Consider the following 111,968-nt stretch of genomic DNA (forward strand, 5'->3'; position numbering starts at 1 on the left):
AGGCCGGCGTCTGCATGGGCTTGATGGCGCCGTTGCGCAGCGTCTTGCGCTCGTCGGGAATGACCAAGCCCAGGTCCACGCCGATGACGCGGCCGAAGCCGCGGCAGGCCTCGCAGGCGCCGAAGGCCGAGTTGAACGAGAACAGCGCCGGCTGCGGGTCGGCGTAGCGGATGTCGCTGTCCGGGCAGTGCAGGCCAGTGGAGAACCGCCACAGGACATCCCCGGCATCGCCGACATAGACGTTGAGCCGGCCCGAGCCGCGCTTGAGCGACAGCTCGATGGCCTCCATCGCCCGCTGCCTGTCCGCCCCCTGGATGCGGAAGCGGTCGGCCACCACGTCCAACACTTTCTTACCTTCAACCTCGCGCTCGGCCTGTACGCGCGTGAAACCACTGGCCGACAGCCACTGCGCCACCTGCTCCGCCGAGGTGTTGGCCGGCAGTTCGACCGGGAAGGTCAGCACCATGCGCGGGTCATCTGAAGCGTCGGCCCGGGTCGTCAGCTCCGCATAGATGCTCTGGGCGGTGTCGTGTCTGACGGGCAATGCGGTCCTGCGGTCGAACAGCTCCGCCGCACGCGCATAAAGCAGCTTCAGGTGGTCGTTCAGCTCCGTCATGGTGCCCACCGTGGAGCGGCTGGTGCGGACCGGGTTGGTCTGGTCGATGGCGATGGCGGGGGGCACGCCGTCCACCTTGTCGACGGCCGGGCGGTCCATGCGGTCCAGGAACTGGCGCGCATAGGCTGAAAAGGTTTCCACGTAACGCCGCTGGCCTTCGGCGTACAGGGTGTCGAACACCAGGCTGGACTTGCCCGAGCCGCTGGGGCCGGTGACGACGGTCAGCTCCGCGGTGCGCAGATCGAGATCGAGGTTCTTGAGGTTGTGCTGCCGAGCGCCTCGGATGCGGATCAGACCGTCAGACATGGGGAGGGGTCAAAACGACAAAGGCGAGCAGTGTAGGTAGGGGGTCGGGCCGAAAGTGTCAGCAAAGGCCGCGACAGGCGGTCACGCCGAGCGGCCTGAGCGGCCAGGATTCACCACATTCGTGGGACTAGCGGTTGCGTATCCGCGCCGCCTGCGGCAACAATGGCTCGCCCCTCCTTGCGGTGGGGCCATAACAACAAGGTCAACGAGGACATGGGATGGACAACGCAAGGCTGCATGTTGAAGTGCCAACGCATCCGATCTGGCTGAGCGCCGCCGCTGGCGACGCGGGTGCGAATGCGCCCCAGCCTGAAGGCGGCCAACCCTCCACCGCGCGGCGCTTGCCGCAGGTGCTGCTCGTCGAAGACAACCACATCAACCAGGTCGTCGCGCTGGAATTCCTGGCGCTGATGGGCGTGCAGGCCCGCCTGGCCAAGAACGGCATCGAGGCCCTGGCCGCGTGCGCCGAGGCCGCCCCGGACCTGGTGCTGATGGACATCCAGATGCCCGGCATGGACGGCCTGGAATGCGCCCGCCGCCTGCGCGCCCAGCAGCGCGAGGGCAAGCTGGCCAACTTCCCCATCCTCGCGCTGACGGCCCATGCGCTGGACGCCGACGTGGCGGCCAGCATGGACGCCGGCATGGACGAGCACCTGACCAAACCGCTGGACTTCGTCGCGCTGCGCACCCGGCTGCAGCGCTGGCTCAAGCTCCCCGAACCGAACTGACCGGCCGCCAATCCTAGGCGGGCGGGCCGTCGAAGAGCCGCCAGCGCGCCCGCCCCGCATGCTTGGCCTCGTACAGCGCCAGGTCGGCCGCCTTGTACAGCGCGTCGACATCCTGCGCGTCGCGCGGATAGCAGGCGCCACCGATGCTGGCACTGGGCAGCAGGGCCAACGGCCTCGCCTGCCGCAATGCATCGGCGAGCGCGTCGACGATGCGGCGGCAGACGGCCTCGGCGGCGGCGGGGTCCGACGTGTCCGGCAGCAGCACCGCAAACTCGTCGCCGCCCAGGCGCGCGGTGCGGTCGGCCTCGCGCACTGCCACGTTCAGGCTCGCGCTGACCGACCTGAGCACCGCGTCGCCCGCATCGTGGCCCCAGGTGTCGTTGATCTGCTTGAAATGATCCAGGTCGATCAGCAGCAGGTACAAACCCAGGCCGTTGCGCTGAGCCTGGGCCATCAGATGACGCAGGTCGTCATTGAAGAGACGTCGGTTGGCCAAGCCGGTCAGCCCGTCGTAGTAGGCCAGTTGCTCCAGCTGCTGCTGGCTTTCCTGTAGCTCGCGCGTGCGCTGCTCCAGCGCCATGGTGCGCTCGGCCACCAGCTGTTCAAGCCCGCGTTGGCGGCGCCGCAGGATGAGCAGGCGCGCCTGCACCAGCGCGGCGAGCAGTGCGCAGACCGCCAGACCCAGACCGATGCGGAACCACAGCGTCTCGTGCCAGCGCGCACGCACGTGCAGCGGCAGCCGCAGCACCTCCGACCACGCACCCTGGGCGCCGGTGCCGCGCAGCTCCAGCACGTGGTCGCCGGGCGGCAGGTTGGTGTAGGTGGCGATGCGCCGGCTCGGCTCGGTCGCCACCCAGTTGGCATCGACGCCCAGCAGCCGGTATTCGTAGCGGTTGCGCTCCGGCGCGCCATAGTCCAGCACCGAGAACTCGACCAGCAGGCTGCGCCGCTGCGGCTCCAGCGTCAGCACGGCCGGGTTGGCGCCCTGCGGGCGGGGCGGCACCACGGTGCGCACGTCACCCAGCCGCACCTCGGTCACCACCAGCGGCGCCGGCTCGGTGCGCCGCACGGCCTGGCGCGGGTTCACGATGGTCAGGCCGCCCAGGCCGCCAAACAGCAGCATGCCGTCCGCGGCGGCGGCGCCGGCGCTCGTCCAGTAGCCGAGGATGCCCACGCCTTCGGCCGCGCCCAGGCTGCGGGCGCGCAGGCTGTCCTGCGAGATGTGCGCGAGGCCGGCGTCGGTGCTGGCCCACACGTCACCGTCCGGTGCCAACACCAGCACATCGACGCCGTTGTGCGGCAGGCCTTCGGCCACGGTGACGCGGCCGATCTGCGGTTCGGCGCCCGGCGCCGCGGTGGTCTCCATCACCCGCACGCCGGCGCCGAAGCCCGCCACCCACAGGCGGCCGCGCCGGTCCAGCAGCATGGAGGAGATGTAGCCCGTCGGCAGCCCGATGCGGCCGGGCGCGTCCTGCGCGGGCCGGCTGAGCGCCATCGTGGCGGTGTCCAGCCGCAGCACGCCGGTGCGCGTGCCGACCCACAGCACGCCGTCCTTCCCCGGCAGCAACGCGCTGATGCGCTGTTCGTCCAGGCGGGCGCCATCCTCACGCGCCAGCACTCGCAGGTGCGGGCCATCGCCCGGCACCACGGCCCACAGCCCGTCGAGCCCGCCCAGCCACAGCCGGCCGTCCTGCATCGCCAAGGCCCAGACCGACGCGGTGGGCGAACGCCCCGGGACCTCCAGCCTGCGCACCGCGCGGCCGTCGGCATCGGCGCGATACAGCCCGCGCTGCGTGCCGAGATAGACCGCCCCATCCGGCGCCTGCACCATGCTCAGCACACGCCCCGGTGGCAACGCCGTGAGGGGTTTGGCGGCATCGGGCCGCAGCGCCGCCACGCGGCCCTGCTCGGCCCGCACGATGTCGACGCCGCCATCGCCCACGCTGAGCCACACGCGGCCATCCGGCATGGCGAGCACGAACGGCACGTTGACGTGGTTGATGCCCGCCGCCGCGCCTTGGCCGCCAAACCACGTGCTGACGGTGGACTGGCGCGCGTCGTAGTGGCTGAGCCCCGTGTCGGTGGCCACCCAGACCAGGCCACTGCGGTCGCGGTACATCGCGGAGATGTCGTCATCGGGCAGGCTCGCCGTGCTGCCCTGGCGGTGTTGCTCGCGGCGCAGCTGCCAGCTGCGCGAATCGACGCGCAGGACGCCGCCGCCGTCGGTGCCCAGCCACATGTCGCCCGGGGCGGCCTCGACCATGTTGAGGATGGCCGCGTTGGCCACGCCGGTGGCGCCCCTGTCGGCGGCCGCAGCCTTCACCAGCTGGTTCAATGGCACCGCCGCGGTCGCACCGGCCTCGACCACGAAGGCGCCGTGCGAGCGTGTGCCGACCCACACGCGCTGCTCGCTGTCGAGCCGCAGCACGGCCACGAAAGGCGCGCCCTCGTCGGCGGGCAGCGTCACGTTCAGGAAGCGCGCGCTGCCGGCCGCGCGGTGGAACAAGCCTTTGTCGGTGCCCACCCACAAGCCGCCGGCGGCGTCGTGCAGCAGCGACTGCACGGCGCTGTCGGGCAGTCCCTGGTTGCGCGCCAGCCCGGCATGGCGCTGCACGGTGCCGCTGCGCGTGTCGAGCAGGTCCAGGCCGGCGCCGGTGCCCACCCACAGCCGGTCCGGGCCCTCGTCGAGCACGGCGTGCACGCTCTTGCGGCTCAGCGCGGCACCCGCGGCCAGAACCGGGTCGAACCGGTCGGTCTGCGGGTCATAACTCACCAGTCCGCCGGCACTGGTGCCGACCCAAAGCCGCCCCTTTCCATCGACATGCAGCGCCAGCACGTAGCTGTCTGGCAAGGCGCCGGACACGGCGATGTCGCCGACGTAGGTGCGCAGCTTGTAGCCGTCCCAGCGGGACAGCCCGTACTGGGTGGCGATCCAGATGAAGCCCTCGCGGTCCTGCGCCAGGCTGACGATGGACATGGGCGTCATCAGCACGCGGTGGAACACCGCGTCAGACCGGGCCGCCCAGGGCATGGGCATCGGTGCGTCCAACGCCAGCGCGCTGCCGCCCGCCAGACCGAGCAGCGCGGCGAGGCAAGCCAACTTGTCGATCAGCCAGTTGAAGTGACGCATCCGCGGCGACGAGACGCCGGTTGCCGTGCCGTCCGCACAGCAGCCGGAGCCTGCCTTGAACCTTTGACGGGCAGGATAAGGCAGGACACGTGCGCCGCGCGTGAAAGGTTGCCGGCGCGGCAGCCGAGGGGCGCCTCTTGGGCCCACGGGAGGCCTTGCCCGGGCGCCCATAATCGCCCGCCTCAACCTTGAGGAGACACGCCGATGAAGCGACGCACGCTGCTGTCCACCCTGCCCGCCTTCCCGGTGCTGTCCAGCCCCTGGCTGGCCCAGGCGCAAGGCGCCAAGCCGCAGACCTGGATCGTGCCCTTCCCCGCCGGCGGCGGCACCGACGCCTTCGCCCGCCCGCTGACCGCGATGCTGACCCGGCAGATGGGCCGCCAGGTCATCATTGACAACAAGGGTGGCGCGGGCGGCACGGTGGGTGCCGGGCTGGCAGCCAAGCTGGCGCCGGACGGCACCAACTTCTTCATGGGCGCCGTGCATCACGCCATCGCTCCGGCCATGTATCCCAAGCTCGACTACCGGCTGGAGGAGGACTTCATCCCCGTCGGCCTGCTGGCCAGCGTGCCGCAGGTCATCGTCGTGCATCCGGGCAAAGTGCCCGTCAGCGACCTCAAGGGCCTGCTGGCCACCGTGCGTGCCAAGCCCGGCAACCTGAACTACGGCTCGGCCGGCAACGGCACCTCGCACCACCTGGCGGGCGAGCTGTTCAAGCTGCAGACCAAGACCTTCATCACCCACATCCCCTATCGCGGCGCCGGTCCGGCGCTGCAGGACCTGATCGCCGGCCAGGTGGACATGATGTTCGACGGCCTGGGCTCGTCGGCTACGCACATCAAGGGCGGGCGCATCAAGGCGCTGGCGGTCGCGTCGACCAAGCGCGCGGTCGGCTTCCCCGACGTGCCCACCGCCGCCGAGGCCGGCGTGCCGGGCTACGAGGTCTCGACCTGGTACGGCCTGTGGGCGCCCAAGGGCACCCCCAGGGAGGCCATCGCCGCCATGCAGGCCGAACTGCGCAAGGCCTTCGCCACGGACGAGATCCGCAACACCTGGCACGGCCTGGGCGCGGAGACGCCCAATCTCTACGGCGAGGCCTTCGGCCAGTTCGTCAGCGCGGAGGTCAAGCGCTGGGCGAACGTCGTGAAAACCTCCGGCGCCAAAATGGAGTAACACCCCCTACCGGCTTCGCCAGCCGGCAGTCGCTTGGTAAGGCACCAGCCTGTCAACCAACAGCATGAACCTCTATACCGCCCTGCGCGCCGGCTTCCCGGCGAACCTCGATTCGACCGCCATCGATGCCGAAGGCGCCCACTACTCGTGGCGCGACCTGGAGCGCGGCAGCGCGATGCTGGCCAACTGGCTGCACAAGCTGGACCTGCCCGCCGGCAGCCGCGTGGCCGTGCACACCGACAAGAGCGTCGAGGCGCTGATCCTGTATCTCGCGGTGCTGAGAGCGGGCCATGTCTACCTGCCGCTGAACCCCGCCTACCAGGCCAGCGAGCTGGCGCACTTCATCACCGACGCGGCGCCGGGCGTCGTCGTCTGTGCCGGCAAGAACTTCGGCTGGGTCAGCAAGCTGGCCTTCCAGCGCGGCGTGCGCTGGGTCTTCACGCTCAACGACGACCGCACCGGCACCCTGCTGGACCGCGCCGTGCAGATGAGCGACGCGCACCAGCCCGTGCCGCGCCTGCCCGGCGACCTCGCCGCCATCCTCTACACCAGCGGCACGACCGGGCGCAGCAAGGGCGCCATGCTCAGTCACGGCAACCTGCTGTCGAACGCGCAGACGCTGAAGGACTTCTGGGACTGGCGGCCCGACGACGTGCTGCTGCACGCGCTGCCCATCTTCCATGTGCACGGCCTCTTCGTCGCCTCGCACGGCGCGCTGCTGAACGGCAGCCGCATGCTCTGGTTCAACCGCTTCGACGCGTCGGCCGTGGCCAGCCGCTTTCCCGACGCCACCGTCTTCATGGGCGTGCCCACGCTCTACGTGCGGCTGCTGCAGGAGAAGCAGCTGGACACGCGCGCCATGCGGCTGTTCATCAGCGGCTCGGCGCCGCTGTTGATCGAGACCTGGCGCGAATGGCAGGCCCGCACCGGCCACCTCATCCTGGAGCGCTACGGCATGAGCGAAACGCTGATGCTGACCTCCAATCCCTGCCGCCCCGAGGACGGCGAACGCATCGGCGGCACCGTCGGCCCGGCCCTGCCCGGCGTGGGCCTGCGCATCGCCCGCGACGACGGCCAGCCCTGCGCGCCGGACGAGATCGGCCACGTGCAGGTGCGTGGGCCCAACGTCTTCAGCGGCTACTGGCAGATGCCTGAGAAGACGGCCGAGGAGTTCACGGCCGACGGCTGGTTCAAGACCGGCGACGTCGGCCGCGTCGACGCCAACGGCTACCTGACGCTGATCGGCCGCAGCAAGGACCTCATCATCAGCGGCGGCTTCAACGTCTACCCGGCAGAGATCGAAGGCTTCCTGAACGAGCTGCCGGGCGTCGGCGAATCGGCCGTCATCGGCGTGCCGCACCCGGACTTCGGCGAAGCCGTCGTCGCCGTCATCACGCCAGCCGGGCAACCCGACCCCGAGGCACTGATCCGCGAACTGAAGAGCCGCATCGCCGGCTTCAAGGTGCCCAAGCGCGTCATCGTCGTGCCGGAGCTGCCGCGCAACGCGATGGGCAAGGTGCAGAAGAAGCTGCTGCGGGAGCAGCATGCGGGGCTGTTCGCGTAGCGGACAGGCCGGCTAGGCCGTCGCGGCGTTCTTGACCTCACCCAACGCCAGCTGCAACACCCGCGCATCGCTGCTCGCACGATGGCGCGTGAGCTGCTGGCGGGACCGCACCGCCTCGGTGACGCCCTTCCAGCGCTGCGCCTCGTCCTCGTTGAGCAGCTTGCGCAAGTCATCCAGCTTGAAGCTCATCCGCAGTTCGACCGCGTCGTAGAGCCGGGCGAGCCACGTGTAGTCGTGGCCCCAGCCGTCGCAGAAGACCACCTGGCCGCGCAGGCGCGTGTTGAGCTGCTCGGCCATCCAGCGCGCCGGCTTGCCATGCTGCTGCAGCAGCGCGCGGCTGATGCCGTGCAGCGCCTCGGCGCCGTCGTCCCAGTGCAGCCAGTCGGGCTCGGGGCGGATGAGGCCGCAGAACAGCGCCCCGTCGGTGGCCACGAAGCCGACCTCCACGGGGTAGCTGCCGCGGCCGAACCCCGAGGCCTCGATGTCGATGATGGTCGGCAGCTGCATGACGGCCCCAGTTTGTCAGGCTCGCGGCCGCCAGCTATGCAGGGTTGTCAATGACCTGCTCGCGCTCGAAGAGCTGCAGCGCGGCGCGGCCGACCTGGCGCGTGTCCCAGTAGGCATAGGCGCCCACGCCCGCCGCGCCCACCAGCGGCACCCAGCGCGACAGCGCCCGCCCGGCCACCTGCTTGCCCAGGTGCATGCCGACCGCGCCGGCCACGCGCTGCAGCACCGCCTGCGCGGCGGGGCGCACGATGACGCGTTCGCCGACGCGCACGCCCAGGTCACGCAGCGCCTGGGCGGCCGTGTGACGGAACAGGCACCACATCATCTGCGCCGGCCCCAGCTGGGCGCTGCGCCCGTAGAGCGCCGCAATGTCGGCGACCAGTTGGCGCTGGATCTGCCAGACGGCCATCATCTCCGGCGCGATGGTGGCCCAGCCCAGCGGCCCGGCTGGCAGCGCCAGCGCGCCGGCCGCCAGCGCTGCCTTGGTGGCCGCGCCCTCGATGGCGCGGGCCGCGGCGTCCGCCGGACGGGGCACGGGCTCGCAGGCCGGCTCCGGCGGCTGGGTCACCAAGGCCAGCACCTTGTCGCTCAGTCTTGCATCGCTGCCCATTCGTCACTCCTTGGCCTCACAGCACCGATTGGGGCACAAAGTTCCTTGCGCTGCATGCATCCAATGGCACAGACTCGCAGCCAGGGGTTCCCGGCGCGGTCCACAAGATGCCACGGCCCCTACAGGGAGTGTCGCCGTACCTGGAGACCCAACCATGAACCTCCTCACCGACCTGCGCATCGGCAAGCGTCTCGGCCTCGCATTCGCGATCTCCATAGCCTTCAGCGTGCTGCTGGCCGCCTACGCCCGCACGGCATTGATGCACATCAATGACGAGCTTGAGGTGATGGTCAGCGACCGGCTGGTCAAGATCGCCCAGCTCGAGGAAATCAAGGACAACGTCAACATCAACGCGCAAGCCGTGCGCAACGTGCTGCTGGTGGCCACGCCCGAAGCCAAGCGCAAGCAACTGGCCGACGTCGATGCCGCCGCCAAGCGCACTGCCGAACTGTTCGACAAGCTCAACGCCAGCCTGCCCCCGGGGCGCAGCCGCGAAATGATGGACGGCGTGGTGCAGGCGCGCGGGCTCTTCGTGGCCTCGGTGCGCAAGGTCCTCGACCTGGGCCTGAAGGGCGAGACCGACCCGGCGCGAGACCTGCTGCTCGGCGAGACGCAGGAGCTGCAGGCCAAGTACTTCACGGCGCTGGAGGCGCTGGTCGCCTATCAAAAGGACTTGATGCACCAGGCGGCCAAGGCGACCGATGACACGGTGGACTTCGCGGCGGTCGCCGTCCTCCTGGCCGCGGCCGCCGCGATTGCCATAGGCATGACGATGGCGTTGCTGATCACCCGCTCGGTCGTCAAGCCGATCCAGCAGGCCGTCGACGCCGCCGAGACGGTGGCAGCCGGCGACCTGCGCGTGCACCTGGCGACCACGCGCAAGGACGAGGCCGGCCAGCTGCTCGGTGCGCTGCAGCGCATGAACGACTCGCTGGTGCGCATCGTCGGCGCCGTGCGTGGCAACGCCGAGAGCGTCGCCACCGCCAGCGGCCAGATCGCACAGGGCAACGCGGACCTGAGCCAGCGCACCGAGCAGCAGGCCAGCAGCCTGCAGGAGACGGCGGCCTCGATGGAGGAACTGAGCGCCACCGTCAACCACAACACCGACACCGCCCGCCAAGCCGAGCAGATGGCCACCGGCGCGGCGCGCGTGGCCGAGACCGGCGGCCAGGTGATGGGCCAGGTCGTCGACACGATGGAGCAGATCACCACCAGCTCCCGCAAGATCGCCGACATCATCGGCACCATCGACGGCATCGCCTTCCAGACCAACATCCTGGCGCTCAATGCCGCGGTCGAGGCGGCGCGGGCCGGCGAGCAGGGCCGCGGGTTTGCCGTCGTGGCGGGCGAGGTGCGCCTGCTGGCCCAGCGCTCGGCCGAGGCGGCGCGCGAGATCAAGGCGCTGATCGGCGCCAGCGTCGAGCGCGTCGAGGCCGGCAACACGCTGGTCGGCGAGGCCGGCCGCACGATGGGCGAGGTCGTCAGCCAGGTGCGGCGCGTGTCCGACCTGATCAGCGAAATCAGTGCCGCCAGCGGCGAGCAGAGCAAGGGCATCGCCCAGGTCGGCGAAGCCGTCAACCAGCTCGACCAGGTCACGCAGCAGAATGCCGCGCTCGTCGAGGAGAGTGCAGCCGCGGCCGAGAGCCTGCGCGTGCAGGCGGGCCAGCTGGCCGAGACGGTCTCGACCTTCAAGCTCGACGGCGCCACGACAGCCAAGCCGGCAGCGCCCAAGACTGCAAGGCCCGCACCGGCCGTGAAGGTCAAGGCCAAGGCCTCGCCGCCCAAGGCACACCCGGTGCCGGCGACGCCCGTCGCGGCCCCTGCCGTGGCCGCCGTGGCAGCCGGCGCCGACGACGAGTGGACGGCCTTCTAGTTGAGCGAACATGAGGGCTCCGATCGCAGGAGCCCTACCGATGCAGACCGTTCCCTGGCGCGGCGTTTTCCCCGCCGTCACGACCAAGTTCAAAGCCGACGAAAGCCTCGACCTCGACGCGACGGCGCGGCACATCGATTTCCAGATCCGCAACGGCATCCACGGCGTGGTCTGCTGCGGCTCGCTGGGCGAGGCCAGCACGCTGGCGCTGGACGAGAAGCTGGCCGTCGCGCGCTGCGCGCTGGATGCCGCCAACGGCCGCGTGCCGGTGCTGGCGACGGTGTCCGAAAGCAGCACGCGCGAGGCGCTGCGCTTCATCGAGGGCGCCAACGCGCTGGGCGTGGCCGGCTACATGGTCATGCCCTCGGTCATCTACGTGGCCGACGCACGCGAGGCCATGGCCAATGTGCGCACCTATGCCGCCGCCGCGCAGCGGCCGCTGATGGTCTACAACAACCCGGTCGCCTACCGGGTGGACCTGCGGCCCGGGCATTTCGCCGAACTGGCCGAAGGCCCGCACAGCGAGCACATCGCGGCCATCAAGGAGAGCAGCGGCGACGTGACCCGCATCACCGACCTGCGCAACCTGCTGGGCGACCGCTACCGCCTCTTCATGGGCGTGGACGACCTCGCCTTCGAAGGGCTGGCGCTGGGCTGTGACGGCCTGCTGGCCGGCGTGGGCTGCGCCTTCCCGCGCGAGACGGTGGCCATGTTCGACCTGATGCAGGCCGGCCGCTGGGACGAGGCCCGCGCCATCTACCGCTGGATGACGCCGCTGCTGCACCTGGATGTGTCGACCAAGCTGGTGCAGAACCTCAAGCTCATCGACGCGCTGGTGGGCGTGGGCAGCGAGCACATGCGCCGGCCGCGGCTGCCGCTGGTGGGCGCGGAGCGCGCGCATGTCGAGGCGCTGGTGGCCACGGCGCTGGCGACGCGGCCGGCGCATTGCCAGTCGCAGCCATGACGCGCGTCCAGATCGTCGACTCGCACACCGGCGGCGAGCCGACACGCGTGGTCGTCGGCGGCTTTCCCGGTCTCGGCCACGGCACCATGGCCGAGCGCCGCGAGCTGCTGGCACGTGAGCACGACCACTACCGCCGCGCAACGCTGCTGGAGCCGCGCGGCAGCGAGGTTCTCGTCGGTGCCCTGCTGTGTGCGCCGCAGGACCCCGCGCACACGGCCGGCGTCATCTTCTTCAACAACACGGGCTACCTCGGCATGTGCGGCCACGGCACCATCGGGCTGGTGGCGACGCTGGCGCACCTGGGCCGCATCCGCCCTGGCGAGCACGTCATCGAGACGCCCGTGGGCGAGGTGCGCGCGACGCTGCATGACGACGGCCGGGCGAGCGTGCGCAACGTGCCGGCCTGGCGCCTGGCTGCCGACGTGGCCGTGACCTTGCCGACCGGCCAGGTGGTCACCGGCGACATCGCCTGGGGCGGCAACTGGTTCTTCCTGTGCGCCGACCATGGCCAGGCGGTGCGGCCCGAACGGGTTGGCGCGCTCACCGACTACGCCGCCATGGTGGGCGAGGCGCTGCATGACCAGGGCGAACGCGGGGCGCACGGCGCCGTCATCGACCACATCGAGCTGTTCGCCGACGACGATGACGGCGCGGACTCGCGCAGCTTCGTGCTCTGTCCCGGGCGGCAATATGACCGCTCCCCTTGCGGCACCGGCACCAGCGCCAAGCTGGCCTGCCTGGCCGCGCGCGGCAAGCTCGCGCCGGGGCAGGTCTGGCGCCAGGCCAGCGTCATCGGCAGCGTCTTCGAAGGCTGGTACGAGGCAGCCGGCGAGCACATCGTGCCCACCATCCGCGGCCAGGCCTTCGTCACCGCGGAGGCGACCCTGCTCATCGACCCCGCCGACCCCTTCGGCTGGGGCCTGCCCTGACAGGGATCCTCCAATACCCCTGCGGACGGCATTGAAATTTGGGGCTGCGTCGACGCGGCCGCGACGGCAAACTTGACGCGCCACGCCCGGCTCACGAAGCCCGGGCGGGTGTCGTTGGAAGGAGCTGTCTCGCATGCATTCGGAGCAAGCCACCCTGTACCGGCCACAAGGCCCCCAGCACCGGCCGGCAGCCGCCCCGCCGCCGGTACTGCGCGAGCTGCTGGCGCGCGCCGACGTGCAGATCAACGGCACGCGGCCCTGGGACATGCGCGTCAACGACGCCCGCGCCTTCCGTCGCATCCTGACGCAGTGGTCGCTCGGCGCGGGTGAATCCTATGTGGATGGCGACTGGGACTGCGAGCGGCTGGACATGATGTTCGAGCGCCTGCTGCGCGCCGAGCTCGACCGCACCGCCCCGGGTACCGCCAAGCTGCGCCTGCTGCTGGAGGGCCTGCGCCAGCGCCTGTTCAACCTGCAGAGCGTGGAACGCGCCCATCAGGTCGGCGAGCGGCACTACGACGTCGGCAACGACGTGTTCGAGGCCATGCTGGACTCCCGCATGATCTATTCCTGCGCCTACTGGGAACACGCGCAGGCCCTGGAGCAGGCCCAGGTCGACAAGCTGGAGATGATCTGCCGCAAGCTGGAGCTGAAGCCCGGCGAGACACTGCTGGACATCGGCTGCGGCTGGGGCGGCCTGGCGCGCTTCGCGGCCGAGCGGCATGGTGTGCACGTGACGGGCATCACCATCAGCAAGGAGCAGCTGGCCATTGCCGAGCAACGCTGCGCCGGCCTGCCGGTGACGCTGCGGCTGCAGGACTACCGCTCGCTGCAGGGCCGCTTCGACAAGATCGTCTCGGTCGGCATGTTCGAGCATGTCGGCCTGAAGAACTACGGCGTCTACTTCGACACAGCGCGCCGCCTGCTCGCGCCGGACGGGCTCTTCCTGCTGCACAGCATCGGCGTGGACCGCCGCGCGCCGCACACCGACCCCTGGATCGAGCGCTACATCTTTCCCAACGGCAAGCTGCCCTCGCCCGTCGAGCTGGCCGGGGCGCTGGAGGGCCGCTTCGTCGTCGAGGACTGGCACAACTTCGGCCCGGACTACGACCGCACGCTGATGATCTGGGCCGAACGCTTCGAGGCCGCGTGGCTACGGCTCGCCTCGCACTACGACGAGGGTTTCCGACGCATGTTCCGCTACTACCTGCTCAGCTGCGCGGGCTTCTTCCGCTCGCGCCAGGGGCAGCTCTGGCAGCTGGTGCTGAGCCGGCCGGAGCGGCGCGGCGGCTACCGCTCGTTCAGGCCGTCGGCATCTGCCGAACGGCCGGCGTGACCTGCACAGGGACGAGCTGATCAGCCGCCCTCGCGCTGCAGCCGCAACGCGGCCGCGACCTGGGCGAAGGCGGGCAGCAGGTCGTCCCAGGCGACCCGGTCGAGCGACCGCGGCTTGCGCAGGGCGGCGGACGGCGCGTTCCCGCGCAGCACGCCCCGGCCGGCGAAGGCGATGGTGTTGCTGCAATCCTTGTCACCCACCAGCAGCACTTCGCCGTCGAAGGCGCGCGTCAGCCGGGCGGCATGGCGCTGGAATTCAGGGTGGGCGGTGTGCAGGTTGACGGCGAGCAGGCCGTCCGCCCGCAGCGCGGCACGACAGTCGTCGTAGAAGGCCTGGGAGCACAGCGCGGGCGGCTGCCCTTCGTGGTCGAAGCCGTCCACGAGCAGCACATCCAGCCGGTCGTGCGTGTGGCGCACGAAGTCCGCACCGTCGCCACGCCGCACCCGGAACCGCGTACCGTCGGCCGGCACCTGGAACTGCTCGCGCAGCGCAATGACATGGGGGTTGATCTCGACGACCTCGATCTGGGTCTCGGCCAGATGGCGGTGGCAGAACTTGGCGAGCGAGCCGCCACCCAGCCCGATCATCGCGAGCCGCTCGGGCCGCGGCACGAACAGCAGGAAAGCCATCATCGTGCGGGTGTAGGCCAGGTCCAGGGCGTCGGGGCGCTGGACCTGCATGCGGCTCTGGATCTCGCAGATCGAGAAATGCAGAGCCCGGCTGTTCAGCGTCTCGTAGACGAAGGGCTTGACGAACTGTGACGGGTCGGCGGTGTCGGGCATGGGCGCGGAAAGAGCGACGCCTTCAGACGCCGAGGTCACGGTCTTTATGTGAATCTTATTTGCCTGGCATTATCATGCAGTGAACATAAGGAGCCGGCATGGAGCAAAAGACTGCCCGCCTGACGGTCTTGATCGACCCGGACAAGAAAAAGGCTTTCGAGGCCCTGTGCGCACAGCAGGACGTGACGCCCTCCCAGGTGGTGCGGCGGCTGATCCGCGACTACCTGGCCGCGCACGGCGTGGGCTACGCGAGCGGGCCGGAGACGGCCACACCCCGCTGAGCGCCCTCTGATCGATCGGACGCCGGCGCGTCAGCCCGGCGGCGCGGTGTCGCCGCGGCCCAGGTAGGCCCGGATGGCCGTGATGCGGCCCTGGGCGTCCAGCTCGAACACATCCACGACGTGGAGGGTGTCGCGGCCGTCGATGACGATGCGCAGTTCGGCCGCCACGCCACCGTCGCGCTCGTACGCGGCCAGCACGTCGATCGCCAGGCTGCCGACGGCCGCAAAGTTCTTGCGCGTTTCGGCCAGCGCCGCGGCCTTGCCGACGACGCGGAGCTTCCAGTCACGCAGCGTGACCGTATCGGCAAGCAGGGACTCAATGGCGGCAAGGTCGCGCGCGGCGTAGGCGCTCAGGTAGGCGCGCACGCGGTCGAGCGGACGCAGGTCGTGCGACGATGGCCGTGCGGGCGCGGGCTGGCATGGAGAGGTCGGGGCCATGTGCGGCCATGCTATCCGCGCGCTGACCGCAGACACGGGCGCCGCGAGCCCTGGCAAGTTAGGCTGCACACATGATCACCACCTGCTCGCAACCGAAAGGGGCGCCGCTGTCGCGATGGCTGCGCCGTTCGGTGCTGGCGCTGCTTGCCGCCGTCCTCGCCACTGCCGCAGCGGCGCAGGGCGAGGTGGCCGCCGCGGCCTCCAAGCGCGTCGTCTTCCTGGCGCAGGACTTCCGCAACGGCGGCATCACGGCCGTCTATCGCGGCTTCGAGCAGGCCTGCCAGGAACTCGGCTGGACCTTGAACATCGTCAACGGCAATGGCGACCGCGCGACGATACGGCGGCGCTTCGATGAAGCCCTGCTCGCCGGCGTGGACGGCATCGTGCTGGGCGGCTTCGACGAAGCCGACATCGCCGACCGGCTCGCCGCGTCCACGCGGCCCGCGCCGGTGCTGGTCGGTTGGCATGCCTCGTCCCACAGCGGGCCGGCATCCAGCCTGTTCGCCAACGTCAGCACCGATCCCGCCGTCGTTGCGGACATGGCCGCCGCGCTGGTGACGCCGGCCGGCGGCGCGCGCGCCGGTGTCGTCATCTTCAACGACGGCCGCTTCGACATCGCCAACACCAAGACGCTGCGCATGCGCGAAGCCTTGTCGCGCTGCGCGCGCTGCGAGCTGCTGGCCATAGAAGACGTCCCGATCTCGAATGCCGCGAAAGAGATGCCTGCGGCGCTGGAGCGGCTGCACCGGCGTTTCGGCGTGCGCTGGACGCATGTGCTGGCGATCAACGATGTCTACATGGACTCGATGCACTTCCCGCTGCTGTCCCTGGGGCGCCGCGACATCGTCGGCATCGCCGCCGGCGACGGCTCGCGCACGGCGCTGAGCCGCATACGCTCCGGTCGCTCACAGCAGCTCGCGACCATCGCCGAGCCGACCGGCTTGCAGGGCTGGCAACTGGCCGACGAACTGAGGCGGGCCTTCGCCAAGCAGTCGCCCAGTGGCCGCGTGGCCCGCCCGATTGCCGTCACCACCCAGTTGCTGCGCCAGCTGGGATCGCAGGAGATCGACGACGCGCTGCCCTACCGGGCCGAGTACCGGCGGCAGTGGTCCGGCACCGCGGCGGGCAGCGCACCGGGCAGGTAGTCCGACCGTTGCCGTCATGGCGGCCGACCGCCCGGCCGGCAGATGCTGGCCCGCTGGTGCGTAAGCGGCACGGCGTCCTACAGCCAGCGCGCCGTCGCGGGGGCATCGTCCGGGGGATGCAGTGGTTTTGCAGTCGGAGCCCCCATGAGAACCCCCTTCAGATTTGCAGTGCCGAACTGGTTTCGTGCCGAGGCTGGCGCCGAAGAGGGCACCGGCCGCGCCGCACCCCTGCCACGCTGGCGCGCCGTCCTCCGCCGCGCGCTGGCGCGCCACGCGCCCCGGGTGGAACCGGCCGCTCCGGCTCCACGCTCGCATCATCCCTTCCAACAGGAGACGAAATGAGCTTCTTCAGCAAGATCCTCGACAGGCTGGGCCTTGGGACGCAGGCAAAGGGGGCGGCGCCCGCGCCGTCAACGGCAAGCGCTGCGGCCACGACCCCCGCAACGCCCGCGCCCGCCTCAGCACCTGCGACCGCGGCGCCAGCGGTCCAGCCCATTGCCATCGTCGACGTCGTCGAGCAACTCGAACAGCGCGCGGCGGCCAACCCCCAGAAGCTCAACTGGCGCACATCCATCGTCGACCTTCTCAAGCTGCTCGACCTGGACTCCAGCCTGGCCGCCCGCAAGGAACTCGCCACCGAGCTGCATTGCCCGCCGGAGCTGATGGGTGACTCGGCGCAGATGAACATCTGGCTGCACAAGCGGGTGCTGGCCGAGATCGCGGTGAACGGTGGCAAGGTGCCGCCGGAGCTGACGGTCTGATCGACGCGAGCAGGGCCCGACCGGACCGGCGCGCATGGACTTCTGGATCTCCACGCCGTATTCGCAGGAGCCCCGGCTCATCCTGGTCCGTTGGCGGGCCTGGGAAGTGCAGGTGCCGAACTACGACGCCCCGACCTGGCACCTGGCGGGCTACCTGGCCGCGGAACACTGCGCGAAGGTGTCGTCCGCCGTCGCCTTCGTGCACCCCGACACCGAGGAAGTGACCACCAAGACCGGGCGCACCTACGCGCTCAGCGGGCCACCCGGCGTCGATGCGGACGTGGCGGCGCTGTGGCAGGCGTGGCAGGGGCAGCACCAGGTCGTGGTGCTGCGGGAAGTGACAAGCGACGTGCTGGACGGGCGCCAGCCCGTCGCGGTGAACTTGATCCGGGCGCCCTCTTAGGCAGCGGCGGAGGAACCCGCACCGCTGCCGACCCGGTTTCAGCGAGCCCGGGTCACCCGCATTGCCCCACGTACCCGCACGCCGTGCAGAAGTCGCAGCCATCCTTGTGGATCATGGTGGCGTTGCCGCACTCCGGGCAGGGCTTGCCGGCCTGGACCTGCAGCGTGCCTGCCGCCGCGGCGAGCTTGGGCGCCGGCGTCTGCAGCAGGCCCATGTCGGTCAGCGGCTGGCCGGCTTCGTCGAGGATGCCCAGCATCGCATAGCGGTGGATGATGAGGCGCGCCACATAGGCCACAGTCGACGGCCAGACCTGCTGGCGGCGTTCGCCGTTCAGCGACGGCACCGGCGCCATGAAGTGGCCCAGCGGCTCGCCGACGTTGAGCAGCTTGCGCAGCTTCATCGCGATCCAGCCGGGGTCCATCACGCGCATGTCCAGCGACAGCAGGCGTGCCAGGCCGTCCAGCGCCTTGGGGTAGTTGCCCGAGAAGCCCATCGCGCAAGGGCGCATGACCGTGCCGCCGTCGGGGGTGGGCAGCAACACCTCCTTCAGCGTCAGCGTGAACTGCTCGTTGGTGGCTGGGTTGTCCACGTCGACCGCCCAGGCCAGCGTGCCGGAGATGCCGGTGCGCGGCTCGTTGCGGCTGAACATCGCGTCGACCACCGGCGTGGGGCCGCCTTCGGCCAGCGCGCCGAGCTGCTCGCAGCGCCAGCGGATGACGGCGGCCGTGGCGGCGACTACGCCCGGGAAGAGGCGCTGCTCGCCGCTGGGCGGCATGGGCATCTCGAAGGCGCGCTCCTCGGCGACAGTCGCGAGCGCGTCGAGCTTCAGGCGCAGCCAGGCGGCGTCGTTGGTGCGCAGGTCGGTCGACAGCGTCTTGGCCAGCGCCGCCAGGCCGCGCGGCTGCTCGGCGCCGTTGACCCACACCTCGAAGGGCAGGTTGCGGCCGAACAGCCCGCCGTCGGGGCCGTCCAGCGGCAGCTCGCCGATGAAGAGGGCGAAGTCGCCATGCGGGTGCTGGATGAGGTAGCTCCAGGCCGGGTTGCCGCCGGGCATCTCGGGACGGCTGGGCCAGCGCAGCGACGCGACCACGGCCTGCGGCAGGCGCTCGACGCGCAGGCGCTGGTTGGCGCCGCCGAGTTCGGCGCCTGAATCTGGACGAAGCGGTTCGGGCTGCTTGACCTCCGGCGTCACGCTCAGCACCGAGCCCAGCACGCTGTTGGGCCGGTAGGTGGCCAGGCCCTTCAGCTTGGTCTGCCAGGCCTGCATGTACAAGTCCTGGAAGTTCTCGTACGGGTAGTCGGCCGGTACGTTGACCGTCTTGCTGATGGACGTGTCGATGTAGGGCGCGACCGCGGCGACCATGGACGCATGGTCGGCCGCGCTCAGCTCCAGCGCGGTGACGAAGGCGTCGCTCAGCGGCGCATCGGCGCCAAACAGATGTCTATACAGGCGCCAGGCATGGTCCTCGACCGCGTACTCCTTGAAGCCGCCGCCCTCGGCCTGGCCCAGGCGCTTCTTGCGCGTGTAGGTCCAGGAGAAGGCCGGCTCGATACCGTTTGACGCGTTGTCGGCGAAGGCCAGGCTGATGGTGCCGGTGGGCGCGATGGACAGCAGGTGCGAGTTGCGCAGGCCTTGCGAACGGATCTTGTCTTTCAGCGCCTGCGGCAGGCGCGACGCGAAGCTGCCGCCGGAGAGGTACAGGTCGGCATTGAAGAGCGGGAAGCTGCCGCGCTCGGCGGCGATGTCGCTGGACGCCGAGTAGGCCGCGTCGCGCATCAGCTCGCTGATGCGGCTGGCCATGTCGCGCGCGGCCTGCGTGTCGTAACGCAGGTTGAGCATGACGAGGGCGTCGCCCAGGCCCGTGAAGCCGAGGCCCACGCGGCGCTTGTTGGCGGCCTCCTGAGCCTGGGCCGGCAACGGCCACGGGGTCACGTCCAGCACGTTGTCCAGCATGCGCGTGGCGACGGCCACGACCTCGGCAAAGCCGGCCTCGTCGAACGCCGGCTTGGCGCTGAACGGATCGCGCACGAAGCGCGTCAGGTCGATGGAGCCGAGGCAGCAGCAGCCGTAGGGCGGCAGTGGTTGCTCGGCGCAGTTGTGGACATAGAGCCCGTTGGCATCGAACGCATGGACATGTTCGACGGTGACGTCGTAGACCGCCTCGACGCCTTCGGGCTCGACGGCTTCGACCGTGGCCGTGAAGCGCTCCCGGTTCAACTCGCGCCGGTAGGCCCCCAGCAACTCCTCGAGGCGCGCCTGCTTGGCACTGTCCTCAAAGCCAACCTGTTCGGCGTAGCGGCGCAGGTTGTCGCCGCTGATGACCAGCTCATGCAACGCACGCCGTTCGTAGTCGCGCTCGCCGCCGCGGCCGTCGGGCATGCGCTGCGGTCCGGCGGGATGCCGGTCACGGTAGATCGCCGATGCGACACCCAACCGCGCCAGCATGCGCTGCACCGCCTGCAACTGGCCGAAATCAGCCTGGGTCAGGCGCACGCTGACGCCCTTGTCTTGCGCACCCTGGACGGAGCCGTCCGCGTCGAACAGCCCGCGCAGCAGGCCGCGATGGAATTCGGCCGACGTGGACTCCATCGAGGGGGTGATGCGCTTGTTGCCCGGCACCGCCCCAAGCGCGCCCGCCAGATCACGCAGGCCAGCGGACGCAAGCCGGAACTCACCACGGCCAGCGACCGGCCGCTGCCAGCCCTGGAAGTCCGCGCGGCTGACGATGGCCTCCCGCATCGCCGTCTCGGCCGCCTGCATGACGCTGTCGACACTGGCGGGCGGGTGACCCACATCGCTGCCCACCACCTTCAGCTCGGGCGCCCAGACGGACAGCACCGCCTTGTCAGCCTTCAGCGTGCCGTCGCCGATCAGCAGGCCCAGCAGATAGCCTTCCGCCTCGCTGCGCGGGCCTTCCCAGCCTTGCAACGCGCGATGGTCGTGCAGCATCAGCTCGTCGCCCGGCTTCACCTCTGCAGCTGGCGTCCATTCGGCCTCGACGAGATAGCGCGTCTTGCGCGTCACGCGACGCACGGGATGGTCACCGGTCAGCCGCAGCGCATGCCCCTCGCGAGTGGTCAGCCTCAGGACCGGCTTCACGCCGGTCGCGAAGAAGCCTTGCGACTCGGTCGCATAGGCCTTGCCATCGACGATGGCGTGGAAGGGCTTGCCGATCAGCTCGCGCACCTGGCGCGGGCCTTCGCTGGTCATCGTCCAGGTGTCGGCCGTCACGCACGGGTTGGTCGCCGCGATCGTTTCGCAGTAATGCAGGTTGTTGTCGGCATTGATGCGGTCCAGGAACAGCACGCCCGGCTCGGCGTGGTCGTAGGTGGAGCGCATGACCTGATCCCACAGCGCACGCGCCTTGACCTTGCGGTAGACCCACTGCCCGTCGCCGCGCTGGTAGGCGCCGGCCTCGATCTGCTCGGCGCTGGGCCGCGCCTTGTGCGCCAGTTCCACCGTGCCGTCGGCCTGCACCGCCTCCATGAAGGCGTCGGTCACGCCGATGGAGATGTTGAAGTTGCGCAGGTCGCCCTGGTCCTTGGCGTGGATGAAGGCCTCGATGTCCGGGTGGTCGCAGCGCAGCACGCCCATCTGCGCGCCGCGGCGGCTGCCGGCGCTCTCGACCGTCTCGCACGACCGGTCGAACACGCGCATGTAGCTGATGGGGCCGGAGGCATGGCTGCGCGTGGAGCCCACCCAGGCGCCGGCCGGGCGGATGCGGCTGAAGTCGTAGCCCACGCCGCCACCGCGGCGCATGGTCTCGGCGGCTTCGGTCAGCGCGGTGTAGATGCCGGGCACGCCGTCCTCGGCCGTGGCGATGGAGTCGCCCACCGGCTGCACGAAGCAGTTGATGAGGGTGGCCGACAGCTCGGTGCCGGCGGCGGACATGATGCGGCCGGCGGGCACGAAGCCGCGCTTCTGCGCATCCAGGAAGGCGGCCGCCCAGCCGGCGCGGTCGGCGGGTTTCTCGGCCTGGGCGAGCGCGCGCGCGACGCGTTCGCGCAGCTCGTCGGGCGTCTGTTCGCCGCCCTTGGCGTATTTCTCGATGAGGACTTCGCTGGAGATGTCCTGTACGGGGAGGTCGGTGGTGGTGCTCACGGCGGTCTCGAATACTGGATAAAAATACAGTCTACGCCTGTGGCGCCAGGCGGCTGCTCGCAAAGGCTGCGAGGTTGCCAGCCACGCCGGCATGCCGCCTTGACGGCACGCAGGCTTTGGCGACTCAGGCGAGCGCTCAGAACGGGTTGATGCTCTTCTCGCGGCGGTAGTGGATGTAGCCGACACTCGCGCCCGCGCGCAGCCCGACGCCCAGGCGGATGGGCGCCAGCGTGATGCCGTTCAACCGCTGGTAGTTGATGCCGGCGCCACCGATGTAGTACAGGCTGCCGTCCACGCCGGGGAAGCGCTGGTAGATGTCCGCAGGCTTGGGCAGCTTGTAGACCAGCGTGAAGACCTTGGACGCGTTGGCGCCCAGGTCGAAACCGATGGACGGGCCGGCCCAGTAGACCTTGGCGCCGCCGCCGCCCTTCATCAGCAGCTCGCCGTCGCCATAGCGCAGGCCGACCGTGATGGCCGCCGAGGCCTCCTCGCCCTTGATGTAGGCGTTGGGCCGGCCCTGTTCCTTGAAAGCCTTCTCGATCACCTTGGCCAGGCCTTCCGTGGTCTGGCCGAAGAAGTCGGTGGCGGCCTTGAGGATGGAATCCTCGTCATAGGTGCCGTCCTTGTCCTCGGCCGCCAGGGCCGGCAGGGCAGAGGCGGCGGCGAGCGCGGCGAGGTGTTGCAGATGCTGGCGGCGGTCGATCATCGGCGGCTCCTGGGGCTTTCCTGGATCGGGCCAGCATAAACAAAGCAGCGTGAAGTTTGGCCGCCCGTTGCCCCTTCACACAACCTAGACTCGGCGCCCATGTCGTCCAACCCCGACCTGCAACGGCTGTCGGCCGCCCTCGAATACGTCGACCTCGCCGCCGGGCTCTACCTCGCGGGCGGGGCCGACCAGGCTGCGCGGCTGCTGGCCGCGGCCGCGGAGCAGCAGCTGGGCGACCTCGTGCGCCTGATCGACGCGCCCAGCGCGACCGTGGACACGCGCGAGCTGCTGGCCCGCATCGCCCGGGCGCACCGGCCGGCCGTCGTCGCGCCGCGCGAGGTCCCCACGCGCGACTGGGACGGCGAGCCGGTGCTGGCCGACGCCACGCGCGACGAGATCGTCGCCTTCCTGCGCGCCGCCTGGTTCATGCTCGAAGCCATGGGCCTGGCCGCGCTGGCGCCCGAGCGGCTGCAACAGGCGGTGGACAACAGCACGGTGTTCGGCAGCGCTGGCGCGCTGGAGCCATTCGTCTAGGATCGCCAGACCCGACCTCGGTCGGCACCGGGAGAGCATCATCAGCACCGAACGCCGCCAATTCGCCCGCGTCGCCTTCGCCGCCGGCGCCGAGCTGGTCACGACGCAGGCGCTGCTGCGCTGCCAAGTCATCGACATCTCGCTCAAGGGCGTGCTGCTGCAACTGCCGGCGGGCGCGGCGCCGCAGGCCGGCATGCCCTGCCTCGTCAAGCTGCCGCTGGGCGAAGACAGCAGCGGCGATCTCGTCATCGCCATGGCCGGCGAGCTGGCGCATGTCGAAGACGGCCGCGCCGGCGTGCTCTGCCGCAGCATCGACATCGAGTCCATCACCCACCTGCGCCGCCTCATCGAGGTCAACCTCGGCGACCCGGCGGCTTCCGAGCGGGAACTCAAGGCGCTGATTGCCGGGGCCAAGCTCGGCTGACCTCGTTTCGTCGCATGCCGGCCGCGCGGCAGGCCGCCGCCCGAAAATGGCGCAGATGGAGGACCTGACGCCGCTGCAAGCCTTTCGCCGCATCTGCAACCTGCGCATGCTGGCGGGCGTCTACTACTTCTGCCTGCTGCACGCCATCTCGCGCTCGCTGACCTGGTGGGACGAGAAGGATGGCGGCTTCGCCGCCGGGCTGTTCGACCTGATCCGATTCAGCCGCCAGTCGCTGCTCACCGGCGTGTCGCTGCTGCTGATGGTGGCCGTGGCCGAGGCACTGCTGGCCGGCCGGCGCTGGAAGCTGCCGGCCGCGCTGGCGGTGCAGGCGTTGGCCGTGGGGCTGGGCGCGGCACTGGGCACCTACCTGCGCTATGCCGCCGCCGTGCTGGACGACCCCAGCATGCAGGCCAAGCCCGGCTGGGTGACCTCCACCATCGGCATCTGGACGCTGCTCGGCGGCATGGCCTACGCGTTGCTGCGCGTCAGCCGCGCCCAGCGGGCCGGCAGCGAGCAGCTCACCCGCCTGTTCCGCGAGCGCGAGGCCCTCAAGACCCAGCAGACCGAGGCCCAGCTGTCGGCGCTGAACGCGCAGATCGAGCCGCACTTCCTGTTCAACACGCTGGCCAACGTCAAGCGCCTGTACGAGACCCAGCCCGAGCGCGGTCGCGACATGCTGGTGGCGCTGATCGCCTACCTGCGCGCCGCCCTGCCCGGCATGCGCCGGCACGAGTCCACGCTGGCCGAGGAGCTGGAGCTGGTGCGCCACTACCTGGCCATCCTGCAGATGCGCATGGGCGAGCGGCTGTCCTTCGACATCAGCGCGCCACCCGAGCTGCTGGCCGCCCGACTGCCCACGCTGGTGCTGCCGACGCTGGTGGAGAACGCCATCAAGCACGGCCTGTCGCCGCTGCCCGAGGGCGGGCGCATCGCCATCCGCGCGGCGCATGCGCAGGACGGTGGCCTGAGCATCGAGGTGGCCGACGACGGCCAGGGCTTCGGCGCCGTCAGCGGGGGCGCGGGCGTGGGCCTGGCCAACACGCGGGCGCGGCTGGCCGCGCGCTTCGGAGACGCGGCCACGTTGGTGCTCGAAGCGAACCAGCCGCGCGGCGTCGTCGCCCGCGTCAACCTGCCGGCGGAGGCGCTCACGTGATCCGCCACGTGTTGCACGCCTGGCGCTCGGTGCGGCCTGCCGAGGTGCTGGCCTTCGTCACGGCGGCCCTGCTGTTCGGCGCCATCGACCTGGCCTCGCTGCTGGAGCTGCGCGTCGGCGACCAGCTGCCCCAGGTGCTGGCCCGGCACCTGCTGGTGCCGCTCGTCAGCTGCATCGTGCTGCTGCTGTGCTGGCTGCCGGCGGCGCGCAGCAGCCCCATCCATCCGGCGCGCCGCCAGCGCCTCGTCGCCGCGACGCTGATCGGCTCCGTGCTGACCATCGCGGTCGTCTACCCGCTCGCCGCCGCGCTGCCCTGGCCATCGCTGTGCGACATCTATGCGGCCACGCATGGCAAGCCCAAATGCATGAACTTCCGGCTCAGCGCCGTCATCGGCGACACGCTGTGGGTCTTCATGCCGGCACTGATGATCGTCGGCGTGCTGGAGTTCCGCGCGGTGCGCCGCCGCCAGGACCAGGCCGCCCAGGACCTGCTGCGTGAGCACAGCCAGCTGCGCCGCCATGCGCTGGGTTCGCGCCTGGCCGCCCTGCAGGCGCAGGTCGACCCGGCGCTGCTGTTCGACGCCCTCGTCGCCGTCGAGCAGGCTTATGGCCGCCAGGACGCGACCGCCAGCGCCCGGCTGGAGCGGCTGATCCGCCACCTGCGCGTGGCGCTGCCGCGGCTGCGCGATGCCGGTGCGACGCTGGGCGGCGAGGCCGAGCTGATCGCCAGCTACCTGGACCTGCTGCGCGACCTCAACGGCACGCCGCCCGCCTTCGACTGCGAGCTCGGCTCGCACGGCGCCACGCAGCTCCCGCCCATGCTGCTGCTGCCGCTGGTGCAGCGCGCGCTGCGCCTGGGCCACCCGCAACATTGCTGGCTGAAGGTGGGCGGCGGCATCACGCTGGGCTTCGACCAGGAAGGCCTGTGCAGCGACGACGCCGACCTCGCGTCGCTGCGCGAGCGCCTGGCCGTGCTGGGCGCGAAACTCGTCTGCAGCAGCGGCGCGGGCCGCACCGAATTCATCCTGGACATTCCCTCATGAGCCTGTTTTCCCCGACCGCCGTGGTGGCGGAGGACGAGGCCGCGTTGCGCGGCGAACTGGTCGAGCAACTCGGCAAGCTCTGGCCGGAGCTGAGCATCGTCGGCGAGGCGGCCGACGGCCTGCAGGCGCTGCGCCTGCTGGACCAGCACCAGCCCGACATCCTGTTCCTGGACATCGAGATGCCCGGCGCCACCGGCATCGACGTCGCCCGCCAGGTCAACGGCCGGGCGCATGTCGTCTTCGTCACCGCCTACGACCAGTACGCCATCGCCGCCTTCGACCAGGGCGCGGTGGACTACCTGCTCAAGCCGCTGGCCGGCGCGCGGCTGTTCACGGCGATCTCGCGGCTGAAGTCGCGCCTGGGCCAGGGCCATCCCCCGGCCCAGCTCGGCGGCGTGCTCGACCAGCTCGGCACGCGCCCCGCGGCCGTGCCGTCGGCCGCGCGCGCGCCGCTGCGCTGGATCAATGCCTCGGTCGGCCAGACGCTGCGCCTCATCACCGTCGACGAGGTCATGTTCTTCCAGAGCGACAACAAGTACACGCGGCTGGCGCTGAAGGACGGCGAGGCGCTGATCCGCAAGCCGCTGAAGGAACTCATCGACGAGCTCGACCCGCAGCAGTTCTGGCAGATCCATCGCTCCACGCTGGTGAATGTGAACGCCATCGCCAGCGTCAGCCGCGACTTCCGCGGCCGCATGCAGATCAAGCTCAAGCACGGCAGCGAGATGCTGCTCGTCGCCGAGAGTTGCGCGCACCTGTTCCGGCAGATGTAGCACCGGATCGGTCATGTTTCGCGCGGGGCGGTGGCCTAGACTGGCTGCGCCCCTCCGATCGGGCAGATGATCGGATCTCATGGACAACAAGGACATTCGGCCCCGGCCGGACCGGCATGGGGTCGGGCTGCCGCCGTCGCGACCGCCCGTGCGGTTCGCGCTCGGCTCGATGCTGGTGTGCGTCGCACTCTGGACGACGGCCGCCGTGGGCCAGCCGGCGTCCGCGCCGGACATGGACACCGTCAAGGCCCGCATCGCCGAGGACGATCGCCGGCGACCCGTCGTGGCGATCCAGCTCGCCCAGCAGGCGCTGGCCCACGCATCGCCCACGCCCGACGAGCGCCGCTGGCTGCGCGCGCAGCTGATCCGCGACCTGGTGCGCATGCGCCGCCACGACGAGGCCCTGGCGCAGGCACTGGCGGGCCGCGACGAGGCTCGCGATCCCAAGGGGCAGTTGCACTTCGACGTGCTGGCGTTGACGGCGCTTGCCGACGCACGGCGCAACGAAGAGCTGCTCAAGCGCTACCAGGGCATTGCGGCGCGGCTGCCGCCAGCGGCCGCGGCCACCAAGGACGCCGATGCGCGCATGGACGCGGCCAACGCGTGGCGGCTGGCCGGCACGGCCCTGCTGCGGCTCGGCCAGTTGCCCGAGAGCAACCTCCTGCTCACCCAGGCGCTGCGCGTGTTCGACGAGCGTCCCGACGCGGTCTACGAAACCTCGCAGACGCTGGCCGCCATGGCGCTGCTGAATGCCAAGCTGGGTCACCCTGACCAGGCGCTGGGCGCCGTGCAACGGGCCATCGACGCGTCGGAGGCCGCCAGCGATCGCTCGAGCCTGCCGGGCTACTACTTGCGCAAGGCCTACGTGCTGGGCCTGCTCGGCCGCCCGGATGACCAGCAAGCGGCGCTGCTGAAGGCCAGGACGCTGGCGCAGGAGGAGTTGAGGCCCTACGAGCTGGCCGTTGCGGCAACGAATCTCGCCGACGTCGCATTGCAGAAGAAGGACTACCAGGCCGCGCTGGCCTACACGGACGAGGCCATTCCGCTGGTCGAGCAGTCCGGCGACCAGGAGTCGCTGTGGGTGGCCTGGGTCAACAAGGGCACCGCGCTGAACCGGCTGGGGCGGCCCGGCGGCATCGACTGGATCCGCAAGGCCATCGCGGCCTTCGCAGCGGCGCCGGGCATGGACAGCAACGTGGCCGAGGTGCATGGCCTGCTCGCCGAGGAACTGGCCTTCAACCACGAGCACGAGCGCGCCTACGAGGCCGCGATGCAGTTCAAGCGCCTCACCGACGGCGTGCGCAAGGCCGCGGACCAGAAGCGCATCGCCGAGGCCAACGCCGCCTATGAAGCCGACAAGCGCCAGCGCCAGATCGAGGCGCTGGAGCAGGAGCAGCGCCACCAGCAGCGCTTTCGCTGGATGCTGGCCCTGGCCGCCGTGGCGGGGCTAGCCGCCGCAGCGGTGGCGGTCGTCAGCCGCTACCACGTCAAGAAGGCCTATGGAGCCATGCGCGACATGGCCTTCTCCGACCCGCTCACCGGCCTGCGCAACCGCCGCCACCTCGTGGCCACGATCGCCACCGACCTCGCGCAGGCGCAGCGCCTGCATGCCGGCACGCGCGGCGATGCGGCCCCGACCAACGCCGACCTGGTCTTCATGATGATCGACGTCGACCACTTCAAGGCGGTCAACGACCAACACGGCCATGCCGCCGGCGACGCCGTGCTGAAGCAGTGCGCGGCCGTGCTGCAGCGCCAACTGCGCGGGTCGGACACGCTGGTGCGGTGGGGCGGCGAGGAGTTCCTCGTGCTGGCCCGCCAGACCAACCCGGGCGAGGTGCATGTGCTGGCGGAGCGGCTGCGGGCCAGCATCGCGGCGCATGACTTCGTCCTTGACGACGGCCAGTTGCTGCGCAAGACCTGCTCCATCGGCTACGCCTGCCATCCGCTGGCGCCGGATGCCGACGGCGCTGCGCCGGCCGACTGGAACGACACCGTGGACCTGGCCGACCAATGCCTGTATCTCGCCAAGGCGAATGGCCGCGACCTCTGGGTGGGCATCGCCGAGCGCGACGCGCGGCGCGCCCGCGAACACCCGGGCACCCACGAGCTGCGCGCCGGCCTGGACCTCGGCCTGTGGACGCTGCGCTGGCGGGACGGGCGCAACCTCGCATGGCCAGCGCCGGCGCAACTGCCGCGCTGACCCCTGGGCGTGCATGATCCGCCCATGCCCTCCCCTCATCTGCTCCGCAGCGCCGGCCGCCTCGCCGTCGATGCCACCACCGGCGTCACCGACCTCGTCGAGGCGATGCATGCCGAGATCGCGCGGCTGCCGCTGACGGCCTCGCGCGAGCGCACGTCCGGCATCACCGGCCTCGTCTACCGCAGCGTGCGTGGCGTGACGCGGCTCGTCGGCGGCGGGCTCGACATCGCGCTCGGCGCGCTGACGCCGCTGCTCGGCGCGGCGGCGCCCGAGCGCGCGAACGCCGCGCTGGCCGCGCTCAACGGCGTGCTCGGCGACTATCTGGAAGCGACCACTAACCCGCTGGCCACGCGCATGAGCCTGCAGCCCCTGGTGGACGGCGCGACCGGCCCGCCACTCGTGCTGCTGCACGGCCTGTGCATGAACGAGGCGCAATGGCGGCGCGACGGCGCGGACTTCCCGGCGGCGCTCGCGGCGCTGGGCTACCAGCCGCTGGGCCTGCGCTACAACAGCGGCCGCGCGATCTGGCGCAACGGTGCCGAGCTGGCCGAGCTGCTGGACGGCGTGCCCGGCCCGCTGACGCTGCTGGGGCACAGCATGGGCGGCCTGGTCGCGCGCAGTGCCATCGCGCAGGCCGGGCGCCGGCGCTGGCCCAAACGGCTGGAACGGTTGATCACGCTGGGCACACCCCACCTCGGCGCGCCGCTGGAGCGCGGCGGCCAGCAGGTGCAGCGGCTGCTCGCCGCCAGCGCCTACTCGCGGCCGCTGGCCGCGCTGGCCGCGCGGCGCAGCGCCGGCATCCGCGACCTGCGCCACGGCAGCCTGCTCGAAGCCGACGACGGCGCGGCCAGCCGCATCCCGCTGCCCGCGGGCGTGGCCAGCTATGCCGTGGCGGCCACGACGGCCAGGAAGCCCAGCGGCCCGCCGGCACGCTGGCTGGGCGACGGCCTGGTGCCGGTGGCCAGCGCCCTCGGCCAGCACCGCGAGGCCGCGCGGCGCCTGGCCTTCACGGATACCGCCGTCTTCACCGGCCTCGGCCATCTCGCGTTGCAGACCGATGCGGCCGTGCTGCGGCAGCTGCAGGACTGGCTGGCGCGAGCTTGACCGGCATCAAGCGCCGGCCTGCCGCCCGGCGCCACCATGGCAGGTCTCCAAGGAGCCGCCATGCCCGAACGCATCGCCCTCATCCAGGCCCACCCCGACCCCGCCGGCGGCCATCTCTGCCATGCGCTGGCCCGGGCCTATGCGGACGGCGCGCTGCGCGCCGGCCGTGAGGTGCGCGTCATCGACGTCGCCCAGCTCGACTTCCCGCTGCTGCGCTCGCAGAAGGACTGGCTGGAGGGCGAAGTGCCGGCGTCGCTCCGGCCCGCCCAGGAGACGCTGCGCTGGGCCCAGCACCTGGTGTTCTTCTTCCCGCTGTGGCTGGGCGACATGCCGGCGCTGCTGAAGGGCTTCCTGGAGCAGATCGCGCGGCGCGGCTTCGCCTTCGAGCCGGTCGAGGGCAACCCGCTGGGCCGCAAGCTGCTGACCGGCCGCTCGGCGCGCGTCATCGTCACGATGGGCATGCCGGCCCAGGTCTACCGCTGGTACTTCCGCGCGCACAGCGTCAAGTCCCTGGAGCGCAACATCCTCGGCTTCGTCGGCATCGGGCCCATCCACGAGACGTTGATCGGCGGCGTCGACGGCCTCGGCGAGGCGGGCGTGCGGCGCTGGCTGGACGAGATGGCCGAGCGGGGCGCCGCCGGCGGCTGACCCCCGTCGCCTGCGCGACGGGCGCGCCCCGCACCGCGACGCTAAGCTGGCCGTTTCCCCAAGAAGCGCCAGGAGACCGCCATGCCCGTCGAATCCCACTACCGCATCTGCCCGCTGTGCGAGGCCTGCTGCGGCCTGGAGGTCAAGACCGAGGGCGCCAAGGTCGTCGGCATCCGCGGCGCGGACAACGACGTCTTCAGCCGCGGCTACCTGTGCCCCAAGGGCGTGTCGCTGAAGGACTTGCATGAGGACCCGGACCGCCTGCGCACGCCGCTGATCAAGCGCGACGGCCGCTTCGTGCCGGCGAGCTGGGACGAAGCCTTTGCCGAGATCGAGCGCCGCCTGCTGCCGGTCTGGCGCGAACAGGGGCCGGACGCGGTGGCGCTGACCATCGGCAACCCGGCCGCGCACAAGGTCAACCTGCTGGCCTACACGCCGCGCCTGGTGCGGGCGCTGGGCAGCCGCAACGTCTTCAGCGCCTCGACGCTGGACCAGATGCCCAAGCAGCTCAGCGCCGGGCTGATGTTCGGCCACTGGCTGTCCATCCCGCTGCCGGACATCGAGCGCTGCGACTACCTGCTGATGCTGGGCGCCAACCCCATGGTCAGCAACGGCAGCCTGTGGACGGTGCCCGACTACCGCGGCAAGGCCAAGGCCATGCGCGCGCGCGGCGGGCGCATCGTCGTCGTCGACCCGCGCCGCAGCGAAACGGCCGCCGTGGCCGACGAGCATTTGCCCATCCGCCCCGGCGGCGACGCGCTGCTGCTGCTGGGCATCGCGCACACGCTGTTCGACGAAGGCCTGGTCAAGCTGGGTCGCCTGGCCGAGCATGTCAACGGGCTGGACGAGGCGCGCGCCGCCGTGGCGCCGTTCGCGCCCGAGGTCACTGCCGCCGGCTGCGGCATCCCGGCCGACGCGCAGCGCCGCATCGCCCGCGAGCTGGCCGCCGCGCCGCGCGCCGCGGTCTACGGCCGCATCGGCACCTGCACGACGCGCTTCGGCACGGTGAACTCCTGGCTGGTGGACCTGCTCAACGTGCTGACCGGCAACCTCGACCGCGAGGGCGGCGCGATGTTCGCAAAGGCCGCGGCGTTCGCGGCCAACACGCAGGGCAGGCCCGGCAGCGGCAAGGGCATCACCACCGGCCGCCGCAAGAGCCGCGTCTCCGGCGCGCCCGAGGTCTTCGGCGAGCTGCCGATCACGGTGATGGCCGAGGAGATGGAGACCGCTGGCGAAGGGCAGATCAAGGCGCTGATCACGGTGGCCAGCAACCCGGTGCTGTCCGCGCCCGGCGGGCCGCGCATCGCCCAGGCGCTCGAAGGGCTGGACTTCATGCTCAGCCTGGACATCTACATCAACGAGACCAGCCGCCATGCCGACGTCATCCTGCCCGGGCTGTCGCCGCTGGAGGACCTGCACTTCGACGTCGCCTTCCCGCAGCTCAGCCACCGCAACCATGCGCGCTTCTCGGGGCCCGTGTTCGACGCGCCGGCCGGCACGCCGCAGGAGTGGCAGACCATCCTGCGCCTGTGCGCGTTGCTGGAAGGGCGCGGGCTCAACGTCGACGTGCAGCAGCTCGACGACGAGGCGATCGAGTCCGACGTGAAGCGCTTCGCCGGCGACAACGCGCCCGCCGTGCTGGCCGCGCTGCGGCCGTGGCGCGGCCCCGAGCGCCTCATCGACCTGCAGCTGCGCGTCGGGCCCTATGGCGACCAGTTCGGCCGCAAGCCCGACGGCCTCAACCTGGCCAAGGTCAAGGCGGCCAGCACCGTAGAGGCCGGCGGCATCGACCTGGGCGCGTTGACCGCCCGCATCCCCGAGGTGCTGCGCACGCCCAGCGGCAAGATCGAGCTGGCGCCGCCGTCCATCGTGGCCGACCTGGCGGCCATCCAGGTGGAGGCCGCGCCCGCCTTCAGCCTCATCGGCCGGCGCGACGTGCGCTCGGGCAACAGCTGGATGCACAACCTGCCCCTGCTCGCCAAGGGGCCGGAGCGCTGCACGCTGCTGGTGAACCCCGGCGACGCCGAACGCCTCGGTCTGGCGGAGTTCGCGCGGGTGCGCAGTGCCGCGGGCGAGCTGGTGGCGCGCGTCGAGCGCAGCGCCGACATGAGCGCCGGCGTCGTCAGCCTGCCGCATGGCTGGGGCCACGACCTGGACGGCGTGCAACTGGGCGTCGCCCGCGAGCGGCCCGGCGTCAACATGAACGCGCTGCTGGACGATGCGGCGCGCGACCCGCTGAGCGGCAATGCGGTGCTCAGCGGCGTGGCGGTGCAGATCACTGCGGCTTGAACAGGCCCTGGAAAGGCCGCGACACCGGCAGCGTGTCCGCCGAGCCGCGCAGGCGCAGCAGCATGCCGCCGTCGTCGTCCCGCACGGCGGTAGCGATCTGCGCAGCGGCCACCACGACGGAGCGATGCACCTGCTGAAAGCGCGCGGGGTCCAGCTGCGCCAGCAGGTCCTTCAGCGGCGTGCGCAGCAGGGCGTCGCGCTGCTGACCGGCCTCGACGTAGACGACACGCGTATAGCGGCTGTCGGACTCGAAGTAGAGGACGTCGGCCATGCGGATCAGCCTCACCTCCTTGCCTACGCCGGCCTGCAGCGTGTCGGGCCAGGCGGGGCGGCGCTGCCCGTCGCCGAGCCGGGCCAGCAGGCGCTGCAGCGCGTCGCCGTCCACGGCCGGGCGCTGCAGGCGCTCGCGCAGCCGCGTCACCGCCTGGGCCAGGCGCTGCGCGTCCAGCGGCTTGACGAGGTAGTCCACCGCGCCGGCATCGAAGGCCTGCAGCGCGTGGTCGCCATAGGCGGTGACGAACACGACCGGGCAGCGGCCGGCGATGCGCCGCGCCACGTCGATGCCGGAGAGGCCCGGCATGCGGATGTCCAGGAAGCAGGCATCAGGCTCGTGGGCCAGCCACTGGTCCCAGGCGTCGGCGCCGTGCTCGGCCTGCGCGACGATGCGCGCCGCGGGCCAGGCCTGGGCCAGAACCTCGGCCAGTTGCTCGCGGGGCGCGGGTTCGTCGTCGGCGATCAGCAGTCGGGTCATGGCGTGATGGTGATTTCGGCGCGCGTGCCGCCCTCGTCACGGCGCCGCAGCGTGAAGTGGGCATGCGGTCCGAAATGGTGCCGCAGACGCTGGCGCAGGTTGGCCAGGCCCACATCGTCCTCCGCGCCGTCGGCCAGGCCCAGACCGTCGTCGTCCACGCGCAGCCACCAGCGGCCGTCGGCCTCGCGCGCGCCGGTCACCCAGAGGCGGCCGCCGCCGATCTTGGGTTCCAGCCCGTGCTCGACGGCGTTCTCCACCAGTGTCAACAGCAGGCCCGGTGGCAGCGGCTCGGGCGCCAGGTCCGGCGCAATGTCGACCTCCCCCTGCGCCCGCCCTTCCAACCGGGCGTCCAGGATGGCCAGGTAGTGGCGCACCGCCTTCACTTCGTCGGCCAGCGGTACGGTCGCGCGGCCCAGCATCTCGGTGCTGCGCCGCAGGAAGCCGGACAGCTCGCGCAGCAGCGGGCCGGCGCGCTCGTCGCGGCGGTCCACCCAGTGTTGCAGCGTGGCCAGCGTGTTGAAGACGAAGTGCGGGTGCACCTGCGCCTGCAGCAGCCGCAGGTCGGCCTCGGCGGCGGCGCGGGCGGCAGCGTCGCGCTCGGCCACCAGTTGCAGGCGGGCGAGTTGACGTTGGCGAGCCCCATGGCCAACGCGCCCGACGAAGCCCATCACCAGCACCATCCCGATGAAGAAGGGCATCGTCGACATGAACACCGCCAGCAGGGCGCCCGGTTCGCGCGCGAGCTCGACGCCACCGAGTAGTCCTCCATGAGTCAGCAGGGTCGCCAGTGCGCCCACCGCCGCCCCCACCACGCAGCTGGTGACGGTGCCGCGCCAGGTCTGCTTCTGCGGCGTCAGCCAGACACCCAGCAGCGCAAAGGTCACAGCCACCCAGGCCAGGGCCGCGATGCCGAACGCCGCACCCCAGCCCGCGCCACGGCCGTGCAGCCATGCCGCCGCGCCGACCAGCACCAGCCACCAACCCGCCCAGGCTCCGAGGCCGCGGCGCGAATAGAGGTAGATGTCGGCGAGCTCGACACGCTCGCGCAGCAGCGGGTCATCGCGCCCGAAGCGTTCGTAGTACGGCAGGGCCCAACGGTAGTAGCGCTGCTGCAAGGCATTGCCATGGGCGAGGGGGTTGGATGTGTCCATGACCGGCACTCTAGGTCGCAGGGATCGCAGCGCGCGCGCCCAGCGGGCGAATCGCTGGAGGCGCCGCACGAAACGCGGCAAGCGGCGCATGAGCCCCGCCCAAAGGCGGAAGTCACAGCGGTGTGAATCGGTAACAGTCGGCGCCGGCTTTCCGAGAAAAACTCGACAACCGCCAGCGCCCGGGCTGCCTAAACTCGCTTCCAAGCGGACGCATCCCCCCGTGCGTCCGGCTGCGGGAGACCCGATGAGTGCAGAAGACACCGAACCGCCCGTCGTCCTTTTCGTGGACGACGAGCCCTCCATCCTGAGTTCGCTGCGGCGGCTTTTTCGCCCGCAGGGCTACCGCGTGTTGCTCGCGGACAGCGGCAAGGCGGCGCTGGCCATGCTGGAGACGGAGCCGGTCGACCTGGTCGTCTCGGACATGCGCATGCCGGAAATGGACGGTGCGGCGCTGCTGGAGAAGGTGCGCGAGCGCTGGCCCACGGTCGGCCGCGTGCTGTTGACGGGTTATGCCGACATCGGCTCGACCGTCGCGGCCATCAACCGCGGCCAGATCCACCGCTACATCGCCAAGCCCTGGGACGACCGCGAGCTGCTGATGTGCGTGCACGACGGCCTGGAGCGCCGCCGGCTGGAGAAGGAAAACCGCGCGCTGCTGGAGCTCACGCGCACGCAGAACGAGGAGCTGCAGTCGCTCAACACCGACCTGGCCGCGCGCGTGAAGGCGCGCACCAGCGAGCTGGAGCAGGTCAACGCGATGCTGGAGACCTCGTTCTCGCAACTGCAGGAGAACTTCCTGCTCTCCATCAACGTGTTCTCCGGTCTCATCGAGCTGCGCGGCGGCGGCCTGGCCGGCTATTCGCGCCAGGTGGCCGACCTGGCCAAGCGCACCGCGCGCCGCCTCAACGTCGGCCCGGCGATGGAGGAGGACATCTACGTCGCCGGCCTGCTGCACGAGGTCGGCAAGATCGGCTTCCCCGACGCCATGCTGCGCAAGCCGCTGTCGGCCATGGCCAGCGACGAGCTGGCGCTGTACCGCCGCCACACGCTCAACGGCGAGGCCGCGCTGCTGCCGCTGGGCCGGCTGCAGCGCGTCGCGCGGCTGGTGCGTTCGCACCATGAGCGCATCGACGGCAAGGGCTTCCCCGACGCACTGAGCGGCGAGGAGGTACCGCTGGGCGCGCAGATCCTCAGCGTGGCGAGCGACTACTACGCGGCGCAGTCGGGCCGCATGTCGCTCAAGCGCTATTCGGCGGCGGAGGCGCATTCGCTGATCCTCGGTGGCGCGGGCTCGCGCTACGAGCGCAGCGTCGTCGAGGCCTTCGAGCTGGCGCTGCAGGACGAGCCCATCGACAAGCCGCTGGACCGCGAACTGGCGGCCCATGAAGTCATGCCCGGCATGGTGCTGTCGCGCGACCTGCTGTCGCCGCAGGGCACGCTGTTGCTGGCCGCCGGCTACGTGTTCGACGCCCGCGTCGTGCGGCAATTGCGCGAGTTCTCCGGCCGCGAGGGCGTGAAGCTCAATATCTTCGTGAAGCTGCCGGAAGGGGGCTCGAAATGAGCGAACGCATCCTGCTCGTCGATGACGAGCCCTCCATCCTCAGTGCGCTGCAGCGACTGCTGCGCAACGGGCTGAAGAACGCCGCCGGCGAGCGCTATACCGTGGAGAGCTTCACCGACGCGGCGTCCGCGCTGCAGCGCGCGCAGGAGTGCAGCTTCGCGCTGGCCATTTCCGACCAACGCATGCCGGGCATGACGGGCGTGGAGTTCCTGAGCCTGCTGCGCGTCATGCAGCCCGATTGCGGCCGCATCGTGCTGTCGGGCTATGCCGACCTGAACGCACTGGTGGCGGCCATCAACGAGGCCGAGATCGCGCGCTTCATCTCCAAGCCCTGGGCCGACTTCGACCTGCTCAGCGCCGTGCGCCAGGTGCTGCACATCCGCGAGCTGACGATGGAGAACGAGCGCCTGGCCGACCAGGTGCGCCAGCAGATGGGCGTGCTCAGCGCGCAGGAGGCGGAGCTGCGCCGCCTGGAGCGCCTGGAGCCCGGCATCACCCACGTCAAGTGGGGCAGCGACGGCTCCTTCATCCTCGAGGACCCGGGCGAGGTGAACCTGTGAGCGCGGCCGCCATCACGGACGACTTCCGCCTGGCGCTGCATGCGGTCAGCGCGCCGACGCTGGTGCACGATGCCGAGCACATCCTGATGGCCAACACGGCCATGCAGCGGCTGCTGGGCTACGACCTGCCGGCGCTGCAGGAAATGGCGCCACACGGCTGGGCGGCGGCCGAGTTCAGCGAAGAACTCCAGCGCTACAGCCTGCGCTGCCTGGCCGAGCAAGGCGAGATGCCGGCCATCGAGATCGAGGCCGAGACCGGCAGCGGCTCGCGGCGCGTGCTGGAAGTGAAGGCCCAGCACGTCATGCTGGGCGGCCAGCCCTGCGCGGTGCTGACGGCGCAGGACCTCAGCGACATCCGCCACGTGCAGACCAGCCTGCTGGATGTCGGCCGCGTGCTCTACCAGATCCTGGAGAACAACCCGGTGCCCACGCTGGTGATCGACAAGTCGCACCGGGTGACGCACTGGAACGCGTCGTGCGCGCAGCTCACCGGTCGCGACGCCTCCGACATGATGGGGCGCGACGACACCTGGCGCGCCTTCTACACCGAGGCCAGGCCGCTGCTGGCCGACCTGATCGTCGACCGCTCCGTCGAGCAGCACAAGGAGCGCCTGTACGGCGGCCAGTGCCATGCGTCGCCGAACATCGCCGACGCCTACGAGGTGGAGGGCTTCTTCCCGGCCTTCGGCAACGGCGGGCGCTGGCTGTACTTCACGGCCGCGCCGCTGGTCGACAGCCAGGGCGAGATCGTGGGCGCCATCGAGACGCTGCAGGACATCACCCGCCGCAAGCAGGCCGAGGACGAGCTGCGCCGCCACCGCAACGAGCTCGAGAACATGATCGCCGACCGCACGGCGGAGCTGCTCAGCACGCACCACGAGCTGGAGGCTTTCCTCGAGAACGCGTCGGTGGGCATCATCGCGACCGCGCACCGGCGCGTTCAGCGCGGCAACAAGAAGTTCGTCGAGATGTTCGAGCTCGGCGACGTCTCGCCGCATGGCCTGCCGACGCGCACCTTCTTCAAGAGCGACGAGGACTACGACCTGCTCAGCACGATGGCCGCCGACGTGCTGTCTCAAGGCGGCTCGCTGCTGCACGAAATGGAAGTGCGCACGCTGGCCGGCAACCTGCTGTGGGTGCAGATCATTGCCTACGTCGCCAACCCGGCCGAGCCGACGGCCGGCACCTGGTGGCTGCTGCAGGACCGCACCGAGGTGCGCCGCGTGCAGAGCGAGCTGGAGCTGAACTACGAACGCATCAAGCAGACCAACAGCCGGCTGGAGGAGGCGCAGAACCAGCTGCTGCAGTCCGAAAAGATGGCCTCCATCGGCCAACTGGCCGCGGGCGTCGCGCACGAGATCAACAACCCCATCGGCTTCGTCAGCTCCAACCTGGGCTCGCTGCGCGGCTATGTCGAGCCGATCTTCGGCCTGCTGGCGCTGCTCAAGGATGTGCCGCGCGACGACCTGCCGGCCGGGCTGCGCGACGAACTGGTGCGACTGGACAAGGCGGTGGACCTGGACTTCGTGCAGGAAGACCTGCCGCAGCTGCTCGACGAAAGCGAGGACGGGCTGCTGCGGGTCAAGAAGATCGTGCAGGACCTGAAGGACTTCTCGCGCGTCGACCATGCCGACTGGCAGGATGCCGACATCAATGCCGGCCTGGACTCGACGCTCAACGTCGTCATGAACGAGGTCAAGTACAAGGCCGAGGTGCGCAAGGACTATGCGCTGCTGCCGCCGGTGCGCTGCATCGCGGCGCAGCTCAACCAGGTCTTCATGAACCTGATCGTCAATGCCGCGCATGCCATCCCCGAGCGCGGCATGATCACGCTGGCCACGCGCGCCGAGAACGACTGGGTCTGCGTCGAGATCACGGACACCGGCTGCGGCATGAGCGACGAGGTCAAGCGGCGCATCTTCGAGCCCTTCTACACGACCAAGCCGGTCGGCCAGGGCACGGGGCTGGGCTTGTCGCTGTCCTTCTCCATCGTGCAGAAGCACGGCGGGCGCATCGAGGTGGAATCCGAGCCCGGCGTGGGCACGCGCTTCAAGGTCTGGATCCCGATTCAGCCGCCGCACGGCTGAACCGACCCCTCATGAGGCAGGCCGGCCCCGCAGCCGGCCTGACCCAACGGCTCAACGCACGCGGTCGGTTTCCAGCGCGATGCGATCGACGGTGCCGTCGCCGTTGCGGTACAGGCGCACGCGGCGCAGGCCGTCGGGGCTGACGAGCAGCTCGGCGTTCTCGGCGCGCCAGGCTTCCAGCGGGTTCTCGTCCAGGCTCACGCCCAGGCGGCGCACGCCGACATGCACCTTCAGCGTACGGCCGTCGTCCAGCAGGTATTCGCCTTGCGCGGCGCGCAGCTGCAGGCGCTCGGCCGCCGCGGGCACGGTGGGTTCCTGGGCACTCGCGGGCGCCGTCAGCGTCATCGTTGCGAGCAGAGCGGCCGACAGGGTGAGCGGGCTCAGGTGGGTCCAGGTCTTCATGGTGAGGTACTCCTTAGGTTCCCCGAGGCCAGTCGCCTCGGCAGAACTCTTAGTGCAAACCCCATGCCAGGTTGAAACACCTTGAATTTCCGCAAAACCTGACCGCCCTGCGCCACGACGGCGCCGGATTGCGCCGGTTTAGGGAGTCATGCCTCGCGATGGCGCCGCCGGGCCGCGGCGGCCCCCACCAGGGCAACAAGGGCCAGGCCGGCGGATTCGGGCTCCGGCAGGTTGTTGACGACGACGTTGTCCAGCGACACGTAGCCGAAGCCGCGCCCACCGGTGATGCTGACGCTCAGCACGTCCTCGCCGATGACGACGGTCGTGTAGCTGCGATCCAGCAATGCCTGCTGGCTGCCGCTCCCGCCGGCCGCCAACACATAGGACACGGTCACGAGGCTGCCGACATCCACGTCCGGCACGTACCAGCTCTGGCCCAGGTCGAGCCGGTCGAGGTAGAAGGCGCCGCCGCCGACGGCGGAGATGGCCAGCGGGTCCTGGCTGTACAGCAGCGAGGGCGTGCCGTTGTACGCGCCGGGCAGCGGGTCGCCGTTGAGGGCCTGCGGCGGCCGGTCGTCGACGCCCATGCAATTCGTGCAGGTCACCGCGAAGTTGAAGCCGTCCGCCTGGATGAGGCTCATCGAATAGTCGTAGCGCGGCATGTAGCCGTCGAACGTGACGATGGCCGCCGTGGCGGGGGCCATGGCGGTGGCGAGCAGCAGGGCGGCGAGGGTTCTCATGGGGTCTCCAACGTTGTTCTAGTTGCAACGGTGGATGCTGCCAGCGCCCGGTGACAGTGCCTGCCGCGGCCCCCCGTATTTGCGGGGCTGCGGTTCATGGGGTCGGTGGATGAACTCAGCGACCGGCGATCAGCGTGGCGACCTCGGCGGCCGAGCGCACGCCCAGTTTGGCGAAGACGCGCGCGCGATGGACCTCGACGGTACGGACGGACACGTGCAGTTCGTCGGCAATGATCTTGTTGAGCTTGCCGGCGGCCACGCGCGTCATCACCTCGCGCTCGCGGTCGGTCAGGCTGGCCAGGCGCGCGGCGCGCTCGGCCGCCTGGGCGCCCTCGGCCTGCATGGCAGCGTCTACGGCCAGCGCCTGCGCGATGCGGTCGGCCAGCGCGTTGTCGCTGTAGGGCTTCTCGAGGAAATCGAAGGCGCCTTTCTTCAGCGCCTCGACGACCATCGGGATGTCGCCATGGCCGGTCAGGAACAGCACCGGGTTCTTCAGCCGCCGCGCCAGCAGCTCGTCGTGCAGCCGCGTGCCGCTCATGGGCTCCATGCGCACATCGAGCAGGAACACGCCGCGGGGCGGGCCGCTGCGCGGGCCCTCCACGTCCAGCATGTCCAGCAGCGCCGGGCCGCTGGCGAAGGCGCGCACGTCCAGCCCGCGCGAGCGCATCAGGAAGGCGAGCGCGTCGCGCACGCCAGGGTCGTCGTCGACGAGGTGGACGGTGCCCATCCGTGGTTCAGCCATGCACGCTCTCCCGGCTCAAAGGAAGACTGAAAGAGAACAGCGCCCCGCCGCTGGCCGTGTCGCTGGCGTCGAGGATGCCCTGGTGGGCCTCGACGATGGAGCGGCAGATGGCCAGCCCCATTCCCATGCCCTCGGCCTTGGTGGAATAGAACGGCGCGCAGAGCTGCTCGATGCGCCGGCCCTGCAGGCCGGGGCCGTTGTCGCTGACGTCGATGCGCACGAAGTCGCCGGCGAGGCGGCTGCCGACGGCGATGCGCCGGCCGCCCTCGCGTGCCAGCAGCGCGTCCGCGGCATTGCGCACCAGGTTGATGACGACCTGCTCGATCAGCACGGCGTCGGCCAGCACCGGCGGCACCTGCGGCGACAGCGCCAACTCCAGCGCGATGCCGCGGCGTTGCAGGTCGCGCTTGAGCAGGTCCAGCGCGGCGCTGATGACCTCGTTGAGGTCGCAGGGCTCGTGGCGCGGCTCGCGGCGGGTCAGGAACTCGCGGATGCGCGCGACGATGCGGCCGGCATGCGCCGCCTGCTGGCCCAGGCGCTGCAGTGCGCCGAGCACGAGCTCGTCCTGCACGCCCAGCTTGGCCAGCGAGTTGGTCACGCCGGCGCCGTAGCTGGCGATGGCCGTCAGCGGCTGGTTCAGCTCGTGCGCCAGCGTGGACGCGACCTCGCCCAGCATGGTCAGCCGCGCGTTGTGGGCCAGCGTCTCGACCTGGCGGCGCTCGCGCTCCTCCAGCTGCTTGCGCTCGGTGATGTCGATGATGCTGCCCATCCAGCCGATCTGGCGGCCGCCGGCATCCACCAGCGGCGACTCGAAGACCATCACATCCAGCAGGCGGCCGGAGCTGTGCCGCCAGCGCGCCTCGAAGCCCTCGCGCGGCGCGTGGCCGGCAAGGTTGCGGCGGTTGCGCTCGGTCAGCTCGTCGAGCGCGTCGGGCGGCCAGTAGGGCATGGGCGGCAGCAGGCCGACCAGCTGCTCCGCGGCCAGCCCGACCATGTCGCAGAAGGTGCGGTTCACGTAGAGCAGCCGGCCATCGAAATCGCGCGCGCGCAGCGCGACGAGGGCCGAGTCCTCCATCGCGCGCCGCCAGGCGGCCTCGGTGCGGCCGGTCACCTCGGCGCGCTGCACCTGGCGCATCTGGCGGCGCAGCAGCCAGCTCGCCACGGCGATCAGCGGCAGGAAGCCCGCCACCAGCACCAGCGCCAGCGGCCGCACGCCATCGGGCACCGGCTCGCGCAACGTCAGCTCCAGCGCCGCGTCGGCCAGCGTCGCCTCGGTCAGCGGGCTGGCGCGCAGCGGGCCCGGCAGCGCGATGCGGTAGCTGGGCCGCGGCCCCTGGGCGGCCCGCAGTGGCGAGTCGGTGCTGGAGGCGATGACCTGGTCGGCGCTGTCGACCAGCTGCACGTCGTACTTGCGCGCCAGCCACCAGGGCACGCCGCGCTTGAGCAGCAGCGCCGGGGCATAGCGCACGACGAGCACGCCATCGGGCGCGACCCGCGCGGTCAGGTGCAGCGACAGCCCGTCCTCATAGCGGTTGGCGCCGGCCTGCTCGGGCACCTCGGCCAGCACGCGGTTGCGCGCGTCCAGCCAGGTGACGGACAGCCACAGCCGGCGCAGCCCCGCGTTGACCTCCGGATGGGCCGCCAACACCGCCGAGCTGGGCGTCTGGCCGGCCAGGCCTGCGGCGAGCTGGCGCAGGTAGGTCTGCTCATCGTCGATGCGCGCACGCAGCTGCACCTCGGCGCTGAGCGCGTCGGAGATCAGCGTCTGGCGCTGCAGCTCCTGCTCCTCTACGCCGTTGGCCCGCACCCAGGCCAGCACGCCGCCCACGAAGATCAGCGACAGCACCAGCGGTGCCAGCCACAGGCTTCGGGAAAGGATTTCGCGCGGCTTCATGAGGGCAGTCTATGGATTGGCGGGCCGGGGCCGCCTGTGGAATACCACAAGCCGCCGGGCGCAACCGCCGCTCAATCCGTACCGGCCCGTGGTGCGACCCGCAACGGCACCGCCACGATCGCCGGCGCACGCGGCGGCGGGGCGCGGCTGTCGTCGATGCGGCCGGCGGGCAACCAGTAGCCGACGTAGGAGTTGGCCAGCACATGCAGCGCGCCATCGACGACGACGCCGGTGGTCGGCTCCGCGAAGTCCGGGTGGTGGTGCGACTGCAGCACCGTGGCCGCGACGATGCGCGTGCCGCCGTCGGCCAGCGCGAGCCGCAGCACGCGGCCGGGGTTGACGGTGTTCTGCACGCCGACGAGATCGCCGTCGGCCCAGTACAGCCCGTCGATGCCGCCGCTGACCACGTCGTCAGGCTGCGGCAGACGGGTGGGCTCGCCGCCCGGCAGGCTCACGCGCAGGATGCCGGTGCTTGCGGTGACGTAGGCGGCGCTGCCGTCGGGCGCGACGGCGACGCCGTTGGCGCCACGGAAGGCACCGTCGGCATCGACGCGCCGCGCACTGCCGTCGCCGCCCACCCGCCACAGGTTGCCGGCCATCGAATCGGTGACGAGCAGGCTGCCGTCGGGCGCGAACGCGAGGTCGTTCAGCTGGCGCGCCTCCGGCACGGCCACGCGCAGCAGCCGCCGGCTGTCGGCGAGCGACCAGCACACCACCGCATTGCGGCGCTGCGCCTGCGCGCTGTCCTCGAAGCCGTTGGTGCTGACGGCGCAGAGCCGGTCGCGCTTGGCGTCGACGGCCAGCCCGAGCACTGCGTCCAGCGCGTCGGCCGCGGTCGACAGCGGGCGCGTTCGGCCTTGGCCGTCCACCGCCAGCACGCGCCGCTCGGCGATGCTGCCGAGGTAGTGGGTGCGGCGCCTGGCGTCGTAGGCGATGCCTTCAGGAATCAGGCGCGCGCTGCCCGCCGGCAGGCGCAGCACCACCGGCGCGTCGGGCGTGCGGGGCGTCTCTGCCAGCAACTGCGCTTGCACCTCGCGAAAGCCCGGCTCGTCCTGCAGCGTGTCGAAGCCCATGTCGGCCAGCGGCACCAGGCCCAGCCGGCGGCCCAGCAGCCGGCGCAGCGTGGCGACGGCACCGGCACGGTCGCCGGCCTGCGCCTGCGTCATCGCTTCGTAATGGACCAGCAGGCCGTCGCCGGGGCGCTGCTGCTGCAGCGCGCGGATGCGGGCCAGCTGCGCCTCAGCCTGGGGGCCGGGTTGGGCCGGGGCGGCGACGGCCACTGCGAGGAGCAGGGCGGCGACTGCGGCGGGGCCGCGCAGGCTGCGGATCGACATGCGCGCAGTCTAGAGCTCAGGTGTGGAACTCCACATGGCGCGCGCCGCCCGGGCCGCGAGAATGAGCCCATGACCCACGCCCGCCGCCGCCTGCTGGCCGCCGCACTCGCCCTGCCGCTGGCTGCCCGTGCCCAGGCGCCCATCGTCATCAAGTTCAGCCACGTGGTGGCGCCGGACACGCCCAAGGGCAAGGCCGCCCAGCGCTTCAAGGAGCTGGCCGAGGCCCGCACCGGCGGGCGCGTGAAGATCGAGCTGTATCCCAACAGCCAGCTCTACAAGGACAAGGAAGAGATGGAGGCGCTGCAGCTGGGCAGCGTGCAGATGCTGGCGCCGTCGCTGGCCAAGTTCGGGCCGCTGGGCGTCAAGGAGTTCGAGGTCTTCGACCTGCCCTTCCTGTTCAAGGACACCGCCGCTTTCCGCGCCATCACCGAGGGGCCGCTGGGCGCCGAGCTGTTCAGGAAGCTGGAGCCCAAGGGCATCAAGGGCCTGGCCTATTGGGACAACGGCTTCCAGATCATGAGCGCCAACAGGCCGCTGCGGCAGGTGTCCGACTTCCAGGGCTTGAAGATGCGCATCCAGTCCAGCAAGGTGCTGGACGCGCAGATGCGCGCTTTGGGCGCCATCCCGCAGGTCATGGCCTTCAGCGAGCTGCGCCAGGCGCTGCAGACCGGCCTCGTCGACGGCACGGAGAATGCGCCCAGCAACCTCTACACGCAGAAGATCCACGAGGTGCAGAAGCACATGACGCTGTCCAACCATGGCCACCTGGCCTATGCGGTCATCGTCAACAAGAAGTTCTGGGACGGTCTGCCCGGCGACATCCGCGGCGCGCTGGAGGCGGCGATCAAGGAGGCCACGGCCTACGCCAACGCCATCGCCAGCACCGAGAACGCCGCGGCGCTGCAAGGCATCCAGGCCAGCGGCCGCACCACCCTGCACACGCCTACCCCGGCCGAGATGAACGCGTGGAAGAAGGCGCTGATGCCGGTGCACCAGGAGATGGCGCCGCGCGTCGGCAAGGCGACCATCGCCGCGGCCTACAAGGCGGCGGGCTTCGTCGCGCCGGACTGAAACCGCCGGGCTCGCCCCGGCGCCGCACCGACAAGGCACGGAAGTTGCGCTGGCGTGGGGCATGAACATGCCCCCGCCGTCTTCCCTCGCCGGCCTGCGCGTGCTGCTGGCCGATGCCGGCCAGCGCCGCAGCCCGGTCATCCGCCTCGAACTGATCCGGCTGCGCTGCCAGCTCGTGGACGTCATCGACCTCGTGACCCAGCCCGACGCCCTGCCCACGGCGCTGCAGCGCCTGTCGCCGCAACTGCTGCTGATCGACTGCGAGCAACCGGCACCCGAGCTGCTGGCCCAGCTCGGCGACGCCTTGCACAGCCAGCCCCGCCCGGTGCTGCTGTTCGCCGAGCAGATGGCGCCGGAGCAGATGCGCGCGGCACTGGCCGCCGGCATCAGCACGCTGCAGCTCGCCGGCCTGCCGCCGCAGCGCCTGGGCGCGCTGCTGCAGCTGGCGCTGGCGCGCTTCGAGCACGACCAGAGCCTGCAACGCGACCTGCGCCAGACGCAGACCCAGCTGGCCGAGCGCAAGCTGGTGGAGCGGGCGCGCGGCATCCTGATGCGCGAGCAGGCCCTGGACGAGGAGGCCGCCTTCCAGCGCCTGCGCCAGATCGCGATGGACGGCGGGCAGACGATGGCGGCGGTGGCGATGCGGCTGATTGACGCGGACCAGCTGCTGCGCGCGCGCTGAAAGGCCGCGCCTGTTCCGCCGTGGGGCGGCGCGCACCAACTGAGCGCCCCGGCCGCTCAGCGCCGGAGGTCCTGCGCCACCCGTTGGGCCAGCAGGCTTGCGGCGCGCTGCAGCGACTGCGCCGTGGCCGGCGGGTCAGCCATCAGCGCATCGAAGTTCTTGAATGCTGCGGGTTAAGACGGCACATGCTGGCAGGCGTCATTCGAGCGGCTTCATGATGTCGCCTTCCTGGTAGTCGTCGCGGTACTCGAAGTCCACCGAGTACTTGCCACTGCGCTCCAGCCTGACAGTCATCATGTACCAGCGGGGCAAGCCGAGGTCTTGGGTAAGGCGCCAGTGAGCAAACGTCGCGTCATCCAAGAGACGTTCCGCCTCACGCACGGGCTCAATGCCGGTACCGATCCGCCCGTCGGCCAGGCGAAAGGTGAACTGAAGGCTTGAAACATTTCCGAGTGGTGCGATGCGCGTTCGCATCACGACTTCCTGCCAGTCCACGGATGGCACCGCTGCATGGGCACAGCGGACGACGGCCGTGGTCGCTTGATCAAGTTCAACGAGTGCTTGCATGCTTGTCTCAGTTGCGGAATGTCTGGACAGCGCGCTGCCCGTCAATCCAATAGATGACTTCAATCTTGGTCGGCACCTGACTGCCACCTGCGTACACCGGACTCACTTCGACTTTGACTTGCTTGCCGTCGCGGATCGCCTCCGCCCACGTTCTCTCCATGGCACGGTACTCGCCCCGATTCACGCTGGTGAGCTGCGGCACCAGATTGATCTTCTCACCGGCCCCGCCGAACAGGCTGCCGATCAGATGCCCGCCCTCGTAGCCCTGCCCGCCGATTTCACCCGCCCTGACCTGCTGGTACAGGTTGCGGTCTGATCTGATCAGGGCGCTGAGGTCACCCTCGGCCCGCGTGACGCGGCCGGCCGCGTCGGTCACGTAGCTGTGCCCGTTGGCCAGCACATAGCCGGTATTGGGCTTCAGCCCGCCATTGAGCGCGTCATTCCAGGCGCCCTTCTGCCCCGGCACTTCGCGCACGACCGTGATGCCCTGGGCGGTGAACTGAGCCTCGGCCCGGGCCGCCTGCAACTGCGCCGCACGCTCCCACTCCGCCAGGCCACGGCTCTCGATGCGCGTCGCCACCGCGACTTCTCGCGCATTCGCACCAGCGCGGATGAGGTCGCCAACCTTGCCGATGGCCTTGCCTGCGCCGGGGACAACGTCCAGCACCGTCGTCGGGAACAGCGCGGCGTTGGCCGCGTAGAGCGTGCCCAGCACGACGATCTCGGCCTCGCTCAGGCCGCCCCGCGCCGCGACGTCGTCGAGGTAGCGCGCGATCGACTGCTGCGCCTGGTCCAGGCGCTTGATGGTGACGGCCTCCATCACATCGTCGAGCGTGGATTTCAGCTTGCCGCCGGCGCGCTCGGAGATGCGGCGGACGTAACTGGCCAAGCCCTTGCTCGCATCGTCGAGCCAGCCCACGGGCATCAGCGCGGGGTCGCCGTCGGGGTTGATGCCGAACTCCGCGTTCACGCCTTCCAAGGCGGCGTCATGGGCTGGGTCGGGCACGAGCCGGCCGCCTTGGACGCGCGGGTCAGTCAGGACGGCGCGCTGCAGCTCCTGCCGCAGCACGGTCTCGGTGGCAAGCTGCTGCGCCTGCGCTGGCTCCAGCCCCTGCGCCTGCAGGTGGGCCGCCAGCTGGGCCTGCCGCTCGGCGGGCGTGGCGTTCGGGTCGACGATGCCCGGCATCAGGTTGCCTTCGTCGTCGAAGGCCGTCTGCGTCACGGGCTCGTCGGGCGTGGCGGGCACGCCGCTCTGTTGCAGCAGTTCTCCGAGGAAGTCGCTGGCAAACGCATGCGCCGGGTCGCCGGGGCTGCCGGCCGCGCGGATGGCGCTGCTCAGCACGGTGTTGAAGGTGCGCGCCGCGAGCGCGTCGGCGGCACTCATCGTGCCGGCCTGCACGGCCTTGTCGATGTTCTCGCCGATGTTGACCTTGGTCAGGTCGGCCAGGCCGCTGGCGAAGCCGGCGAGCGCGCCGTCCTTGAACTTGCCGCCCAGCAGCGCCTGGATGCCGCCCTGCACCGTCATTCGCGCGGCGACGCCGGCGGCTGCGCCCAGGCCGGCGTCCTTCAGCGTGTTGGTGAGCCCGGGCGTCAGGCCGGCCGTCAATGCGCCGCTGACGGCGCCGATGAGCACGCCCTTGAGGCTGAGGTTGCCGTTGATCACGCCGCCCGCAAAGGATGCTGCGGCGCCGGCGGCCGCCGCCGAGCCGATGGCGCCCCAGCCGGCCGCACTGGCCGCGCCAGCGGTGGCCCAGCTGACGAAGGCCACCATGACGATGGGCATGGCCTTATCGAACCAGCTGCGATGCTCGTGGATGTTGTCGCGCGACGTGACCCAGCCGAGCTGCGGGTCGAAGCCGACGGCGGCGTCGTTGTTCAGCCGCGGCGCATGGTTCAGGTCCAGCGCGACCAGGTCGCCGTCCAGGACGCCGCTGTCGCCGAGGCCGACGTGGGGGTTGTCGAGGCTGGGCTGGCTGACCCAGCGCGGCGGACCGCCGCTTTCGCTGTTGTCCTGCTGCAGCGCGATGTGGCTGTGGGCCTGGCCGTAGAAGCGCGCGAAGGCTTCCTGGGCCAGGCCACCCGAACTGGCGCCTTCGGCCAGCCACGCGTTGGTGAAGACGGCCTCGTCGAAGACGCGCTGCTTGGCCAGCACGGGCGCACCGTTGGCATCGCGCGCGATCTCGGCGCTGTCGCCATGGCTGACGGTTTCGTAGACGCCGGTGGGCCAGCCGGTCTCGGGGTCGGTGCCGAACTGCATCGGCACTTCGACCCAACCGGCGCCGCCGCCGTCGCGTGCGGCCTGCATGGCGGCGGCATGGGCCTGGCGCACGGCCGACATGGCCTGGCTGAGCTGGGTCAGCTCGGCGGCGCGTTCCGTGCCGTACAGGCGCTGCTGCTCCAGCGCAAGGCCGCTGGCCGGCGCGGCGGGCGTGCCGCCGAGCTGTTCGCGCAGCTGCGTGATGAAGGGGTCGGCCAGGTAGAGGTCGAGCTGGCCGAGGCCGGCCGCGTCGCCCATCGCGACACCGGGCTGGGGCGGCGCGCCGGCGTTGATGGCGTGATCCTGCGTCGCCAACGTCCACAGCCCGGGTTGCGCGCCGAGCAGCTGCTGCACGGGCTGGCCATACAGCGCTGCCAGCTGGGTCAGCGGCACCGAGGCTTCGGGCCGGGCGGCCAGACGCTCGCGGTAGGCCTGCTCGTAGGCGCCGTCGTCGAAGCTGAGCCATTGGCCTTGCGGCGCGGGGGCGCCGACGCCTTCGCGCAGCATCCAGGCCGGCACGAACTCGGGCGCCGCGGCCGCCGCGGCGGCGTCGGGCACGAAGACGGCGCCGTTGACGGGATTGCCGTCGTGATCGGTCGGCGCGGGCACCCAGCCGCTGCCGGCCGCGTTCGCCACATCGGCGGGCGGCGCGCGGCGTGCGGCTTCGCGCGCTGCCTCGAACTCGGCGCGCACGCCCTTCAGCGCGGCCTCGCGCTGGTTCAGCCAGTCGGGGCTGACGGCGGGGCCCAACGGCAATGCAACTGTGGCTGCCGTGGCGGTGGGCGCGGGCGGCGGGGCGACTGGCTCGGCGGCCGGTGCTGCTGCGGGCGCCGCGGCCTCGACCGGGGTCGGTGCAGGCGCCGGTGCGGGCGCGCTGGCAGGCGATGCGGCCGGCGCAGGCACCTCGTTGACCCCGGCGGGCGGCGTGCGACCCGGCAGCTCACCATCTCCGGCGCTCTCCCGCTCGAACGGCTCGGAGTGCTCGAAACGCTCGAAGCGCCCTTCGGGCTCACGCTGCCTCAGCGCCCAGCGGTCGCCATCGTCCAGCCGCGGCAGGCGCCGCCGCGGGCCCGGCTCGGGCAGCAGCACGAAGGCCGGCGGCTGCTGGGCCATCTCGCTGAGCAGCTGGCTGGGTGCCTCCTCGACAGCGACCGGCTCGGGCGCCGGCGTCCCGGGCGCGCCCTGCCGGGGCGCATCGGCGTCACGATGCACGGGCTCGAAGGCTTCGATGGGTTCAAGCGCTTCAAAAGGGGCAACGCTGTAGTTGTCGAGCCGCATGGGGCACTCCCTGTCTTGTCTATTCAGTCCGCGTGATTGCAGCGGCTGCGGGCCCAGCGGGCAATTGCGGGCGCTCCTAAAAGTGCATGCCCGCACCGGGGGCGCCGCGCACCAACACGCATCGCAGCCGCACGCACCGGCCCGGCACAAACCGCCCGCGGCGGCGGCGGTCGTGCGCCAAGCGCGTGCAAAGCGCGGCGCCGTTGCCGCGCAGAAGCTGGCACGCAACCTGCGTTGAAGGAGGCGAGGCCTGCAATGGCGCAGGCCTCTCGGGCCGGCCGGCTGATGACTCGGCCGGCACTTCGGGACAACGGCGTCCGACCTCTCCTATTTCGCACGTGCTGTTGACAGACGGCACGGGCGAAGCGTGGTCGCACGGCGTTGCGCCTTGCATGAACAGGAGCCCGTGATGACCGCACCCGATAACTCGACCAGCACGCCCAACCCGCAGCGCCGCAGCCTGCTTGCCGCAGCCGCCGCCCTGCCCTTTGCGACCGGTCTCTCCGGCCTGGCCGGTGGCGCCTGGGCCCAAGGCTCGGACAAGCCCGAGAAAGAGGAGGTGCGCATCGGCTTCATCCCGCTGACCGACTGCGCCAGCGTCGTCATGGCCGCGGTGCTGGGCTTCGACAAGAAGTACGGCGTCAAGATCATCCCCACCAAGGAGGCTTCCTGGGCCGGCGTGCGCGACAAGCTCGTCAACGGCGAGCTGGACATGGCGCACGTGCTCTACGGCCTCGTCTACGGCGTCCATCTCGGCACGAGCGGCCCCAAGAAGGACATGGCCGTGCTGATGAACCTGAACAACAACGGCCAGGCCATCACGCTGTCCAAGGCGTTGGCCGACAAGGGCGCCGTCGACGGCCCCTCGCTGGCCAAGGTGATGGCCGCCAACCCGCGTGAATACACCTTCGCCGGCACCTTCCCGACGGGCACCCACGCGATGTGGATGCACTACTGGCTGGCCGCCGCTGGCATCAACCCGATGTCCGGCGCCAAGCTCATCACCGTGCCGCCGCCGCAGATGGTGGCCAACATGCGCGTCGGCAACATGGACGGCTTCTGCGTCGGCGAGCCCTGGAACCACCGCGCCATCATGGACGGCATCGGCATCACGGCCAACACCACGCAGGACCTCTGGAAGGACCACCCCGAGAAGGTGCTGGGCACCACGGCCGAGTTCACGCAGAAGTACCCCAACACCACCCGCGCCGTCATGATGGCCGTGCTGGAAGCCAGCCGCTGGATCGACGCCAGCCTGTCCAACAAGCTGAAGATGGCCGAGACCGTGGCGCAGAAGGCCTACATCAACACCGGTGTCGACGCGATCAACCAGCGCATCCTGGGCCGCTACCAGAACGGCCTGGGCAAGACCTGGGACGACCCCAACCACATGAAGTTCTTCAACGACGGCGCGGTGAACTACCCCTACCTGTCGGACGGCATGTGGTTCCTGACGCAGCACAAGCGCTGGGGCCTGCTCAAGGCCCACCCCGACTACCTGGCAGTGGCCAAGCAGGTCAACCAGGCGGCGCTCTACAAGCAGGTCGCCGGCGCCATGGGCATCAGCGTGCCCAAGAGCGACTTCCGCACCAGCAAGCTGATGGACGGCGTTGTCTGGGATGGCAAGGACCCGGCGAAGTACGCCGACGGCTTCAAGATCAAGGCGTAATCATGGTCTCCGCAGTCTTCCACTCTCCCAGCGACAACGTCGCTGCCGCAACCGCCCCGGTCACGGTCAGCCGCCCGGCCGCAGTCGAAGCGCCCAAGGCCGCCAAGCCCAGGCGCGATCCCTTCGACTGGCGCGCGCTGATGATGCGCGTGCTGCCGCCGGTGCTCGGCATGGCCGCGCTCATCGGCCTGTGGGGCATCGCGACGATGAAGGGCGGCGCCTTCCCGACGCCGGCCGCCACCTTCGACGCGGCCGTCAAGCTGTTCGCCGATCCGTTCTACAGCAACGGTCCGAACGACCAGGGCATCGGCTGGAACATCCTGAACTCGCTGGGCCGCGTCGGCATGGGCTTCGGCCTGGCCGCGCTGGTGGGCATCCCGCTGGGCTTCGTCATCGGCCGCTTCGAGTTCGCCAGCCGCATGGTGTCGCCGCTGATCGCGCTGCTCAAGCCGGTGTCGCCGCTGGCCTGGCTGCCGATCGGCTTGCTCGTCTTCAAGAGCGCCAACCCGGCGGCGATCTGGACCATCTTCATCTGCTCGATCTGGCCCATGGTCGTCAACACGGCGGTGGGCGTGCAGCGCGTGCCCAGCGACTACCTGAACGTCGCCCGCGTGCTCAAGCTCAGCGAGTGGAAGGTCATCACGCGCATCCTGCTGCCCGCCGTGCTGCCCTATGTGCTGACCGGCGTGCGCCTGAGCGTGGGCACGGCCTGGCTGGTCATCGTCGCGGCCGAGATGCTGACCGGCGGCGTGGGCATCGGCTTCTGGGTCTGGGACGAGTGGAACAACCTCAACGTCGCCCACATCATCATCGCCATCTTCGTCATCGGCACCGTCGGGCTGCTGCTCGAGTGGGCGTTGATGTCCCTTGCCAAGCACTTCACCTTCGAGGATTGATGCCATGACCAAGCCGTTCATCCAAGTGCAGGACGCCGAGATGGTGTTCACCACCCGCAAGGGGCGTTTCCATGCACTGCAGAACGTCAACCTCGACGTGCAGCGCGGCGAGTTCATCACGTTGATCGGCCACTCGGGCTGCGGCAAGTCCACGCTGCTGAACCTGATCGCCGGCCTGCTGCAGCCCACGTCGGGCGCGCTGATCTGCGACGGCCGCGAGATCGCCGCGCCGGGGCCGGAGCGCGCCGTGGTGTTCCAGAACCATTCGTTGCTGCCCTGGCTGAGCTGCATGGACAACGTGCTGCTGGCGGTCGAGTCGGTGTTCGGCGGCAAGGAGAGCGCCGCCCAGCTGAAGGTGCGCACGCGCGCCGCGCTGGAGCTGGTCGGCATGAGCCATGCGCTGCACAAGCGGCCGCATGAGATCTCCGGCGGCATGAAGCAGCGCGTCGGCATTGCCAGGGCGCTGGCCATGGAGCCCAAGGTGCTGCTGATGGACGAGCCCTTCGGCGCGCTGGATGCGCTGACGCGCGCCAAGCTGCAGGACGAACTGCTGAAGATCGTGGCGCGCACGCAGAGCACGGTGATCATGGTGACGCATGACGTGGACGAGGCGGTGCTGCTGTCGGACCGCATCGTCATGATGACCAATGGGCCGGCGGCGACGATCGGCGAGATCCTCGAAGTCGGCCTGCCGCGGCCGCGGGCGCGGGTGGAGCTTGCTGAGGATGCGAGGTACGTGGCGGCGCGCAAGGAGGTCATCGACTTCCTGTACACGCGGCATGCGCACGTGGAACAGGCGGCTTGATCGGCTGATGGGTTCGAGGTTGCTTTTGCGGAGCGCGTGCGTGCTCGCTGCATTGCCGGGAGTCCCGCCCGGCGGCGGGGTATCTTTCTTCTGCGGGGTCAGAAGAAAGTCACCAAAGAAGAGGCCCTGAACCGCACACCGTCCCGACGACGCCAGCAGCGGCGCGCGAAAACAACCAGTGGCGTTGCGGGCAGACGCGAGCCGCTGCGCTCTCGCTGCTGTCCTTGTGACGAGCACCATGGCGCGCCGCTTCATGCCGCCTAACGCCGGCTGCACGCCGGGCTCACCAGGAAATACCGCGCGCTGGGGCGACGCCACCGAAGATGCGCATCGGTCGCGTCGCCCGAGCGACGCTGCCTTTGGTTTTCTCTTGAGCCCGGCGTGCAGCCGGCGTTAGGCGGCCCGCTGCCGCGATGGATGGTGCTGGTGACAAGGACAGCAGCGAGAGCGCAGCGGGTCGCGTGTGGGCGACGGCCCTTCGGCGGTTGCACGGCGCAGCTCGTGCATGTGGTGCTGGCGTGCGGTTCAGCGCTCCTCTTTTGGTGACTTTTCTCTGGCGCGACAGAGAAAAGTTACCCGCCCGCCGGGGCGGACTCCCGGCAGCACGGCACCGAGTCGTTAGGACAGCCGCAAAGCAACCCGAAACCTACCCAGCCACCGCATCAAAGTACCGCTCAAACGACGCATCCACCGCCTCACGCCCGCCGCCGATGATGTTCAGCCCCCACGTGAATCCATAGACATCGTCGAACGGCACCCCACGCAGCCGCGCCTGCGTCTCCCTCACCCACTTCGGCCGCGCCGGCACATGGTTGGGCACGCTGTACATGAAGCTCACATGCCGACGGTCCTGCGCCACATGCAGCGCATCGCCCGCCAGCAGCAGCGACCGATCCCCACCCACCCAATGCAGCACCGTGCTGCCCGGAAAGTGCCCCGGGCAGCGCAGCAACGTCGCCCCGCGCCCGAGATGCAGCGTGTCGCCGCGCCAGAACTCCACCCAGCGCGAGCAGCGCGCCACCCACTCGCGGTCGTTCTCGTGCACGAAGATCGGCACGCCGCCCAACGCCTCGCTCCAGCGCACCATGGCCGAATAGAAATGCGGGTGCGAGATGGCGATGCGCTCGACACCGCCGCGCCGCTTCAGCTCGGCCACGGCCTCGTCCGTCACCAGCGCCGTGCTCTCCCACAACACGCCCGCCTCGGGCAGGTGCAGCGCACGCTGCGGGATCGCGAAGCCCGGCGCGATGCCGATGCCGAACAGCGCATGGTCCAGCTCCAGCCGGTTGCGGTGCGTGCCCGCCAGCTCGTCGTGCGTCGTCCAGGCCTGGCCCTGCCAGCCGACGTACTGGCGCTCGTCGCTGCAGATGCGGCACAGCTGTGGCGGCTGCGCAGTGTCGTCGTGCTCGGTGCCGCAGGTGCGGCACATGAAATAGGCCATGGGGTGCTCCGTGATTGCCAAGGTCGCCAGCCTAGGCAGGCGGCCCACCGCTTCACAGAGCCAAGCGCGGCGATTCAGAGGGTGCCAAGCGCGCGGGCTAGGCGCCGGACGGCCTCCGGGATGCGCGCCGCGGTGACGCTGCCGTAGCCCAGCACCAGTCCTGGCATTTCGCCCATGCCCGCCCCATAGCGGCTCAGCGGCTCGACGCCCACGCCCGCCGCCCAGGCCCGCCGCGTCAGCTCGTCCGTGTCGACGCCGGGCAGCGCCACCGCCAGGTGCAGGCCCGCAATGGCCGGCAGGATCTGCACGCGCTCCCCCAGGTGGCGCTGGAGCATCTGCTCCAGCACGCGCCGCCGTTCGGCGTACTCGCCGCGCATGCGGCGCACATGCCGCAGCAGGTGCCCTTCGGTGATGAAGTCCGCCACGGCCGCCTGCATCAGCGCGGGCGTGCCGAAGCCCGCCGCATGCTTGGCGGCCACCAGCGCGTCGCGCGCCCACGCCGGCGTGACGACGTAGCCCAGCCGCAGCGCCGGCAGCATGCTCTTGGACAGCGTGCCGACATAGAACACGCGGCCGTCGCGGTCCAGCGTCTTCAGCGCATCCAGCGGCCGCGACGTGAAGCGGAACTCGCCGTCGTAGTCGTCCTCGATGACGACGGCCTGCCGTTCGGCCGCCCAGTTCAGCAGGTCGCGCCGGCGCGCCAGCGACATCGCCATGCCCAGCGGCGCCTGGTGCGACGGCGTCACGCAGACGATGCGCGCGTCCGCCGCCAGCGCGCCGACGACCAGGCCCTCGGCATCCACCGGCACCGGCGCCAGCAGCGCGCCGGCCGCCAGCAGGGCCGCGCGCAGCGGCGGGTAGCCGGGGTTCTCGACAGCCGCCCGCGTGCGGCCGGGCGTGACCAGCACGCGCGCGATCAGGTCGAAGGCCTGCTGCGCGCCGGCCGTGATGACCACGTCGTCCGCCGTGCAGGCCACCGCGCGCGACGACGACACATGCCCGGCGATCGCCTCGCGCAGCGCCCGCAGGCCTTGCGCCTCGGGATAGCGGGCCGGCTCGCGCGCGGCGGCCTGCAGCGCGCGGGTCTGCAGGCGGCGCAGCACGTCGAACGGGAAGCTCGCCACCTCCGGCATGCCGGTCTTGAAGTGATAGGCGGGCGGCGGGCCGCTGACCAGCGGCGCGGGCCAGCCACCCGCATCGCCGCGCAACCAGCGGCTGTCGGCCCAGGGCGCGACGCTGGCGCGGTCCGACACGCTGACCGCCGCGCGCGGCAGCTCGGCCACGAAGCTGCCCGCCGCGCCGCGCGATTCCAGCCAGCCCTCCGAGGCCAGCAGCTCATAGGCCGCCACCGCCGTGTTGCGCGACACGCCGACCCGCGCCGCCAGCTCGCGCGAAGCGGGCAGCCGCAGCCCCGGCGCCAGCCGCCCGCTGGCAATGGCGTCGCGCAGGGCGGCGTGCAGGCTGGCCAGGCGCGAACCGCGGCCGGCAATGCGCAGATCGAGTTCGAGGCTTGGATCCATGTTCTTCGTCCAACTTGGCTCTTTCGCAGAGCCATTGTGGACGGCACTCTAGCGCCTGGACTACCGGAGACTCACATGACCTTGGCGACACCCCTCGTCGGCCTGCAACCTCATGTTCAGCCCCACGTCACCGCCGCGCTGCGGCGCGCCGGCCTCGACGCCTGGATGCCCGAGGGCGAGGGCAAGTGGTCGCTGCCGCTGCAGTTCCTGCCCTTGGAGGACGGGGGCGGCTGGGTCGAGCTGATGCGGCTCGCGCCTGGCACCAAGCTGACGCTGCACCGCCACCATGGCGAGGTGCACGGCCTGAACCTGCAGGGCGAGCGCCGGCTGGACGACGGCCGCATCGTGCGGCCGGGCGACTACATCTTCGAGCCCGACGGCAACGTCGACAGCTGGGAGGCCGTGGGCGACGAGGTGCTGGTGCTGCACGTCGTCGTGCGCGGTGACGTCGACTACGTGGCCCGCGACGGCAGCGTGCAGCAACGCATCACGACGGAAGGCCGCATCGCGGACTACCGCGCCTTCTGCGCCGCACGTGGGCTGGCGCCACGGCTGGCGCCGGAAGGCCGCTGAGAATCGCGCGATGAACCTCGAAGACCTCTTGGCCGCTTGGGGCCGCGGCTGGGCCGCCTCGCGTGCGACACCGGCCCCCGAACCGCTGGGCGAAGGCGCCTGGCGCATCAAGGTCGGCCTGCCCGGCCACCGCCGGCGCGACCTGCTTCCGGCATGGTCGCCCGCTCGCCTGGGCGCCTGGGCCGACGGCGTCGCCGGGCCCGGCGCCTGGATCAAGGCGCTGGCCGATCCCGCCACGCTGGCCTTGCCCGCCGCGTGGGTGAAGCAGCCCACCGAGTACCTGATGAGCACGCCGTTGCAAGCCACGGCCCCGCCCGCCCTCGCGCCCGGCTACCGCGCAGTGCTGACGGCCGGCGCCGCCGCGCTCGAATGCCATGTGCTCGCGGCCAATGGGCAGCTGGCCGCGCAGGCGCGCGTCGGGCTCGCCGGCCCGCATGCCGTCTTCGACCAGGTCGCCACGCAGAAACCCACCGCCGCCGCGGCCTGGCCCGGCATGCGATGGCGCTGCTGGCCGGCGCCGCCCTCGACCGCGGCGCACGCACGGGCCTGCTCGTCGCCACCGCGGACGGCCGCGCGCTGTACGCGGCCCAGGGCTGGCGGCTCGATTCGCCGATGACCGCGGCCTGCGTGCCCGAGGCAGCCTCCTAAAAGACCACTTCCGCCCGCAACCCGCCTTCGGCCCGGTTGCTCAGCACCAGCAGCGCGCCCTGCCGCCGCACCAGCTGCTGGGCGATGTACAGGCCCAGCCCCGTGCCGCCGGTCGCGCGGTTGCGCGAGCCTTCGACGCGGCGGAAGGGCTGGCGCACGCGCTCCAGTTCGGCCTCTGGGATGCCGGGGCCGTCGTCCTCCACCACCAGCCGCGTCACGCCGGCCGCGAGGTCCACGCGCACGCGGGCGTTGCCCGCATAGCGCAAGGCGTTGCCGACGAGGTTGTCGACGACGCGGCGCAGCGCCAGCGGGTCGGCCGTCACGACGGCGGGCGGGCCCTCGAAGCCGACGGCCGCACCGGCCTCGGCGAGGTCGTCGACGGCGGACTGGGCCAGCGCCGAGAGGTCCACGCGCTGCGGCGGCGCGGCTTCTCCAGGGCGGAAGACCTCGATGACGCTCTCCACCAGGTGGTTCATCTCGCGCAGGTCGTCGATGCAGCGCTCGCGCACCCTGGCCTCGACCTCGCCGGTCTCCAGCCGCAGCCGCATGCGCGTCAGCGGCGTGCGCAGGTCGTGCGAGATGGCGGCGATCATCAGGCCGCGTTCCTCGAACTGCCCGCTCAGCTCGGCGGCCATGCGGTTGAAGACGGCCGCGGCCTCGCGCACCTCGCGCGTGCCGTCGGCCTGGTTGAGCCTGGGCGCCGGTTGGCCGCGGGCCAGCGCGGGCGTGAGCTGCTGCGCGGCGCTGACGAGGCGGCGCACCGGCCGCGCCAGCCAGCGCGAACCCCACCACGCCGCCAGCGCGATGACGGCCAGGCGCACGCCGTAGTCCAGCAGCGTCGAATGCCAGGGCAGCGAGGGCGGCAGCGATGGGAAGGTCGGCATGCGGGCCGCGTGCGCAGGCGGTGGCGGCGGTCGCCCGGCGAAGTCGCCATGCGGCGATGGTGGCGACGGCCTGTCGGCCTCCCCCTGCAGATGCGGCGGCGGCCCGGCGGGTTCGTCGCCGGGGCCTTGCAGGCCTTGCGTGACCAGGCACCACGCCGCCAGATGGCTGAGCGCGAGTGCCGCCCACATCAGCAGGAACAGCCGCGGGCCCAGCCGGTCCCACGATTTGAGCCGGCTCAGCATGGCGCCACCTCCGCATCGAACAGGTAGCCCTCGCCACGCACGGTGCGGATCAGCGCCGGCTCGCGCGCGGTGTCGCCGAGCTTGGCGCGCAGCCGCGAGACGGCCAGGTCGATGCTGCGGTCGTTGACCTCCACGCCCTGCGCGCGGGTGAGCTCGATGAGCTGGTCGCGGCTGAGCACGCGGCCCGGGCGCTGCACGAAGGCGGCCAGCAACCGGAACTCGGCGCTGGACAGCGCGATGCCGACGTCCTCGGCGTTGATGAGCTGGCGGGTCAGGCGGTCGAAACGCCAGCGCCCGAAGCGCAGCAGGCGCGTGTCGTCGCTCACCGCGCCGCCCTGGCCCTTGCTGGCGCGGCGCACCAGCGCCTGCAGGCGCGCGACGAGCTCGCGCGGCTCGAAAGGCTTGGCCAGGTAATCGTCGGCGCCCAGCTCCAGGCCCACGACGCGGCTCATGGTGTCGCCGCGCGCGGTCAGCATCAGCACCGGCGGCGCATCGGGCTGCGTGCCCAGCCAGCGCAGCAGCGCCAGGCCGTCCTCGCCGGGCAGCATCAGGTCGAGCACGATGGCGTCCACTGTGTCGGCGGCGAGCAGCCGCCGCATCACCTGGCCGTCGGCCGCCGCGCTGACCCGCCAGCCGAAGCCCTGCAGATAGGCCGTCAGGTTGGTGCGGATCTCGACATCGTCATCGACGACCAGGCAATGCATCGTCAGCCCCGCGTGCGGCGAAAACGCCGCCCGATCCCCCGAGGGGCCGCGGCCCGGCTCGGGGCGGCCCGGCGCTCGAGCCGCGTCATGCGGCGATGCCGACCCGCAAGGTCGCCACATAGCCGGCGCTGACCGAGCCGGTCACGGTGGCGAGCTGGGTGCTGTAGCCGTCGCTGAAGATGCCGTCGCTCGACAGGCTGATGGCGGCGTTGTTGGACGCGCTGTTGCCATAGCCGCTGGTGGCGTAGACGGCGGTGTTCGCGTCGGCCGGGAAGCACAGTTGCGAGGTGCGCAGCTTGTTGTTCCAGTTGGTCGCCGTCGTCGTGCTGCGGTAGATCTCGAAATGGATGTGCGGCACGCGGCCCGAGTAGCAGCCCGGGTAGATGGTTTGGAAGGTCGCCGTGCCGTCGCTGCCGGTGGCCTGCACGCCGCGCAGGTAGTTCTCGGCGGTCACGCCGCTGGAGTACATCGAATAGCGGCCCAGCGCGTCGCAGTGCCACAGGTAGATGGCGTAGCCCGACAGGTCGGCGCAGGACGCATTGGTGTTCACGAGCTCGATGATGACCTGCAGCGGCACGCCCGCGGCGACGCCGCTGGCGCCGGCGATGCTGGCGCGGATGTCGCTGCGCACGATGCCCGCCAGCGCGAGCGCATTGGCGACGCTGCCGTTGGAGGTGTTGGAGCCGTCGCCCGGATAGGGGCCCTCGGTCTCGGAGGGAATGACGGAGCAGCTGGTGCTCGTCGAGCCCGAGCTGCCGGAAGAACCCGAAGAGCCGGAAGAAGACGTGGTCGTCGTGTCGCTGCTGCCGCCGCCGCCACAGCCGACCAGCGACATCGCGCCGGCGCCCATCAACCAGCGCAGCGCGGCGCGCCGCTCCAGGGCCTGCTGGCGCAGGCGGGTCAGGTCGTGGGCCAGGCCCAGGTCGTGGTCATGCTTGGCGTCGTGATCGTGATGCATCGCGTCTCCTTAAGGGTTGGACGTCTGCATTGCACCGCCGCGATGTATCGAGCGAATCTGCAGATTGTGTCGAGCCCGACAAGGTCAGCCCAGGATGAGCTGCAGCGACCCCTGCAACGCGCGGATCAGGTCTTCCAGCGCCTGCAGCAGGCGCTCGCTGCCCTGGTGCATGCGCTGCACCGCGTCGCCCTGCTCCACGCGCAGGCCGCGCAGCAGCACCAGCCAGGCTTCGTCGACCGCCTTGAACGCCGGCTGCAGGGCCGGGCCGGCCAGCGGGGCGGCGCGCACCTCGTCGTAGGCCTTGAGGAATTCGTCCAGCCCCGCGGCCAGGCCGCTGGCGTCGTGGCCGGGCATGAGCTGGGCGAGCAGGCCTTCCTTGGCCAGGCTCTGGCTCAGCAGGCGCAGCCGCGTGACCTGCGCCAGCAGGCCCACGGGCCGCTGGCCGGCACGCTCGGACAGCCGGGCCACCAGCGTCTCGCTGCTGTCCAGCAGCCGCTGGGCGGCGCGGTCGCTGCGCACCAGGTCGGCGGTGCGCGCGCGCAGCGCGGCGTCCAGCTGGGCCCAGGCGGCGGACACGGTGCTCAGCTCCTCCCCCAGCTGGTTGCGCAGCAGCTCCGACAGCCGGGCCAGGTTGGCGGCCACGCGCTCGCTGGAGGCGTCCAGCAGCGCCTGCACCTCGCGGCGCTCGGGTGGCGCCAACCGCGGCCACTGGCGCAGTGCCTGCAGCTTGACCAGCCGCTGGCTCAGCATGCGCTGCGCACCGGCGCGCTCCAGCGCCTCGGCCAGTTCGCTGGTGTGGACCACGCCGCGCGCGACCTCGGGCAGCTTGGCCTGGGTCTGCATGGCGGTGTTGCGCAACAGCGCAAAAGCGGAGGCCTCGTCGATGCCGCGCGCCTGCATCAGCAGGCCCTTGGCACGCTCGGTCCATTTGCGCTCGTCCAGCCGCGCCTGGGCGGCGCTGTCGCGGGCGCGCAGCTGGGCGTCGAGGTCGCGCGCCCACTGCAAGGCCTCGGCCAACTGATCGGCGCCCACGCCGGCCGGCAGCCACAGCAGCGCGCCGCGCGCGAGCACGGCCCGGCGTTGCTCGGGCGTGGGCGGCGGCGACAGCAGCACCACGGGCAGGCCGAAGGCCCGATCGGAGTGCATCAGCTGGGCCAGCGCGGTGCCGTCCGGGCACCACAACAGCCCCGCACCCTGCCCGTCTTCGGGCGGCGCCAGCTCGGAAACGGTGCGCAGCGCCCAACCGCGGGCGGTCAGCTCGGCCGCTTGAGGCGGCGCCTCGGGGCAGCAGATCAGCAATGAAGACGGCGGGGATGAAGTGGTATCGGACATGGCATCGGATGTCGCGCCCCAAAACGGCGCAAGAACCACGCCAGCTTCCCGAAGGCCGGGCGGGCATGGCGCTTGCAATGAATGGTATTCGCTGCCTGCAATGGTGCAGGCGGCATTCCCGCAGCCACGTTCGAGCCGCCCAGGCACGCGTGCGTGGGCGGCTTTGGGCGTTGCGGCCTGGAGCTCTCCCCGATGTCTGCCTTCCAAAACTTCAAGCGCGCCGGCCACTGGCCCACCCTGCTGGCCGCGTTCCTGTATTTCGACTTCTGCTTCGCGATCTGGGTGTTGAACGGCGCGATGGCGCCCTTCATCAGCGAGGCCTTCGCACTGACGCCGGCGCAGAAGGGCTTCATGATCTCGGTGCCCATCCTGGCCGGCGCGCTGATGCGCTTCCCGCTGGGCGTGCTGGCCCAATACATCGGCCGCAAGAACGCGGCCATGGTCGAGATGGGCCTGATCGTCGCGGCGCTGGCGTTCGGCTTCCTGTTCGTGAAGAGCTACGACTCGGTGCTCGCGATGGGCGTGCTGCTGGGCATCGCCGGCGCCAGCTTCGGCGTGGCGCTGAGCCTGGGTTCGGGCTGGTATCCGCCCAAGTACAAGGGCCTGGCCATGGGCATCGCCGGCGCGGGCAACTCGGGCACGGTGCTGGCGGTGCTGTTCGCGCCGCCGCTGGCCACGAAGTTCGGCTGGCAGGCCGTCTACGGCCTGGCCGCGCTGACGATGATGCTGCCCATGGCCGTCATGTGGATCGCCGCCAAGGAACCGCCGGACCGCGAGCACCAGAGCCTGCGCGAGCACGTGAGCTGCCTGTTCGAGAAGGACGGCTGGGCCTTCAGCCTGATCTACATCGTCAGCTTCGGCGGCTTCATCGGCCTGGCGAGCTTCCTGCCCACCTACTTCTACGACCAGTTCAAGGTCACCAAGATCGAGGCCGGGCAGTTGACGATGCTGGCCACGCTGATGGGCTCGGCCGTGCGCATCGCCGGCGGCGCCGTGTCGGACCGCATCGGCGGCGTCAACACGTTGACGGGCGTGCTGGTGCTGGTGGCGGGCTCGCTGCTGGCCTGCGGCATGGCGGGCCAGTCGCTGGTGATCACGACGCTGCTGTTCATGCTGTGCTTCGCGGCCTTCGGAGCCGGCAACGGCGCGCTGTTCCAACTGGTGCCGCTGCGCTGGCCGGTGACGACGGCCGTGGCCGGCTCGATGATCGGCGAGGTGGGCGCCCTCGGCGGCGGCTTCCTGCCCAATGCCATGGGCCAGAGCAAGCAGCTCACGGGCACGTATTTCTGGGGCTTCGTCGCGTTTGCGGTGTTGGCCGTGGCCATGCTGGTGATGCTGCGCGTGGTGCAGATCCGCTGGACGCGCACCTGGGCCGAGAAGGGTGGCCGCGCCCGCCCCGCTGCAGCCGATGCGATCCAGGACCCCGTGACCTACCAACGCGCCTGATCCGCGTGCATCAGCCGCGCCAAGGCGGTGCGGCCGATCGGACTCGGCACCGCACGCCAATTCATGCGCCCCAAAACGGCGCAGGAATTGGCTTTCAATGCGCCTGAAAGCGGGCACGAGGCTTGCAAAGATGGGGCGTGGTGCCTGCAATGGTGCGGGCCGCCTTCCTGCCGCGACGTCCGAGCCGCCCTGGCGCACGTTCGTGGGGCCTCGGGCGTCCGACCAGCCCGATCGAACCCCGAAATGTCCGCTTTCCAGAACTTCAAAAACGCCGGCCACAGCCCCACGCTGTTCGCCGCCTTCCTGTACTTCGCGTTTTCCTGCTGCATCTGGGTGCTCAACGGCGCGCTGGCGCCCTTCATCAGCGAGGCCTACAACCTCACGCCGGCCCAGAAGGGGCTGATGCTGTCGGTGCCCATCATGGCCGGCGCGCTGATGCGCTTCCCGCTGGGCATCCTGTCGCAATACATCGGCCGCAAGAACGCGACGCTGGTGGAGATGGTCATGATCGCCGTGGCCATGCTGTACGGCTACTTCAAGGTCGACAGCTACGACAACCTGCTGGCCATGGGCGTGCTGCTGGGCATCGCCGGCGCCAGCTTCGGCGTGGCGCTGAGCCTGGGCTCGGGCTGGTACCCGCCGCAGTACAAGGGCCTGGCGATGGGCCTGGTGGGTGCCGGCAACGTGGGCACGGCGGTGTCGGTGCTGATCGCCCCGCCGCTGGCCCAGGCCTATGGCTGGCAGACGGTCTACGCCATCGCGGCCTGCGCCATCCTGCTGCCCATGATCGTCATGATCGTGTTCGCCAAGGAGCCGCCCGACGTCGACAGCCACGCCTCGCTGCGCGATCACGCGGCCTGCCTGTTCGAGAAGGACGGCTGGGCCTTCAGCCTGATCTACGGTGTGACCTTCGGCGGCTTCATCGGCCTCACGACCTTCCTGCCGACCTACTACCACGACCAGTTCGGCGTCTCCAAGGTGCAGGCCGGCCAGCTGACGATGCTGGCGGCCTTCATGGGCGCGGCAGTGCGCATCGTCGGCGGTTGGCTGTCGGACCGCTGGGGCGGCGTCAACATGCTGACCGTGGTGCTGGTGGTCGTCACCGGCGCGCTGGTGGCCGTGGGCATGGCCGGCGGCTCGCTGGTGCTGACCACGCTGCTGCTCATCGTCTGCTTCGCAGCACTGGGCGCCGGCAACGGCGCGCTGTTCCAGCTGGTGCCGCTGCGCTGGCCCGCGGCCACGGCCGTGGCCGGCTCCATGATCGGCGAGGTCGGCGCCCTGGGTGGTGGCCTGGTGCCCAACCTGATGGGCCTGTCCAAGCAGTACGCCGGCACCTACCTGTGGGGCTTCGTGATCTTCGCGATGCTGGCGATGGTGATGCTGGGCGTCATGCGCGTCATGCAGATCCGCTGGACCCGAACCTGGGCCGAGAAGGGCGGCCGCGCGCGGCACGCGCCGGCCAGCGCCGACGCGGAGCCGGTGCACTACCAGCGCAGCTGAACCGCTTCACGCCACCGACAACGGCCTGCCTGACAGGCCGTTGTCGTTTCAGCGGGGCAGGAACAACAGCCAGCCGACGAGAAGGAAGTTCAGCAGCGCCGAGATGCCGAACGCGATCTGCCACGTCAACGCCGCGTCGCGCGGCGGGCGCGACGACTTGACCGAGGTGGGCTGGTCGCGCGCCGCCAGGCGCTCCAGCGCCAGCAGCAGTTCGTCGGCCGTCTCGAAACGCAGCCTGGCCTCGCGCGCGATGGCGCGCATGACGAGACGGTCGAGCGGCATCGGCACACTGGGCTGCAGCCGGCTGACGCTGGCGGGCTCGCGGCGATAACGCGCCAACTGGTAGGGCTCGATCTCGCCATACGGCAGGCGGCGGGTCAGCGCCTGGTACAGCGTCACGCCCAGCGCGAACAGGTCGGAACCCGCATCCGCCGGTTGTGGCGGGTCCTGCCATTGCTCGGGGTTGATGTAGCTCGGCGTGCCGGCGTGCAGCTCCCGCATCGCCGCCGGCGCACGCGGGCTCAGCGCCACGCCCAGGTCCAGCACGCGCCACTGGCCGTCGTCGCCCAGGTGCAGGTTGGCCGGCTTGATGTCGCGGTGAATGACCCCCGCGGCATGCAGCAGGCTCAGCGACCGCGCGACCGAGCTGGCCATGGCCAGCGCCTGCGCGCTGTCCAGCGGGCCCTTGGCCAGCAGCTGCTCCAGCGTCTGGCCGCCATGCCAGTCGAACACCGCATAGAAGTGGCTCGCGCCATCGGCCGGCGCGTGCACGCGCACGAAGCCGCTCTCGCCACCGCGGCGGCGGTGGCGCGGCGCCTCGGCCAGGCGCAGGCCCAGCCAGATCTCGTGCGCCAGCATGGCCCGCTCCTCGGGGTCGTCGGCGCGGCCGGGGCGCAGCATCTTCAGCGCGACCAGGCGGCCGGACGCGACCTCGCGCGCCTGCAGCAGCCGGTGCACGCCGTTGTCGGCCACCAGCGCGGTGATCTGGTAGCCGTCCAGCGTGGCGCCCACGCCCAGCGGGCCGGGGCTGGGCAGCGTGCGGCCTAGCGCCGCAAGGTCGGCGAGGCCGGGGTCGGCCAGGTCCTTGATGTCCAGCACCAGCGCGGTCGCGTTGTCATGGCTGCCGGCGGCCAGCGCGGCGGCGGTCAGCGCGTCGGCCGCGGCCTGGGCGCCGGGCGTCGTGCGCAGCAGCTCGCCGATCTGGCGGGCCGACAGGCTGCCGTGCACGCCGTCGCTGGTCAGCAGCAGGCGGTCGCCGACCTTGAGCTCGCCGGCGCTGTGGTCCAGGCGCAGCGCGTCGTCCAGGCCCAAAGCGCGCGTGAGGCCGGCGAAGTCGCGGCGCTCCATGCGGTGGTCCTGCGTCAGCAGCAGGCACTGGCCGTCGCGCAGCAGCCAGCCGCGGCTGTCGCCCACGTGGGCCAGCGCGTAGCGGCGGCCGCGCAACGCGACGGCGGTCAGCGTGGTCAGTGCCTCGCGCGGCTGGCCGTCGGGGCCGGGGCGGCGGTTGTGCGACGCCAGCCAGGCGTTCTGGTGGCCCAGCAGGCGGTCCAGCGCGACGCTGGTGTCCCAGTCCGAAGGCACGCCGTGGAAGTCGCGCAACAGGCTCATGACGGAGGTCTGCGCCGCCATCAAGCCGTCGCCATTGCCGCCCTCGGCACCGCTGACGCCGTCGGCCAGCGCTGCGACCCAGCCGCGCTCCGCTTCATGGGCCGCGGGTGCCTGCACGCCCGCGAAATCTTCATTGCGGGCGCGTTTGCCTTGCAGGCTGGACAGGCCGGTGTCGAGTTCGAAGCGCATGGAGGTGACTTTATGTAGTTCGCATTTCGGGCCGAGCGCCGGGCCGCAAGCCGGCCCGTCTGGCGATGTGCGAGCAGCGCGGTCCCAGGTCAGGTCCGCCCGCGTACAGCGGTGCGGAACTGGAGGAGGGGCACCATTTTCGGGATGAGTGCACCCGCACCGGGCGTCTCTGCTGCTTCGGCGTGGGGCGCTGCCGGCCGTTAACCACGGTGCAGCTTGAAAAAGGCCAGCCTCATCGCTGGCACATGCCTTGCAAAGCAAAGGGCAGACCAGCTGTATGAAAACGAGATTCGGTATGGAGAAGATGGCGCGAGAGCAGGCAGGCGACCGCAGCAGCAGCGGCCTGGTGCGCAACCTGCATCGCCGTGCCGTACTCGCCCTCGGCGCAGGCCTGACGCTGCCCGCGCAGGCCCGCATCCAGGAGCTGGGCGAGGCCATTGACCAGGCCGGCGCGCAGCGCATGCTGAGCCAGCGCATGGGCAAGGCCTGGCTCGCGCAGCTGCGCCCCGAGCTGAGCGCGCGTGCGCGCCAGGTGCTGCAGCTCAGCGAGGCGCGTTTCGAGCGGCAGCTGGAGCTGCTGCTGAGCTTCGCGCCCACGCCCGAGATCGGCGGCAGTTTCCGTGCGCTGCAGCACCGCTTCCTGGACTACCGTGCGCTGCTGCACCGCGCACCGCGCCGCGAGGACCTGGACGAACTGCTGCGCCGCTCGGGCGAGGTGCTGAGCTTGGCGCACGTCGCCACCGGCCAGCTGCAGGAGCGCTCACGCGTGGGCACGGCCTGGCTGGTCAACCTGTCGGGCCGCCAGCGCATGCTGTCGCAACGCCTGGCGCTGTACTTCCTGGCGGGCCAGCAGGGCGCGCGGCCGGCGCAGGTGCAAAGCGAGATTGCCAAGGCGAGCGCCGAGTTCAAGACCGCCATGCAGACGCTCACGCAGGCCCCGGAGGCGACGCCGGCGATCCGCGACAACCTGGAGCTGGCCCGCAACCAGTGGGTCTTCCTGCAGGCCGCGCTGGGCGGCGAGAGCCAGGGCCCGCAGGCCGCCAACGATGTGTTCGTGGCCAGCGAGAACCTGCTGGCCGTGATGGAAACCGTGACCGGGCAGTTCGCCCGGCAGCTGGGCTGAGCCCCGCCGCGCACCGCGCACCACAACTTCAAAGACAGACGCCGCCATGCTTTTCGGTCGCAAGAAACGCAAGCCCATCGCCATCCCGGTCAAGGCCGTGAAGGAATGGAAGTACACCACCTGCAACTATTGCTCGACCGGCTGCGCGATCGAGATCGGCCTGGGCGACGACGGCCAGGTGGTCACCAGCCGCGGCCACGCCGGCGCGGATGTGAACCGCGGCAAGCTGTGCATCAAGGGCCTGCTGGAGGCCGAGCTGTTCACTTCTCCCGGCCGCGGCAAGGTGCCGTTGATGCGCGAGAAGGCCCACCTGCCCTTCGAGCCCACGACGTGGGATGCGGCGCTGGACAAGACCGCCGCGAAGATCAAGGAGATCCAGGCCAAGTACGGGCGCGATTCGTTCGCGGTCGTCTCCACGGGCCAGCTGCTGACGGAAGAGTTCTACACGCTGGGCAAGCTGGTGCGCGGCCAGATCGGCACCAACAACTACGACGGCAACACCACGCTGTGCATGGCCTCGGCGGTGTCGGGCTACAAGCGCAGCTTCGGCAGCGACGGCCCGCCGGGCTGCTACGACGACTTCGAGCACACCCACTGCCTGATGGCCTTCGGCTCCAACCTGCCGGAGCAGCACCCCATCATCTACTGGCGGCTGAAGGAAGCGCTGGAGAAGCGCAAGTTCCCCATCATCGTCATCGACCCGCGCGTGACGATGCTGGCCCAGTTCGCCGACATCCACCTGCCGCTCACACCTGGCACGGACACGGTGCTCATCAATTCGATGATGCACGTGATCCTGAAGGAAGGCTTGGAGGACAAGGCCTACATCGAGGCCCACACCAACGGCATCGAGGAGCTGCGCGAGCTGCTCAAGGACTACGACCCCAAGACGGCCCAGCATGTCTGCGGCATCGACGAGGACCGCATCCGCACCGTGGCGCGCCTGTACGCCAAGGCGCCGGCGGCGATGAGCATCTGGACCATGGGCATCAACCAGAGCACGCACGGCTCGGACGGCGTGGTCTGCATCAACAACCTCAACCTCATCACCGGCAACATCGGCCGCCCGGGCGGTACCAGCCTGTCCATCACCGGCCAGTGCAATGCGATGGGCACGCGCGAGTGGTCGTCCTGCTCGGGCCTGCCAGGCTATCGCCTGCTGGAGAAGGAGAAGGACCGCAAGACGGTGGCGGACTTCTGGGGCATCGACGAGAGCTTCTTCCCGCCCGCGCGCGGCATGGCGCAGACCGACATCTTCCCGGCCATCGAGACCGGCGAGATCAAGGGCCTGTGGCTGGTGGCCACCAACCCCATGACCTCCATGCCCAACCAGCCGCGCATCCGCAAGGCGATGGAGAAGCTGGAGTTCCTGGTGGTGCAGGACGTCTACGAAGACGTCGAGACCAACCAGCACTCGCACGTCTACCTGCCCGCCGCCGTGTGGGCCGAGAAGGAAGGCTGTCACACGAACACCGAGCGCCGCGTGAACCTGACGCGCAACGTGCTCAAGCCCTACGCGGACTCGAAGCCGGACTTCTGGATCTTCAACGAGATGGCGAAGCGCTTCCAGGACCGCAACGTCATCCACTTCCCGGCGACGGCCGAGGGCGCCTTCAACGAGATGCGCGAGCTGTCCAAGGGCGAGGGCCGCACGCTGGACATCTCGGGCATGAGCTATGACCGCATCGAGGCAGCGCGCGGCATCCAGTGGCCGTACAGCGAAGCGCAGGCAGCCCAGGACGCGGCGCGCGTCGGCGAGGCCGAGGGCTTCGACATGCTGCAGCGCAAGGACTTCCTCGGCAACCCGCGCCTCTACAGCGACGGCAAGTTCCAGACGCCCGACGGCCGCGCCAAGCTGATCCCGGTGCGCTTCGTCAACAACAACGAATGCCCGGACGGCGAGTACCCGTTCTGGCTGAACTCGGGCCGCGTGGTGGAGCATTTCCACACCCGCACCCGTACCGGCAAGATCGGCAACTGCAACAAGTTCAGCCCGACGCCGTACATGGAGATGAACCCGGACGCGGCGGCCGAGCTGGGCATCCAGCACCAGAGCTATGTGCGCGTCATCAGCCGCCGCGGCGATGCGGTGGTGATGGTGCAGCTGACGCAGCGCGTCGGTCGCAACATGGTGTTCATCCCCTTCCACTTCCATGACTGCGTGAACCGCCTGACGCTGGGCCTGCTGGACCCGTATTCGCGCCAGCCCGCCTTCAAGCAGAACGCCTGTCGCATCGAGCACATCGACCAGCAGGAAGCCGCGCGCCTGAACCTTGAGCGCCGCGCGTTCTAAACCGACCGGTGAACCCCATGAAGAACGACCTCCCCCTGGACCAGCTCATCAACGACGCCACCAAGAGCGCGGCGCGGCCCCGCAAGATCTGGGAGATCCGCACCGAGGAACAGCACTACGCGTTCCTGCAGGACAAGGAGATGGCCGAGCGCAACCGCTACGGCCAGAAGATCGACCTGATCGAGCACGTGAAGGCCGAGGCGCCGCACCTGACGCCGGGCCGCTCGATGTTCATCAACGAGAACCCGGCGGTCGGCACCAACCCCAACCGCAACAAGCAGCACGGCTTCTTCTTCACGGCCGACAACTGCATCGGCTGCCACGCCTGCGAGGCCGCCTGCTCCGAGAAGAACGAGAACCCGCCTCACCTGGCCTTCCGCTCGGTGGGCTATGTGGAAGGCGGCAGCTTCCCCGACTACAAGCGCATGAACATCTCCATGGCCTGCAACCATTGCGATGACCCGGTCTGCTTGCGCGGCTGCCCGACGCGCGCCTACACCAAGCACACCGAGTACGGCGCCGTGCTGCAAGACCCCGAGACCTGCTTCGGCTGCGGCTACTGCACCTGGGTGTGCCCGTACAACGCGCCGCAGCTGGACCCCGTCAAGGGCCAGGTCTCCAAGTGCAACATGTGCGTGGACCGCCTGGAAGTGGGCCTCAAGCCCGCCTGCGTGTCCGCCTGCGTGGGCAATGCGCTGGACTTCGGCGTCATCGAGAACATCCCCGCCAACCGCGAGCAGGCGCGTGTGGAGATCCCCGGCTTCCCGTCGCCCGAGATCACCCACCCCAACATCCGCTTCCAGCAGATCAAGAAGCTGCCGGACGAGATGACGCGCACCGACTCCATGCCGGTGAAGTACCACAAGGACGGCGAAGGCCGCTACCGCCCGGCCATCGACCAGAAGCTGGGCAAGGAACGCCACTGGAACCTCAAGCGCCTGTCGTCGCGCGAGAACCCGCTGGTGCTGTTCACGCTGGCCGCGCAGACGGCCGCCGGCGCGTTCGCGCTGAGCTTCCTGGGTGCGCAACTGGGCCTGGACGGCTTCACCGCCTTCGCCGCCTCGGCGATGTACGTGCCGCTGGCCATGCTGTGCTTCGGCTTGGTGGCCTTCGGCCTGTTCATGTCGACGATGCACCTGGGCAAGCCGCACCGCTTCTACCGCGGCTTCAACAACCTGCGCCATTCGCCGGTGTCCCGCGAGGGCCTGGGCATCGCCATCTTCATGGCCGCGCTGGGCATGCACATCGCGTTCAGCCTGCCGGCCAATCCGGTGTTCGCGGGCCTGTTCCAGAGCGTGTTCGGCATCACACCCGATGCCATCGTGCCAGCGTCGCTGACGAGCGCGGCCGCCACCGCCGCCGGCTACCTCGCGCTGGCCGGCAGCGCCGCGGGCCTGTACTACATGTACCGCTGCTACCGCATCAAGGCCCGCCCGTTCTGGAACCACTGGCAGACCGGCACCTCCTTCGGCGGCAACATGCTGTCGCTGGGCGGCCTGCTGGCCGGCACCGTGCTGGTGGCCACGCTGGGCCTGACGGGTGAAAGCTTCACGATGGTCGTCCGCGTCGCCGCCGCCGCGCTGTGCGTGGGCCTGCTGCTGGAAGGCGTCGGCCTGCTGGCCCATGGCCGCGAGATGGGTAGCGCCGAGCATGAAGGCGGCGCCGCGCACTACGTGCTGAGCACGACCTTCGGCAAGACCTATCTGCTGCGCAACACGCTGCTGGGCCTGAACCTGCTGCTGGCCGCCGGCCTGCTGGCCAGCCTGCTGCTGAATGACGGCGTGCATGCGCTGCAGCTGCTGGGCCTGGCCGTGTCGGGCCTGACGCTGGTGGCCACCGCGCTGATGGGCCGCGCGCTGTTCTACGTGCTGGTCATCCCCACCACCATGCCCGGCGCCTTCTTCTGGAAGAACAAGGGCTTCGAGCAGCACGCCCGCGACATCGGCCTGGCCAACATGCCGCAAGTGGGCGTCGCGCCCCTCCGCCACTGATGCAGCTCCCCGACCTGCTGGACCGCCGCTGCGTGGTCGGCATCAACTACTTCGACCTGGACGGTTCGCTGCTGCGCCAGCGCCAGCTGGCCGGCCGGGTGCTGAGGGTCGATGCCGAGCAAGGCATCACTCTGGCACTGCAGCACAGCGACCCGGCCGTCGCGCCGGCCGAGTTCATGCTGCCGCCGGACCTGCGCGCCTGGTTCAAGGCTCCGCCCGGTCACTACCGGAACGTGGCCTCCGGCGTCGACATGCAGAGCCCGGACTATCTGGTGACCTGGGATGTGCACCGCACGCAGGGCAATGCCGAAGAGGGCCAGCACGAATGGTGGGACTGGGTGCCCAACACGGAGCGCCCGCAGGTGGGCGCCCAACCGGCGGCCGAGACCTCGTAAAGAAGGCGCGCCGCGCCGTCGCCCTGTGCGCCGGCAGCAACCCGGAGCGGGTCGAGAGCCAGTCCCGGGCTAGCTCAGCTTGAACGAGGCGACGAGGCCGGCCAGGCGCACGGCCTGCTCCTTCAGCGACTGAGCGGCCGCAGCGGACTCCTCCACCAGCGCAGCGTTCTGCTGCGTCATCTGGTCCAGCTCCATCACGGTGCCGTTGACCTGCGCGATGCCTTGGCTCTGCTCGGCAGCGGCCGCGCTGATCTCGCCGATGATGTCGGTCACGCGCTGCACGGAGCCGACGATGTCGGTCATCGTCGTGCCGGCGTCGTTGACCAGGCTGGTGCCGGCCTCGACACGCTCGACGCTGGCACCGATCAGTCCCTTGATCTCGCGCGCTGCTTCCGCCGAACGCTGGGCCAGCGAGCGCACTTCGCCCGCCACGACCGCGAAGCCGCGGCCCTGCTCGCCCGCGCGCGCCGCCTCCACGGCGGCATTCAGCGCCAGGATGTTGGTCTGGAAGGCGATGCCGTCGATGGTGCCGATGATGTCGGCGATCTTCTTGCTGGCGTTGTTGATCTCGCCCATGGTGCTGACCACGCGCGACACCACCTCGCCACCGCGGCCGGCCGTCTCGGCGGCGGCACCGGCGAGCTGCTTGGCCGTCATGGCCGAATCGGCGCTCTGGCTGACGGTGCCGGTCAGCTGCGTCATGGAGCTGGACGCCTGCTGCAGGTTGGACGCCGTCTGCTCCGTGCGGTGCGACAAGTCCATGTTGCCGCTGGCCACCTCGCTGGAGGCGACCTGGATGCTCTCGGCCGACTCGCGCACCTGGCCGACGATCTCGGACAGCGACTTCTGCATGGCAGCCAGGGCCTGCATCATCTCGGCGGACTCGTCCTTGCCGCTGGCCTCGGGCGCGCGCGACAGGTCGCCGCCGGCCATGCGTTCGGCAAAGCGCTTGGCGGCCGTCAGCGGGCCGATGATGGAGCGCGAGATCTGCACCGCCAGCACGGCGCCCACGATGACGCAGACGGCGAAGGCGACCAGGAAGACGATGAAGGCGCTGCCGACCATGCCGTCGACCTTCGTGAAGATGGCGTCACCGCGTTTCTTCAGGTCGGCCTCGATGTTGGTGAGCATGGCCAGCGCCGGCTCGTAGGCTGCGTCGGCGGCCTTCATGTCGTCGAATGCCGACTGCGAGTCGGCATAGCCGTCGGCCAGCAGCTTGTCGGCGGCCGGGCGTGCGGCCTTGCGATAGGCAGCCATCAGCTCGCGGAACTTGGCGAGGTTGTCCTTGCCCGTTTGCTCGGTCGCCATGGCGCCGAAGTCGTCCATGGCCTGGTCCAGGCCCGCCTGGGCCGTGTCCCACTCCTTGCGGGCGCGAGCCAGGGCTTCCTTGTTGAAGATGGAAGCCACCAGCGTCGACGTGGCCGCCCTGCTCTGCAGCAACTGGCTGCGCGCCGCCATGGTGATGTTGGCGGTCGGAATGAGCTTCTGCGTGATGCCCTGGATGGCCTTCTGCGACACCTGCAGGCCGAAGCCGCCGACGGCGGCCAGGACCGCCGTCATCGCCAGGATGATGCCGAAGGCCAGCCAGAGTCTGGCTTGGATGCGCAGGCGACGCAGCATGGGGTTCTCCTTGTGGGACAGAGCGGTCGGGGGGTCTTCGATTGAAGCAGAAACCCGCACAGGAACGGGAAATCCTGCTGGTAGGCTCGCGGCATCGTTCACGCCACAGCCCAACATGAGCTTTCTGGCCATCGACATCGGCAACACGCGGCTCAAGTGGGCCGTCTATCCGGATGGGGCGGAGCCGGGCAGCCCGCCTGAGCAGCATGGCGCCGTCTTCCTGGAAAACATCGACCGCCTGGCCGACGAGGACTGGCAGAACCTGGCGCCGCCGACGCGCATCCTGGGCAGCAATGTGGCCGGCGACGCGGTGCGCCGCCGGGTCGAGGAGCAGATGGAGCACTGGGACCTGGCGGCGCGCTGGGTCGTGCCTTCGTCCGAGGCCGCCGGCGTGACCAACGGCTACGACCACCCGACGCGCCTGGGCGCCGACCGCTGGGTGGCCGTCATCGGCGCGCATGCCCATGCAAGGAAGCGCGGCTTCGACGGACCGGTGCTGACCGTGATGGTCGGCACGGCGGTCACGGTCGATGCGTTGTCGAGCAGCGGCCAGTTCCTCGGCGGCCTCATCCTCCCGGGCCACGGCATCATGCTGCGCGCGCTGGAAGGCGGCACCGCCGGCCTGCGCGTACCCACCGGCGAGGTGCGCGACTTCCCCACCAACACCAGCGACGCACTGACGACCGGCGGCACCTTCGCCATCACCGGCGCCATCGAGCGCATGTCCCGGCTGCTGCGCCAGCGCGAAGGTCGCGAACCGCTGGTGCTGATGACCGGCGGCGCGGGCTGGAAGGTGGCGCCGTCGCTGGACGTGCCGCATGAGCTGGTCGAAGGGTTGATCTTCGACGGCTTGCTGGCGATCAATGCCGCAAGGGGCTGACGGTCAAGGACTTCCGGCCGCCGCAGGCGGTTCCGCGACGGGATCGATGGCACGCCTGATCACCTCGTCGACACCTCGCAGCAGCCTGCCCGCATCGGTGGGTTTGCTCATGGCGACGATCGCCTGGGTCGCTCGCAGCAGGGCCGGATCGACGCTGTCCAACGTGCCGGTCAGCAGGATCGCCGGCACGCATTCCTCGACCGCCGCACGGACCTGTTCAATGGCCGCCAAGCCGTCCTGGCCGTTTGCCAGCTGGTAGTCCGCCACGATCAGGTCCGGCGTGCGCAGGTGCTGGCCCAGCTGCGCCAGCGCCTCGTCCGCCGAGGCACTGCAGAGCGCCTGGGCGTTCCACTGGCCAAACACGTCGCCCAAGGCCTCGCGGTTGTGCGGGTGATCGTCGATGACCAAGACGAACACGCCGTGCAGATCGTACCCGCCGACCGGCGCGGCCGCGTTCGCCAACGCCATGCTCGAATGCAGGGAGACGAGGGGGACGCAGATCTCGAACATCGAACCCCGTGCGGGCGTGGACCGCATGCGCAGGCCGTGCCCCAGCATCGCGGCACTGCGCTTCACGATGGACAGGCCCAGCCCCAGTCCCTCGGCGCGGGCCGCACGGCCACCGCCCACGCGGTAGAACTCCTCGAACACCTGCTCCTGATGCTCAGCGGCGATGCCTATGCCAGTGTCGAAAACCTGGATCGCCAGCGCCTGCCCGCGGCGCCGGCAGCCGAGCAGCACACCACCACGCGTCGTGTAGCGGATCGCATTGGAGACGAGGTTGCCCAGCACGCGCTCGAGCATCAGGGCATCGGTGCGCACGACGGCGTCGCAGGGCCTCACGCGCAGCGCCAGCCCGGCCTCGCGTGCCTGCGGGCCATAGGCCGTCTCGACGCGCTCCAGCATGGGTCGCAGCGGGATGTTCTGCAGTTCGGGCCTGATCACACCGGCGTCTAGCTTGGAGATGTCCAGCAAGCTGCTGAACAACCCCTCCATCACCGCCACCGATGCGAGCACCTTGTCTGCGAGTCCCGCCAGTTCGGGCCGGTCCAGGCGCAATCTCAGCACGCCGGTCAGCAGGCCCACGGTGTGCATGGGCTGGCGAAGATCGTGGCTGGCGGCGGCGAGGAAGCGCGTCTTGGCGGCGTTCGCCCGCTCGGCCTCTTCGGTGCGCAGGCGGAGCTCCTCCATGTTGGCGATCAACTGCGTGTTCAGCCGCGCCAGCTCCCCGGCCTGCTCGCCAAGCTGCTCATTGGCGCGCGACAGCGCACGCGTCCGGTCCTCGACCTTGGTCTCCAGCCCGGCGTAGGAGGCTTCCAGTTCGGCCGCCATCACATTGAAGTCCTGCGCGAGCATCTCGATCTCGTCGCCGCTTTGCACTTGCAGACGCGAGCCGAGGTCGCCCTGTGCGATGCGACTTGCCGCCTGCCGCAGCTTGACGATGGGCGTGGCCATGCGCGCGGCCAAGCGCAGGCTCGCAAACAACGCAAGCGCCAGACCCAAGCTCATCAAAAGCAGCGTGCGTTGCAGCGTGGACATCGCCGGCGCCAAGGCGACCGCCCGCGGCACCTCGACGACGACCAGCCAATCGGTCATTTCCACGCGTGCCGCGCTGGCGATCACGGCGGCGCCGCCCAGGTCCTCGGCGTCGAGCGCCCCGGAGGCATCCCGCGTCGCGCCGGCGCGATCGCGCAGCAAGCGCACCGGCGGAAAGTCGGTCATGTCGAGGCTGCGTGACACATGCGTCGCCACCGGGTGGGCAATCAGCCGGTTGGCGGCATCGATGACAAAGACCCGCCCGTCGCCGATGCCGGCAAGGCCACCGCTGACGTCGGTCAGAAAGCGCAGATTGACGGCTGCGACCGTCAATGCGCCGCCGGGGCCCCGGTCCGGCACGGTCAGAAGCATCGTGGGCTCGCTGGCGCCACGAAAGAACGGCTGTTCGAACCCGACGGACGCCGGCCTGCCTTCTTGCGGCGCCGCCATGAAGGCGGTCTGCTGCTGCGAGAACAGCCGGTCGGGCTGGCTGCGCGACACGAACAACTGCTCGCGCCCCGTGCGATCGACCGACTGCAGCTCCAGGATGGCCGGGTGCAGCACCATCAGGCGCTGGAACTCCTGGCGCCTGGCCTGCAGCCCGAACGGCTCCTGGCCCCACGGCAGCTTGGCGGCGTCGGCGATACCGGCGGTCAACGTCTTCAGGTATTGCTCGATCTCACGCGCCGCGGCCATCGCCTGTGCCGCCTGCAGGCGCGAGATGTGCTCGCGGGCCTCGCGGTAGCCGAAGTACATCTCGCTGAGGCCCGAGACGAGGATCAGCGCCGTCGCGATGCTGCCGATCAGCCAGGCATAGCGCCGGGCCAGGCCGCGGGGTTGCAAAGCCTGCATCCGCATGCGCTCAGTACACCCGGTCCGCACGCCGCACAACGGCAGGTGCGATGCGGTCGCCCGCGTCGGTCCTCAGCGCCAGCGTGAAGCGCTGCGGCGTCTGCACCGGGATCGCGCCGGCAAACTCGCCCTGGCAAACGCGGGCTGCCAGGTCCGCCAGCGCGTCGTAAGCGAAGGCGCTGTCCTGCGCATAGGCCATGGCTGCGCCCGCCTCCACCTCGCCGACCGTCGCATGCATGCCCGGCTTGCCAAGGCGCTTCAGGTGCGCGATGAGCTGGCGCTGCGCGAGGTAGGCGATATAGGTGGGCGGGATGTACCAGGCGTCGAAGCGCCTGGTCGCCGGATCGGTCATCAGCGCCTCGAGCTCACTGATGTTCTCGGCCAGCACCACCGTGGTCCGCAGGCCGATGTGGGCTGCCATTCGCCCCAGCCGGTTGTCGGGGTCGTACTCCTGCACCCAGTCCCGGTCGGCCAGCACAGCCACCTCGCGAAGGTGCGGCAACGCGTCCCTCAGGATTTCCAGCCGCTTCGCGTGCAGCTGGTCGGCCAGGGCAACGCCCGTGGTGGCCATGCGGGACGTTTGCATGGCATCCCGAACACCGCTCGCTATGGGGTCGGAGTAGGTGGCGAAGACCAGTGGCGTGCCCTTGGCGACCCGTGCGGCCACCGTCGATGTACGGCCCGTGGGCGTGACGAGCAATCGGGCGTGCGCCTGCAACGCGCGCCCGACGGCGTCACGGATGCCTGCGTCGTCGCCGGCGCTTGCTCGAAACAGGCCGAGGTCGAAGGAACGCGCCAGTTCAGGATGCCGCTGGCGAAGCGCGGCCTCGAACTTGGCGAAGGACTCGTCTCTCGTCGTGACCCCTGTCCCGATGAAAGCGATCAGGCCGCGCGGCGGCTTGTGACTGGCGTCGGAGCGCAACCCAGCTGCCAGCAGCACAAGGGTCAAGCAACCAATCGCATGAGACAAAAGTGCCATGGGCGAGTATGGAACATCCCGTTACGCTTGCCGCGCCATCAACCTTCAGGAGAGGCGCCATGTCTATCGAGCACGGTTTTGTTTGGATGAAGATTATTCCGGCAGCGGTGTCCAAAGCCGCGGACCTGAGCACGGCCGGCTACGGCGGAGTCAGCACCGAATCGGCGGATCGCCCACCCAGGCACGCGAGCACCGAGTCTGCGGATCGACCGCCCACCGGGGCGAGCAACAAAAGTTCGGATCGCCCTCCGAAGCTGACGATCGTCGAGGAGACGACAGTGGCCGCAGCCGGGCAGCACACCGCGAAGTTCACCCGCGCCTTCAAGGACCATGGCGCTGCGAAAACCTGGCTGCAAGGCGACGAGGGCCAGCACTGGAAGACGGGGGCGCTGCGCTGCTGCCTGGTGGAGGTCAGCGAATCCACTGAATCGTTCTCATGAACACGCAAGTCTTCCAACCTGAGCGCTGCCGGTTTCCGGATGACGCGTGGGGAGACCGGTTCAAGGAAAACGAGCGGTCACCCACGCCGCACCTGCCCCAGGACTGGCGCACGTTGCTGACTCTGCCCGACCCGCCCTGGCAGCGGACCGCAAGCGAATGTCGCTATCTCGTCGGCCTGAAATCGCCGCTTCGGCGTGATCGCCGGGCGGAGATCGAACGGCAGGGTCGTGGTTACGACATCGAGGCCACCTCGACGGTGCAGGCGGTCGTCGGCAGCGTCGAGGCGCCGGATCGCCCCGGCGCAAAGAAGGCCGTCAATGCGCTGTTCGACAACATGCTCGCGCCCATTTACCACTTCAAGCGGCGCTTCAAGCGCGGCCGGCCAGGCATGTGCTGCAGCGAGCCGCTGGAACCGATGTTCCCCCACGGCGACCGGGATCACCCGGCGCATCCGGCCTATCCCAGTGGCCATTCAACGCAGGCGCACGCCCTGGCATTTCTACGCCAGGCTGTTCCCGCAGTTGACTGACGCCCTGATGGCCGCGGCGGCGGACATTGCCTGGAATCGGGAGATTGCCGGGCTGCACTATCCCAGTGATTCGCTCGCCGGCAAGCTGCTGGCATCGCAGCTGGTGGACATGCTCTTCGAGAACGCCACGTTCGCAGCGCTCGCCGAGGCAGCCGCCGCGGAGTTCTAAGCCCACTTGATGCCGCCGAGCCCGTCGGGCTCGGCCGTCGCCTCCCGCGGCGGCGTTGCGTTCTCGAAGCACAACCCCATCCGGCTGGCGGCCAACACGGCCTGGGTGCGCGTCGTCACGTTCAACGCGCGCAGCACGGCGGAGGTATGGGCCTTGACGGTGCTCAGCGACAGGTTGAGCTGGCGGCCGATCAGCTTCGCGGGCTTGCCCTGCAGCAACAGGTGCAGCACGTCCGCCTGGCGGGGTGTCAGCCCGAGGTCGGCGGGGCGGCGCTCACGTGCCGGCGACGGCGGTGCAGCCGCAGTGCGCTCGGCGGCAGGCGGCGCCCGCCCGCCCAGGAAGGCCGAGGGCGGCAGATAGATGCCGTGGGCCAGGATCAGGCGCAATGCGCCCAGCATGACCTGGGACGTCGAACTCTTGGGGATGAAGCCCATGGCGCCGGCATCGAGCGCGGCCAGCACGGTGTCCTTGTCGTCTGCCGAGGACATGACGACCACCGGCACCTCGGGATGGTCGCTGCGCAGCCGGGCGAGGCCTTCCAGGCCGGACAGCCCCGGCAGGCCCAGGTCGATCATCACCAGGTCGGCGCCGCCGCGTTGCGCCAGCAAGGCGAACGCCTCCTCGCAGCTGCCCGCCTCCCAGGTTTGCAAGTCCTCCACCAGCGGCTTCAACAGCAGCGCCACACCCTCGCGGAACAAGGGGTGGTCATCGATCAACAGAATCTTCATGCGCAGTCTCCCCGCTGCGGTCGATGGTATCGACGCCCTTCCGCTTCGTCGTCGCTTTCTGGCCATCCCTTTGGCTCGGCCGGATGGCTTATGCGTCGGGCCACGCAGCGCGTACTTCTCGGCAATGGCGGCGGCGCCCTGCACTCACCAAACTTGATGACAAGAGACGGCGTCGTCGCGCCGCGTAAGCTCAGGGGGATTCCATGCTGCAAGCCGTTCCGTCCGAAGCGTCCGTCCGCGCGGCCAGCGCCCACACGCCGCAGCCGCACCAGGTACTTGGCGCCCTGCCGCAGCCACTGCTCGTGCTGCTGCCGGACCGCCGCCTGCTGTTCATGAACACCAGCGCCGAACATCTGCTCGCCGACGGCCTGGGCCAGGCGCGCGCGGGCCAACTGATGGGCTTGGGCCAGCTTGACGCGCCGCACCTGGACGAACTGCTGAAGCAGGCTTCGGCGTGCACGTCGTCGCGCACCGGCCTTTGGTTCACGCCTGGGCTGACCACGGGCTGGCTGCATGCGGCGCCGCTGGCGCCCGCCATCGCACAGGCGTCGGGCTGGCCGCCTCAAAGCGTGTTGCTGAGCCTGCACCTGGACGAGCCGGCCTTGACGCAGGCCGCCCGCATCGATGCGTTGACCCGTCAGTGCCGGCTCAGCAAGGCCGAACGCCACGTGCTGATGCTGCTGGCCGATGGCGAACCGGTGGACGCCACGTCACGCCATCTCGGCCTGTGCGTGAGCACGGTGCGCAGCCACGTGCGCAACCTGCTCGGCAAGACGCAGGCACCGACCCTCATGCAGCTGCTACGCTGGACCGGCAGCGCGGCCAGCCTGCCGCACTGAGGGCTACAGGATGAAGCGGCTCAAGTCCTCGTTGGCCGCCAGCGCCTTCAGCTTGGCGTCCACCGCCTCGGCGTCGAGCGACACGGTCTGATCCGCGCGGTTGGGCGCGTCGAAGCTGATCTCGTCGAGCAGGCGCTCCATGACCGTCGCGAGGCGCCGTGCGCCGATGTTCTCGGTGCGTTCGTTCACCTCGAAGGCAATCTGCGCGATGCGGCGGATGGCCTCGGGTTGCAGGTCCAGCGTGACACCCTCGGTCGCGAGCAAGGCCTGGTACTGCTTGACCAGGCTGGCATGCGTGCTCGTCAGGATGGCCTCGAAATCCGCCACCGACAGCGAATCGAGTTCGACGCGGATGGGCAGGCGGCCTTGCAGTTCGGGGATCAGGTCGCTCGGCTTGGCGAGGTGGAAGGCGCCACTGGCGATGAAGAGGATGTGGTCGGTCTTCACCAGGCCGTACTTGGTCGACACCGTCGTGCCCTCCACCAGCGGCAGCAGGTCGCGCTGCACGCCCTGGCGCGACACCTCGGCGCCGCCATGCTCGTTGCGCGAGGCGACCTTGTCGATCTCGTCGATGAAGACGATGCCCATCTCCTGCGCGTTGGCGAGCGCCGTCGCGCGCATCTCTTCCTCGTTGACCAGCTTGGCCGCCTCCTCGTCGACGAGCAGCTTGAAGGCCTCGGCGACCTTGAGCTTGCGCGTCTTCTTCTGCGCCCCACCGAACTGGCTGAACATGCCCTTGAGCTGCTCGGCCATGTCTTCCATGCCGGGCTGGTTGCCGAAGGGGCCGAGCACCTCGAGGCTGGGCTTGGGGGCGAGCAGGTCGAGCTCGATGTCCTTGTCGTCGAGCTGGCCCTCGCGCAGGCGCTTGCGCATGGCCTGGCGCGTGGCGTTATCGGGCTCGATGCCCGGCAGCAGCACGTCCAGGATGCGCTCCTCGGCGGCGTCCTCGGCGCGCGTCTGGCCGCGCCGCATCTGCAGCTCGCGCTCCTGCTTGACGGCCACTTCGACGAGGTCGCGGATGATGGAGTCGACGTCCTTGCCGACGTAGCCGACCTCGGTGAACTTGGTGGCCTCGACCTTGATGAACGGCGCGCCGGCCAATCGTGCCAGGCGGCGGGCGATCTCGGTCTTGCCGACGCCCGTCGGGCCGATCATCAGGATGTTCTTGGGCGAGATCTCGCCGCGCAGCTTCTCGTCGACCTGCTGGCGGCGCCAGCGGTTGCGCATGGCGATGGCAACGGCGCGCTTGGCGGCGTGCTGGCCGACGATATGGCGGTCCAGCTCGGAGACGATCTCCATCGGGGTCATCGAGCTCATTCCAACACCTCGAGCGTGTGGTTCTGGTTCGTGTAGATGCAGATCTCGCCGGCGATCTCCAGCGACTTCTTGACGATGTCGGCCGCCCCCAGCTCGGTGTGCGCCAGCAGCGCCTTGGCGGCGGCCTGCGCGTAGGCACCGCCCGAGCCGATGGCGACGATGCCCTGCTCGGGCTCCAGCACGTCGCCATTGCCGGTGATGATCAGCGAGGCCGTGCGGTCGGCCACGGCCAGCATGGCCTCCAGGCGGCGCAGCACGCGGTCGGTGCGCCAGTCGCGCGTCAGCTCGACGGCGGCGCGCACGAGGTGGCCCTGGTGCTTCTCCAGCTTGGCCTCGAAGCGCTCGAACAGCGTGAAGGCATCGGCCGTGGCGCCGGCGAAACCGGCCAGCACCTGGTCCCGATACAGCTTGCGCACCTTGCGCGCGCTGGCCTTGACGATGGTGTTGCCCAGCGTGACCTGGCCGTCGCCGCCGATGGCGACCTGCCAGCCGGCGGGCGTCTGGCGACGCACGGAGATGATGGTGGTGCCGTGATAGACGGCGGAGGAGGATTCAGAAGACATAGGGCCTCCAAGTGGGGCCAAGCCGACGCGGGACAAGTCAGTTGATCCTGACTTTCACTTTCGCGTGCTCGTTGATGCCCATGGCGCCGAAGAACAGCGCCACCAGGCGATGGGCGTCGGTGAAGACCACCGAACGGTTCTCGGTGCGGCGCTGCAGCACCCAGTTCAACAGGTCGCCGGCGGCCATGAAGTCCAGGCGGATCAGCTTGGTGCAGACGATGTTGATGAGGCTGGCATCGCCGATCTCGGCAGACAGCGCGCGCAGGTTCTCGGAGATGTCACCACTGAGCTGGCCCTGCAGCTCGACCTGGGCCGCCGAGCTGGCCGCGTCGTGGACGCTGGTGTCGAGGAAGCTGGATTGCGCCTCGCTCTGCATCGTGCTGGTCGCGGAGCTGTTGGTCGAGGAACCTTCGCCGCCGATGCGCACGCGGCACTTGGCGCGCTCCCAGGATGGCGGCGAGACCTCGTAGGTCACGCAGTAGTCGATAGCCGCTTCGTCGAACTGGTCCGGCCGGTTGGCCAGGCGCAAGGCCTCCAGGCGCAGCATCCACAGCGCCGGGTCGGTGTCGCGCTCGCCGACCGGGGCGAGTTCCTTCAGTTGGTTGAGGAAACGGTCGCCGCCCACCCAGCGCTGGTCGATCTGCTGCGTGGCCCACAGGCGGAACAGCTGGCGCAACTGGATGGCCGCGTCGATCTGCACGTCGTCCAGCGTGCCCCAGTCGAACACCCAGGGCATCGGCAGGGTTTCGCTGCGCTTTTGCAGCACGGCGACGTCCTCGGCGGACAGCGAGGCCGGCGCCGTCCAGCTGATCTGGCCGGCCTTGCCCATGGGCAGGCGGCTGGCATGGCGGGCCGACTCGGCCACCAGCTTGGGCATGGAGAACCATTGCGGCGCCGACAACCCGAACTGCTGGGCGTACTCGACGGCCAGCGCCTCGAACTTGCCCTGGGCGCCCGTGGCGCGGTAGTGGTCGAACAGCACCAGCCAGGTCTCGCCGTGCAGGTTGCGGCTGCCGCCCGGGCGCACCAGCTCGGTCAACGCGCGCTCGCTGTTGTCGTAGTCGGCGTTGGCAAAGGCGATGACGGCCTCGTCGAGATCGGGGTCGTGCACGACCTCCTGCACCTCGACCGGCGCCGACGAATCGGCCAGCGTGAACGACAGCGGCATCTCCAGCGGCGGCATGTCGGGCAGGCGACTCGCTGGCGAGTCCGACAGCGGCGGGATGGCCGCGCCCATGGTGACGGCGGCCGGCGGCGTCGGCGCCGACAGGCGCTTGGCTTCCTTGAGCGTGGAGAACTCGCTGACACGGCCGACCGCCGCGTCGCCCGGCGACGGGGCGGCCACGGTGGACGCGAAGGCCACGGGCCGCGTGCTGGTCTCGAAGAAACCGGGCTGCTGCTTGGGCACGGCCTGCGTGGTCGCAAAGCTCTCGCCCACCATCTGCTGCTCGATCTCGTCGATCTTGGCCTTCACGCCCAGGTCGATCTTGGAGCTGGGCTCGCTGATGCGGTCGTCGTCGCCCAGCCTGGACGGCGACGCGGCCAGCGCCGCCAGCTGCTCCGGCGTCAGCCCCTCGCGGCGGATGCGGCGCAGCATGTCGAGCTCGCGCTTGCGCACGAAGTCGTTGCGGCGCTTGCGCTCCACCATCGCGCGCAGCTCAGCCTTGGCGAGGTCGCCCTCGGGATCGTCCTGGCGCGAATTGATCTCCGACCAGTCCGTCGTCGGGTTGGCGACGAAGCGCGCAACCTTGCGGAAGAAGCTGTCGCCTTCCTTCGGGTCTGCGGGCTTGGACTCGGACATGGCTTGACTATCCCTCATTCCGGCGACGCACTAGACATTACCCAGCGACTGCCGCGGAACCGGCTTTGCCGGGCCGCTGGCAGTGCCCCCTTGAGGGGGCCGGCGAAGCCGGTAGGGGGTGGGCCACATCAATCGCCGAACATCTTTTGCTTGAGCTCCCGGCGCTGCTGCGCTTCGAGCGACAGCGTCGCGGTCGGGCGGGCGATCAGCCGGCCCAGGCCGATGGGCTCGCCGGTCTCGTCGCAATAGCCGTACTCGCCGCTGTCCAGGCGCGCGATGGACTGCACGATCTTCTTCAGCAGCTTGCGCTCGCGGTCGCGCGTGCGCAGTTCCAGCGCATGCTCTTCCTCGATGGTCGCGCGGTCGGCCGGGTCGGGGACGATGGTGGTGTCCTCGCGCAGGTGCTCGGTCGTCTCACCCGCGTTGGACAGCACGCCGTCCTTCAGCGCGTTGAGCTTGGCGCGGAAGAACTCGATCTGCTTGGCGTTCATGTACTCCGAGTCCGGCATGGCCAGGACTTCGGCGTCGGTCAGCTCCGCACCGGATTTGGTTTTCCAGGCGTTGACCAGCTTCGGGTCGCCCTTGGCGGCAATGCGCGGCGTCTCGTCCGTGTGGTTGGCGCCACGCGCGGGCGGCTTCGGCGGAGCGAAGCGATCGGCGAAGCGATTCGCGGGGGCGGGCACTTCCAACATAGCGACGTCAGCGCCGGCGTCGGTTTTGGCGCCAGTCTTCGCACCCTTGGATGCGGCGGCGGTTTTGGGGGCCGGGATCTTGCTCACTGTCTTCTCCTCGCTCTCGGGGGCTTGCATCGGCGCGGTGTCAGACCTTGGTCGCACTGCTTTTCAGCCGGCAGCCCAATTTTGAGCGCGGCGGATTGTAGCCATGCGAATTTCCAGGTCGGTTCCCCCTTGAAAGCATGCTTCCAAGGAGGCAAAAACATCACGCCAGACAGCCTTCCAGACCTTGCATCAACACGTCTTTCGGCAGGTCGATGCCGATGAACACCATCTTGCTCTGCTTTTTCTCACCCGGCATCCATTTCGGGCCGAGATCGGAGCCCATCATCTGATGCACGCCTTGGAAGATGACCTTCTTCTCCGTGCCTTTCATGTGTAGGACACCCTTGTATCTCAGCATCTTGGGGCCGTAGACCTGCACGATGGCGCCCAGGAAGTCCTCCAGCTTGGCCGGGTTGAAGGGCTTGTCCGAGCGGAAGACGAAGCTCTTCACGTCGTCCTCGTGGGCGTGGTGATGCGGGTGGTCGCAGTGCTCGCCATGCTCATGGTCGTGATCATGGTGATGGTGGTGGCCGTGGTCGTCCGCCTTCAGGAAGTCGGGGTCGATCTCCAGCTTGGCGTTCAGGTTGAAGCCCCGCAGGTCGAACACCTTGCTTAGCGCCACCTCACCGAAATGCGCCGTCTGGATGGGCGCGCGCGGGTTCATGTGCTTGATGCGGTGGATCAGCGCCTCGACGGCCGAAGGCTCCACCAGGTCGCTCTTGCTGATGAAGATCTGGTCGGCGAACCCGACCTGCATGCGCGCTTCCTGGCGGGTGTTGAGCTGCTCGTCGGCGTGCTTGGCATCCACCAGCGTCAGCACGGAGTCCAGCAGGTAGCTCTCGGCGATCTCGTCGTCCATGAAGAAGGTCTGCGCCACAGGGCCCGGGTCGGCCAGGCCGGTGGTCTCGATGACGACGCGGTCGAAGGTCAATTCACCCTTGCGGCGCTTGGCGGCCAGGTCGGAGAGCGTCGTGCGCAGGTCCTCGCGGATGGTGCAGCAGACGCAGCCGTTGCTCATCTGGATGATCTGCTCGTTGGTGTCCGACACGAGGATGTCGGTGTCGATGTTCTCCTCGCCGAACTCGTTCTCGATGACGGCGATCTTCTGGCCGTGGGCCTCGGTCAGCACGCGCTTGAGCAAGGTGGTTTTGCCGGCGCCGAGGAAACCCGTGAGGATGGTTGCAGGAATGAGGCCGTTGGCGGAGTTGGACATGGCGGGAACCGTTTTCGGAAGAAGGCAGCCAAGATAGGGACTCGGCGCCGGGAAACAAGGGTTTGTCAAACCAATCGGCTATTCTGTCCCTTCCGCAATACCCTGACAGCTCCCCTTGAGCGAACCGCATTCAGGCCGGCCCCCAGTTCGCGGGGCCGCCAAACACCCGCCCGAGGCGCGTGGCCTTTTGGAGCGCATGCTGGAGTTCCTCCACCCCGGCCCCGACTCCAAGAGCGAACTGATCGATACGCTGGCCGATGCCGAGCAGCGCGAGCTGATCGAGCCCGAGTCGCGCCAGATGCTGGAAGGCGTGCTGCGCATGGCCGAACTGTCGGCCGGCGACGCGATGGTGGCCGCGCCGCGCATGGACCTGCTGGACATCGACGCGCCCTACGACGAGCTGCTGGGCATCGTCATAGACACCGGCCATTCGCGCTTTCCCGTCTACGAAGGCGGGCGTGACAACATCATCGGCATCCTGCTGGCCAAGGACCTGCTGAAGATGCAGCGCGCCCCGGAGCTCAACCTCCGCGCGCTGTTGCGGCCGACCGTCTTCGTGCCCGAGAGCAAGGGGCTCAACGAGCTGCTGCGCGACTTCCGCTCCAACCGCAACCATCTCGCTATCGTCATCGACGAGTTCGGCAACACCGCCGGCCTCATCACCATCGAGGACGTGCTGGAGGAGATCGTCGGCGAGATCGAGGACGAGTTCGACGACAAGGATGGCGAGTCGGGCCTGTACACGCTGGCAGACGGCAGCCAGCGCGTGGCGGGCGACGCGACCATCGCGGCCGTCAACGGTGCCTTCGGCCTGGCGCTGCCGGACGACGACTTCGACACCATCGGCGGCCTGGTCGCCCATGAGCATGGCCGCGTGCCGCGGCGCGGCGAGTCCGTGCAGGTGGCGGGGCTGAACTTCTCCGTCATGCTGACCCGCGGCGGCGCGGTGCGCTGGTTCAAGGTCACGCGCGCGCCTGAAGACGAGTCCGAGGCGTGAGGGCGGGTGTCGCCGGGGCCGTTGCACTGGCCGCCGGCCTGCTGCACACGGCCTCCTTCGCGCCGACCGGCGCCTGGTGGGCGCAGCTCGCCGCGCTGGCTCTGCTGTTCGGCCTGGTCACCCGCGCCACGCCCCGGGTGGCTGCCCTGTGCGGCGCACTGTTCGGCTGGAGCTGGCTGGCCGCCGGGCTGTGGTGGCTGCACATCAGCATGCACCAGTTCGGTGGCATCCCCTGGCTGCTGGCCGCGCTGGCGGTCGGGCTGCTGGCGGCGGGTCTGAGCGGCTACTACGCGCTCGCGCTGGGCCTGACCGCCCGCTGGATCGCCCCTGGCCGCATGCGGCTGCTGGCCCTGGTGCCGGCATGGCTGCTGGCCGAGCTGGCACGGGCGAGCTGGCTCACCGGCTTCCCGTGGATCGCCTCGGGCTACGCGCACACGGCTGGCCCGCTGGCCGGCTGGGCGCCATGGATCGGCATTTACGGCATCACGGCGCTGGCCGCGCTGGCCGCCGCCGGCCTCATGCTGCTGAAGGAGCGTGCCTGGGCGCTGGCTGCCCCCGCGCTGCTGCTGCCGCTGGCCGGGCTGCTGCTGCCGCAGGACTTCACCACCTCCAGCGGTCGCATCGCGCTGTCGCTGGTCCAGCCCAGCATCCCGCAGGACCAGAAGTTCGACCCCGAGCGCTTCGCCACCAACCTGGGCACGCTGACCCGGCTCATCGAGTCCGCACGGGGCCAGGTCGTCATCACGCCCGAATCCGTCGTGCCGCTGCCGCTGGCCGAACTTGACCGCGCCACGCTCGTGCGCCTGGCGAACCCCGAGCGCCCCGTGCTGCTCGGCGCCTTCCTCGGCAATGCCGACGTGGGCTTCGTCAACTCCGTCGTCGGCCTCGGCACCGACTATCACTACGGCAAGCGCCACCTGCTGCCCTTCGGCGAATTCATCCCGCCCGGCTTCGGCTGGTTCGTGCGGGCGATGAACATCCCGCTGGACGACCAGGCCCACGGCGAACACCAACGCCCCTGGGCAGTGGCCGGCCAGCGCCTGCGCCCGCTGATCTGCTACGAGGACTTGTTCGGCGAAGACTTCGTGCAGAGCGCCGTCGGGCCGGACGCGGCGACCGTGTTCGTCAACGTCAGCAACCTGGCCTGGTTCGGCACCGTCATGGTCCAGGACCAGCACCTGCAGTTCTCGCAGATGCGCGCGCTCGAATTCCAGCGGCCGGTCGTGCGCTCGACCAACACCGGCGCGACGGCCGTCGTCGACCACCACGGCCGCATCACCGCCCGCCTGCCGGCGCTGCAGCGCGGCGTGCTGGAGGCCGACGTGGAGGGCCGCAGCGGCGCCACGCCCTACGCCCGCTGGCTGGCCGCGCTGGGCCTGTGGCCACTCTGGGGATTGGCACTGTTTGCCCTGATCGGACTGAGGAAGGCGGCCCAATAGAATCGGCCACCCCCTTCTCCCCTGATCCCATGCTGACCTTCCAGCAAATCATCCTGACGCTTCAGGACTACTGGTCCCAACAAGGCTGCGCGCTGCTGCAGCCCTACGACATGGAAGTCGGCGCCGGCACCAGCCACACCGCCACCTTCCTGCGCGCCCTCGGCCCCGAGCCCTGGAAGGCCGGCTACGTGCAGCCCAGCCGCCGCCCCAAGGACGGCCGCTACGGCGAGAACCCCAACCGCCTGCAGCACTACTACCAGTACCAGGTCGTGCTCAAGCCCGCGCCGGCCAACATCCTGGAGCTGTACCTGGGGTCGCTCGAGGCGCTGGGCTTCGACCTGAAGAAGAACGACGTGCGCTTCGTCGAGGACGACTGGGAGAACCCGACGCTCGGCTGCTGGGGCCTGGGCTGGGAAGTGTGGCTGAACGGCATGGAGGTCACGCAGTTCACCTACTTCCAGCAGGTCGGCGGCATCGACTGCAAGCCCATCACCGGCGAGATCACCTACGGCCTGGAGCGGCTGGCGATGTACCTGCAGGGCAAGGAGTCCGTGTACGACCTGGTCTACACCGACGGCCTGACCTACGGCGACGTGTTCCACCAGAACGAGGTCGAGCAATCGACCTACAACTTCGAGCACAGCGACGTCGAGTTCCTTCTCGGCGCCTTCGCGGCGCACGAGAAGCAGTCCAAGGCCTTGATGGAGCAGCAGCTCGCGCTGCCAGCCTACGAGCAGCTGCTGAAGGCCGGCCACAGCTTCAACCTGCTGGACGCCCGCGGCGCCATCAGCGTGACGGAGCGCGCCGCATACATCGGCCGCATCCGCAACCTGGCCCGCGCCGTCGCGCAGAGCTATGTCGAAAGCCGCGCGCGCCTCGGGTTCCCGATGGCGCCGAAAGCCTGGGCCGATGAAGTGGTCGCTCAGATCGAACTGAAGAACAGCAAGAAGGCGGCCGCTTGATGAATCTGCTCGTTGAACTCTTCGTCGAAGAGCTGCCCCCCAAGGCGCTGAAGAAGCTGGGCGAGTCCTTCGCCACGGTGCTGGCCGACAGCCTGAAGGCGCAAGGCCTGGCTGCGGCGGATGCCGCCGTCACGTCGTTCGCGTCGCCGCGCCGCCTGGGCGTGCATGTCGCCGGCGTCGCCGCCAAGGCCGCCGACAAGGCGGTGCAGCAGAAGCTGATGCCGGTCGCCGTGGCGCTGACCGCCGACGGCCAGGCCACACCCGCGCTGCTGAAGAAGCTGGCGTCCATCGGCGCCGGACCTGAAGCTCTGCCGCAGCTGAAGCGCCAGCCCGACGGCAAGGCCGAGGCGCTGTTCTGGGACAGCCTGCAGCCGGGCGCCACGCTGGCCCAAGGCCTGCAGAAGGCGCTGGACGAGACGCTGGCCAAGCTGCCCATTCCCAAGGTCATGACCTACCAGCTCGCCGACGGCTGGAGCGACGTGAAGTTCGTGCGCCCGGCGCATGGCCTGGTCGCACTGCACGGCAGCGAGGTCGTGCCCGTCCAGGCGCTGGGCCTGATGGCCGGCCGCACCACCCGCGGCCACCGCTTCGAGGCCGCGCAGCCCGAGGTCAGCATCGAGTCGGCCGACAGCTATGCCGCCCAGTTGCGCGACCAGGGCGCCGTCATCGCCAGCTTCGCCGAGCGCCGCGCCGAGATCTCGCGCCAGCTCAAGGGCGCCGCCGACGCGCTGAGCCTCACGCCCATCGACGACGAAGCGCTGCTGGACGAAGTGACCGCCCTCGTCGAGCGCCCCAACGTGCTGACCTGCGCCTTCGAGGCCGAATTCCTCGCCGTGCCGCAGGAGTGCCTCATCCTGACGATGAAGGCCAACCAGAAGTACTTCCCGCTGCTGGACAACGCCGGCAAGCTGACCCGCCATTTCCTGGTCGTCAGCAACATCGCGCCGGCCGACGCCAGCGCCGTCGTACAGGGCAACGAGCGCGTCGTGCGCCCGCGCCTGGCCGATGCCAAGTTCTTCTTCGACCAGGACCGCAAGAAGAAGCTGGAAGACCGCCTGCCCGGCCTCGCCAAGGTCGTCTACCACGGCAAGCTGGGCAGCCAGGGCGAGCGCGCCGAGCGCGTGCGCTCGATCGCGCATGCCATCGTCAACCAGCTGAGCATGGCCACCCTGCCGTACACGGTCGAGGCCGATGACGAGTTCAAGGTGCTGGACAGCAAAGTCAAGCAGGCGGCCAGCCTCGCCAAGTGCGACCTGCTGACCGACATGGTCGGCGAGTTCCCCGAGCTGCAAGGGATCATGGGCGGCTACTACGCCCGCCACGAGGGCTTGCGCGACGGCGTCGCCATCGCCATCGAGGATCACTACAAGCCCCGCTTCGCCGGCGACGCGCTGCCGCGCAACCACACCGGCACGGTCGTCGCGCTGGCCGACAAGCTGGAGACGCTGGTGGGCCTGTTCGGCATCGGCCAGCTGCCCACCGGCGACAAGGACCCGTTCGCGCTGCGCCGCCATGCGCTGGGCGTCATCCGCATCCTGGTCGAGAAGAACCTGCCGCTGGATCTGCCCGCGCTGATCGACGCGGCCGTGCCGCCGTTCGGCGAGCTGGTCACGAACCCTCGCGACGCGCTGCTGGGCTTCTTCGCCGACCGCCTGGCCGTGTCGCTGCGCGACCAGGGCTACAGCGCCCAGGAAGTCGACGCCGTGCTGGCGCTGAGTCCGGCCCGCCTGGGCGACGTGCCGCGCCGCCTGGAGGCCGTGCGCGCCTTCGCGGCGCTGCCCGAGGCCGCGTCGCTGGCTGCCGCCAACAAGCGCGTCGGCAACATCCTGAAGAAGGTCGAGGGCGAGCTGCCCACCGAGGTCAAGCCCGAGCTGCTGCAGGAAGCCGCCGAGCAAGCGCTGGCGGCCGCCATTACCGAGGTCCAGCCGGCCGCTGACCGGCTGTTCGAGCAGCACGACTACACCGGCTCGCTCAAGGCGCTGGCCGCCCTCAAGGCTCCGGTCGACGCCTTCTTCGACGACGTGATGGTCAACGCCGAAGACGCGGCGCTGCGGGCCAACCGCCTGGCCCTGCTGGGCCGCCTGCATGCGGCGATGAACCGAGTGGCCGACCTGTCGCGCCTGGCGACTTGAAGAAAAACTCCATGCGCGCCGACCACGCCCACGGCATGAAGCTCGTCATCCTCGGGCGTGACGGCACCCTCAACCGCTACCGCGACGACCACGTCAAGGCGCCCGAGGAGCTGGACCCGCTGCCCGGCGCGATGGAGGCCGTCGCGCGGCTCAACCATGCGGGCTGGCACACCGTGCTGGCCACTAACCAGGCCGGCATCGGCCGCGGCCTGCTCGACATGGCGTCGCTGAACGCCGTGCACCTGCGCCTGAACCAGTTGCTGGCCGAGAAGGGCGGGCGGCTGGACGCCGCCTTCTTCTGCCCGCACACGCCGGAGGAAGGCTGCGACTGCCGCAAGCCGCTGCCGGGGCTGATCCAGCAGATCGGCGAGCGCTTCGACGTCGAACTGGGCGCGGTGCACATGGTCGGCGCCTCGCTGACGGACCTGCTGACGGCGCAGAACGCCGGCTGCATCCCTCACCTCGTGCTGACCGGGCCGTTCGGCAACCTCAGCGCCGACGAACTCGCCAACCTGCTCGTGCAGGTGCCCCAGGCGCGCGTGCACGACGACCTGTCGAACTTCGCCGAGACCCTCATCCAGGAAGAGCGCCGCCGCGTCGCCGAGCAGCGCGGCCAGGCCTTCTCACCCGATACCCAGGCCGGAGACCTCCACTGATGTCCAACCTGCTGAGCGCCATCCGCTCGCTGATCTTCGTCCTCGTCCTCATCGTGACGGTCATCCCCTGGGCGACGGCCGTCGTCATCCTGTCCATCTTCCGCCGCGGCGACCCGATCTACTGGGCCTGCGCCGGCTGGCTCAAGCTCGCCATCTGGAGCGCCCGCTTCATCTGCGGCATCCGCTGGCGCATCCAGGGCATGGAGAACCTGCCCCCCGCGTCGGACCGCCGCGCCGGCGTCGTGCTGCTGTCCAAGCATCAGAGCACCTGGGAGACCTTTGCCTACCCCGCGCTGTTCAGCCATCCGCTGGCCTATGTGTTCAAGCGCGAGCTGCTCTACGTGCCCTTCTTCGGCTGGGCCATGGCGCGCATGGACATGATCCACATCGACCGCGGCCGCCGTACCGAGGCCTGGAACAAGGTGCTCAAGCAGGGCAAGCGCCTGGGCGGCCAGGGCAACTGGGTCATCATGTTCCCCGAAGGCACGCGCATCCCGCGCGGCGAAGTGGGCGACTACAAGACCGGCGGCACCCGCCTGGCCATCGAGGCCGGCCTGCCGGTCGTGCCCATCGCCGCCACCGCGGCGCGCTGCTGGCCGCGCAAGAGCTTCCTGCTCAAACCGGGCGTCGTCGACATCTCCATCGGCAAGCAGATCCGCCCCGAGGGCCGCGAGCCTGCCGAGCTGATGCGCGAGGTGAAGGACTGGATCGAATCGGAGATGCGCCGCCTGGACCCGCAGGCCTACGCCCACCCTCCGGCGGCCGGCGTCGCCGGCAACCCCGCACCGACCCAACGCTGAACGCGATGCCCGCCAAGCGCCCGGCCCCACTCCTGCAGGACAGCCAGCTGTCGCTGTTCGACGTGGCGCCGGAGATCACGCCCGCCGAGCCCGGCGCGCCGCGCTCGCGGCGCGAGCTGTGGCTGGGGCAGCACCGCGTCGGCTACGAGCTCAAGCGCGCCCGCCGGCGCAGCATCGGCTTCGTCGTCGGGCCGCAGGGCCTGCGCGTCAGCGCGCCGCGCTGGGTGCCCATCGGCGAGATCGAACGCGCCCTGCACCACAAGGGCGAATGGATCCTGCGCAAGCTGGTCGAGCAGCGCGAGCGCCAGCAGCGCATCCAGGCGTCGCGCATCGAGTGGCTGGACGGCGGCCGCCTGCCCTACTTCGGCGAGGCGCTGACGCTGGTGCTGGCACCGGCCGAACGCGAGGTCGTGTGGGACGCCACGACGCGCCAGCTGCGCCTGCCGCTGCCGCTGGGCGCCTCGGCCGAGCAGATCCGCGACCTGGCGCAGGCCTGGCTGCAGGCGCGTGCCAAGGAAGACTTCCTGCCGCGCTGCCAACGGTTTGCAGAGGCTCTGGGCGTGAAGATGAAGACGCTGCGGCTGTCGTCGGCGCAGACGCGCTGGGGCAGTGCAAGTGCTGACGGCTCCATCCGGCTGAACTGGCGCCTCATCCACTTCACGCCCGCCATCATCGACTACGTCGTCGCCCATGAACTGGCCCACCTGCGCGAGATGAACCACAGCCCGGCCTTCTGGGACACGGTGCGCTCCGTGCTGCCCGACTTCGAGCGCTCCCGCGAGGCGCTGCGCGAGGAATCCATCGTCGTGCAGTGACGTCGCCGCAGCGGACGTGGTCAAGCCGCAATGGGTCGCTGTGAATATTCCCGCTTCGCGGTCATACCAGCGCACTCGCATTCGGCAACACTCCGTCCCGACGCTGTCACCACGTGGTACCGAAGCCGGCGAACCAGCCGGCACGAGGTTGAGGGAGAAAAGGTACCGGTCAGAGACGCCGCCCCGGGTGAGCCCGCGGCGGCGTTTCACTTTGTGCCGCCGTGCGCCTTCAGGTCAGGCCGGCGAGAAGCGGTAGACGCCGTCGTCGCCCAGCTCGCGGCGCAGCTCGCCCTTCAGCCACAGCGCGTGCAGGTGCGCAATGGCCTCGCCCATCGCGAAAGTGGTCTGGTGCAGGTCCAGCTTGCGCTTGAACAGCACGCCGAGCAGCCCGGCCGCATGGGTGGGCGCGGCGCGGCAGGCGGCCACCACTTCGGCCAGGCGCTCGTCGTGGTGCTCCTGCAGCTGGTCGATGCGCTCGTGCAGGCCGGTGAACGGCTTGCCGTGCGACGGCAGCACCAGCGTGTCGGCCGGCAGCTCGAGGTAGCGCGTCAGCGAGTTCAGGTACAGCGTCAGCGGGTCGGCCTCCGGCTCCACGTCCACGACCGACACATTGGTCGAGATGCGCGGCAGCACCATGTCGCCGGAGATCAGCAGCCTGGCTTCGTCGCAGAACAGGCTGATGTGTTCGGGCGCATGGCCGTAGCCGGCGATGCAGCGCCAGACGCGCCCGCCGATCTCGACCTCACTGCCGTCCATCAGGCGACGGAAGCTGGCCGGCACGACCGGCACCATCTTCGGGTAGTAGTCGGCGCGGGCACGGATCTTCTCGAGGGCCTCGGGGTCGGTGAGGCCGTGGCTGCCGAAGAAGGTCGCCGCCGAAGCCCCCCCCATGCCGACCGTCGAGCTGCTCGCCAGGCGCGCCAGGTTGAAGTCCGTCGCACTCATCCAGAGGCGGCAGTTCCACCGCTCGGTCAGCCAGTGGCCCAGGCCCAGGTGATCGGGATGGAAGTGCGTGGCGATGACGCGCAGCACCGGCAGGCCGTCCAGCCGCTCGGCGAAGACCGTCTCCCAGTTGGCGCGCGTCTCATCGCTGGCGATGCCGCAGTCGACGATGGTCCAGCCCTCGCGGCCGTCGAGGCGGTCGCGCAGCAGCCACAGGTTGATGTGGTCCAGCGCAAAGGGCAGCCCCATGCGCACCCAGCGCACGCCGGGCGCGAGGTCCAGCGCCTCGCCGGGCTGCGGCAGCGTGTCGCCGAGGGGGTAATGCAATTCGGATTCGCGAGCGTTGGCCATAGCGTGAGGACAGAGCCATTTAGACTGACGTTTACGTCAATCGAGTGTAGCCATGCCCCCCCGCAAGTCTGTCCCGCCCGCGACCGAAGCCCCGCAGCCGACGTACACCATCACCGAACTCGCCGCCGAGTTCGACATCACGCCGCGCGCCATCCGCTTCTACGAGGACATGGGGCTGCTCGAACCCGGCCGCAAGGGCCGCAACCGCGTCTACAGCCCGCGTGACCGCACGCGGCTGAAGCTGACGTTGCGCGGCAAGCGCCTTGGCCTGGCGTTGCAGGAGATCAAGCAGCTGGTCGACATGTACGACAGCCAGGCCAGCGCCGCGCCCCAATTGCGGGCTTTTCTCGCCATCCTGGCGCAACACCGCGAGCAGCTGGAGCAGCAGCGCCACGACATCGAAGTCACGCTCGCCGAGATCCAGCAGCACGAGAAGCGCTGCCGCGCGCTGCTGAGCGCCGCCTGAGAAGGAAGCAGTCCGGCGAAGTGCTGCAAATTGCACGGTGCGTGCGGCCTCCCCCTCCGCCGACGGCGCGCGGCGTGACTAGAGTTCCGCCGCCCCTTGTCCCTTGTCCCTTGCCCCTTTGCCCCTGTGGAGCCGTCATGACACACGGACCGCGCCCCAAGTTGGCGCTGACCCTGCCCGCCATCGCGGGCGCCCTGATGGTGCTGGCCCAACCGGCCCACGCGCAGAACGACGCCCCCAAGGCCGATGGCCTGGAGCGCGCTCAAAAAGCCGCCGACGCGGTCTTCCACTGGATCAAGGTCAACGCCGACAAGGGCGCGAGCCGCACCCAGCCTTCGCCGCCTCCACCGCCCCCGCCCCCGCCAGCGCCCGCGCCGGCGCGCAAGCCCGCCGCCGTGGCCGCGGCGCCCAAACCCGCACCGGCGGCCGCGCCGGCGCAGGCCCGGGCCGACGCGCCGGCCGCCGCACCTGTCGCGGCACCCGTCGCCGTCCGGTCCGAACCCGAACCTGAACGCACGCCGGTGCTGCTGGCCACCGCCGCCCCCACGCCGGAGCCTGCGGCACCGCTGGCCGCCGCGGCCCGCGCGGTCGAGCCCCCGCCGGCGCCGGCGCCGGCGGAAGAGGCGGAAGTGCCGCTCAAACTACTGGTCAAGGTCAACCCCGCCATCCCGCGACAGCTGCAGCAGCAGTCTTTCCGCAATGGCGTCGTCCAGGTGCAGTTCACGGTGGCGCCCGACGGCTCGGTCAGCCAGGCCCATGCCGTGAAGGTCAGTCACAGCCGCCTCGGCGCGGCGGCCGTCGAGGCCATCAAGCAATGGCGCTTCGCGCCCATCCCGAAGGCGCGTGAGGCGGCCGTCGAGGTGGCGTTCGCTAGCGGGGAAGAGTAAGCCTGCCACCCGGCAGGAATGCCGGGTTGACGCACCGCGCGGTGCCACGGATGCTGTCAGCCGCCGTTCGATGTCCTGCGGCACATCTCAGGGAGTTCCCATGTCTTTTCGCCTGCTCGCCCGCACTGTCGCGGGCTTCGGTCTTTGCGCCGCCGCACTGTCGGTTTCGGCCTCGACCTATTCCGGCCTCGTCGTCTTCGGCGACAGCCTGTCCGACAGTGGCAACAACGCGCTGGTGCTGTCGCAGGGCGGCACGCAGGGTCTGCCCCCCGTCGTCATCGCGGGCGACGGGTCCTACAGCCGCATCCCGTCTGCGACGGGCACGTATTCGAATGGCCCGGTCTGGACGCAATACCTGGCGCAGTCGCTGGGCCTGCCGCTCGCGCCGTCCGTGGCGGGCGGCAACAACTACGCCTTCGGCGGCGCGCAGACCAGCATCGACGGCGACGACCTCGTCCAGCTGCCTGGCTTTCCGTTCAGCCTGCGCACGCAGTTGAACAGCTACCTCGGCAGCCCCGCGACCGTCGTCGATCCGAACGCGCTGTACATCGTCGCCGGGGGCGGCAACAACGTGCGCGTGTTGCTGGATGCCGTCACACCGTCCACGACGCCGGAGCAGTTTGCTGCGCTTGCGGGCTCGACGGTGGCAGCCTATGCGGCCGACATGGGCGGCATGGTCTCTGACCTGAAGCAGGCCGGCGCTCAACACATCCTGGTGCTGAACACGCCCAATCTGGGCCTCACACCGTTCGCCCAGGCGTCCGGCATGGGCGTGCAGGCCTCGGCATTGAGCGCGGCCATGAACACGGCGCTGTACGGTGCGCTGGGCGCCACCAGCGGCGTGGCGACGTTCGACATGTACAGCTTTCTGACCGCAGCCGTCACCGCCAGCCAGGCTGGCATGACGGAGTTCAGCAACTGGACCAACGCCTGCGCAGCAGACGACGCGGCGAACCCCTGCGACACCTCGCTGTTCTGGGACGGCATCCACCCCACCACACGGGGTCACCAGCAGTTGGCTGCCGCGGTGCTCGCCACCGCCGTGCCCGAGGCCGACACGGCGGCCATGCTGGCCATCGGCCTGGCCGTCATCGCCCTAAGCCGTCGGCGCCGGGCAGGCGTCCAGCAGCGCTGACATCGCCTCCAGGAACACCCGCGTGCGCAGCGGCATCAGCCGCCGCTCCGGGAAGACGGCCCAACAGCTGGAGCCGGGCAGGTGCCAGTCCGGCAGCAGCCGCTGCAGCCGGCCCAGCTCCAGCGAATGACGCACCAGCAGGCGGTCCACGCCGGCAATGCCCACGCCGCTGACCGCCAGCTGTGCCAGCAGGCTGGGCGCATTGACCAGCGTGCGCTGCGCCGGCAGGGCCACATGGGGCTCGGCGCCGTCGCGCTGAAGCCGCCACGGCACCGCCTCGCCGGTGCGCGTGAGCAGCATCAGGCCATGCATGCCGTCCAGCGCCTGGGGCAGCATGGGTTCGCCCACGCGCGCCAGGTAGGCCGGTGAGGCGTACAGGCCCCAATGCGTCGTCGCCAGCTTGCGCGCGGCGAGCTGGCTGTCGTCGTCGAGCTGGCCCATGCGGATGGCGAGGTCGAAACCCTCGCCGATGATGTCCACGCGCCGGGGCGTCAGGTCCAGCTCCAGTTGCACCTCGGGATAGTCCAGCGCGAACTGCGCCAGCATGCCGGCGGCCACCCGCTCGGCGAAATCCGCCGGCATGCTGACGCGCAGCCGGCCGCTGGGCTTGCGCTGGCGGTGCAGCGCCAGGGCCAGCGCGCCGTCCACCTCGGCCGCGACGGCACGCGCATGCTCCAGCACGCCGGCACCGAAGTCCGTCAGCGTCAGCTTGCGCGTCGTGCGCTGCAGCAGCTTCTCGCCCAGGCGCACCTCCAGCGCCGCGATGCGCCGTGACACGGTGCTCTTGGGCCAGTGCACGCGCTCGGCCGCGCGGCTGAAGCTGCCAGCCTCCATGACGCGTGCAAACAGCAGCAGGTCGTCGGCGTCGGATTCCATCTGTCTCGCTCATTGGTGCATTGGCGGAACAATCTTATGCAAATCGGCGGCTTCTGCCGTCGATTGATGGCTCCTAGAGTTCATCCATCGCCTCACCCCTTCGGAGCCACAGATGAACATCCTGCAAATCAACGCCAGCGCCCGCCGTGCCACAGACGACCAAGGCTCGGTTTCCACCCGCCTGGCCAATGAGCTGACCGCCGGCCTGCGCGCCGCCCACCCTGCCGCCAGCGTCACTGTGCGCGACCTCACGCTGACGCCGCAGCCGGTGCTGGACGAAGCCGCGCTGGGCGCCCTGTTCACGCCGGCTGACCAGCGCAGCCCCGAGCAGGCCGCCCGTGTCGCGCTGGACGACGCGCTGATCGCCGAACTGCAGGCCGCCGACACCGTCGTCATCGGCGTGCCCATGTACAACTTCAACATCACCGCCCAGCTTAAGAACTGGATCGACGCGATCGCCCGCGCCGGCGTCACCTTCAAGTACGGCGAGAAGGGCCCCGTCGGCCTGCTGACCGGCAAGAAGGTGTTCGTCGTCACCAGCCGCGGCGGCATCCACCGCGACCAGCCCAGCGACCAGATGACCCCTTACCTGCGCGCCGTGCTGGCCTTCCTGGGGATGACCGACGTCGAGTTCGTCTACGCGGAAGGCATGGCCTTCGCCGCCGAGCAGGGCATCGCCGCCGCCCGTTCGCAGATCAACCAACTGCTTGCCGCCTGACCTGAAGCCCCTCGCCCAAGGAGTACCTTGGTCGGTCCCCCGAGGGGACGACGATGCTTGCCGGTTCGACCGGCAAGCACATCGCCCAAGGCGGGCCGGCTTGGGAGCGGCCCGGCGCTCGGCCCGCCAACACTGAAAGGAACACCGTGAACACCGTCGCCACATCCCTGCTGAACCAACCGCGCGAGGTCGAGCGCCTGGTCGCCGGCCAACCGACCAGCGACGGTGCCGGCGTGAAGCTCAACCGCGTGCTGACGCAGAACCTGCAGCGCCGGCTGGACCCGTTCCTGATGCTGGACGCCTTCGGCACTGACAACCCGGACGACTACATCGCCGGCTTCCCCGACCACCCGCACCGCGGCTTCGAGACCATCACCTACATGCTCGCGGGCCGCATGCGCCATCGCGACTCCGCCGGCAACGAAGGCCTGATCAGCGACGGCGGCGTGCAGTGGATGACCGCCGGCCGCGGCGTCATCCACAGCGAGACGCCGGAGCAGAACGCGGGCCGCATGGCCGGCTTCCAGCTGTGGCTGAACCTGGCCGCAAAGGACAAGCTGCGCGCGCCCTGGTACCGCGACGTGGCCGGCCACGAGGTGCCGGAGTTGGAGCGCGACGGCGTCAAGGCGCGCGTCATCGCAGGCGCCAGTCACGGCGTGAGCGGCGCCGTGCAGCGCGAGACCACCGAGCCGCTCTACCTGGACCTGCACTTCGCGCCCGGCGCCCGCTTCGAGCAGCTGCTGCCACCCGAGTTCAACGCTTTCGTCTATGTCTACGAAGGCGCGTTGAAGTTCGAGACCGGCTGCCTCGTGCCGTCGGGCCGCATGGCCATCCTGGCCAACACGCCGGGCAGCGACGGCGCGCGCCTGCAGGCCGGTGAGGCCGCAACGCGCGCGCTGCTGATCGCCGGCAAGCCGCTGGGCGAGCCCATCGCGCAGTACGGCCCCTTCGTCATGAACACCGAGGCCGAGCTGGTGCAGGCGGTGCGGGACTTCCAGGCGGGGCGGCTGGCCTGAGGGCGCTGCGCGCAGGCAAGATGCGCGCATGACCGATCTCCGCCGCCACAGCCCCGCCAGCGAGCGCAACGGGCCGCCCATCCTGGCGGCCCTGCAGCGCCTGCTCCCGCCCGCCGGCGTGTTGCTGGAAGTCGCCAGCGGCACCGGCCAGCATGCGGCCTTCTGCAGCGCCGGGCTGCCCGGCTGGCAGTGGCTGCCCAGCGACTTCGACGCCGCGGCGCTGCCGTCGATTGCCGCCTGGTGCGCGGGCCTGCGCAACGTGCAGGCGCCCATCACGCTGAATGTGCTCGACGACCCCTGGGCCGGCGTGCCACCGCAGGTCGATGCGATCTACTGCGCCAACATGATCCACATCGCGCCCTGGGCCTGCACGGCGGCGCTGATGCGCGGTGCGGCGCGCCATCTCGCGCCGCGCGGGCTGCTGATCACCTACGGCCCCTACCTGCTCGACGACGAGCCCACGGCGCCCAGCAACCTCGCCTTCGACGCCGACCTGCGGACGCGCAACCCCGCGTGGGGCATCCGCCGCCTGGCCGACGTGGCCGGAGAAGCCGCCGCCGTCGGCCTGATGCTGAGCGAGCGGCTGGACATGCCGGCGAACAACAAGCTGTTGGCCTGGAGCCGCCCGGACTGAGCGGGTGTGAGGTCAGCGGCCAGGGGACGGCCCGACACGCGCGGCCAGCCGCAGCACCTGGCAGCCCAGCACGAACGCGACACAGGCGGACACGGACGCGCCGAGCAGCCACGGGTCAGACGGGAACACGAGGACATAGCCCTTCCCCTTGATCAGCGTGGCGAAGCTGGACACGCCGAACGGCATCATGAACAGCCGGAACGTCTGCCAGCGCGCGGCGCTGGACGTGGCCGTACCCGTGGCGCTCGAGACGCTCAGCCGCAGCGCAAGCCCGATGACGAGGCTGATGCCGGCCGAGTTCAGCCAGATGGCGGGCGACGGGTCGAACAGCGCCGATACGTTGACGAGGTACCACAGCAGGTAGCACCAGAGCACCGTCTTGCCGGCAGGGAGGGTTGCGAAGTAGTGGAGCAGGCGCATGGCCGCGTGCTTGCAAGATTGATGCTCAGGCCAGCCCGGCGGCCAGGTGGTCGCCAAACGCCCTGACCTTGCCGGAGGAGCGCCGCTGCGGTGGGCTGACGAGTTGCATCGGCAGCGCCCGCCCCAGCCAGTTCGGCATGGCGAACTGCACCTCCCCCCGCGCCACCTCGGTCTCGAACAGCCATCCCGGCGCATAGGCCAGGCCCATGCCGGCCAGCACGGCCTCGCGCACCGCCTCGCCGCTGTTGGTGCGCAGGCTGCCGGCCACACGCACGCTGACCTCGCTGCCCGGCGGCGCGCTGGCGCCTGGGCCGGCCTCGAAGGACCAGACCGGGCCGGCGCGCAGTTCGCTGTAGACGATGCAGTTGTGCCGCGGCAGGTCCGCCGGCTCACGCGGCGGCGCCATGCCCAAGGTCTCGAAATACCCGCGCCGCGCGACGACGCAGCGGCGGACGGTGCCGATGCGCCGCGCCACCAGGCTGGAATCGGGCTGTTCGCCAACGCGTACGGCGATGTCGATGCCTTGCTCGATGAGATCCACGAAGCCGTCATGCAGTTGCAGGTCGACCTTCACGCCTGGGTGGGCGGCCTGGAAGCTGCGCACCAGCGGCACCAGCTTCATGCGGCCGAAGGTGCCCGAGGCCGCCACGCGCAGCCAGCCCTGCAGCCGGTGTTCGCCGGCGCGCAGCTCGCTCTCGGCTTCGGCGACTTCGGCGACGAGGCGCCGCGCCTGCTCGACGTAGCGTTCGCCAGCGTCCGTCAGCTTCAACGCCCGTGTGCTGCGCGCCAGCAGCTGCGCGCCGAGCGCCTTCTCCAGCGCCGCCACCTGCTTGCTGACAGCGCTCTGCGTGCTGCCCAACTCCCGCGCGGCGGCCGAGAAGCTCCCCAGCTCCACGACCCGCACCAGGGTCTGCATCGCCTGCAACCGGTCCATCTCTTCCCACCTTTGCCTTTGATTCCCGACCGGAATAAATCTTAGGCAGTTGGGCCGGCTACCGCTTCGGTCGAGCGGCAATCACAGTGAAGTCACTCAACCACTCCGCGGAGATTTCACATGACTTCACCCATCGTCCTCATCACCGGCGCGCTGACCGGCATCGGCCGCGCCACGGCGCTCGCTTTCGCGAAGGAAGGCGCCACCGTCGTCGTCAGCGGCCGACGCGAGCCGGAAGGCCAGGCCCTGGTTGCCGAACTGAAAGCCGTGGGCGCCGCGGACGCCGCCTTCATCCGCGCCGATGTGCGGGAAGAGGCCGACGTGCGCACCCTCGTCGAGCAGACCGTGACCCGCTTCGGCCGCCTGGACGTGGCCGTCAACAACGCCGGCGTCGAAGGCGCGACCGGCCCCATCACCGAGCAGGGTGCCGACAACTACGACCTCATCTTCGACAGCAACGTACGCGGCGTGCTGTTCTCGCTGAAGCACGAGATGCGCGCCATGCTGGGCCAGGGTGGCGGCGCCATCGTCAATCTGTCGTCGGTGGCAGGCTTGATCGGCTTCCCCGGCGCCTCGGTCTACGTGGCCAGCAAGCACGCGGTCGAAGGCCTGACCAAGAGCGCGGCGCTGGAAGGTGCGGCGGCCGGCGTGCGCGTCAACGCGGTCGCGCCCGGCCCGATCCAGACCGACATGCTGGAACGCTTCGTCGGCCGCAGCGAAGACGCCAAGGCCGGCATGCGCGCGGGCAACCCGACGCAGCGCTTCGGCACCGTGGACGAGGTGGCGCAGACCATCGTGTTCCTGGCCAGCGACAAGGCGCGGTACCTGACGGGGCAGTCGCTGGCGGTGGATGGCGGATTTACGGCGCAGTGAGCGCCTGGCGATCGTGTTTGAGACCCCTGTGAAGGATCTGCAGGAATCGGGTCCGGCAACGCTCGTTCAATCACGCGCTAGCCTTGATGTCCCGCCCCAAGATACGTCTCAATGACCCGCGGATCCGCCGCCAGTTGATCCGCCGGCCCGGTCAATCCAAACTCGCCCGTCTCCAGCACATGCCCATGGTCCGCCACGCGCAGCGCGGCGCGGGCGTTCTGTTCGACGAGCAGGATGCTGACACCGCTGGCGCGCAGGTCATCGACGATGGAAAAAATTTCGCGCACGATCAGTGGTGCCAGGCCCAGGCTGGGCTCATCGAGCATCAAGAGCTTGGGCTGGCCCATCAGCGCGCGGCCGAGTGCCAGCATCTGGCGTTCGCCGCCGGACAGCGTGCCGGCTTGTTGCGCGCGGCGCTCCTTCAGCCGCGGGAAGCGCGTGTAGACGCTCTCCAGTCCGTCGCGCCAACGCTTGTCGCCCAGCTTCTTGGGCCGCCAGCCGCCGAGCAGCAGGTTGTCTTCCACCGTCATCGTGCCGAACAGCTCGCGCTTCTCCGGAACGAGCGCGAGGCCGGCCATGACGCGCTCTTCCAGCGTCAGCTCGGCGATGTCCTCGCCCGCGAAACGCAGGACGCTGCTGCGCGACGGGATCAGTCCCATCAATGCGCCCAGCAGCGTGGACTTGCCGGCGCCGTTGGGACCGATGACGGTGACGACGCTCTTCTCCTCGGCCGTGAAGCTCAGCCCATGCAGCACTTCGGCGCGGCCGTAGCCGGCGTGCAGGTCGACCACTTCCAGGAGCGCGTTCATTCATCCGCTCCCAGGTAAGCCGCACGCACCGCCGGGCTGGCCTGCACCTCGGCGGGCGTGCCTTCCATCAGCCAGCGGCCGAACTCCATGACGACGATGCGGTCGGTGAGCTTCATGACGAAGTCCATGTCGTGCTCGACCAGCAGCAGCGACAGGCCTTCGGCCTTGAGCTGCCTCAGCACCTCGGCCAAGGCCTCCTTCTCCTTGTGGCGCAAGCCGGCGGCGGGTTCGTCCAGCAGCAGCAGCGACGGGTCGCTGGCCAGCGCGCGGGCGATCTCCACCAGGCGCTGCGGGCCCAGCGCGAGATTGCCGGCCAGCTCGTGCGCCTGCTCGGCCAGGCCGATGCGGCGCAACTGGCGCAGCGCTTCGGCGCGGGCCTGGGCTTCCTCGGCCGCATTCAGGCCGAGCATCGCGCGGACGGTGCCGGTACGCGTGCGCAGGTAGGTGCCTAACGCGACGTTCTCCAGCACCGTCATATCGGGCACCAGCTTGACATGCTGGAAGGTGCGCGACAGGCCGGCGCGTGCGATCTCGCGGCTGCTGTGGCCGTCGACACGCAGGCCCAGCAACTCCACCTCGCCGCCGGTCAGCGGCAGCACGCCGGAGATCAGGTTGAAGGTGGTGCTCTTGCCGGCGCCGTTGGGGCCGATCAGGCCGACGATGTCACCGGCGCTGATCTTGAAGCTGATGTCGTTGACGGCGACGAGGCCGCCGAACTGCTTGCGGATGGCGCGCACGTCCAGCAGTGCGGCGCCGGCTTGCGGATGCCTGCGCGAGCTCAGGGGCGGCACGTTCTCATCCACCGCCCGCTGGCGCGGGGCCGGCAGCCAGCGGGCAATCAAGGGCCACAGGCCGTCCGGCGCAAAGCGCAGCACCAGCACCAGCACGACGCCGAAGACGATGATTTCGTAGTTGCCCGAACCGCCGAAGATCATCGGCAGCCAGACCTTCAGCTGGTCCTCGGCCAGCTTGACCAGCGCCGCGCCGGTGAAGGCGCCGCCCACTGTGGCGATGCCGCCCAGCACGGCCATGAACAGGTACTCGATGCCGAACTTGATGCCGAAGGGCGACGGGTTCACGCTGCGCTGCATGTGGGCGTAGAGCCAGCCCGACAGCGAGGCCAGCAGTGCCGCGATGACGAACATCACCAGCTTGTAGCGGAAGGTGGACGCGCCCATCGCCTCGGGCATGGTCGCCCCGCCACCGCGGTGCGCGTTCATCGCCCGCATGATGCGGCCGGGCCGCGAGTCCAGCAGCCGGGTGATGGCGACCGCGGCCAACAGCGCCGCCAGCCAGATCAGCAGGTAGATGCGGCGCTCGCTCTGGAAGCTGAAGTCCCCGATCTGCAGCGCCGGCAGGCCCAGCAGGCCGTCGTACTTGCCCAGCGCCTCCAGGTTGCCGACGAGGTAGTACAGCGCCAGGCACCAGCAGATGGTGGCCAGCGGCAGGTAGTGGCCCGACATGCGCAGCGTCATCGCACCGATCGCCAGCGCCAGCACCAGCGTGAGGGCCAGGCCGACCACCAGCCCCAGCCAGGGCGACAGCGCCAGCGTCGTCGACACATAGGCCGTCGCATAGGCGCCGATGCCGGCGAAGGCCGCCTGGCCGAAGGACGTGAGCCCACCGACGCCGGTCAGCAGCACCAGCCCCAGCACGACGAGCGAGAAGAGCCCGATGTAGTTGAGCTGGGTGATCCAGAAGTCGGGCACCGGCGCGAAGGGCAGCACAAGCAGCGCGACCGCGGCGGCGATCGCCAGGTGGGTGCGGTTCATGCTCAGTGCTCCTCGTGGTGCGGGTCCACGAAGGACCGCCACAGGAGGATGGGCAGAATCACCGTGAACACGATGACCTCCTTGAACGCGCTGGCCCAGAAGGAGCCGAAGCTCTCGATCAGCCCCACGCCGACCGCGCCGGCCAGCGCCATCGGGAAGCTGGCCAGGCCGGCGAACACCGCGGCGACGAAGCCCTTGAGGCCGATCAGGAAGCCGGTGTCGTAATAGATGGTCGTCGATGGCGAAATGAGCAGCCCGGACAGCGCGCCGATGAAGGCAGCCATCGTGAAACTCATGCTGCCGGCCGCATCGCCCGAGATGCCCATCAGCCGCGCACCGGTGCGGTTGACCGACGTGGCGCGCAGCGCCTTGCCCGTCAGCGTGCGCTCGAAGAACAGGAACATCGCCAGCAGCAGCACCAGCGAGGCCCCGAAGATGATCAGCGTCTGGCCCGTGAAGCTCAGCGGGCCGACGTCGAAGCGCGCCTCCCAGAAGGCCGGCGTCCGGTAGCCCTCGGCGCCGAAGAACACGAGGCCCACGCCGGTCAGCGCGAAGTGCACGCCGACCGAGACGATGAGCAGCGTCAGCACGCTGGCGCCGGACAGCGCCCGGTAGGCCAGGCGGTACAGCAGCGGGCCCATGCAGGTGACGATGGCCAGCGTGACGAGCACCTGCACGATCAACGCGTGCTGCCGCTGCACGAACTGCGGCGCCACGAGAGCGATGATGAAGGGGAAGCTCAGCGTGCGCGCCAGGCTGGCAGCGAGGCGTGCCGCCGGCCAGCGCTCACGCAGGCCCTGCGCCAGGTCCAGCACGGCGACGGCCACGGCCATCAGCAGCAGCAGCCACACCGTGCCCGGCACCTTGCCCATCTGCATGGCGGCCAGCGTCAACGCGCCGAAGGCGACGAACTCGCCCTGCGGGATGAAGATGATGCGGGTGACCGAAAAGACGAGGACCAGGGCCAGCGCGACGAGGGCGTAGATGGCCCCGTTGGTCAGGCCGTCGAGGCCGAGGATGGCGGCAATCGTGAGGTCCATGGCGACGCGGGGTGGAGGGTCGCCCATCGTATCGGCGAACCCCCGCAGCGCCCCTGGGGCTCACCATGAGAGGTGCTATCAAAAAGGGCGCCCCCGGGGCGCCCCTTGTCGAGCAGCGGCCCGATCAGCTGTTGCGGCTGACGACCAGCTGGTTGTTGACCTGCTTCACGCCATCCACGGCAGAAGCCAGCGTCGCGGCGCGTTCGCGCGATTGCGGGTCCGGCGCCTGGCCGGTCAGCGTGACCTGGCCTTCGCGCGTATCGACGTTGATCTGCGTGGCCTTGAGCTTGTCGTCCACGGCAAGGGCGGCGTTGACCTTGGCGGTGATGGCCATGTCGGTCGTGACCTCGGCCGTGCGGTCGGCCGCGCGGGAGCTCTTCATCTCCGCATCGTTCATCGCCTGTTGCGCATCGCGCTTGGTCTCGTTGGCCTCGCGCTTGGCATCGGCGACCGCGCCGTCCAGGCGCTGGCCGGCCGTCAGGTCTTCATCGTTGTTGCGGCTGCAAGCCGTCAGGGCAGCGGCCACTGCAAGCGTGGCCAGCAAGGGGATTCGGGTGGTGGTCGGTGTCATCGGGCGTCCTTTCGGGGGTTGAGGCCTCGAGGGCCGGTGCCAACACTTTGGGCGCCACGCACGCCGTTGAAGACCAGCCCATGCGCCAACGATGTGTCGGACCATGCCGACAGGCGCCGCGGCCCGGTCATGTCCTACAGGCACCGGCGCCACCGTCCCACGCCCGCTGCCGGGCCCGCTGCCCAGCATGGCGGCATGAACAAGAAGAGGGGCCTGCTCATTGCCGGTGGGGTGACCGCGGTCGCGGTCGCTGCACTCGTCGCGCTGGACGCGGCCGGCTGGCCGGGCCTCGCGCCGCAGCTGGCGGAGCGCGCGGGCCACGGGCTGTCGGTGGACGCGGCGACGCGCCTGCACCTGCTGTGGAAGCCGCGCCTGGAGGCGCCGCGGCTGCGCGTGACAGGCCTGAAAGGCGAGCCGTTGGCCGATGCGCATGACGTCGTGCTGGCCTGGCGCTGGGGCGACATCTGGGACTGGCGGCGCGGCGCGCCGCTGCGGCTGCGGCTGGTGCAGGCGGAAGGCTTGTCGCTGAACTGGCAGCGCGACGAGGCGGGCCGCACCGCCTGGCCGCTGCAGCCGGACGGCGCTCGCGACAAGCCGACGCCAATGCCGCAGATCGACCAGCTCATCGTGCACAACGGCACTGCAAAGCTCGACGATGCGCCGCTGCAGCTGCTGGCCGACGCGCGCTTCGCCACCGAGCCGGACGGCCATTGGAAGGCCGACATGAAGGGCAAGCTGCGCGGCCAGCAGCTGGCGCTGAACGCGGAGGCCAGCGCCGGCCTGGCGCTGGTGTCACCGCCCGAGGCCGGCGCGCCGCCGGTCCAATTGCGCCTGGAGTTGACGCAGGGCCGCGAGCGGCTGGCCTTCGCCGGCGCGGCCGCCTCGCTGCTGGACGCCCGCGCGCTGGACGGCCAGTTGCAGGTGCGGGGCAGCTCGCTGGCTGCCGTCGGCCGGCCTTTCGGTGTGACGCTGCCGACGACGCCGGCCTTCGACCTCGCCGGCCGGTTGCAACACGCCTCAGGCGTCTGGCAGCTGGGTGGCGTGCGCGCGCGCATCGGCCAGAGCCGGCTCGGCGGCGACTTCATCTTCGACACGCGGGCCGAGCGCCCGATGCTCAGCGGCCTGCTGCGCGGCGGTCCGCTGCGGCTGGCGGACCTGGGCCCCGCCGTCGGCGCCGATGCGCCGCCCAGCCGCCCCGGCCGCGTGCTGCCCGACCGGCCGCTGGACCTGCCGTCACTGCGCGCGATGGACGCCCGTGTCGCCGTGGCGTTGAACCAGCTTGACCTGGGCACCGCCAAGCTCGAACCGCTCGCACCGGTGAACGCCAGCCTGGTGCTGGAGGGCGGCGTGCTGACGCTCAACCACCTCAACGCCGGCGTGGCCGGCGGCGAGGTCACCGGCTCGGCCCGGCTGGACCCGCGCGATGCGCCGCCCCTGTGGCAGGCACGGCTGGATGCGCACGGCATGGCCATCGAGCGCTGGCTGAAGTTCGACACCAAGCCCCTGGCCAGCGACCCGGTGACGGGGCGGCTCAAGGCGCAGCTCGACGTGCAAGGCCGCGGCCGCAGCATCGCCGAACTGCTGGGCAGCCTGAGCGGGCCGGTGCAGCTGCGCTTGGAGAACGGCAGCGTCTCCCACCTGCTGACCGAGGCCATGGGGTTGGATATCGCCCAGGGCCTGGGCCTGCTGTTGCGCGGCGACCAGAAGCTGGCGCTGAACTGCGCCAGCCTGGACGGCCGCTTCAATGCCGGCACGCTGCGACCCCGCACCGCGCTGATGGACAACCGCGACAGCCGCATCGACCTGGACGGCCGCATCAGCCTGAAGGACGAAACGCTGGACCTGCGCCTGGTCGCCCATCCCAAGGACTTCTCGCCGCTGACGCTGCGCGCGCCGTTGCGCCTGCAAGGCACGCTGGCCGAACCGCGCGTGGCGCTGGAAGGCAAGCGCCTGGGTGGCCGCGCCATCGCGGCGCTGGCGCTGGGCTCGCTGTCTCCGCCAGCAGCGCTGCTCGCCTTCATCGACCCGGGCGAAGACCTGCCGCCGGTGGATTGCAGCCTCACGCCGCGAAAAAGTTGAGCCGTCGTCCAGTCTTGCCGCGCTGAACGCGGGCAAGCGAGGAAGTCAGGGTCAACGTCGCCGGTGCGGCTGCTCGTGGACGGCGTCGAGGAATTCGGCCAGCGTCTCGCGACAGGGGCCGTCGGGGCAGAGGAACAGGCCCTCGGCCTCGGCCGGCACGTCGGTGGCGAAGCCGAGGGTGCTCAAGGAGTTCACCGCGTCACCGCAGAGCGCGATGGTGCGGCCGCAGCGCCAGGCCATCTTCAACAGCGCCTGCAGGCGCGCGCAGCCGGTGGGTGCGGCCCAGACGTCGGAGTTCAGCACGACCAGGCCGTCAGCCCAGTCTGCCGCCGGCGGCGGTTCGCCGAAGTCGTCATCCAGGCACCAGTTCATCAGGCTGACCTCTTCACCGTGCAGCGCGTGCAGCGCGTCGCCATGGCGGTTCATCACCTCGGCTGTGCCGATGACGCAAATCAGCACGTCGGTCGCTTGCGACGGCTCAATACCGGGCCTCGGGGGGCAGTCGGTTGCAGCCATGGTGCGTCTCCGCTCGATGTCCATGTCAGCACTTTGACCCCGGGCGGGGAGCGGGCCTGTGAGTTGCCGGCGCGACGCCGCGTAGGACGGCGCCGCTCCGGCGGCGGCTGCACTGGTCGCGCGCGAGCGCTTTCCGTGCACGATCTGACGCTATGTTGCACGGTGCGTTGCTGCGCTCGTACCACTGAGCTATCGTCCCAACACCACGCACAGTGGTGGGAGGGGTGCATGGGTCTGTCTCCGTATCGGTCTCGGCGCCTTGCAGCCGCGGCCCTGACGGTCCAACTGTCGGTATCGCCCGCGGTGGCGCGGCCCAACTTTGTCGATTTCAGCCTCGAGGAGCTGAGCCACGTGGTCATCACGTCGGCCGCCAAGCGCGAGCAACGCCTGGCCGACGTACCGTCCTCGCTGTTCGTCATCACCGCCGACGACATCCGCCGCAGCGGCTTCACGCGCCTGCCCGAGGTGCTGCGCCTGGCGCCCAACCTGCACGTGGCTCAGGTCTACGGCAGCGGCTACGGCATCAGCGCGCGCGGCTTCAATGCCGGCTCGGCGAACAAGCTGCTGGTGCTGATCGACGGTCGGTCCGTCTACACGCCGCTGTTCGCCGGCGTGTTCTGGGACGCGCAGGACGTGGCCCTGGAAGACGTCGAGCGCATCGAGGTGGCCAGCGGCCCCGGCAGCACGCTGTGGGGCGTCAACGCGGTCAACGGCGTCATCAACATCATCACGCGCAGCGCCGCCAATACCCGCGGCAGCCTGGTGTCCGCGGCGGCCGGCAACCGCGAGCGCAGCGCGTTGGTGCGCCATGGCCTGAAGCTCGGCGACGGCCCCGACGGTGGCGACCTGCGCCTGTACCTCAAGCGCTCCGACCAGCGCCACTCCGAAACCGCCGCCGGCACGCCGGTGGACGACGCCGGCCACCTCGTGCAGGGCGGCTTCCGCGCCGACTGGGGCCGGGCCGAAGAACGCTTCACGCTGCTGGGCAACGCCTACCGCGGCAACCACGGCCAGCCGCTGCCAGGCAGCATCCACATCGACGGTGTCGATTTCGCGCTGGACACCATCCGCCTGTCGGGCGCCAATCTGCTGGCACGCTGGGAGCGGCCGCTTGGGGGCGGCGAGCTCAGCGTGCAGGGCTACCTGGACCGCACGACGCGCGTCACGCCGCCCACCTTCGACGAGACGCTGACCATCGCCGACCTGGACGTGCAATACCAGCTGCGGCCCACGCCCGCACACACCGTCGTGCTGGGGCTCAACCACCGCCGCTCGCAGGACCGTGTCGGCCACAGCGCGCCGGAGTTCGCCTTCCTGCCCGAGCGCCTGAGCCAGCGCTGGACCAGCGTGTTCGCACAGGACGAGGTCCAGCTCGCCGAGTCGCTGCGCCTGACGCTGGGCGCTCGCCTCGAACGCAACGACTACACGGGCAACGAGGTGCTGCCCAACCTGCGCCTGGCCTGGCAGCCGGCGCCCGGGCACTTGTGGTGGGCCTCGGCCGCGCGCACCGTGCGCGCGCCGTCGCGGCTGGACCGCGACATCTACATCCCGGCCCAGCCGCCTTTCATCCTGTATGGCGACGCGGGCTTTCGCGCCGAAACGGCCAACGTGCTGGAGCTGGGCTACCGCGGCCAGCCGCTGGAGGCACTCACGCTGTCGGCCACCGCCTTCCAGGGCCGCTACGACCACCTGCACACGCAGGAGCTGGCGCCCAGCAACACGCAGGTCTACTTCGGCAACGGCATGCGCGGCCGTGTCAGCGGCATCGAGAGCTGGGCCAGCCTGCAGGCCACGCCGTGGCTGCGCCTGCATGGCGGCCTGACGCTGCTGCAGCCGCGCCTGGCACTCAAGCCCGGCAGCCGCGACACGGCGGACTCGGTCGCCGTGGCCGAAGGCGCGATGCCGCGCCGGCTGTGGCAGCTTCGCGCCGCCTTCAACCTGCCGCGCGAGACCGAGCTCGACCTGATGCTGCGCCACGCGTCGGCCCTCGATACACCCGGCGTGCCGGCCTACACGGTGCTGGACCTGCGGCTGGGCACCCGGCTGACCCCTGACGCCGAGA

Annotated in this window: 99 protein-coding genes (2 of these 99 running past the window's edge); 57 read left to right on the plus strand and 42 right to left on the minus strand. The window is 70.2% G+C overall.

Annotated elements, in window-relative coordinates:
- Nucleotides 1-922, minus strand: partial view of an excinuclease ABC subunit UvrA gene (uvrA, locus tag ASD35_RS08595; protein WP_056874430.1) — the 5' end (the start) only. 4,709 nt of this gene lie to the left of the window's left edge; the window shows 922 of its 5,631 coding nt (coding positions 1-922); it begins with the start codon at nucleotides 920-922; the stop codon falls past the left edge of the window.
- Between the two features lie 218 nt (nucleotides 923-1,140).
- Between uvrA and ASD35_RS08600 the strand changes: the two genes are divergently transcribed.
- Nucleotides 1,141-1,650: a response regulator gene (locus tag ASD35_RS08600; protein ID WP_056874431.1), complete on the plus strand. Its 510-nt coding sequence runs from the start codon at nucleotides 1,141-1,143 to the stop codon at nucleotides 1,648-1,650.
- Nucleotides 1,651-1,663: 13 nt separating this feature from the next.
- Here ASD35_RS08600 and ASD35_RS08605 read toward each other — a convergent pair whose 3' ends face one another.
- Nucleotides 1,664-4,780, minus strand: a complete 3,117-nt coding sequence (locus ASD35_RS08605) for a diguanylate cyclase domain-containing protein (RefSeq protein ID WP_056874432.1) — start codon at nucleotides 4,778-4,780, stop codon at nucleotides 1,664-1,666.
- Between the two features lie 204 nt (nucleotides 4,781-4,984).
- Between ASD35_RS08605 and ASD35_RS08610 the strand changes: the two genes are divergently transcribed.
- A complete protein-coding gene (locus tag ASD35_RS08610; RefSeq protein ID WP_056874433.1) occupies nucleotides 4,985-5,953 on the plus strand; it encodes a tripartite tricarboxylate transporter substrate binding protein in 969 nt (322 codons plus the stop codon).
- Nucleotides 5,954-6,017: 64 nt separating this feature from the next.
- Nucleotides 6,018-7,517, plus strand: a complete 1,500-nt coding sequence (locus ASD35_RS08615) for a malonyl-CoA synthase (protein ID WP_056874434.1) — start codon at nucleotides 6,018-6,020, stop codon at nucleotides 7,515-7,517.
- 12 nt (nucleotides 7,518-7,529) lie between these two features.
- Here ASD35_RS08615 and ASD35_RS08620 read toward each other — a convergent pair whose 3' ends face one another.
- Both ASD35_RS08620 and ASD35_RS08625 read right to left on the minus strand, forming a co-directional pair.
- Nucleotides 7,530-8,024 carry a hypothetical protein gene (locus ASD35_RS08620; protein WP_056874435.1) on the minus strand — a complete coding sequence of 165 codons (495 nt, stop codon included), beginning with the start codon at nucleotides 8,022-8,024 and terminating at the stop codon, nucleotides 7,530-7,532.
- Nucleotides 8,025-8,058: 34 nt separating this feature from the next.
- Nucleotides 8,059-8,634, minus strand: coding sequence for a hypothetical protein (locus ASD35_RS08625; RefSeq protein WP_056874436.1), 576 nt, complete (start codon nucleotides 8,632-8,634; stop codon nucleotides 8,059-8,061).
- A 154-nt stretch (nucleotides 8,635-8,788) separates the two neighbouring features.
- Here ASD35_RS08625 and ASD35_RS28380 point away from each other — a divergent pair, with 154 nt between their 5' ends.
- From ASD35_RS28380 to cfa, 4 genes are all read left to right on the plus strand, one after another.
- A complete protein-coding gene (locus ASD35_RS28380) occupies nucleotides 8,789-10,507 on the plus strand; it encodes a methyl-accepting chemotaxis protein (RefSeq protein ID WP_082580001.1) in 1,719 nt (572 codons plus the stop codon).
- Nucleotides 10,508-10,547: 40 nt separating this feature from the next.
- On the plus strand, nucleotides 10,548-11,471 hold the full coding sequence (locus ASD35_RS08635; protein WP_056874437.1) for a dihydrodipicolinate synthase family protein: 924 nt from the start codon (nucleotides 10,548-10,550) through the stop codon (nucleotides 11,469-11,471).
- Nucleotides 11,468-12,400 carry a 4-hydroxyproline epimerase gene (locus ASD35_RS08640; RefSeq protein ID WP_056874438.1) on the plus strand — a complete coding sequence of 311 codons (933 nt, stop codon included), beginning with the start codon at nucleotides 11,468-11,470 and terminating at the stop codon, nucleotides 12,398-12,400. The genes ASD35_RS08635 and ASD35_RS08640 overlap by 4 nt, the downstream gene beginning before the upstream one ends.
- 133 nt (nucleotides 12,401-12,533) lie before the next feature.
- Complete coding sequence (gene cfa, locus ASD35_RS08645; RefSeq protein ID WP_056874439.1) at nucleotides 12,534-13,736, plus strand: cyclopropane fatty acyl phospholipid synthase; 1,203 nt, start codon at nucleotides 12,534-12,536, stop codon at nucleotides 13,734-13,736.
- Nucleotides 13,737-13,756: 20 nt separating this feature from the next.
- Here the strand turns inward: cfa and ASD35_RS08650 are convergent, their stop codons facing one another.
- On the minus strand, nucleotides 13,757-14,518 hold the full coding sequence (locus ASD35_RS08650) for a hypothetical protein (RefSeq protein WP_056874440.1): 762 nt from the start codon (nucleotides 14,516-14,518) through the stop codon (nucleotides 13,757-13,759).
- Nucleotides 14,519-14,616: 98 nt separating this feature from the next.
- On the opposite strand from ASD35_RS08650, the gene ASD35_RS08655 reads away from it, so the two are divergent.
- Entirely contained in the window at nucleotides 14,617-14,799 is a 183-nt protein-coding gene (locus ASD35_RS08655; protein WP_056874441.1) for a ribbon-helix-helix protein, CopG family, read from the plus strand.
- Nucleotides 14,800-14,829: 30 nt separating this feature from the next.
- Here the strand turns inward: ASD35_RS08655 and ASD35_RS08660 are convergent, their stop codons facing one another.
- Complete coding sequence (locus ASD35_RS08660; RefSeq protein WP_082580002.1) at nucleotides 14,830-15,237, minus strand: nuclear transport factor 2 family protein; 408 nt, start codon at nucleotides 15,235-15,237, stop codon at nucleotides 14,830-14,832.
- A gap of 71 nt (nucleotides 15,238-15,308) precedes the next feature.
- Here ASD35_RS08660 and ASD35_RS08665 point away from each other — a divergent pair, with 71 nt between their 5' ends.
- The 3 genes from ASD35_RS08665 (at nucleotide 15,309) to ASD35_RS08675 (ending at nucleotide 17,546) form a co-directional block, all read left to right on the plus strand.
- Nucleotides 15,309-16,382, plus strand: coding sequence for a substrate-binding domain-containing protein (locus ASD35_RS08665; protein WP_157275434.1), 1,074 nt, complete (start codon nucleotides 15,309-15,311; stop codon nucleotides 16,380-16,382).
- A gap of 338 nt (nucleotides 16,383-16,720) precedes the next feature.
- Entirely contained in the window at nucleotides 16,721-17,143 is a 423-nt protein-coding gene (locus tag ASD35_RS08670) for a DUF3597 domain-containing protein (protein WP_056874443.1), read from the plus strand.
- A 34-nt stretch (nucleotides 17,144-17,177) separates the two neighbouring features.
- Nucleotides 17,178-17,546, plus strand: coding sequence for a hypothetical protein (locus tag ASD35_RS08675; protein WP_056874444.1), 369 nt, complete (start codon nucleotides 17,178-17,180; stop codon nucleotides 17,544-17,546).
- A 52-nt stretch (nucleotides 17,547-17,598) separates the two neighbouring features.
- On the opposite strand, the gene ASD35_RS08680 is transcribed toward ASD35_RS08675, so the two are convergent.
- Together ASD35_RS08680 and ASD35_RS08685 are read right to left on the minus strand one after the other, a co-directional pair.
- Nucleotides 17,599-21,648 carry an LAGLIDADG family homing endonuclease gene (locus ASD35_RS08680; RefSeq protein ID WP_056874445.1) on the minus strand — a complete coding sequence of 1,350 codons (4,050 nt, stop codon included), beginning with the start codon at nucleotides 21,646-21,648 and terminating at the stop codon, nucleotides 17,599-17,601.
- Nucleotides 21,649-21,784: 136 nt separating this feature from the next.
- Nucleotides 21,785-22,354, minus strand: coding sequence for a DUF1134 domain-containing protein (locus ASD35_RS08685; RefSeq protein ID WP_056874446.1), 570 nt, complete (start codon nucleotides 22,352-22,354; stop codon nucleotides 21,785-21,787).
- A gap of 99 nt (nucleotides 22,355-22,453) precedes the next feature.
- Here ASD35_RS08685 and ASD35_RS08690 point away from each other — a divergent pair, with 99 nt between their 5' ends.
- From ASD35_RS08690 to ASD35_RS08730, 9 genes are all read left to right on the plus strand, one after another.
- Complete coding sequence (locus tag ASD35_RS08690; protein ID WP_056874447.1) at nucleotides 22,454-22,888, plus strand: hypothetical protein; 435 nt, start codon at nucleotides 22,454-22,456, stop codon at nucleotides 22,886-22,888.
- Between the two features lie 40 nt (nucleotides 22,889-22,928).
- Nucleotides 22,929-23,312, plus strand: coding sequence for a PilZ domain-containing protein (locus tag ASD35_RS08695; protein WP_056874448.1), 384 nt, complete (start codon nucleotides 22,929-22,931; stop codon nucleotides 23,310-23,312).
- Between the two features lie 55 nt (nucleotides 23,313-23,367).
- Nucleotides 23,368-24,465, plus strand: coding sequence for a sensor histidine kinase (locus tag ASD35_RS08700; RefSeq protein ID WP_056874449.1), 1,098 nt, complete (start codon nucleotides 23,368-23,370; stop codon nucleotides 24,463-24,465).
- The gene (locus tag ASD35_RS08705; protein ID WP_056874450.1) at nucleotides 24,462-25,508 is read left to right on the plus strand and encodes a histidine kinase; all 1,047 of its coding nucleotides are present in this window, start codon (nucleotides 24,462-24,464) and stop codon (nucleotides 25,506-25,508) included. Before ASD35_RS08700 ends, ASD35_RS08705 begins: the two co-directional genes overlap by 4 nt.
- Entirely contained in the window at nucleotides 25,505-26,281 is a 777-nt protein-coding gene (locus ASD35_RS08710; protein WP_056874451.1) for a LytTR family DNA-binding domain-containing protein, read from the plus strand. The genes ASD35_RS08705 and ASD35_RS08710 overlap by 4 nt, the downstream gene beginning before the upstream one ends.
- Nucleotides 26,282-26,360: 79 nt before the next feature.
- The gene (locus tag ASD35_RS08715) at nucleotides 26,361-28,484 is read left to right on the plus strand and encodes a GGDEF domain-containing protein (RefSeq protein WP_056874452.1); all 2,124 of its coding nucleotides are present in this window, start codon (nucleotides 26,361-26,363) and stop codon (nucleotides 28,482-28,484) included.
- Between the two features lie 24 nt (nucleotides 28,485-28,508).
- Complete coding sequence (locus ASD35_RS08720) at nucleotides 28,509-29,588, plus strand: alpha/beta hydrolase (RefSeq protein WP_056874453.1); 1,080 nt, start codon at nucleotides 28,509-28,511, stop codon at nucleotides 29,586-29,588.
- A 60-nt stretch (nucleotides 29,589-29,648) separates the two neighbouring features.
- The gene (locus tag ASD35_RS08725; RefSeq protein ID WP_056874454.1) at nucleotides 29,649-30,236 is read left to right on the plus strand and encodes an NAD(P)H-dependent oxidoreductase; all 588 of its coding nucleotides are present in this window, start codon (nucleotides 29,649-29,651) and stop codon (nucleotides 30,234-30,236) included.
- An 81-nt stretch (nucleotides 30,237-30,317) separates the two neighbouring features.
- The gene (locus ASD35_RS08730; protein WP_056874455.1) at nucleotides 30,318-32,525 is read left to right on the plus strand and encodes a molybdopterin-dependent oxidoreductase; all 2,208 of its coding nucleotides are present in this window, start codon (nucleotides 30,318-30,320) and stop codon (nucleotides 32,523-32,525) included.
- Here ASD35_RS08730 and ASD35_RS08735 read toward each other — a convergent pair.
- On the minus strand, nucleotides 32,512-33,276 hold the full coding sequence (locus tag ASD35_RS08735) for a LytTR family DNA-binding domain-containing protein (RefSeq protein ID WP_056874456.1): 765 nt from the start codon (nucleotides 33,274-33,276) through the stop codon (nucleotides 32,512-32,514). The genes ASD35_RS08730 and ASD35_RS08735 overlap by 14 nt on opposite strands.
- Complete coding sequence (locus ASD35_RS08740; RefSeq protein ID WP_056874457.1) at nucleotides 33,273-34,427, minus strand: sensor histidine kinase; 1,155 nt, start codon at nucleotides 34,425-34,427, stop codon at nucleotides 33,273-33,275. Before ASD35_RS08740 ends, ASD35_RS08735 begins: the two co-directional genes overlap by 4 nt.
- A gap of 244 nt (nucleotides 34,428-34,671) precedes the next feature.
- On the opposite strand from ASD35_RS08740, the gene ASD35_RS08745 reads away from it, so the two are divergent.
- The 3 genes from ASD35_RS08745 to ASD35_RS08755 are packed head-to-tail and all read left to right on the plus strand — an operon-like array spanning nucleotide 34,672 to nucleotide 38,635.
- Nucleotides 34,672-35,988, plus strand: coding sequence for an HD domain-containing phosphohydrolase (locus tag ASD35_RS08745; protein ID WP_056874458.1), 1,317 nt, complete (start codon nucleotides 34,672-34,674; stop codon nucleotides 35,986-35,988).
- On the plus strand, nucleotides 35,985-36,548 hold the full coding sequence (locus tag ASD35_RS08750; RefSeq protein WP_056874459.1) for a response regulator: 564 nt from the start codon (nucleotides 35,985-35,987) through the stop codon (nucleotides 36,546-36,548). The genes ASD35_RS08745 and ASD35_RS08750 overlap by 4 nt, the downstream gene beginning before the upstream one ends.
- A complete protein-coding gene (locus ASD35_RS08755) occupies nucleotides 36,545-38,635 on the plus strand; it encodes an ATP-binding protein (protein WP_056874460.1) in 2,091 nt (696 codons plus the stop codon). The genes ASD35_RS08750 and ASD35_RS08755 overlap by 4 nt, the downstream gene beginning before the upstream one ends.
- 51 nt (nucleotides 38,636-38,686) lie before the next feature.
- On the opposite strand, the gene ASD35_RS08760 is transcribed toward ASD35_RS08755, so the two are convergent.
- The 5 genes from ASD35_RS08760 to ASD35_RS08780 all read right to left on the minus strand — a co-directional run bounded on the left by ASD35_RS08760 (nucleotide 38,687) and on the right by ASD35_RS08780 (nucleotide 43,747).
- A complete protein-coding gene (locus ASD35_RS08760) occupies nucleotides 38,687-39,037 on the minus strand; it encodes a hypothetical protein (RefSeq protein WP_056874461.1) in 351 nt (116 codons plus the stop codon).
- A 146-nt stretch (nucleotides 39,038-39,183) separates the two neighbouring features.
- A complete protein-coding gene (locus tag ASD35_RS08765; RefSeq protein WP_056874462.1) occupies nucleotides 39,184-39,777 on the minus strand; it encodes a hypothetical protein in 594 nt (197 codons plus the stop codon).
- Between the two features lie 115 nt (nucleotides 39,778-39,892).
- Nucleotides 39,893-40,519 (minus strand): response regulator transcription factor, encoded by a 627-nt coding sequence (locus tag ASD35_RS08770; protein WP_200956014.1) that lies wholly within the window; start codon nucleotides 40,517-40,519, stop codon nucleotides 39,893-39,895.
- Nucleotides 40,512-42,413: a sensor histidine kinase gene (locus ASD35_RS08775; protein WP_056874464.1), complete on the minus strand. Its 1,902-nt coding sequence runs from the start codon at nucleotides 42,411-42,413 to the stop codon at nucleotides 40,512-40,514. Before ASD35_RS08775 ends, ASD35_RS08770 begins: the two co-directional genes overlap by 8 nt.
- A 71-nt stretch (nucleotides 42,414-42,484) precedes the next feature.
- Nucleotides 42,485-43,747 (minus strand): SMP-30/gluconolactonase/LRE family protein, encoded by a 1,263-nt coding sequence (locus tag ASD35_RS08780; protein ID WP_056874465.1) that lies wholly within the window; start codon nucleotides 43,745-43,747, stop codon nucleotides 42,485-42,487.
- Between the two features lie 69 nt (nucleotides 43,748-43,816).
- Between ASD35_RS08780 and ASD35_RS08785 the strand changes: the two genes are divergently transcribed.
- Complete coding sequence (locus tag ASD35_RS08785; RefSeq protein WP_056874466.1) at nucleotides 43,817-44,818, plus strand: TRAP transporter substrate-binding protein; 1,002 nt, start codon at nucleotides 43,817-43,819, stop codon at nucleotides 44,816-44,818.
- Between the two features lie 61 nt (nucleotides 44,819-44,879).
- The gene (locus tag ASD35_RS08790; RefSeq protein WP_056874467.1) at nucleotides 44,880-45,500 is read left to right on the plus strand and encodes an ANTAR domain-containing response regulator; all 621 of its coding nucleotides are present in this window, start codon (nucleotides 44,880-44,882) and stop codon (nucleotides 45,498-45,500) included.
- 198 nt (nucleotides 45,501-45,698) lie between these two features.
- Here the strand turns inward: ASD35_RS08790 and ASD35_RS08795 are convergent, their stop codons facing one another.
- Nucleotides 45,699-46,067 (minus strand): hypothetical protein, encoded by a 369-nt coding sequence (locus tag ASD35_RS08795; protein WP_056874468.1) that lies wholly within the window; start codon nucleotides 46,065-46,067, stop codon nucleotides 45,699-45,701.
- A gap of 7 nt (nucleotides 46,068-46,074) precedes the next feature.
- Nucleotides 46,075-49,602, minus strand: a complete 3,528-nt coding sequence (locus ASD35_RS08800; RefSeq protein WP_056874469.1) for a DNA/RNA non-specific endonuclease — start codon at nucleotides 49,600-49,602, stop codon at nucleotides 46,075-46,077.
- Between the two features lie 409 nt (nucleotides 49,603-50,011).
- On the opposite strand from ASD35_RS08800, the gene ASD35_RS08805 reads away from it, so the two are divergent.
- Genes ASD35_RS08805 through ASD35_RS08815 form a run of 3 tightly spaced genes read left to right on the plus strand, consistent with a single transcriptional unit; the run spans nucleotide 50,012 to nucleotide 52,972 of the window.
- Complete coding sequence (locus ASD35_RS08805) at nucleotides 50,012-51,271, plus strand: CmpA/NrtA family ABC transporter substrate-binding protein (protein ID WP_056874470.1); 1,260 nt, start codon at nucleotides 50,012-50,014, stop codon at nucleotides 51,269-51,271.
- 2 nt (nucleotides 51,272-51,273) lie between these two features.
- Nucleotides 51,274-52,167: a nitrate ABC transporter permease gene (gene ntrB, locus ASD35_RS08810; RefSeq protein ID WP_056874471.1), complete on the plus strand. Its 894-nt coding sequence runs from the start codon at nucleotides 51,274-51,276 to the stop codon at nucleotides 52,165-52,167.
- Nucleotides 52,168-52,171: 4 nt separating this feature from the next.
- Nucleotides 52,172-52,972, plus strand: coding sequence for an ABC transporter ATP-binding protein (locus tag ASD35_RS08815; RefSeq protein WP_082580006.1), 801 nt, complete (start codon nucleotides 52,172-52,174; stop codon nucleotides 52,970-52,972).
- Nucleotides 52,973-53,618: 646 nt separating this feature from the next.
- Here the strand turns inward: ASD35_RS08815 and ASD35_RS08820 are convergent.
- Both ASD35_RS08820 and ASD35_RS08825 read right to left on the minus strand, forming a co-directional pair.
- Nucleotides 53,619-54,413, minus strand: coding sequence for a hypothetical protein (locus tag ASD35_RS08820; RefSeq protein WP_056874472.1), 795 nt, complete (start codon nucleotides 54,411-54,413; stop codon nucleotides 53,619-53,621).
- A gap of 74 nt (nucleotides 54,414-54,487) precedes the next feature.
- On the minus strand, nucleotides 54,488-55,933 hold the full coding sequence (locus ASD35_RS08825) for a PLP-dependent aminotransferase family protein (protein ID WP_056874473.1): 1,446 nt from the start codon (nucleotides 55,931-55,933) through the stop codon (nucleotides 54,488-54,490).
- 75 nt (nucleotides 55,934-56,008) lie between these two features.
- Here ASD35_RS08825 and ASD35_RS27055 point away from each other — a divergent pair, with 75 nt between their 5' ends.
- The gene (locus tag ASD35_RS27055) at nucleotides 56,009-56,506 is read left to right on the plus strand and encodes a cupin domain-containing protein (protein WP_157275436.1); all 498 of its coding nucleotides are present in this window, start codon (nucleotides 56,009-56,011) and stop codon (nucleotides 56,504-56,506) included.
- A 10-nt stretch (nucleotides 56,507-56,516) separates the two neighbouring features.
- Nucleotides 56,517-57,122, plus strand: coding sequence for a hypothetical protein (locus tag ASD35_RS08835; protein WP_056874474.1), 606 nt, complete (start codon nucleotides 56,517-56,519; stop codon nucleotides 57,120-57,122).
- Between the two features lie 28 nt (nucleotides 57,123-57,150).
- On the opposite strand, the gene ASD35_RS08840 is transcribed toward ASD35_RS08835, so the two are convergent.
- The 4 genes from ASD35_RS08840 to ASD35_RS08855 all read right to left on the minus strand — a co-directional run bounded on the left by ASD35_RS08840 (nucleotide 57,151) and on the right by ASD35_RS08855 (nucleotide 61,275).
- Entirely contained in the window at nucleotides 57,151-58,281 is a 1,131-nt protein-coding gene (locus ASD35_RS08840) for an ATP-binding protein (protein WP_056874475.1), read from the minus strand.
- Entirely contained in the window at nucleotides 58,275-58,985 is a 711-nt protein-coding gene (locus ASD35_RS08845) for a response regulator (protein ID WP_056874476.1), read from the minus strand. Before ASD35_RS08845 ends, ASD35_RS08840 begins: the two co-directional genes overlap by 7 nt.
- Nucleotides 58,986-59,070: 85 nt before the next feature.
- Complete coding sequence (locus ASD35_RS08850; RefSeq protein WP_056874477.1) at nucleotides 59,071-59,943, minus strand: hypothetical protein; 873 nt, start codon at nucleotides 59,941-59,943, stop codon at nucleotides 59,071-59,073.
- An 84-nt stretch (nucleotides 59,944-60,027) separates the two neighbouring features.
- The gene (locus ASD35_RS08855) at nucleotides 60,028-61,275 is read right to left on the minus strand and encodes an ANTAR domain-containing protein (protein ID WP_082580007.1); all 1,248 of its coding nucleotides are present in this window, start codon (nucleotides 61,273-61,275) and stop codon (nucleotides 60,028-60,030) included.
- Nucleotides 61,276-61,467: 192 nt separating this feature from the next.
- On the opposite strand from ASD35_RS08855, the gene ASD35_RS08860 reads away from it, so the two are divergent.
- Nucleotides 61,468-62,721 carry a nitrate/nitrite transporter gene (locus tag ASD35_RS08860; RefSeq protein ID WP_056874479.1) on the plus strand — a complete coding sequence of 418 codons (1,254 nt, stop codon included), beginning with the start codon at nucleotides 61,468-61,470 and terminating at the stop codon, nucleotides 62,719-62,721.
- Nucleotides 62,722-62,964: 243 nt separating this feature from the next.
- On the plus strand, nucleotides 62,965-64,221 hold the full coding sequence (locus tag ASD35_RS08865; protein ID WP_056874480.1) for a nitrate/nitrite transporter: 1,257 nt from the start codon (nucleotides 62,965-62,967) through the stop codon (nucleotides 64,219-64,221).
- 48 nt (nucleotides 64,222-64,269) lie between these two features.
- Here the strand turns inward: ASD35_RS08865 and ASD35_RS08870 are convergent, their stop codons facing one another.
- Nucleotides 64,270-66,018 carry a bifunctional protein-serine/threonine kinase/phosphatase gene (locus ASD35_RS08870; protein WP_056874481.1) on the minus strand — a complete coding sequence of 583 codons (1,749 nt, stop codon included), beginning with the start codon at nucleotides 66,016-66,018 and terminating at the stop codon, nucleotides 64,270-64,272.
- A 277-nt stretch (nucleotides 66,019-66,295) separates the two neighbouring features.
- Here ASD35_RS08870 and ASD35_RS08875 point away from each other — a divergent pair, with 277 nt between their 5' ends.
- Genes ASD35_RS08875 through ASD35_RS08890 form a run of 4 tightly spaced genes read left to right on the plus strand, consistent with a single transcriptional unit; the run spans nucleotide 66,296 to nucleotide 71,820 of the window.
- Nucleotides 66,296-67,141, plus strand: a complete 846-nt coding sequence (locus ASD35_RS08875) for a type IV pili methyl-accepting chemotaxis transducer N-terminal domain-containing protein (protein ID WP_082580008.1) — start codon at nucleotides 66,296-66,298, stop codon at nucleotides 67,139-67,141.
- Nucleotides 67,142-67,187: 46 nt separating this feature from the next.
- A complete protein-coding gene (locus tag ASD35_RS08880) occupies nucleotides 67,188-69,434 on the plus strand; it encodes a molybdopterin oxidoreductase family protein (protein WP_056874483.1) in 2,247 nt (748 codons plus the stop codon).
- 17 nt (nucleotides 69,435-69,451) lie between these two features.
- On the plus strand, nucleotides 69,452-71,425 hold the full coding sequence (locus tag ASD35_RS08885; protein ID WP_082580009.1) for a DmsC/YnfH family molybdoenzyme membrane anchor subunit: 1,974 nt from the start codon (nucleotides 69,452-69,454) through the stop codon (nucleotides 71,423-71,425).
- Nucleotides 71,425-71,820, plus strand: coding sequence for a hypothetical protein (locus ASD35_RS08890; protein ID WP_056874484.1), 396 nt, complete (start codon nucleotides 71,425-71,427; stop codon nucleotides 71,818-71,820). Before ASD35_RS08885 ends, ASD35_RS08890 begins: the two co-directional genes overlap by 1 nt.
- Before the next feature lie 69 nt (nucleotides 71,821-71,889).
- On the opposite strand, the gene ASD35_RS28385 is transcribed toward ASD35_RS08890, so the two are convergent.
- Entirely contained in the window at nucleotides 71,890-73,440 is a 1,551-nt protein-coding gene (locus ASD35_RS28385) for a methyl-accepting chemotaxis protein (RefSeq protein ID WP_056874485.1), read from the minus strand.
- A gap of 115 nt (nucleotides 73,441-73,555) precedes the next feature.
- On the opposite strand from ASD35_RS28385, the gene ASD35_RS08900 reads away from it, so the two are divergent.
- The gene (locus ASD35_RS08900) at nucleotides 73,556-74,320 is read left to right on the plus strand and encodes a type III pantothenate kinase (protein ID WP_056874486.1); all 765 of its coding nucleotides are present in this window, start codon (nucleotides 73,556-73,558) and stop codon (nucleotides 74,318-74,320) included.
- A 3-nt stretch (nucleotides 74,321-74,323) separates the two neighbouring features.
- On the opposite strand, the gene ASD35_RS08905 is transcribed toward ASD35_RS08900, so the two are convergent.
- Entirely contained in the window at nucleotides 74,324-76,552 is a 2,229-nt protein-coding gene (locus ASD35_RS08905; RefSeq protein WP_162254436.1) for an ATP-binding protein, read from the minus strand.
- Between the two features lie 166 nt (nucleotides 76,553-76,718).
- A complete protein-coding gene (locus ASD35_RS08910) occupies nucleotides 76,719-77,648 on the minus strand; it encodes an ABC transporter substrate binding protein (protein ID WP_235538294.1) in 930 nt (309 codons plus the stop codon).
- Nucleotides 77,649-77,746: 98 nt separating this feature from the next.
- Here ASD35_RS08910 and ASD35_RS27060 point away from each other — a divergent pair, with 98 nt between their 5' ends.
- From ASD35_RS27060 to ASD35_RS27065, 3 genes are read left to right on the plus strand one after another with little or no spacing between them, the layout of a single operon-like run.
- Nucleotides 77,747-78,127 (plus strand): hypothetical protein, encoded by a 381-nt coding sequence (locus tag ASD35_RS27060; RefSeq protein ID WP_157275438.1) that lies wholly within the window; start codon nucleotides 77,747-77,749, stop codon nucleotides 78,125-78,127.
- Nucleotides 78,124-78,657, plus strand: a complete 534-nt coding sequence (locus tag ASD35_RS08915; RefSeq protein ID WP_056874489.1) for a hypothetical protein — start codon at nucleotides 78,124-78,126, stop codon at nucleotides 78,655-78,657. Before ASD35_RS27060 ends, ASD35_RS08915 begins: the two co-directional genes overlap by 4 nt.
- Entirely contained in the window at nucleotides 78,650-78,826 is a 177-nt protein-coding gene (locus ASD35_RS27065) for a hypothetical protein (RefSeq protein ID WP_157275439.1), read from the plus strand. Before ASD35_RS08915 ends, ASD35_RS27065 begins: the two co-directional genes overlap by 8 nt.
- Here ASD35_RS27065 and ASD35_RS08920 read toward each other — a convergent pair.
- A complete protein-coding gene (locus tag ASD35_RS08920) occupies nucleotides 78,823-79,554 on the minus strand; it encodes a response regulator transcription factor (protein ID WP_056874490.1) in 732 nt (243 codons plus the stop codon). The two genes, ASD35_RS27065 and ASD35_RS08920, sit on opposite strands and share 4 nt — an antisense overlap.
- Before the next feature lie 203 nt (nucleotides 79,555-79,757).
- On the opposite strand from ASD35_RS08920, the gene ASD35_RS08925 reads away from it, so the two are divergent.
- On the plus strand, nucleotides 79,758-80,393 hold the full coding sequence (locus ASD35_RS08925; RefSeq protein ID WP_056874491.1) for a helix-turn-helix transcriptional regulator: 636 nt from the start codon (nucleotides 79,758-79,760) through the stop codon (nucleotides 80,391-80,393).
- Between the two features lie 3 nt (nucleotides 80,394-80,396).
- Here ASD35_RS08925 and hslU read toward each other — a convergent pair whose 3' ends face one another.
- The 5 genes from hslU to ASD35_RS08950 form a co-directional block, all read right to left on the minus strand.
- Complete coding sequence (gene hslU, locus ASD35_RS08930; RefSeq protein ID WP_056874492.1) at nucleotides 80,397-81,710, minus strand: ATP-dependent protease ATPase subunit HslU; 1,314 nt, start codon at nucleotides 81,708-81,710, stop codon at nucleotides 80,397-80,399.
- Complete coding sequence (gene hslV / locus ASD35_RS08935; RefSeq protein ID WP_056874493.1) at nucleotides 81,707-82,273, minus strand: ATP-dependent protease subunit HslV; 567 nt, start codon at nucleotides 82,271-82,273, stop codon at nucleotides 81,707-81,709. The genes hslU and hslV overlap by 4 nt, the downstream gene beginning before the upstream one ends.
- Nucleotides 82,274-82,310: 37 nt before the next feature.
- A complete protein-coding gene (locus ASD35_RS08940; protein ID WP_056874494.1) occupies nucleotides 82,311-84,074 on the minus strand; it encodes a hypothetical protein in 1,764 nt (587 codons plus the stop codon).
- Nucleotides 84,075-84,202: 128 nt separating this feature from the next.
- A complete protein-coding gene (gene dksA / locus ASD35_RS08945; RefSeq protein ID WP_235538275.1) occupies nucleotides 84,203-84,883 on the minus strand; it encodes an RNA polymerase-binding protein DksA in 681 nt (226 codons plus the stop codon).
- 130 nt (nucleotides 84,884-85,013) lie between these two features.
- Nucleotides 85,014-86,066 (minus strand): GTP-binding protein, encoded by a 1,053-nt coding sequence (locus ASD35_RS08950; protein WP_056874495.1) that lies wholly within the window; start codon nucleotides 86,064-86,066, stop codon nucleotides 85,014-85,016.
- A 115-nt stretch (nucleotides 86,067-86,181) separates the two neighbouring features.
- Here ASD35_RS08950 and ASD35_RS08955 point away from each other — a divergent pair, with 115 nt between their 5' ends.
- Genes ASD35_RS08955 through ASD35_RS08985 form a run of 7 tightly spaced genes read left to right on the plus strand, consistent with a single transcriptional unit; the run spans nucleotide 86,182 to nucleotide 93,867 of the window.
- On the plus strand, nucleotides 86,182-87,063 hold the full coding sequence (locus ASD35_RS08955; RefSeq protein WP_056874496.1) for an HlyC/CorC family transporter: 882 nt from the start codon (nucleotides 86,182-86,184) through the stop codon (nucleotides 87,061-87,063).
- Nucleotides 87,060-88,502 carry an apolipoprotein N-acyltransferase gene (gene lnt, locus ASD35_RS08960; RefSeq protein WP_056874497.1) on the plus strand — a complete coding sequence of 481 codons (1,443 nt, stop codon included), beginning with the start codon at nucleotides 87,060-87,062 and terminating at the stop codon, nucleotides 88,500-88,502. Before ASD35_RS08955 ends, lnt begins: the two co-directional genes overlap by 4 nt.
- 29 nt (nucleotides 88,503-88,531) lie before the next feature.
- A complete protein-coding gene (gene glyQ, locus ASD35_RS08965; protein ID WP_056874498.1) occupies nucleotides 88,532-89,464 on the plus strand; it encodes a glycine--tRNA ligase subunit alpha in 933 nt (310 codons plus the stop codon).
- Nucleotides 89,464-91,596 (plus strand): glycine--tRNA ligase subunit beta, encoded by a 2,133-nt coding sequence (gene glyS / locus ASD35_RS08970; protein ID WP_056874499.1) that lies wholly within the window; start codon nucleotides 89,464-89,466, stop codon nucleotides 91,594-91,596. Before glyQ ends, glyS begins: the two co-directional genes overlap by 1 nt.
- A gap of 11 nt (nucleotides 91,597-91,607) precedes the next feature.
- A complete protein-coding gene (gene gmhB / locus ASD35_RS08975) occupies nucleotides 91,608-92,252 on the plus strand; it encodes a D-glycero-beta-D-manno-heptose 1,7-bisphosphate 7-phosphatase (RefSeq protein ID WP_235538276.1) in 645 nt (214 codons plus the stop codon).
- A complete protein-coding gene (locus tag ASD35_RS08980; RefSeq protein ID WP_056874500.1) occupies nucleotides 92,252-93,052 on the plus strand; it encodes a 1-acyl-sn-glycerol-3-phosphate acyltransferase in 801 nt (266 codons plus the stop codon). The genes gmhB and ASD35_RS08980 overlap by 1 nt, the downstream gene beginning before the upstream one ends.
- Nucleotides 93,053-93,057: 5 nt before the next feature.
- Nucleotides 93,058-93,867: a M48 family metallopeptidase gene (locus ASD35_RS08985; RefSeq protein WP_056874501.1), complete on the plus strand. Its 810-nt coding sequence runs from the start codon at nucleotides 93,058-93,060 to the stop codon at nucleotides 93,865-93,867.
- A gap of 234 nt (nucleotides 93,868-94,101) precedes the next feature.
- Here ASD35_RS08985 and ASD35_RS08990 read toward each other — a convergent pair whose 3' ends face one another.
- Nucleotides 94,102-95,160: an MBL fold metallo-hydrolase gene (locus tag ASD35_RS08990; RefSeq protein WP_056874502.1), complete on the minus strand. Its 1,059-nt coding sequence runs from the start codon at nucleotides 95,158-95,160 to the stop codon at nucleotides 94,102-94,104.
- A 52-nt stretch (nucleotides 95,161-95,212) separates the two neighbouring features.
- Here ASD35_RS08990 and ASD35_RS08995 point away from each other — a divergent pair, with 52 nt between their 5' ends.
- The 3 genes from ASD35_RS08995 (at nucleotide 95,213) to ASD35_RS09005 (ending at nucleotide 97,648) form a co-directional block, all read left to right on the plus strand.
- Nucleotides 95,213-95,626, plus strand: coding sequence for a MerR family DNA-binding transcriptional regulator (locus tag ASD35_RS08995; protein WP_056874503.1), 414 nt, complete (start codon nucleotides 95,213-95,215; stop codon nucleotides 95,624-95,626).
- Between the two features lie 137 nt (nucleotides 95,627-95,763).
- The gene (locus ASD35_RS09000; protein WP_157275441.1) at nucleotides 95,764-96,513 is read left to right on the plus strand and encodes an energy transducer TonB; all 750 of its coding nucleotides are present in this window, start codon (nucleotides 95,764-95,766) and stop codon (nucleotides 96,511-96,513) included.
- A gap of 100 nt (nucleotides 96,514-96,613) precedes the next feature.
- The gene (locus tag ASD35_RS09005) at nucleotides 96,614-97,648 is read left to right on the plus strand and encodes an SGNH/GDSL hydrolase family protein (protein ID WP_056874505.1); all 1,035 of its coding nucleotides are present in this window, start codon (nucleotides 96,614-96,616) and stop codon (nucleotides 97,646-97,648) included.
- Here the strand turns inward: ASD35_RS09005 and ASD35_RS09010 are convergent.
- On the minus strand, nucleotides 97,610-98,524 hold the full coding sequence (locus ASD35_RS09010; protein ID WP_056874506.1) for a LysR family transcriptional regulator: 915 nt from the start codon (nucleotides 98,522-98,524) through the stop codon (nucleotides 97,610-97,612). The two genes, ASD35_RS09005 and ASD35_RS09010, sit on opposite strands and share 39 nt — an antisense overlap.
- A gap of 112 nt (nucleotides 98,525-98,636) precedes the next feature.
- Between ASD35_RS09010 and ASD35_RS09015 the strand changes: the two genes are divergently transcribed.
- The 3 genes from ASD35_RS09015 (at nucleotide 98,637) to ASD35_RS09025 (ending at nucleotide 100,892) form a co-directional block, all read left to right on the plus strand.
- Nucleotides 98,637-99,242 carry an FMN-dependent NADH-azoreductase gene (locus ASD35_RS09015; protein WP_056874507.1) on the plus strand — a complete coding sequence of 202 codons (606 nt, stop codon included), beginning with the start codon at nucleotides 98,637-98,639 and terminating at the stop codon, nucleotides 99,240-99,242.
- Between the two features lie 146 nt (nucleotides 99,243-99,388).
- Nucleotides 99,389-100,258: a pirin family protein gene (locus tag ASD35_RS09020; protein ID WP_056874663.1), complete on the plus strand. Its 870-nt coding sequence runs from the start codon at nucleotides 99,389-99,391 to the stop codon at nucleotides 100,256-100,258.
- 28 nt (nucleotides 100,259-100,286) lie between these two features.
- Nucleotides 100,287-100,892: a DUF938 domain-containing protein gene (locus tag ASD35_RS09025; RefSeq protein ID WP_056874508.1), complete on the plus strand. Its 606-nt coding sequence runs from the start codon at nucleotides 100,287-100,289 to the stop codon at nucleotides 100,890-100,892.
- 12 nt (nucleotides 100,893-100,904) lie between these two features.
- On the opposite strand, the gene ASD35_RS09030 is transcribed toward ASD35_RS09025, so the two are convergent.
- Entirely contained in the window at nucleotides 100,905-101,312 is a 408-nt protein-coding gene (locus ASD35_RS09030; RefSeq protein ID WP_056874509.1) for a hypothetical protein, read from the minus strand.
- A 25-nt stretch (nucleotides 101,313-101,337) separates the two neighbouring features.
- On the minus strand, nucleotides 101,338-102,246 hold the full coding sequence (locus ASD35_RS09035; RefSeq protein WP_056874510.1) for a LysR family transcriptional regulator: 909 nt from the start codon (nucleotides 102,244-102,246) through the stop codon (nucleotides 101,338-101,340).
- 120 nt (nucleotides 102,247-102,366) lie between these two features.
- Between ASD35_RS09035 and ASD35_RS09040 the strand changes: the two genes are divergently transcribed.
- Nucleotides 102,367-103,119 (plus strand): glucose 1-dehydrogenase, encoded by a 753-nt coding sequence (locus tag ASD35_RS09040; RefSeq protein WP_056874511.1) that lies wholly within the window; start codon nucleotides 102,367-102,369, stop codon nucleotides 103,117-103,119.
- A 77-nt stretch (nucleotides 103,120-103,196) separates the two neighbouring features.
- Here the strand turns inward: ASD35_RS09040 and ASD35_RS09045 are convergent, their stop codons facing one another.
- The 4 genes from ASD35_RS09045 to ASD35_RS27550 all read right to left on the minus strand — a co-directional run bounded on the left by ASD35_RS09045 (nucleotide 103,197) and on the right by ASD35_RS27550 (nucleotide 107,311).
- Nucleotides 103,197-103,928: an ABC transporter ATP-binding protein gene (locus ASD35_RS09045; protein WP_056874512.1), complete on the minus strand. Its 732-nt coding sequence runs from the start codon at nucleotides 103,926-103,928 to the stop codon at nucleotides 103,197-103,199.
- Nucleotides 103,925-105,700 carry an ATP-binding cassette domain-containing protein gene (locus ASD35_RS09050; RefSeq protein ID WP_056874513.1) on the minus strand — a complete coding sequence of 592 codons (1,776 nt, stop codon included), beginning with the start codon at nucleotides 105,698-105,700 and terminating at the stop codon, nucleotides 103,925-103,927. The genes ASD35_RS09045 and ASD35_RS09050 overlap by 4 nt, the downstream gene beginning before the upstream one ends.
- A gap of 2 nt (nucleotides 105,701-105,702) precedes the next feature.
- Nucleotides 105,703-106,740 (minus strand): branched-chain amino acid ABC transporter permease, encoded by a 1,038-nt coding sequence (locus ASD35_RS09055; protein WP_056874514.1) that lies wholly within the window; start codon nucleotides 106,738-106,740, stop codon nucleotides 105,703-105,705.
- Nucleotides 106,741-106,864: 124 nt separating this feature from the next.
- Nucleotides 106,865-107,311 carry a BON domain-containing protein gene (locus ASD35_RS27550; RefSeq protein WP_162254437.1) on the minus strand — a complete coding sequence of 149 codons (447 nt, stop codon included), beginning with the start codon at nucleotides 107,309-107,311 and terminating at the stop codon, nucleotides 106,865-106,867.
- A gap of 195 nt (nucleotides 107,312-107,506) precedes the next feature.
- On the opposite strand from ASD35_RS27550, the gene ASD35_RS09065 reads away from it, so the two are divergent.
- A complete protein-coding gene (locus ASD35_RS09065; RefSeq protein ID WP_056874516.1) occupies nucleotides 107,507-109,390 on the plus strand; it encodes an AsmA family protein in 1,884 nt (627 codons plus the stop codon).
- A gap of 51 nt (nucleotides 109,391-109,441) precedes the next feature.
- Here the strand turns inward: ASD35_RS09065 and ASD35_RS09070 are convergent, their stop codons facing one another.
- Nucleotides 109,442-109,906: a hypothetical protein gene (locus ASD35_RS09070; RefSeq protein ID WP_162254438.1), complete on the minus strand. Its 465-nt coding sequence runs from the start codon at nucleotides 109,904-109,906 to the stop codon at nucleotides 109,442-109,444.
- 303 nt (nucleotides 109,907-110,209) lie between these two features.
- On the opposite strand from ASD35_RS09070, the gene ASD35_RS09075 reads away from it, so the two are divergent.
- Nucleotides 110,210-111,968: the 5' portion of a TonB-dependent siderophore receptor gene (locus tag ASD35_RS09075; RefSeq protein ID WP_056874518.1), read on the plus strand. It continues 116 nt past the right edge of the window; 1,759 of the gene's 1,875 nt are visible here — the first part of the coding sequence; its start codon is at nucleotides 110,210-110,212; its stop codon lies off the right edge, out of view.

Source organism: Pelomonas sp. Root1444, assembly GCF_001426885.1.
GTDB lineage: Bacteria > Pseudomonadota > Gammaproteobacteria > Burkholderiales > Burkholderiaceae_C > Pelomonas.

Coding starts and splice junctions, on each gene's coding strand:
- ASD35_RS08815 (WP_082580006.1), top strand. CDS start 52,172: ATGACCAAGCCGTTCATCCAAGTGCAGGACGCCGAGATGGTGTTCACC.
- hslU (WP_056874492.1), bottom strand. CDS start 81,710: ATGAGCTCGATGACCCCGATGGAGATCGTCTCCGAGCTGGACCGCCAT.
- ASD35_RS08615 (WP_056874434.1), top strand. CDS start 6,018: ATGAACCTCTATACCGCCCTGCGCGCCGGCTTCCCGGCGAACCTCGAT.
- ASD35_RS08650 (WP_056874440.1), bottom strand. CDS start 14,518: ATGCCCGACACCGCCGACCCGTCACAGTTCGTCAAGCCCTTCGTCTAC.
- ASD35_RS08985 (WP_056874501.1), top strand. CDS start 93,058: ATGCCCGCCAAGCGCCCGGCCCCACTCCTGCAGGACAGCCAGCTGTCG.
- ASD35_RS09000 (WP_157275441.1), top strand. CDS start 95,764: ATGACACACGGACCGCGCCCCAAGTTGGCGCTGACCCTGCCCGCCATC.
- ASD35_RS08805 (WP_056874470.1), top strand. CDS start 50,012: ATGACCGCACCCGATAACTCGACCAGCACGCCCAACCCGCAGCGCCGC.
- ASD35_RS08665 (WP_157275434.1), top strand. CDS start 15,309: ATGATCACCACCTGCTCGCAACCGAAAGGGGCGCCGCTGTCGCGATGG.
- ASD35_RS08635 (WP_056874437.1), top strand. CDS start 10,548: ATGCAGACCGTTCCCTGGCGCGGCGTTTTCCCCGCCGTCACGACCAAG.
- ASD35_RS09045 (WP_056874512.1), bottom strand. CDS start 103,928: ATGAACGCGCTCCTGGAAGTGGTCGACCTGCACGCCGGCTACGGCCGC.
- ASD35_RS09050 (WP_056874513.1), bottom strand. CDS start 105,700: ATGAACCGCACCCACCTGGCGATCGCCGCCGCGGTCGCGCTGCTTGTG.
- ASD35_RS08775 (WP_056874464.1), bottom strand. CDS start 42,413: ATGAAGCCGCGCGAAATCCTTTCCCGAAGCCTGTGGCTGGCACCGCTG.
- ASD35_RS08820 (WP_056874472.1), bottom strand. CDS start 54,413: ATGGCCTATTTCATGTGCCGCACCTGCGGCACCGAGCACGACGACACT.
- ASD35_RS08740 (WP_056874457.1), bottom strand. CDS start 34,427: ATGGACACATCCAACCCCCTCGCCCATGGCAATGCCTTGCAGCAGCGC.
- ASD35_RS08715 (WP_056874452.1), top strand. CDS start 26,361: ATGGACAACAAGGACATTCGGCCCCGGCCGGACCGGCATGGGGTCGGG.
- ASD35_RS08660 (WP_082580002.1), bottom strand. CDS start 15,237: ATGGCCCCGACCTCTCCATGCCAGCCCGCGCCCGCACGGCCATCGTCG.
- ASD35_RS08865 (WP_056874480.1), top strand. CDS start 62,965: ATGTCCGCTTTCCAGAACTTCAAAAACGCCGGCCACAGCCCCACGCTG.
- ASD35_RS08725 (WP_056874454.1), top strand. CDS start 29,649: ATGCCCGAACGCATCGCCCTCATCCAGGCCCACCCCGACCCCGCCGGC.
- ASD35_RS08760 (WP_056874461.1), bottom strand. CDS start 39,037: ATGAAGACCTGGACCCACCTGAGCCCGCTCACCCTGTCGGCCGCTCTG.
- glyS (WP_056874499.1), top strand. CDS start 89,464: ATGAATCTGCTCGTTGAACTCTTCGTCGAAGAGCTGCCCCCCAAGGCG.
- ASD35_RS08710 (WP_056874451.1), top strand. CDS start 25,505: ATGAGCCTGTTTTCCCCGACCGCCGTGGTGGCGGAGGACGAGGCCGCG.
- ASD35_RS09035 (WP_056874510.1), bottom strand. CDS start 102,246: ATGGACCGGTTGCAGGCGATGCAGACCCTGGTGCGGGTCGTGGAGCTG.
- ASD35_RS08925 (WP_056874491.1), top strand. CDS start 79,758: ATGCTGCAAGCCGTTCCGTCCGAAGCGTCCGTCCGCGCGGCCAGCGCC.
- ASD35_RS09010 (WP_056874506.1), bottom strand. CDS start 98,524: ATGGAATCCGACGCCGACGACCTGCTGCTGTTTGCACGCGTCATGGAG.
- ASD35_RS08870 (WP_056874481.1), bottom strand. CDS start 66,018: ATGCGCTTCGAACTCGACACCGGCCTGTCCAGCCTGCAAGGCAAACGC.
- ASD35_RS28385 (WP_056874485.1), bottom strand. CDS start 73,440: ATGCTGCGTCGCCTGCGCATCCAAGCCAGACTCTGGCTGGCCTTCGGC.
- ASD35_RS08875 (WP_082580008.1), top strand. CDS start 66,296: ATGAAAACGAGATTCGGTATGGAGAAGATGGCGCGAGAGCAGGCAGGC.
- ASD35_RS08905 (WP_162254436.1), bottom strand. CDS start 76,552: ATGGCCGCGGCGCGTGAGATCGAGCAATACCTGAAGACGTTGACCGCC.
- ASD35_RS08850 (WP_056874477.1), bottom strand. CDS start 59,943: ATGCATCACGATCACGACGCCAAGCATGACCACGACCTGGGCCTGGCC.
- ASD35_RS08720 (WP_056874453.1), top strand. CDS start 28,509: ATGCCCTCCCCTCATCTGCTCCGCAGCGCCGGCCGCCTCGCCGTCGAT.
- ASD35_RS27055 (WP_157275436.1), top strand. CDS start 56,009: ATGACCTTGGCGACACCCCTCGTCGGCCTGCAACCTCATGTTCAGCCC.
- ASD35_RS08600 (WP_056874431.1), top strand. CDS start 1,141: ATGGACAACGCAAGGCTGCATGTTGAAGTGCCAACGCATCCGATCTGG.
- ASD35_RS08825 (WP_056874473.1), bottom strand. CDS start 55,933: ATGGATCCAAGCCTCGAACTCGATCTGCGCATTGCCGGCCGCGGTTCG.
- ASD35_RS09070 (WP_162254438.1), bottom strand. CDS start 109,906: ATGGCTGCAACCGACTGCCCCCCGAGGCCCGGTATTGAGCCGTCGCAA.
- ASD35_RS08745 (WP_056874458.1), top strand. CDS start 34,672: ATGAGTGCAGAAGACACCGAACCGCCCGTCGTCCTTTTCGTGGACGAC.
- ASD35_RS08800 (WP_056874469.1), bottom strand. CDS start 49,602: ATGCGGCTCGACAACTACAGCGTTGCCCCTTTTGAAGCGCTTGAACCC.
- ASD35_RS08640 (WP_056874438.1), top strand. CDS start 11,468: ATGACGCGCGTCCAGATCGTCGACTCGCACACCGGCGGCGAGCCGACA.
- ASD35_RS08655 (WP_056874441.1), top strand. CDS start 14,617: ATGGAGCAAAAGACTGCCCGCCTGACGGTCTTGATCGACCCGGACAAG.
- ASD35_RS27060 (WP_157275438.1), top strand. CDS start 77,747: ATGTCTATCGAGCACGGTTTTGTTTGGATGAAGATTATTCCGGCAGCG.
- ASD35_RS08860 (WP_056874479.1), top strand. CDS start 61,468: ATGTCTGCCTTCCAAAACTTCAAGCGCGCCGGCCACTGGCCCACCCTG.
- ntrB (WP_056874471.1), top strand. CDS start 51,274: ATGGTCTCCGCAGTCTTCCACTCTCCCAGCGACAACGTCGCTGCCGCA.
- ASD35_RS09055 (WP_056874514.1), bottom strand. CDS start 106,740: ATGGACCTCACGATTGCCGCCATCCTCGGCCTCGACGGCCTGACCAAC.
- gmhB (WP_235538276.1), top strand. CDS start 91,608: ATGCGCGCCGACCACGCCCACGGCATGAAGCTCGTCATCCTCGGGCGT.
- ASD35_RS08620 (WP_056874435.1), bottom strand. CDS start 8,024: ATGCAGCTGCCGACCATCATCGACATCGAGGCCTCGGGGTTCGGCCGC.
- ASD35_RS09030 (WP_056874509.1), bottom strand. CDS start 101,312: ATGCGCCTGCTCCACTACTTCGCAACCCTCCCTGCCGGCAAGACGGTG.
- ASD35_RS08610 (WP_056874433.1), top strand. CDS start 4,985: ATGAAGCGACGCACGCTGCTGTCCACCCTGCCCGCCTTCCCGGTGCTG.
- ASD35_RS08605 (WP_056874432.1), bottom strand. CDS start 4,780: ATGCGTCACTTCAACTGGCTGATCGACAAGTTGGCTTGCCTCGCCGCG.
- ASD35_RS09040 (WP_056874511.1), top strand. CDS start 102,367: ATGACTTCACCCATCGTCCTCATCACCGGCGCGCTGACCGGCATCGGC.
- ASD35_RS08995 (WP_056874503.1), top strand. CDS start 95,213: ATGCCCCCCCGCAAGTCTGTCCCGCCCGCGACCGAAGCCCCGCAGCCG.
- ASD35_RS08980 (WP_056874500.1), top strand. CDS start 92,252: ATGTCCAACCTGCTGAGCGCCATCCGCTCGCTGATCTTCGTCCTCGTC.
- ASD35_RS08785 (WP_056874466.1), top strand. CDS start 43,817: ATGACCCACGCCCGCCGCCGCCTGCTGGCCGCCGCACTCGCCCTGCCG.
- ASD35_RS08940 (WP_056874494.1), bottom strand. CDS start 84,074: ATGTCCGAGTCCAAGCCCGCAGACCCGAAGGAAGGCGACAGCTTCTTC.
- ASD35_RS08790 (WP_056874467.1), top strand. CDS start 44,880: ATGAACATGCCCCCGCCGTCTTCCCTCGCCGGCCTGCGCGTGCTGCTG.
- ASD35_RS08670 (WP_056874443.1), top strand. CDS start 16,721: ATGAGCTTCTTCAGCAAGATCCTCGACAGGCTGGGCCTTGGGACGCAG.
- ASD35_RS08890 (WP_056874484.1), top strand. CDS start 71,425: ATGCAGCTCCCCGACCTGCTGGACCGCCGCTGCGTGGTCGGCATCAAC.
- ASD35_RS08840 (WP_056874475.1), bottom strand. CDS start 58,281: ATGCTGAGCCGGCTCAAATCGTGGGACCGGCTGGGCCCGCGGCTGTTC.
- dksA (WP_235538275.1), bottom strand. CDS start 84,883: ATGCAAGCCCCCGAGAGCGAGGAGAAGACAGTGAGCAAGATCCCGGCC.
- ASD35_RS08920 (WP_056874490.1), bottom strand. CDS start 79,554: ATGAAGATTCTGTTGATCGATGACCACCCCTTGTTCCGCGAGGGTGTG.
- ASD35_RS08625 (WP_056874436.1), bottom strand. CDS start 8,634: ATGGGCAGCGATGCAAGACTGAGCGACAAGGTGCTGGCCTTGGTGACC.
- ASD35_RS08990 (WP_056874502.1), bottom strand. CDS start 95,160: ATGGCCAACGCTCGCGAATCCGAATTGCATTACCCCCTCGGCGACACG.
- ASD35_RS08750 (WP_056874459.1), top strand. CDS start 35,985: ATGAGCGAACGCATCCTGCTCGTCGATGACGAGCCCTCCATCCTCAGT.
- ASD35_RS08690 (WP_056874447.1), top strand. CDS start 22,454: ATGTCGTCCAACCCCGACCTGCAACGGCTGTCGGCCGCCCTCGAATAC.
- ASD35_RS08880 (WP_056874483.1), top strand. CDS start 67,188: ATGCTTTTCGGTCGCAAGAAACGCAAGCCCATCGCCATCCCGGTCAAG.
- ASD35_RS09025 (WP_056874508.1), top strand. CDS start 100,287: ATGACCGATCTCCGCCGCCACAGCCCCGCCAGCGAGCGCAACGGGCCG.
- ASD35_RS08900 (WP_056874486.1), top strand. CDS start 73,556: ATGAGCTTTCTGGCCATCGACATCGGCAACACGCGGCTCAAGTGGGCC.
- cfa (WP_056874439.1), top strand. CDS start 12,534: ATGCATTCGGAGCAAGCCACCCTGTACCGGCCACAAGGCCCCCAGCAC.
- ASD35_RS08950 (WP_056874495.1), bottom strand. CDS start 86,066: ATGTCCAACTCCGCCAACGGCCTCATTCCTGCAACCATCCTCACGGGT.
- glyQ (WP_056874498.1), top strand. CDS start 88,532: ATGCTGACCTTCCAGCAAATCATCCTGACGCTTCAGGACTACTGGTCC.
- ASD35_RS08675 (WP_056874444.1), top strand. CDS start 17,178: ATGGACTTCTGGATCTCCACGCCGTATTCGCAGGAGCCCCGGCTCATC.
- ASD35_RS08735 (WP_056874456.1), bottom strand. CDS start 33,276: ATGACCCGACTGCTGATCGCCGACGACGAACCCGCGCCCCGCGAGCAA.
- ASD35_RS28380 (WP_082580001.1), top strand. CDS start 8,789: ATGAACCTCCTCACCGACCTGCGCATCGGCAAGCGTCTCGGCCTCGCA.
- ASD35_RS09065 (WP_056874516.1), top strand. CDS start 107,507: ATGAACAAGAAGAGGGGCCTGCTCATTGCCGGTGGGGTGACCGCGGTC.
- ASD35_RS09015 (WP_056874507.1), top strand. CDS start 98,637: ATGAACATCCTGCAAATCAACGCCAGCGCCCGCCGTGCCACAGACGAC.
- ASD35_RS08770 (WP_200956014.1), bottom strand. CDS start 40,519: ATGGCTGAACCACGGATGGGCACCGTCCACCTCGTCGACGACGACCCT.
- ASD35_RS08685 (WP_056874446.1), bottom strand. CDS start 22,354: ATGATCGACCGCCGCCAGCATCTGCAACACCTCGCCGCGCTCGCCGCC.
- ASD35_RS08700 (WP_056874449.1), top strand. CDS start 23,368: ATGGAGGACCTGACGCCGCTGCAAGCCTTTCGCCGCATCTGCAACCTG.
- ASD35_RS08855 (WP_082580007.1), bottom strand. CDS start 61,275: ATGTCCGATACCACTTCATCCCCGCCGTCTTCATTGCTGATCTGCTGC.
- ASD35_RS09005 (WP_056874505.1), top strand. CDS start 96,614: ATGTCTTTTCGCCTGCTCGCCCGCACTGTCGCGGGCTTCGGTCTTTGC.
- ASD35_RS08730 (WP_056874455.1), top strand. CDS start 30,318: ATGCCCGTCGAATCCCACTACCGCATCTGCCCGCTGTGCGAGGCCTGC.
- hslV (WP_056874493.1), bottom strand. CDS start 82,273: ATGTCTTCTGAATCCTCCTCCGCCGTCTATCACGGCACCACCATCATC.
- ASD35_RS27550 (WP_162254437.1), bottom strand. CDS start 107,311: ATGACACCGACCACCACCCGAATCCCCTTGCTGGCCACGCTTGCAGTG.
- ASD35_RS08885 (WP_082580009.1), top strand. CDS start 69,452: ATGAAGAACGACCTCCCCCTGGACCAGCTCATCAACGACGCCACCAAG.
- ASD35_RS08915 (WP_056874489.1), top strand. CDS start 78,124: ATGAACACGCAAGTCTTCCAACCTGAGCGCTGCCGGTTTCCGGATGAC.
- ASD35_RS08835 (WP_056874474.1), top strand. CDS start 56,517: ATGAACCTCGAAGACCTCTTGGCCGCTTGGGGCCGCGGCTGGGCCGCC.
- ASD35_RS08845 (WP_056874476.1), bottom strand. CDS start 58,985: ATGCATTGCCTGGTCGTCGATGACGATGTCGAGATCCGCACCAACCTG.
- ASD35_RS08780 (WP_056874465.1), bottom strand. CDS start 43,747: ATGTCGATCCGCAGCCTGCGCGGCCCCGCCGCAGTCGCCGCCCTGCTC.
- ASD35_RS08795 (WP_056874468.1), bottom strand. CDS start 46,067: ATGCAAGCACTCGTTGAACTTGATCAAGCGACCACGGCCGTCGTCCGC.
- ASD35_RS08765 (WP_056874462.1), bottom strand. CDS start 39,777: ATGAGAACCCTCGCCGCCCTGCTGCTCGCCACCGCCATGGCCCCCGCC.